The organism is Luteimonas huabeiensis HB2, from assembly GCF_000559025.1.
GTDB lineage: Bacteria > Pseudomonadota > Gammaproteobacteria > Xanthomonadales > Xanthomonadaceae > Luteimonas > Luteimonas huabeiensis.
The window spans coordinates 1-113164 of the sequence record NZ_JAAN01000043.1 but is presented as its reverse complement, the minus strand read 5'-3'; the positions used below and the strand labels follow the sequence as shown (position 1 = coordinate 113164).

The 113164-nt window shown below is 72.6% G+C and carries 98 protein-coding genes (1 of these 98 cut by a window edge); 53 read left to right on the top strand and 45 right to left on the bottom strand.

The window, feature by feature from the left end; genetic code table 11:
* From Z164_RS20925 to Z164_RS0117445, 3 genes are all read right to left on the bottom strand, one after another.
* Positions 1 to 3317 carry the 5' portion of a translocation/assembly module TamB domain-containing protein gene (locus Z164_RS20925; RefSeq protein ID WP_052338504.1) on the bottom strand. It extends 631 nt beyond the left edge of the window, so 3317 of the gene's 3948 nt are visible here — the first part of the coding sequence; it begins with the start codon at positions 3315 to 3317; its stop codon lies beyond the left edge, outside the window.
* Positions 3317 to 5098 carry an autotransporter assembly complex protein TamA gene (locus Z164_RS0117450; protein WP_024891966.1) on the bottom strand — a complete coding sequence of 594 codons (1782 nt, stop codon included), beginning with the start codon at positions 5096 to 5098 and terminating at the stop codon, positions 3317 to 3319. The genes Z164_RS20925 and Z164_RS0117450 overlap by 1 nt, the downstream gene beginning before the upstream one ends.
* A gap of 62 nt (positions 5099 to 5160) precedes the next feature.
* Positions 5161 to 6993, bottom strand: coding sequence for a tetratricopeptide repeat protein (locus tag Z164_RS0117445; RefSeq protein ID WP_024891965.1), 1833 nt, complete (start codon positions 6991 to 6993; stop codon positions 5161 to 5163).
* Here Z164_RS0117445 and Z164_RS0117440 point away from each other — a divergent pair.
* Positions 6992 to 8494, top strand: coding sequence for a sensor histidine kinase (locus Z164_RS0117440; RefSeq protein WP_024891964.1), 1503 nt, complete (start codon positions 6992 to 6994; stop codon positions 8492 to 8494). The two genes, Z164_RS0117445 and Z164_RS0117440, sit on opposite strands and share 2 nt — an antisense overlap.
* A 262-nt stretch (positions 8495 to 8756) precedes the next feature.
* Here Z164_RS0117440 and glyS read toward each other — a convergent pair whose 3' ends face one another.
* Both glyS and glyQ read right to left on the bottom strand, forming a co-directional pair.
* Positions 8757 to 10877, bottom strand: a complete 2121-nt coding sequence (gene glyS / locus Z164_RS0117435) for a glycine--tRNA ligase subunit beta (RefSeq protein WP_024891963.1) — start codon at positions 10875 to 10877, stop codon at positions 8757 to 8759.
* Positions 10878 to 11032: 155 nt separating this feature from the next.
* Positions 11033 to 11941, bottom strand: a complete 909-nt coding sequence (gene glyQ / locus Z164_RS0117430) for a glycine--tRNA ligase subunit alpha (RefSeq protein WP_024891962.1) — start codon at positions 11939 to 11941, stop codon at positions 11033 to 11035.
* Between the two features lie 66 nt (positions 11942 to 12007).
* On the opposite strand from glyQ, the gene Z164_RS0117425 reads away from it, so the two are divergent.
* The 3 genes from Z164_RS0117425 to Z164_RS0117415 are packed head-to-tail and all read left to right on the top strand — an operon-like array spanning position 12008 to position 15479.
* Positions 12008 to 13807 carry a GspE/PulE family protein gene (locus Z164_RS0117425; protein WP_024891961.1) on the top strand — a complete coding sequence of 600 codons (1800 nt, stop codon included), beginning with the start codon at positions 12008 to 12010 and terminating at the stop codon, positions 13805 to 13807.
* Positions 13808 to 13845: 38 nt separating this feature from the next.
* Complete coding sequence (locus tag Z164_RS0117420) at positions 13846 to 14613, top strand: glutamine amidotransferase (RefSeq protein ID WP_024891960.1); 768 nt, start codon at positions 13846 to 13848, stop codon at positions 14611 to 14613.
* Positions 14610 to 15479, top strand: coding sequence for a BPSS1780 family membrane protein (locus Z164_RS0117415; protein WP_024891959.1), 870 nt, complete (start codon positions 14610 to 14612; stop codon positions 15477 to 15479). The genes Z164_RS0117420 and Z164_RS0117415 overlap by 4 nt, the downstream gene beginning before the upstream one ends.
* Before the next feature lie 31 nt (positions 15480 to 15510).
* Here the strand turns inward: Z164_RS0117415 and Z164_RS22855 are convergent, their stop codons facing one another.
* From Z164_RS22855 to Z164_RS0117390, 5 genes are all read right to left on the bottom strand, one after another.
* Positions 15511 to 16176, bottom strand: coding sequence for an RDD family protein (locus Z164_RS22855; protein WP_024891958.1), 666 nt, complete (start codon positions 16174 to 16176; stop codon positions 15511 to 15513).
* Positions 16177 to 16608: 432 nt separating this feature from the next.
* Positions 16609 to 17364 carry a twin-arginine translocase subunit TatC gene (gene tatC, locus Z164_RS0117405; RefSeq protein ID WP_024891957.1) on the bottom strand — a complete coding sequence of 252 codons (756 nt, stop codon included), beginning with the start codon at positions 17362 to 17364 and terminating at the stop codon, positions 16609 to 16611.
* Complete coding sequence (gene tatB, locus Z164_RS0117400; protein WP_024891956.1) at positions 17348 to 17743, bottom strand: Sec-independent protein translocase protein TatB; 396 nt, start codon at positions 17741 to 17743, stop codon at positions 17348 to 17350. Before tatB ends, tatC begins: the two co-directional genes overlap by 17 nt.
* A 30-nt stretch (positions 17744 to 17773) precedes the next feature.
* Entirely contained in the window at positions 17774 to 18007 is a 234-nt protein-coding gene (gene tatA, locus Z164_RS0117395; RefSeq protein WP_024891955.1) for a Sec-independent protein translocase subunit TatA, read from the bottom strand.
* A gap of 77 nt (positions 18008 to 18084) precedes the next feature.
* Positions 18085 to 18978, bottom strand: a complete 894-nt coding sequence (locus Z164_RS0117390) for a lipid-binding SYLF domain-containing protein (protein WP_024891954.1) — start codon at positions 18976 to 18978, stop codon at positions 18085 to 18087.
* 190 nt (positions 18979 to 19168) lie between these two features.
* On the opposite strand from Z164_RS0117390, the gene hemH reads away from it, so the two are divergent.
* Together hemH and Z164_RS0117380 are read left to right on the top strand one after the other, a co-directional pair.
* Positions 19169 to 20194: a ferrochelatase gene (gene hemH, locus Z164_RS0117385; RefSeq protein ID WP_081770251.1), complete on the top strand. Its 1026-nt coding sequence runs from the start codon at positions 19169 to 19171 to the stop codon at positions 20192 to 20194.
* Positions 20191 to 21039, top strand: coding sequence for an alpha/beta fold hydrolase (locus Z164_RS0117380; protein WP_024891952.1), 849 nt, complete (start codon positions 20191 to 20193; stop codon positions 21037 to 21039). The genes hemH and Z164_RS0117380 overlap by 4 nt, the downstream gene beginning before the upstream one ends.
* A 25-nt stretch (positions 21040 to 21064) precedes the next feature.
* Here Z164_RS0117380 and Z164_RS0117375 read toward each other — a convergent pair whose 3' ends face one another.
* The 3 genes from Z164_RS0117375 to ttcA form a co-directional block, all read right to left on the bottom strand.
* Positions 21065 to 21853, bottom strand: a complete 789-nt coding sequence (locus tag Z164_RS0117375) for a M48 family metallopeptidase (protein ID WP_024891951.1) — start codon at positions 21851 to 21853, stop codon at positions 21065 to 21067.
* 15 nt (positions 21854 to 21868) lie between these two features.
* Entirely contained in the window at positions 21869 to 22774 is a 906-nt protein-coding gene (locus tag Z164_RS0117370) for a recombination-associated protein RdgC (RefSeq protein WP_024891950.1), read from the bottom strand.
* Between the two features lie 64 nt (positions 22775 to 22838).
* Positions 22839 to 23750, bottom strand: coding sequence for a tRNA 2-thiocytidine(32) synthetase TtcA (gene ttcA / locus Z164_RS0117365; protein WP_024891949.1), 912 nt, complete (start codon positions 23748 to 23750; stop codon positions 22839 to 22841).
* A 560-nt stretch (positions 23751 to 24310) separates the two neighbouring features.
* Between ttcA and xylB the strand changes: the two genes are divergently transcribed.
* The gene (gene xylB, locus Z164_RS0117360) at positions 24311 to 25822 is read left to right on the top strand and encodes a xylulokinase (protein WP_024891948.1); all 1512 of its coding nucleotides are present in this window, start codon (positions 24311 to 24313) and stop codon (positions 25820 to 25822) included.
* A 47-nt stretch (positions 25823 to 25869) separates the two neighbouring features.
* Positions 25870 to 27204 (top strand): xylose isomerase, encoded by a 1335-nt coding sequence (gene xylA, locus Z164_RS0117355; protein WP_024891947.1) that lies wholly within the window; start codon positions 25870 to 25872, stop codon positions 27202 to 27204.
* 66 nt (positions 27205 to 27270) lie between these two features.
* On the opposite strand, the gene Z164_RS0117350 is transcribed toward xylA, so the two are convergent.
* Positions 27271 to 28338 carry a LacI family DNA-binding transcriptional regulator gene (locus Z164_RS0117350; RefSeq protein ID WP_043690676.1) on the bottom strand — a complete coding sequence of 356 codons (1068 nt, stop codon included), beginning with the start codon at positions 28336 to 28338 and terminating at the stop codon, positions 27271 to 27273.
* A 185-nt stretch (positions 28339 to 28523) separates the two neighbouring features.
* Between Z164_RS0117350 and Z164_RS0117345 the strand changes: the two genes are divergently transcribed.
* From Z164_RS0117345 to Z164_RS0117315, 7 genes are all read left to right on the top strand, one after another.
* Complete coding sequence (locus Z164_RS0117345; protein WP_236621825.1) at positions 28524 to 30734, top strand: alpha-glucuronidase family glycosyl hydrolase; 2211 nt, start codon at positions 28524 to 28526, stop codon at positions 30732 to 30734.
* Between the two features lie 134 nt (positions 30735 to 30868).
* On the top strand, positions 30869 to 32788 hold the full coding sequence (locus tag Z164_RS0117340; protein WP_152541012.1) for a sialate O-acetylesterase: 1920 nt from the start codon (positions 30869 to 30871) through the stop codon (positions 32786 to 32788).
* Between the two features lie 157 nt (positions 32789 to 32945).
* Positions 32946 to 34199, top strand: a complete 1254-nt coding sequence (manD, locus tag Z164_RS0117335) for a D-mannonate dehydratase ManD (protein ID WP_024891943.1) — start codon at positions 32946 to 32948, stop codon at positions 34197 to 34199.
* A gap of 103 nt (positions 34200 to 34302) precedes the next feature.
* A complete protein-coding gene (locus Z164_RS0117330; protein WP_321166290.1) occupies positions 34303 to 35940 on the top strand; it encodes a glycoside hydrolase family 43 protein in 1638 nt (545 codons plus the stop codon).
* Positions 35937 to 37391: a mannitol dehydrogenase family protein gene (locus Z164_RS0117325; RefSeq protein WP_024891941.1), complete on the top strand. Its 1455-nt coding sequence runs from the start codon at positions 35937 to 35939 to the stop codon at positions 37389 to 37391. The genes Z164_RS0117330 and Z164_RS0117325 overlap by 4 nt, the downstream gene beginning before the upstream one ends.
* Before the next feature lie 32 nt (positions 37392 to 37423).
* Positions 37424 to 38050: a LysE family translocator gene (locus tag Z164_RS0117320; RefSeq protein ID WP_024891940.1), complete on the top strand. Its 627-nt coding sequence runs from the start codon at positions 37424 to 37426 to the stop codon at positions 38048 to 38050.
* 4 nt (positions 38051 to 38054) lie between these two features.
* Positions 38055 to 38243, top strand: a complete 189-nt coding sequence (locus Z164_RS0117315) for a hypothetical protein (protein ID WP_024891939.1) — start codon at positions 38055 to 38057, stop codon at positions 38241 to 38243.
* Between the two features lie 117 nt (positions 38244 to 38360).
* Here Z164_RS0117315 and Z164_RS0117310 read toward each other — a convergent pair whose 3' ends face one another.
* Positions 38361 to 38669 carry a hypothetical protein gene (locus Z164_RS0117310; RefSeq protein WP_152541010.1) on the bottom strand — a complete coding sequence of 103 codons (309 nt, stop codon included), beginning with the start codon at positions 38667 to 38669 and terminating at the stop codon, positions 38361 to 38363.
* A gap of 315 nt (positions 38670 to 38984) precedes the next feature.
* Between Z164_RS0117310 and Z164_RS22850 the strand changes: the two genes are divergently transcribed.
* Positions 38985 to 39140: a hypothetical protein gene (locus Z164_RS22850; protein ID WP_160170701.1), complete on the top strand. Its 156-nt coding sequence runs from the start codon at positions 38985 to 38987 to the stop codon at positions 39138 to 39140.
* Positions 39141 to 39143: 3 nt separating this feature from the next.
* Complete coding sequence (locus tag Z164_RS22645; RefSeq protein ID WP_152541006.1) at positions 39144 to 39902, top strand: hypothetical protein; 759 nt, start codon at positions 39144 to 39146, stop codon at positions 39900 to 39902.
* A 14-nt stretch (positions 39903 to 39916) separates the two neighbouring features.
* On the opposite strand, the gene Z164_RS0117295 is transcribed toward Z164_RS22645, so the two are convergent.
* Positions 39917 to 42877, bottom strand: coding sequence for a DEAD/DEAH box helicase (locus Z164_RS0117295; protein ID WP_043690670.1), 2961 nt, complete (start codon positions 42875 to 42877; stop codon positions 39917 to 39919).
* Between the two features lie 534 nt (positions 42878 to 43411).
* Between Z164_RS0117295 and Z164_RS23440 the strand changes: the two genes are divergently transcribed.
* From Z164_RS23440 to Z164_RS0117275, 4 genes are all read left to right on the top strand, one after another.
* Positions 43412 to 43786 carry a SymE family type I addiction module toxin gene (locus Z164_RS23440; protein ID WP_236621824.1) on the top strand — a complete coding sequence of 125 codons (375 nt, stop codon included), beginning with the start codon at positions 43412 to 43414 and terminating at the stop codon, positions 43784 to 43786.
* Positions 43787 to 44007: 221 nt separating this feature from the next.
* On the top strand, positions 44008 to 44385 hold the full coding sequence (gene crcB, locus Z164_RS0117285; protein ID WP_024891935.1) for a fluoride efflux transporter CrcB: 378 nt from the start codon (positions 44008 to 44010) through the stop codon (positions 44383 to 44385).
* A gap of 70 nt (positions 44386 to 44455) precedes the next feature.
* A complete protein-coding gene (locus tag Z164_RS20915; RefSeq protein ID WP_024891934.1) occupies positions 44456 to 44959 on the top strand; it encodes a helix-turn-helix transcriptional regulator in 504 nt (167 codons plus the stop codon).
* Positions 44956 to 45636, top strand: coding sequence for a nucleotidyl transferase AbiEii/AbiGii toxin family protein (locus Z164_RS0117275; RefSeq protein ID WP_024891933.1), 681 nt, complete (start codon positions 44956 to 44958; stop codon positions 45634 to 45636). The genes Z164_RS20915 and Z164_RS0117275 overlap by 4 nt, the downstream gene beginning before the upstream one ends.
* Here the strand turns inward: Z164_RS0117275 and Z164_RS0117270 are convergent.
* The 3 genes from Z164_RS0117270 to Z164_RS0117260 all read right to left on the bottom strand — a co-directional run bounded on the left by Z164_RS0117270 (position 45605) and on the right by Z164_RS0117260 (position 47561).
* Positions 45605 to 46228: an ATPase gene (locus tag Z164_RS0117270; protein ID WP_024891932.1), complete on the bottom strand. Its 624-nt coding sequence runs from the start codon at positions 46226 to 46228 to the stop codon at positions 45605 to 45607. The two genes, Z164_RS0117275 and Z164_RS0117270, sit on opposite strands and share 32 nt — an antisense overlap.
* A 2-nt stretch (positions 46229 to 46230) precedes the next feature.
* The gene (locus Z164_RS0117265) at positions 46231 to 46575 is read right to left on the bottom strand and encodes a type II toxin-antitoxin system prevent-host-death family antitoxin (protein WP_024891931.1); all 345 of its coding nucleotides are present in this window, start codon (positions 46573 to 46575) and stop codon (positions 46231 to 46233) included.
* A gap of 77 nt (positions 46576 to 46652) precedes the next feature.
* Positions 46653 to 47561, bottom strand: coding sequence for an alpha/beta hydrolase family protein (locus Z164_RS0117260; protein WP_081770245.1), 909 nt, complete (start codon positions 47559 to 47561; stop codon positions 46653 to 46655).
* 47 nt (positions 47562 to 47608) lie between these two features.
* Here Z164_RS0117260 and Z164_RS0117255 point away from each other — a divergent pair, with 47 nt between their 5' ends.
* Positions 47609 to 48205: a TetR/AcrR family transcriptional regulator gene (locus Z164_RS0117255; RefSeq protein ID WP_024891929.1), complete on the top strand. Its 597-nt coding sequence runs from the start codon at positions 47609 to 47611 to the stop codon at positions 48203 to 48205.
* 405 nt (positions 48206 to 48610) lie between these two features.
* Here Z164_RS0117255 and Z164_RS0117250 read toward each other — a convergent pair whose 3' ends face one another.
* The 3 genes from Z164_RS0117250 to Z164_RS0117240 all read right to left on the bottom strand — a co-directional run bounded on the left by Z164_RS0117250 (position 48611) and on the right by Z164_RS0117240 (position 50154).
* A complete protein-coding gene (locus tag Z164_RS0117250) occupies positions 48611 to 49039 on the bottom strand; it encodes a type II toxin-antitoxin system VapC family toxin (RefSeq protein ID WP_024891928.1) in 429 nt (142 codons plus the stop codon).
* A complete protein-coding gene (locus Z164_RS0117245) occupies positions 49036 to 49290 on the bottom strand; it encodes a FitA-like ribbon-helix-helix domain-containing protein (RefSeq protein WP_024891927.1) in 255 nt (84 codons plus the stop codon). The genes Z164_RS0117250 and Z164_RS0117245 overlap by 4 nt, the downstream gene beginning before the upstream one ends.
* 108 nt (positions 49291 to 49398) lie before the next feature.
* Entirely contained in the window at positions 49399 to 50154 is a 756-nt protein-coding gene (locus Z164_RS0117240) for an SDR family NAD(P)-dependent oxidoreductase (protein ID WP_024891926.1), read from the bottom strand.
* 140 nt (positions 50155 to 50294) lie between these two features.
* Here Z164_RS0117240 and Z164_RS0117235 point away from each other — a divergent pair, with 140 nt between their 5' ends.
* From Z164_RS0117235 to Z164_RS0117220, 4 genes are all read left to right on the top strand, one after another.
* Positions 50295 to 51182, top strand: a complete 888-nt coding sequence (locus Z164_RS0117235) for an AraC family transcriptional regulator (RefSeq protein ID WP_024891925.1) — start codon at positions 50295 to 50297, stop codon at positions 51180 to 51182.
* A 93-nt stretch (positions 51183 to 51275) separates the two neighbouring features.
* On the top strand, positions 51276 to 51932 hold the full coding sequence (locus Z164_RS0117230) for an SDR family oxidoreductase (protein ID WP_024891924.1): 657 nt from the start codon (positions 51276 to 51278) through the stop codon (positions 51930 to 51932).
* Positions 51929 to 52576: an NAD(P)H-binding protein gene (locus Z164_RS0117225; protein WP_024891923.1), complete on the top strand. Its 648-nt coding sequence runs from the start codon at positions 51929 to 51931 to the stop codon at positions 52574 to 52576. The genes Z164_RS0117230 and Z164_RS0117225 overlap by 4 nt, the downstream gene beginning before the upstream one ends.
* Before the next feature lie 70 nt (positions 52577 to 52646).
* Entirely contained in the window at positions 52647 to 53585 is a 939-nt protein-coding gene (locus tag Z164_RS0117220) for a hypothetical protein (RefSeq protein WP_024891922.1), read from the top strand.
* A gap of 39 nt (positions 53586 to 53624) precedes the next feature.
* Here the strand turns inward: Z164_RS0117220 and Z164_RS0117215 are convergent, their stop codons facing one another.
* The 7 genes from Z164_RS0117215 to Z164_RS0117185 form a co-directional block, all read right to left on the bottom strand.
* Complete coding sequence (locus Z164_RS0117215; protein WP_024891921.1) at positions 53625 to 54656, bottom strand: SMP-30/gluconolactonase/LRE family protein; 1032 nt, start codon at positions 54654 to 54656, stop codon at positions 53625 to 53627.
* Positions 54657 to 54756: 100 nt separating this feature from the next.
* A complete protein-coding gene (locus tag Z164_RS0117210; protein ID WP_024891920.1) occupies positions 54757 to 55962 on the bottom strand; it encodes an endo-1,4-beta-xylanase in 1206 nt (401 codons plus the stop codon).
* On the bottom strand, positions 55959 to 58712 hold the full coding sequence (galB, locus tag Z164_RS0117205) for a beta-galactosidase GalB (RefSeq protein WP_024891919.1): 2754 nt from the start codon (positions 58710 to 58712) through the stop codon (positions 55959 to 55961). The genes Z164_RS0117210 and galB overlap by 4 nt, the downstream gene beginning before the upstream one ends.
* 29 nt (positions 58713 to 58741) lie before the next feature.
* Positions 58742 to 60169: a glucuronate isomerase gene (gene uxaC, locus Z164_RS0117200; RefSeq protein WP_024891918.1), complete on the bottom strand. Its 1428-nt coding sequence runs from the start codon at positions 60167 to 60169 to the stop codon at positions 58742 to 58744.
* A 183-nt stretch (positions 60170 to 60352) separates the two neighbouring features.
* Entirely contained in the window at positions 60353 to 63367 is a 3015-nt protein-coding gene (locus Z164_RS0117195) for a glycosyl hydrolase 115 family protein (RefSeq protein WP_024891917.1), read from the bottom strand.
* On the bottom strand, positions 63364 to 64389 hold the full coding sequence (locus tag Z164_RS0117190) for an endo-1,4-beta-xylanase (RefSeq protein WP_024891916.1): 1026 nt from the start codon (positions 64387 to 64389) through the stop codon (positions 63364 to 63366). The genes Z164_RS0117195 and Z164_RS0117190 overlap by 4 nt, the downstream gene beginning before the upstream one ends.
* 79 nt (positions 64390 to 64468) lie before the next feature.
* Positions 64469 to 65761 carry an MFS transporter gene (locus tag Z164_RS0117185; protein ID WP_024891915.1) on the bottom strand — a complete coding sequence of 431 codons (1293 nt, stop codon included), beginning with the start codon at positions 65759 to 65761 and terminating at the stop codon, positions 64469 to 64471.
* A gap of 416 nt (positions 65762 to 66177) precedes the next feature.
* Between Z164_RS0117185 and Z164_RS0117180 the strand changes: the two genes are divergently transcribed.
* The 4 genes from Z164_RS0117180 to Z164_RS0117165 all read left to right on the top strand — a co-directional run bounded on the left by Z164_RS0117180 (position 66178) and on the right by Z164_RS0117165 (position 72535).
* Positions 66178 to 69063, top strand: a complete 2886-nt coding sequence (locus Z164_RS0117180; RefSeq protein WP_024891914.1) for a TonB-dependent receptor — start codon at positions 66178 to 66180, stop codon at positions 69061 to 69063.
* A gap of 130 nt (positions 69064 to 69193) precedes the next feature.
* Entirely contained in the window at positions 69194 to 70708 is a 1515-nt protein-coding gene (locus tag Z164_RS0117175) for an MFS transporter (RefSeq protein WP_024891913.1), read from the top strand.
* Positions 70705 to 71721 (top strand): glycoside hydrolase family 43 protein, encoded by a 1017-nt coding sequence (locus Z164_RS0117170; protein WP_024891912.1) that lies wholly within the window; start codon positions 70705 to 70707, stop codon positions 71719 to 71721. Before Z164_RS0117175 ends, Z164_RS0117170 begins: the two co-directional genes overlap by 4 nt.
* On the top strand, positions 71711 to 72535 hold the full coding sequence (locus tag Z164_RS0117165) for an aldose epimerase family protein (protein WP_024891911.1): 825 nt from the start codon (positions 71711 to 71713) through the stop codon (positions 72533 to 72535). The genes Z164_RS0117170 and Z164_RS0117165 overlap by 11 nt, the downstream gene beginning before the upstream one ends.
* Before the next feature lie 425 nt (positions 72536 to 72960).
* On the opposite strand, the gene plsB is transcribed toward Z164_RS0117165, so the two are convergent.
* From plsB to Z164_RS22640, 4 genes are all read right to left on the bottom strand, one after another.
* Positions 72961 to 75636 (bottom strand): glycerol-3-phosphate 1-O-acyltransferase PlsB, encoded by a 2676-nt coding sequence (plsB, locus tag Z164_RS0117160; protein ID WP_024891910.1) that lies wholly within the window; start codon positions 75634 to 75636, stop codon positions 72961 to 72963.
* A gap of 39 nt (positions 75637 to 75675) precedes the next feature.
* Positions 75676 to 76566 carry a hypothetical protein gene (locus tag Z164_RS0117155; protein WP_024891909.1) on the bottom strand — a complete coding sequence of 297 codons (891 nt, stop codon included), beginning with the start codon at positions 76564 to 76566 and terminating at the stop codon, positions 75676 to 75678.
* A 133-nt stretch (positions 76567 to 76699) separates the two neighbouring features.
* Positions 76700 to 77383: a hypothetical protein gene (locus Z164_RS0117150; protein ID WP_024891908.1), complete on the bottom strand. Its 684-nt coding sequence runs from the start codon at positions 77381 to 77383 to the stop codon at positions 76700 to 76702.
* A 56-nt stretch (positions 77384 to 77439) separates the two neighbouring features.
* A complete protein-coding gene (locus Z164_RS22640; protein WP_024891907.1) occupies positions 77440 to 77766 on the bottom strand; it encodes a hypothetical protein in 327 nt (108 codons plus the stop codon).
* Positions 77767 to 77979: 213 nt separating this feature from the next.
* Between Z164_RS22640 and sctU the strand changes: the two genes are divergently transcribed.
* Positions 77980 to 79050: a type III secretion system export apparatus subunit SctU gene (sctU, locus tag Z164_RS0117140; RefSeq protein ID WP_024891906.1), complete on the top strand. Its 1071-nt coding sequence runs from the start codon at positions 77980 to 77982 to the stop codon at positions 79048 to 79050.
* A gap of 28 nt (positions 79051 to 79078) precedes the next feature.
* Here sctU and sctT read toward each other — a convergent pair whose 3' ends face one another.
* From sctT to Z164_RS0117110, 6 genes are read right to left on the bottom strand one after another with little or no spacing between them, the layout of a single operon-like run.
* A complete protein-coding gene (gene sctT, locus Z164_RS0117135) occupies positions 79079 to 79867 on the bottom strand; it encodes a type III secretion system export apparatus subunit SctT (RefSeq protein WP_024891905.1) in 789 nt (262 codons plus the stop codon).
* Positions 79867 to 80136 carry a type III secretion system export apparatus subunit SctS gene (gene sctS / locus Z164_RS0117130; RefSeq protein WP_024891904.1) on the bottom strand — a complete coding sequence of 90 codons (270 nt, stop codon included), beginning with the start codon at positions 80134 to 80136 and terminating at the stop codon, positions 79867 to 79869. The genes sctT and sctS overlap by 1 nt, the downstream gene beginning before the upstream one ends.
* 10 nt (positions 80137 to 80146) lie before the next feature.
* Positions 80147 to 81145, bottom strand: coding sequence for an EscR/YscR/HrcR family type III secretion system export apparatus protein (locus Z164_RS23640; protein WP_024891903.1), 999 nt, complete (start codon positions 81143 to 81145; stop codon positions 80147 to 80149).
* A gap of 14 nt (positions 81146 to 81159) precedes the next feature.
* Entirely contained in the window at positions 81160 to 82233 is a 1074-nt protein-coding gene (gene sctQ / locus Z164_RS21520) for a type III secretion system cytoplasmic ring protein SctQ (protein WP_024891902.1), read from the bottom strand.
* The gene (locus tag Z164_RS23635) at positions 82226 to 82825 is read right to left on the bottom strand and encodes a response regulator (RefSeq protein WP_024891901.1); all 600 of its coding nucleotides are present in this window, start codon (positions 82823 to 82825) and stop codon (positions 82226 to 82228) included. Before Z164_RS23635 ends, sctQ begins: the two co-directional genes overlap by 8 nt.
* Positions 82825 to 83913 carry a sensor histidine kinase gene (locus Z164_RS0117110; RefSeq protein WP_024891900.1) on the bottom strand — a complete coding sequence of 363 codons (1089 nt, stop codon included), beginning with the start codon at positions 83911 to 83913 and terminating at the stop codon, positions 82825 to 82827. The genes Z164_RS23635 and Z164_RS0117110 overlap by 1 nt, the downstream gene beginning before the upstream one ends.
* 149 nt (positions 83914 to 84062) lie before the next feature.
* Here Z164_RS0117110 and Z164_RS0117105 point away from each other — a divergent pair, with 149 nt between their 5' ends.
* The 14 genes from Z164_RS0117105 to Z164_RS21510 all read left to right on the top strand — a co-directional run bounded on the left by Z164_RS0117105 (position 84063) and on the right by Z164_RS21510 (position 95652).
* Complete coding sequence (locus Z164_RS0117105; protein ID WP_024891899.1) at positions 84063 to 84518, top strand: FliO/MopB family protein; 456 nt, start codon at positions 84063 to 84065, stop codon at positions 84516 to 84518.
* A 236-nt stretch (positions 84519 to 84754) separates the two neighbouring features.
* Positions 84755 to 86806: a type III secretion system export apparatus subunit SctV gene (sctV, locus tag Z164_RS0117100; RefSeq protein WP_201769610.1), complete on the top strand. Its 2052-nt coding sequence runs from the start codon at positions 84755 to 84757 to the stop codon at positions 86804 to 86806.
* 35 nt (positions 86807 to 86841) lie between these two features.
* On the top strand, positions 86842 to 88053 hold the full coding sequence (locus Z164_RS0117095) for an FHA domain-containing protein (RefSeq protein WP_024891897.1): 1212 nt from the start codon (positions 86842 to 86844) through the stop codon (positions 88051 to 88053).
* Between the two features lie 128 nt (positions 88054 to 88181).
* Positions 88182 to 88514 (top strand): hypothetical protein, encoded by a 333-nt coding sequence (locus Z164_RS0117090; protein ID WP_024891896.1) that lies wholly within the window; start codon positions 88182 to 88184, stop codon positions 88512 to 88514.
* A gap of 53 nt (positions 88515 to 88567) precedes the next feature.
* Positions 88568 to 88993, top strand: coding sequence for a hypothetical protein (locus Z164_RS21515; RefSeq protein WP_024891895.1), 426 nt, complete (start codon positions 88568 to 88570; stop codon positions 88991 to 88993).
* Positions 88994 to 89011: 18 nt separating this feature from the next.
* Positions 89012 to 89785, top strand: a complete 774-nt coding sequence (locus Z164_RS0117080; protein ID WP_081770243.1) for a hypothetical protein — start codon at positions 89012 to 89014, stop codon at positions 89783 to 89785.
* Between the two features lie 93 nt (positions 89786 to 89878).
* Entirely contained in the window at positions 89879 to 90517 is a 639-nt protein-coding gene (locus Z164_RS0117075; RefSeq protein WP_024891893.1) for a hypothetical protein, read from the top strand.
* Positions 90514 to 91158 (top strand): FliH/SctL family protein, encoded by a 645-nt coding sequence (locus tag Z164_RS0117070; RefSeq protein WP_024891892.1) that lies wholly within the window; start codon positions 90514 to 90516, stop codon positions 91156 to 91158. The genes Z164_RS0117075 and Z164_RS0117070 overlap by 4 nt, the downstream gene beginning before the upstream one ends.
* Positions 91155 to 92510 (top strand): FliI/YscN family ATPase, encoded by a 1356-nt coding sequence (locus Z164_RS0117065; RefSeq protein ID WP_081770242.1) that lies wholly within the window; start codon positions 91155 to 91157, stop codon positions 92508 to 92510. Before Z164_RS0117070 ends, Z164_RS0117065 begins: the two co-directional genes overlap by 4 nt.
* A complete protein-coding gene (locus tag Z164_RS0117060) occupies positions 92507 to 92995 on the top strand; it encodes a hypothetical protein (protein ID WP_024891890.1) in 489 nt (162 codons plus the stop codon). The genes Z164_RS0117065 and Z164_RS0117060 overlap by 4 nt, the downstream gene beginning before the upstream one ends.
* Before the next feature lie 9 nt (positions 92996 to 93004).
* Positions 93005 to 93673 (top strand): hypothetical protein, encoded by a 669-nt coding sequence (locus tag Z164_RS0117055; RefSeq protein WP_024891889.1) that lies wholly within the window; start codon positions 93005 to 93007, stop codon positions 93671 to 93673.
* A gap of 187 nt (positions 93674 to 93860) precedes the next feature.
* Entirely contained in the window at positions 93861 to 94457 is a 597-nt protein-coding gene (locus Z164_RS0117050; RefSeq protein WP_152541000.1) for a hypothetical protein, read from the top strand.
* Between the two features lie 103 nt (positions 94458 to 94560).
* Positions 94561 to 94866, top strand: coding sequence for an EscF/YscF/HrpA family type III secretion system needle major subunit (locus Z164_RS0117045; RefSeq protein WP_024891887.1), 306 nt, complete (start codon positions 94561 to 94563; stop codon positions 94864 to 94866).
* Positions 94867 to 94935: 69 nt separating this feature from the next.
* Positions 94936 to 95652: a hypothetical protein gene (locus Z164_RS21510; protein WP_024891886.1), complete on the top strand. Its 717-nt coding sequence runs from the start codon at positions 94936 to 94938 to the stop codon at positions 95650 to 95652.
* Positions 95653 to 95714: 62 nt separating this feature from the next.
* Here Z164_RS21510 and Z164_RS0117035 read toward each other — a convergent pair whose 3' ends face one another.
* From Z164_RS0117035 to Z164_RS0117020, 4 genes are all read right to left on the bottom strand, one after another.
* Complete coding sequence (locus Z164_RS0117035; protein WP_024891885.1) at positions 95715 to 97118, bottom strand: hypothetical protein; 1404 nt, start codon at positions 97116 to 97118, stop codon at positions 95715 to 95717.
* 381 nt (positions 97119 to 97499) lie between these two features.
* The gene (locus tag Z164_RS0117030) at positions 97500 to 98411 is read right to left on the bottom strand and encodes a 5'-nucleotidase, lipoprotein e(P4) family (protein ID WP_024891884.1); all 912 of its coding nucleotides are present in this window, start codon (positions 98409 to 98411) and stop codon (positions 97500 to 97502) included.
* 82 nt (positions 98412 to 98493) lie between these two features.
* Positions 98494 to 99657: an anhydro-N-acetylmuramic acid kinase gene (locus Z164_RS0117025; protein ID WP_024891883.1), complete on the bottom strand. Its 1164-nt coding sequence runs from the start codon at positions 99655 to 99657 to the stop codon at positions 98494 to 98496.
* A 61-nt stretch (positions 99658 to 99718) separates the two neighbouring features.
* Positions 99719 to 101197, bottom strand: a complete 1479-nt coding sequence (locus tag Z164_RS0117020; RefSeq protein WP_081770241.1) for a M23 family metallopeptidase — start codon at positions 101195 to 101197, stop codon at positions 99719 to 99721.
* Between the two features lie 191 nt (positions 101198 to 101388).
* Between Z164_RS0117020 and tyrS the strand changes: the two genes are divergently transcribed.
* Positions 101389 to 102630, top strand: coding sequence for a tyrosine--tRNA ligase (gene tyrS, locus Z164_RS0117015; RefSeq protein ID WP_043690662.1), 1242 nt, complete (start codon positions 101389 to 101391; stop codon positions 102628 to 102630).
* Positions 102631 to 102718: 88 nt separating this feature from the next.
* Here tyrS and Z164_RS20885 read toward each other — a convergent pair whose 3' ends face one another.
* A complete protein-coding gene (locus Z164_RS20885; RefSeq protein WP_043690660.1) occupies positions 102719 to 104425 on the bottom strand; it encodes a M28 family metallopeptidase in 1707 nt (568 codons plus the stop codon).
* 281 nt (positions 104426 to 104706) lie between these two features.
* On the opposite strand from Z164_RS20885, the gene Z164_RS0117005 reads away from it, so the two are divergent.
* The 3 genes from Z164_RS0117005 to Z164_RS23130 are packed head-to-tail and all read left to right on the top strand — an operon-like array spanning position 104707 to position 107322.
* Positions 104707 to 105441, top strand: a complete 735-nt coding sequence (locus tag Z164_RS0117005; RefSeq protein WP_152540999.1) for a hypothetical protein — start codon at positions 104707 to 104709, stop codon at positions 105439 to 105441.
* A 55-nt stretch (positions 105442 to 105496) separates the two neighbouring features.
* On the top strand, positions 105497 to 106762 hold the full coding sequence (locus Z164_RS22125) for a peptidoglycan-binding protein (protein ID WP_160170700.1): 1266 nt from the start codon (positions 105497 to 105499) through the stop codon (positions 106760 to 106762).
* 14 nt (positions 106763 to 106776) lie between these two features.
* A complete protein-coding gene (locus Z164_RS23130; RefSeq protein ID WP_024891878.1) occupies positions 106777 to 107322 on the top strand; it encodes a hypothetical protein in 546 nt (181 codons plus the stop codon).
* 55 nt (positions 107323 to 107377) lie between these two features.
* On the opposite strand, the gene Z164_RS0116990 is transcribed toward Z164_RS23130, so the two are convergent.
* Positions 107378 to 108100 (bottom strand): DUF4097 family beta strand repeat-containing protein, encoded by a 723-nt coding sequence (locus tag Z164_RS0116990; RefSeq protein ID WP_024891877.1) that lies wholly within the window; start codon positions 108098 to 108100, stop codon positions 107378 to 107380.
* 124 nt (positions 108101 to 108224) lie between these two features.
* Here Z164_RS0116990 and gpmI point away from each other — a divergent pair, with 124 nt between their 5' ends.
* The 4 genes from gpmI to Z164_RS0116970 all read left to right on the top strand — a co-directional run bounded on the left by gpmI (position 108225) and on the right by Z164_RS0116970 (position 113075).
* Positions 108225 to 109763, top strand: a complete 1539-nt coding sequence (gpmI, locus tag Z164_RS0116985) for a 2,3-bisphosphoglycerate-independent phosphoglycerate mutase (RefSeq protein WP_024891876.1) — start codon at positions 108225 to 108227, stop codon at positions 109761 to 109763.
* Positions 109763 to 110986, top strand: coding sequence for a murein hydrolase activator EnvC family protein (locus tag Z164_RS0116980; RefSeq protein ID WP_024891875.1), 1224 nt, complete (start codon positions 109763 to 109765; stop codon positions 110984 to 110986). Before gpmI ends, Z164_RS0116980 begins: the two co-directional genes overlap by 1 nt.
* A gap of 116 nt (positions 110987 to 111102) precedes the next feature.
* Positions 111103 to 112716, top strand: a complete 1614-nt coding sequence (locus tag Z164_RS0116975; RefSeq protein WP_024891874.1) for a S41 family peptidase — start codon at positions 111103 to 111105, stop codon at positions 112714 to 112716.
* Between the two features lie 23 nt (positions 112717 to 112739).
* The gene (locus tag Z164_RS0116970) at positions 112740 to 113075 is read left to right on the top strand and encodes a low molecular weight protein tyrosine phosphatase family protein (protein ID WP_201769611.1); all 336 of its coding nucleotides are present in this window, start codon (positions 112740 to 112742) and stop codon (positions 113073 to 113075) included.
* Positions 113076 to 113164: the final 89 nt, after the last annotated feature.

Below are 113164 nucleotides of genomic sequence, written 5' to 3'. Positions count from 1 at the left end.
CCGCCGAGCTGGCCGGTCAGGCCGAAGCCGTTGAGATGCACCTCGTCGCCCAGCGCGACGGTCAGGTCCATGCGCAGGCCGGTCGGCGGACCTTCCTCGGGATCGACCGGGTCCAGCACCACCACGTCCGGCGAGGTGGACACGCCCTCGCTCAGCCGCTCCAGGTCCAGGCGGGCCTCGGGCACCGTCACCGTGCCGGCGACGTCGATCGGCTGGCCGGGTGCGATGCGCACCACCAGGTCGGGATCGGCCACCGCGTGCAGGTCGCGGGTGTCGGAGACCAGCACGTTCTCGCCGCGCAGGTTCAGCTCGATCGGCGCCTGCCCGGTCCAGCCGAGGCTGCCGTCGATGTTCAGCACGCCCTCGCCGGAGCGCACGCTGCCCGACAGGCGGCCGGTGCCGTCGGGCGCGGCGTCCAGGCGCAGGCTGCCGTCGGTCAGCTCGATCGCCAGCGCCGGCAGCTCGGTGCGGAAGCCGGTCAGGCCGGCGGTGCCGCCGATCTGCGGTTGCGCGCGGGTGCCGCCCAGGCTCAGGCGCGCGGTCAGCTGGCCCTCCGGCTCGACGATGTCGGGCGAGAACAGCTCGACCCAGGTGAGGTTGTCGATGTCGGCGTCCAGGCGGCCCGACAGCGGCGCGTAGGCGTCCCAGCCGGTGGCCAGCTCGGCGCGGATGCGGCCGCTGTCGTCGACCGTGGTCGCGAGCGTGGCCTGCAGGCTGTTGGCGCCGAACTCGGCGTCGAGCTGCAGGCCGCTGTAGCCGACCACGTCGCGCGGCGCGCGCGGGCTGAAGCGCAGGCCGCCGCTGTCCGAGCGCACCGAGACGTTGCCGGCGAAGGCGTCGCCGGCCGGGCGCACGCGGGCGTCGAGGTCGATCTCGCCGCGCAGCGCCCAGGACTGGCCGTCCTCGCGCGCGGACAGGTAGGGCTCGGCCAGCGCCAGCGGCAACTGCCGGCCGGTCGCGGTCAGGCCGTTGCGCGGCCAGTCGGCGGACAGGCACAGCGAGCCGCCGCCGGTGCTGGCGAAGCAGGACTCGGCCACCTGCCAGCCGGTCCCGCGCTGCGAGAAGCGCGCCGGCGCCTGCAGGGCCCAGGCCGCGCCGCGCGCCGGCGCCAGCCGCATCGAGGACAGCGCGCCCCGCCAGCCCTGCGCCGCGCGGTCGAGTTCGGCGGCCAGGTCCAACGCGCCGATCTCGCCGCGCGCGCTGGCGCTCGCGCGCAGCGACTCCACCGCGCCGGTCGCCTCGATCTCCACGCTGTCCAGCGCCACGCCGGCCTGCACCGCGCTCGCGGCCACGGTGAGGCGACCGTCGCCCCGGCCCCAGGGCAGCTCGCCGTGGATGCGCGCGCGCTCGGCGCCGTACTCGCCCCAGCGCAGGGCGGTGGCGGTCAGGTCGGCGACGATGTCGGGCGCGGTGCGCGCGCCGTCGAGCGCGAGCGTGCCCTCGATGCGCCCGCTCGCGCCCGGCAGGACGTCGTCGAGCTGCAGGGGGGCGAGGGTGGCGTCCACGTCGAGGCGGTCGGCCACGCGTCCGCGCGCCTCGACCCGGCTCTGGCCCAGCCGCAGGTCCAGCTCGCCCTCGACGTCGTAGGGCGTGCCCGGGACCGCGCCGGCGGCGGGGCCGCGGATCTCGGCGCGGGCGCGGCCGCCGAGCCGGCGCGCGCGCAGGGTGCCGTCGAGCGAGGGCACGTCGAGCAGGATGTCGAGCCCGCCGTCGTCGCGGGTGCTGCCGTGGCTGGCCAGGGTGCCGTTCACCGCGCCGCGCCAGTCGGGCAGGAAATAGCCGGGGTCGAAGCCGGACAGCTCGGCGTCCAGCGTCCAGCCCAGCGCCGGGGCCCAGGCCGCTTCGCCGCGGCCCTCCAGCCGGCCGCCGGGCATGGTCGCGCGCAGGGTACGCAGGGTGGCGCGCTCGGCGTCGCCGCGCGCGTCCAGCGCCACCTGGGCGGTCTGGCGGTCGCGGGCGAGGGTCGCCTTGCCGATCGCGGCCCAGCCCTGCAGGGTGCCGGCCAGGCCGAAATCGGCGTCGGCGGTCACCGGCGGCGGCGGTTCGCCGGTGGCCTCGTCGGGGCTGCCGCGCCACTGCAGCCCGCGCGCGGAGACCGAGAACTTGCCCCGCGGATGCCCCGGATCGCTGAAATCGGCGCGGCCGCGCGCGGCGATGCGGCCGTCGAGCAGGTCCACCCGCAGCGGCTTCAGCTCCAGGATCTGGTCTTCCACCCGCACCACCGAGGGCCGCAGGTCGGCGCGCAGGGCGCCCTGCGCGACGTGGCCCTGCAGCCTGGCCTCGCCGCCGGTGCCGTCGGCGGTCAGCGCGAAGGCCAGCGGCTCGCCGCCCGCCTCGCCGCTGCCCGTCAGCAGGCCCAGGTCCAGCGCCTCGGCCTGCGCCGCCAGCCGCCAGCCCGGGCGGTCGCGGCCGCGCAGGGAGAGGTCGGCCGAGACCGGGGCCGGGGCGTTGCCGCGGATCGCCACGCCCAGCTCGGTGGCGTCGCCGCGCGCGGCCAGGCCGATGCGCGGGCGGGTGCGCCCGGCCGGCGCCGGCAGCACCGCGCTGGCGACCAGGTCCATGCGGTAGTCCTCGGACGGCACGTAGTCGCCGTGCACGGCGAAGCGGCCGCGGTCGCTGTCCACGACCAGGCGTTCCACGTGCAGGCGGCCGTCGCGCGCGTCCAGCGCGCCGGTGGCGCTGCGGATGTCGATGATCGGGCCCTCGGCGCCGATCACCTCGAAGCCGTCGATGCGGATCGCGTCGGCCTGCATCGCCAGCGGCAGCGGGCCGATCTGCGGCAGCGCGTCGGGCCAGCTCGGCAGCTCGAAGGGCGTGTCGTCGCGGCTGGGCGGAAGCTGCAGGCGCCCGCCGTCGATCTCCAGCGCGTCCAGCCGCAGCAGCTTGCCCAGCAGCGGGCGGATGTCGGGGTCGATCATCACCCGCGCGGCCTGGAAGCTCAGCGCGTCGGGCGTCTCGCACCCGCCGAAGGGCACCGGCTCGCCGTCGCGATCGGGGCAGCTTCGGTACACGAAGCGCACGTCGTGCAGGGTCAGCGGGCCGGTCGCCGGGCCTTCGGCGTCGCGCCACTCGAAGGTGGTGCCGGCCGGCAGCCGGGCGACGATCTGCGCCAGCAGGAAGTCGCGCCCGCCCAGCGTCATCAGCAGCCAGTAGAGCAGGCCGGCGGCGAGCAGGGCCAGGCCGCCGACCACGAACGCGGAGCGGATCGCCAGCCAGCGCAGGCGCTTGCGGCGGCGCGCGCGCAGCTCGGCGATGCGCGCCTCGCGCGCCTCGGGGCTGGCGTCGGGGTCGCGGTGGCTGCGGAAGACGGGCGCCATCAGAAGGACGCTCCGATGTCGAGATGCAGGGTGAAGGGCGAGTCCGGATCGTCCAGGCCGCGCGCGATGTCGAAGCGCAGCGGGCCCACCGGCGAGGCCCAGCGCACGCCCGCGCCCACGCCGGTGTGCCAGTCGGGGGTGTCGTCGTAGGCGCTGCCGCTGTCGACGAAGACCGCGAAGCCGAAGCCGTTCTGGAAGTAGTGCTCGAACTCGACGCTGCCGGTGGTGACGTTCTTCGCGCCCACCGCGAAGTCGCCGATGCGCGGGCCGACCTCGCGCCAGTCGTAGCCGCGGATGCTGCGGTCGCCGCCGGCGTAGAAGCGCAGGCTGGGCGGCATGTCCACTAGTGCGTCGGTCCAGGTGGTGCCGACCTCGCCGCGCACGATCAGGCGGTTGCGCTCGCCGATGCCGCGGTACCAGGTGGCGCGGACGTGCAGCTGGGCGAAGTTGGCGTCCGAGCCGGCCCCTTCCACGCCGCTGCGCAGGAAGGCCGTGCCGCCGATGCCGTCGCGCGGGAACAGGCGGTCGTCGACGTCGACGTATTCGGCGCGCAGCGAGGGGTACAGGAAGGTGGCGTAGCGGTAGTCGGGCTCGATCGTCTCGTCGCCCCCGTTCTCCTCCACGTAGGCCCAGCGCTCGCGCAGCGCGTGCACCGAGGCGACCAGGTTGAGCCGCTCGTTGAACTGGCCGCTGCGGCTGCCGACCAGCTCCAGCCGGCGGGTGTCGATGTAGTCGGTCTGCTCGTCGGCGCCCTGCAGGCTGAGCGTGTACCAGCCGTCGAGCCAGGCGAAGGCGGGGATGCGGTACTGCAGGGTCGCGGTCTTGCGCCGCTGCGCCCAGTCGATCTGCGCCAGCGCCTTGTGGCCGCGGCGGTTGACGTAGCGCCGCTCCTCGCCCAGGCGGAAGCCGGCGCCGCTGTCGGTGCCGTAGGACAGGCCCGCGGTCTGGATCTTGCGCGGCGCCGGCGTCAGGGTCACCTCGATCGGCACCCGGCGGTCCACCGCGTTCTCCGGCTGCGGATCGATGCTGATGCTGCCGAAGTAGTCCAGCCGCTGCAGCGAGGCGCGCAGCCGGTCCAGGCGGCCCTGGTGGTAGTAGTCGCCTTCTTCCCAGTACACCAGCCGCTCCAGCAGGCCGGTGTCCACCACTTCTTTCGGGGTCTGCGCGAAGGTCAGCGGGCCCATGTCGTAGCGCTCGCCGCTGGTCCAGACCAGCTCGATGTCGGCGGCGCGCTCGGCGCGGGTGACCTCCACCCGGCGCGCGCTGAAGTCGGCGTCGAAGTAGCCGCGCTGGGCGAGGCGGCGGCTGATGCGGCTCTTGCTGGCCTCGTAGATCGGATGGTCGAAGATCGCCCCGGGCGAGGGCGCGAACGCGTCCAGCTCGCGGCGCAGGTAGCGGTCCTCGCCGCCGGCGCCGAGGATGGCGATGCTGGAATGGCGCACCCGCACCGGCTCGCCGGGCGTCACCTCGATCCGCACCCGCACCGGCGCGCCGCGCTCGGCGCGCTCCTCGCGCTCGACGCGGATGGCGGGATCGTAGAAGCCGAACGGTTCCAGCGCCTCGCGGGTCTCGTTCTCGGCCTCGCGCAGCATGTAGGCCAGCCGCCGGTAGGAGACGTCGCGGCCCTGGGCCTGCGCCAGCGAGAGCGAGACCCGCACGTTCTCGGTCATCTCCTCGTCGAGGCCCTCGATGCGGACTTCGCCGACCTCGATGGCGTGGGCGGCGCCGCTGGCGAGCAGCGCCAGGATGGCGATGAAGGACGGGATTCCGGGCGCGCGCATCGCGGCAGGATACCCAAGCCGGCGTGGATGCCGGTTAACGCGTGCCGAGCGCGCCGCTGCGCTCAGGCATCGACGCGTGCGGGCGCACCGGGATCGGACGGCCGCGAACGGGGCCGCTCGCCGTCGATCGCGATCCAGCCCCGGGCCTGCGCGGCCTGCGGATCCAGGCGCACGCGCTCGGGATCGGTGCCGGCGCCGGCGGGCAGGCCCCACAGGCCCGCCCAGCCGCCGGCCGCGCCCTGCACCGAGGCGCACGCGCGGTCGGCCATCCGCAGCGAGGCCTCCCACTGCGGCGCGTCGTGCGGAAAGAACGGGCAGGGCGCCACGCCGATGCGGACGGCGGCCTCCGCATCGGCCCGCGGCATCTCCGCCAGCGCGCGTCGCAGCGTCCCCAGTAGGTGCCCGGCCAGCGCGCAGGCGGCTTCCCGGTGGGTGTCCGGGCGCATCACCACGAACGCGTCGCCGCGCCGGCGCGCGACCACGTCGTGCCCGTCGCAGGCCTCGCGCAGGCGCTGGGCGAGGCCGTCGGGCAGCGCGTCGCCGGCTGCCGCGCCCGTATCGATCTCGATCGACAGCAGCGCGTGGCGCATGCCGTCGTCGGGTGGAGGCAGCGCTTCCAGGCGCGCGATCGCCTCGCGCAGGCCGGGCAGGCCGCCGCCGTTGCGCGCCGCCGCTTCGCGGCGCCGGCGCCGGGCGCGATGAAGCGCGAGGCCGCCGATCGCCAGCAGCAGCGCCAGCGCGCCGAGCGCGGTGTCGCGCAGCGCGGTGGATCGCGGCGACGGGACGGATCGCTGCGCGCTGGCATCGGCCCGGGCCTGCAACGCGGTCAGCCGATCCGCGCCGCCGGTCGGTGCCGATCGCCGCTGCAGCTCCCGCAACCGCTGCGCGTCGTCGGCGGCGCGGGCCGCATCGCCCATCTGGGCATGGAGGTCGGCGAGCAGGCGTAGGCTGCTGCGGATCTCCGGCACGAAGTTGCCCTGTTCGGCCACGGCCAGCGCACGCAGCGCATGCGGCAAGGCCTGCTCCGGCCCGTCCTGCTGCAGCGCCAGCCCGGACAGCCAGATCGACGTCACCGCCTCGCCCTGCAGGTCCTGGTCGGCATGCTGCCAGGCCAGCGCCCGCTCCAGGCGGGCACGGGCGGTCTCGGAATCGCCCTGCAGGCGCGCGATCTCGCCGCGATGGCTGAGGATGGCGTAGCGCAACCGGTCCAGCGCCGTCCTGCCTTCCGCCATCTCCAGCGCGCGCAGCAGTGCGGCCTCGGCATCCGCCGGCCGGCCGGCCAGCAGCAACGTGTAGCCGAGGTTGTAGTGCAGCATCAGCTCGGCCATCGAGCCGGGCATGCGGTGGCGGTCGATCACCGCCAGCGCGCGCCGGAAATAGGCCTCGGCCTGGGCCTGATCGTCGCGAGCCAGGGCATGCACCATGCCGATCCCGTGGAGCGCGGCGACCTGGCCGTGCGGGGAGTCGTCGCCGACCAGCGCCAGCGCGCGGTCGTACAGCGCCAGCGCGTCGTCGGCCCGACCGAGGGGCAGCAGGGTACCGGCTGCGTTCATCGTGGCGCTGAAGCGATCGTCCGCATGGATGGACGGCGCCTCCAGCAGCGGCAGGATCCGTTCGATCGTCTCCAGCGCCTGCGCGTGCCGGCCCAGCTTGTACTGCGCGATCTGCTCGCAGGTCAGCGCGCCCAGGCGCGGTCCGTCGGGAAGGCCGCGCTCGGCGAGGAGCGAGCCGGCCAGCGACAGGCCGGTCCGCGGCTCGTCCTGCAGCGCCGCCTGCATGCAGCGGTCGATGCGCGCGGCGTAGGGGTCGCCGGCCGGCACGTTCTGCGCGTGCGCCGCGGCGCAGAAGACGAATGCGGCGGCCAGCGGCAGCCGTCCGGCCCGGTTCGAGCGCATGCTGTCCCTCGATCTCGATGCGATGGCGCCGGGCGATGGGCGCGTCGGCGAACGCGCGATTATCGCATCGCGCGCGGCGGCGGTCGGGCGGCGCGTCTTCTTCGCTACAGTGATCGTCATGGACGGCTCCGCATCCCCCGCATCCGTGTCCGCCGCCGTCGCGCCGCGCGCATGGCGCCGTGCCGCCGCCTGGCTGGGCGCCGCGTCGCCGGCCGATCCGGTGGAGCGCAACAACGCCGCGATGATGCGGTGGCTGCTGGTCTTCATGGGCCTGTACCAGCCGCTGGTGCTGCTGGACGCGATGTGGCGGCCGGGCGCGGCGCCGGTGGCGGCGGCGCCGGCGCTGCTCAACACCGCCGCGATGTGGATCTGTTTCCTGATCCTGCGCCGAGGGCGGCTGCGCCTGGCCGCGGGCCTGTTCGTGGCCGTCTCGCTGTCGCTGCAGGGCTACGGCTATCTGCGCTGGGGCCTGCAGGCGCAGGCATGGAACCCGCTCGGCCAGATGCTGCCGGTGCTGGTGGGCGGCCTGGTGCTGAGCCGGCGCGCGCTGTGGGTCGCGGTGGCCTGCCTGGTCGCGCTGATGCTGCTCGGCGCCTGGCGCGACGCCGGCGCCTATCTCGACCCCATCGCGATCGTGCGCGTGCGCGACCGCGCGCTGCACCTCGTGCTGATGCTGGTGGCGATGGCCGCGGTGCTCGACCTGGCGGTGGCCAGCCTGCGCGACAGCCTGGACGCGCTGCGCGAGCGCAACCGCGAGCTGGCCCGGACCCGCGACCGCCTGCAGCTGGAGATGCAGGCGCGCGAACGCTCGCACGAGCAGCTCGTGCACGCGCAGAAGATGGAAGCCGCCGGGCGCCTGGCCAGCGGTCTGGCGCACGATTTCAACCACCTCCTGACCCTGATCCGCGGCTACGCGGCGAGGGGCACGCGCACGGACGCGGTGGACGAACTGAAGGCGGCGCTGGCGGGCGTGGACGCCGCCGCCCGGCGCGCGACGGCGGTCAGCCGCAAGCTGCTCGACTTCAGCCGCCACGAACCCGCGCGCCCGGAACCCTTCGATGCCGGCGAGGCGCTGGCGCAGATGCGCCCGCTGCTGCGCCAGCTATGCCCGCCGGCGGTGGCGCTGGAGCTCGAGCCGCCGTCGTCGCCGCGCCCGGTGCGCCTGGACCGCGCGCAGTTCGAGCTGGTGCTGCTGAACCTGGCGGCGAACGCGGTGCAGGCCATGCCCGACGGCGGCGTCGTCCGCATCGCCTGTGCGCAGGCCGGGCCGGACTGGATCGAGGTGGCCGTCGCCGATACCGACCACGGCATGACCGAAGACGTGCGCGCGCGCTGCCTCGAACCGTTCTTCACCACCCGGCCCAGCGGACAGGGCACCGGCCTCGGGCTGGCGGTGGCGGCCAACCTGATCGAGGCCGCGGGCGGCCGGATCGCGGTCGAGAGCGAACCCGGACGCGGCAGTACCTTCCGCATCCGGGTGCCGCGATACCCGGCGGACTAGGGTGCCGCGGCATTCGACCTGCAGCGCCGAAGCAGTCCTTCTTCGCCCGCAAGCGGGCGCATGCTGTTCCCTCTCCCGCGGGCGGGCTCATGCCGTCCCTTCTCCCGCAAGCGGGACCATGCCCTCCCTTCTCCCGCGAGCGGGAGAAGGTGGCGCGCTTCGGCACCTTCCCCCGCTCGCGGGGGAAGGGAAAAACAGAGTGCTCGCCCGCTTGCGGGGGAAGGGAAAACAGAGTGCTCCCCGCTTGCGGGGCGATACGGCCCTAGCCGGAGAGCTGCTCGATGGCGGCGACGCTGCCGAGGCGGTCGCCCAGGCGCTTGAGCAGGGCCAAGCGGTTGCTGCGCACGGCCGGGTCGTCGGCGTTGACCATCACCGCGTCGAAGAACGCGTCCACCTGCGGCCTGAGCCGCGCCAGGTGCGCCAGCGCATCGACGTAGTCGCCCTGGGCCAGCGCGCGGCCGGTCTCGGCGTAGACCGCTTCCACCGCTTCGGCCAGCGCGCGCTCGGCCGGCTCGGACAGCAGCGCCGGGTCGATGGCCGCCGGGATCTCCACCCCGGCCTTGCGCAGGATGTTGCGGATGCGCTTGTCGGCCGCGGCCAGGGCCTCGGCCTCGGGCAGCGCGGCGAAGCTGCCGATCGCGTCGATGCGGCGGTCGAAGTCGTACAGCGAGGCCGGCCGCAGCGCGGCCACCGCGGCGAAGTGCTGCGGCGGCACGCCGCGCTCGGCGTAGTGGCCCTTCAGGCGGTCGAGGATGAAGTCGTAGAGTTCGTCGATGTCCGCGGCCGCGCTCGCGCCGTCCTGGCCGGTCGGCAGCGGGCCGATGGCGTCCGCCGCGGCCGCGAGCAGCGCCCGCAGGTCCAGGTCGAAGCCGCTGCCGACGATCGTGCGCGCCAGCCCCAGGGCGTTGCGCCGCAGCGCGAACGGGTCCTTGCTGCCGGTGGGCTTGAGCCCGGCGGCGAAGCCGCCGGCCAGGGTGTCCAGGCGCTCGGCGATCGCCAGCACCTTGCCCAGCGGCGAGAGCGCGATGTCGTCGCCGGCGAAGCGCGGCTGGTAGGCCTCGTCGATGGCGTCGGCGATCGCCCGCCGCGCTTCCGGCGCCAGGTCGTCCAGCGACGGGTCCTGCAGCGCGTAGTAGCGCCCGGCGATGCCCTGCAACTCCGGGAACTCGCCGACCAGGCGCGACTGCAGGTCGGCCTTGGACAGTGCCGCCGCGCGCCTGGCCAGCGCCGCGTCCACGCCCACCTGCGGCGCGATCGCCTCGGCCAGCGCGGCCACGCGCGCGGCCTTGTCGGCCAGGCTGCCCAGCTTGGCCTGGTAGGTGACCGTGGCCAGGCCCGCCTGCATCGAGGCCAGGCCCTGCCGGGTGTCCTCGACGAAGAAGAACTTGGCGTCGGCGAAGCGCGGGCGGATCACCCGCTCGTAGCCCTTGCGCACCTCGGCCTCGTCCTTCGACTCGATGTTGGCCACGCCGACGAAGCGCTCGCGCAGGCGGCCGTCCTCGCCCAGCACCGGGAAGAACTTCTGGTTGGCCTCCATGGTGGCGATCAGCGCTTCCTGCGGCACGGCCAGGAACTCCGGCTCGAACGCGCAGGCCACCGCGTGCGGCCATTCGACCAGGCAGTTCACCTGTTCCAGGTTGTCGGCGGCGATGCGCGCCTCGCCGCCGGCCGCGCGCGCGGCGGCCTGCACCTGGGCGACGATGCGCGCGCGGCGCTCGTCGGGGTCGGCCAGCACCTTGGCCGCGCGCAGCGCCTCCACGTAGTCGCCCGGCCGCGCGATGGGCACCGGCGCGTCGTGCATGAAGCGGTGGCCGCGGCTCTCGCGGCCGGCGCGCACGCCCAGCGCCTCGCCCTCGATCGCCTCCTCGCCCAGCAGCAGCACCAGCCAGTGCACCGGCCGCGCGAAGGCGTAGCCATGGGCGCCCCAGCGCATCGGTTTCGGGATCGGCATCGCCGCGATCGCCTCGCGCACGATCTCCGGCAGCAGCTCGGCGGTGCGCGCGCCCGGGCGCACCGTGCGGTGCACGAAGCGCTCGCCCCTGGCGTCGGCGGTCTTCTCCAGCGCTGTCCAGTCCACCCCGGCCTTGGCGGCGAAGCCCTGCAGCGCGCGCGTCGGCCGGCCGTCGGCGTCCAGCGCGATGTTGAGGTAGGGGCCCAGCACCTCCGAGCGCTGCTCCGGCTGCTCCACCGCCACACCCGGCAGCAGCACCGCGAGGCGCCGCGGCGTGTACAGCGGCTTCGCCTCGCCGCGCTCCACGGCGATCCCGCGCCTGGCCAGCGCGTCCAGCGCGCCGTCGAAGAACGCCTGCGCCAGGCCCGGCAGGGCGGAGACCGGCAGTTCCTCGGTGCCGAGTTCGATGAGCAGCGGTTGGGTGTGGGTCATGTCGCGGTGCCTTGGGTCTCGAAGCCCCGTTCCCGCGCGCGGGAATGGGGTGGGGGGTGAGGGCCTGCCGAGGGGGCTGCGCGGATGTTCCGCGCGGCGGCGCCGCGCGCCCCCATCCGCCCGTCGGGCACCTTCTCCCGCAGGCGGGAGAAGGGTCAAGCGGCCTGTTTCGGCGTCTTCAGCCCGGGAAAGCCCAGCGCCTCGCGCTTGGCGTAGTAGCGCTCGGCCACCGCCTGCGCCAGCCTGCGCACGCGCAGGATGTAGCGCTGGCGCTCGGTGACGCCGATGGCGCGGCGCGCATCGAGCAGGTTGAAGCAATGGCTGGCCTTGCAGACCTGCTCGTAGGCCGGCAGCGGCAGGTCCAGCTCGACCAGCTTCAGCGCCTCGGCCTCGCAGGCGTCGAAGCGGTGCAGCAGCTCGGGCACGTCGGCGACCTCGAAGTTGTACGCGCTCTGCTCGACCTCGTTCTGGTGGTAAACCGCCCCGTAGGTCACCGGCGCGCCGTCGGGGCCGTGGGTCCAGACGAGGTCGAACACGTCGTCGACGTTCTGCAGGTACATGCACAGCCGCTCGAGGCCGTAGGTGATCTCGCCCAGCACCGGCCGGCACTCCAGGCCGCCGGCCTGCTGGAAGTAGGTGAACTGGGTCACCTCCATGCCGTTGAGCCAGACCTCCCAGCCCAGGCCCCAGGCGCCGAGCGTGGGCGATTCCCAGTTGTCCTCGACCAGGCGCAGGTCGTGCACCTGCGGGTCGATGCCCAGCGACTTCAGCGAGCCGAAGTACAGCTCGACGATGTCGTCGGGGTTCGGCTTCAGCGCCACCTGGTACTGGTAGTAGCGCTGCAGGCGGTTGGGGTTCTCGCCGTAGCGGCCGTCGGTGGGCCGGCGGCAGGGCTGCACGTAGGCCGCGTTCCACGGCTCCGGGCCCAGCGCGCGCAGGAAGGTGGCCGGGTGGAAGGTGCCCGCGCCCACTTCCAGGTCCAGCGGCTGGATCAGCACGCAGCCCCGCGCCGCCCAGTAGGCGTTGAGGCGCTGGATCAGCTCCTGGAAGGTCGGACCGGGCATCTCGGCGGGCTCGCGTGACGGGGCGCGCTAGTATAGCGGCGCCCTTTCGCGAGCCCGGCCGTCGCCTTGAACGAAGCCCGCCCCGTCCGTGCCGCCGTCGCGCCCGGCACCCTGCCGCCGGGGCGCCTGGCGGTGGCGCCGCTGATCGACGCGCTCGCCGCCGACGGCGTGATCGGCGCCGAGGAGGCCGCGCGCGCGCGCGCCGGCAGCCGCCACCTGCGCGGCGTCGATGCGGTGCACCCGCTGGTGCTGCTGGCCAACCTCAAGCTGGCCTCGGCGCGCACCCCGGGCGCCGAGCTCGGCCTGGAGGCGCTGACCGAATGGCTGGCCGCGCGCACCGGCCACCGCTACCGCCGCATCGATCCCACCCGGCTCGACGTCGCCGGGATCACCGATCTGGTCTCCCACGCCTACGCGCGCCGGCACCGCATCCTGCCGCTGGAGGTGGGGCCCGAGCGCGCGTTGATCGCCACCAGCGAACCGCTGGCGCTGGACTGGCTGCCCGACCTGCAGCGCCTGCTGCGGCGCGAGATCGTGCTGGAAGTCGCCAGCCCGCTCGACCTCAACCGCTACACGATGGAGTTCTTCGGCGTCACCCGCTCCATCCGCGGCGCCAAGGACCAGCGCGGCGGTACCGACGCGCCGACCTTCGAGCAGCTGGTCGAGCTGGGCAAGTCCGGCGACGTCAACGCCGACGACCACCACATCGTCCACATCGTCGACTGGCTGCTGCAGTACGCCTACGAGCAGCGCGCCTCCGACATCCACCTGGAGCCGCGACGCGACCTGGGCCGGGTGCGCTTCCGCATCGACGGCGTGCTGCACAAGGTCTTCGAGATGCCGCCGCCGGTGATGGCCGCGGTGCTGAGCCGGATCAAGGTGCTGGGCCGGATGGACCTGGCCGAGCGCCGGCGCCCGCAGGACGGCCGCATCAAGACCCGCTCGCCGGGCGGGCGCGAGGTGGAGATGCGCCTGTCCACCATGCCCACCGCGTTCGGCGAGAAGTGCGTGATGCGCATCTTCGACCCCGACACCGCGTTCAAGCCGATCGCCCAGCTCGGCTTCGACGCCGGCGAGGCGCGCACCTGGAACGAGCTGGTGCAGCGCCCGCACGGCATCGTCCTGGTCACCGGCCCGACCGGCTCGGGCAAGACCACCACGCTGTATTCGACGCTGAAGACGCTGGCCACGCCGGACGTCAACGTCTGCACCGTCGAGGATCCGATCGAGATGGTCGCGCCGGAGCTCAACCAGACCCAGGTCCACGCCGCGATCGACCTCGGCTTCGCCCAGGGCGTGCGCACCCTGCTGCGGCAGGACCCGGACATCATCATGATCGGCGAGATCCGCGACCTGGACACCGCACAGATGGCGGTGCAGGCCTCGCTCACCGGTCACCTGGTGCTCTCGACCCTGCACACCAACGACGCGCCCTCGGCGGTCACCCGCCTGCTCGACCTGGGCCTGCCGCATTACCTGATCGCCTCCACCCTCAACGGCGTGCTCGCGCAGCGCCTGGTGCGCACGCTGTGCCCGCACTGCAAGCGCCCGGCCGAGCTTTCCGAGGACGCCTGGCGCGCGGTGCTCGACCCCGGCGAGCCGGTGCCGCGCGGCCGGCCCTGCGCGCCGGTGGGCTGCCTGGAATGCCGCAACACCGGCTACCTCGGCCGCGTCGGCCTGTACGAGCTGATGCCGGTGACCCCGCGCCTGCGCGCGATGATCCGCCCCGACATGGAGCTGGCCGCGTTCGCGCGCGCCGCGGTCGCCGGCGGCCTGCGCACCCTGCGCCGCGCCGGCGCCGAGAAGGTCGCGCAGGGCCTGACCACGGTGGAGGAGGTGCTCACCGTGCTGCCGCCGCGCGAATGACGCCGACCGATCCGCCTTCCCCTGCGACCCGCATCGCCATGCCGCACGACCGCCCCTTCCTGATCCTGCAGACCGGCCGCCCGGTGCCCTCGATGCGACGCCACGGCGGCTTCGCGCACTGGATCCGCGTCGCCGCCGGGCTCGGCCGCGACGAGGTCGCGGTGGTCGATGCCCAGGCCGGCGAGGCGCTGCCGCCCGCATGGGGCTACGCCGGGGTGCTGGTGACCGGCTCCGGGGCGATGGTCAGCGATCGCGAAGGTTGGAGCGAGCGCGCCGCCGGCTGGCTGGGCGAGGCGGCGCAGCGCGGGGTGCCGGTGTTCGGCATCTGCTACGGCCACCAGCTGCTGGCGCACGCCCTGGGCGGCGAGGTCGGCGACAACCCGCGCGGCCGGCGCATGGGCACGGTCGAGGTGCGGGCCCTGCCGGCGGCCGCGGCCGACCCGCTGTTCGCGGCCGCGCCCGTGCGCTTCGCCGCCCAGGTCACCCACCTGCAGACCGTGCAGCGCGCGCCGGACGGGGCGGTGCTGCTGGCGGCCGCCGATCACGATGGCCACCACGCCTTCCGCTGGGGCCGGCATGCCTGGGGCGTGCAGTTCCACCCGGAGTTCTCGGCCGGCCACATGCGCGGCTACATCGGCGCGCGCGCGCAGGCGCTGCGGCACGAAGGGACGGACCCGCGCGCGCTCGCCGCGCAGGTGCGCGCGGCGCCGCAGGCGCGGCGTCTGCTGCGCCGGTTCGCGCGCTACGCGCGTACACTGTCGCCGGAAACCGGCAGCGGCCGGGATGCGATCGAGGAGCGGGTATGACGGATGTGCGCAAGGTGTCGGCAAGCGCAGGCGCGGAATGGCTGCTGGGGGGCTTCGGCCTGCTGCGCAAGGCGCCGGGCGGCCTGATCGCCACCGGGCTGGCGTTCGGCCTGATCAGCGCCATCCCGATGCTGTTCGTGGCGCTGTCGCCGGCGCTCGTCGTGGCCCTGCAACTGTTGATCGTGCTGGCCACGCCGGTGCTGATGGGCGGCTTCGTGCACGCGGTACGCGAAGTCGATCAGGGCCGCGCCGCGTCGCCGGCCCACCTGCTGGAGGGCTTCCGCGGCGGTCGCACCGCGTCGCTGGTGGCCCTGGTGGTCCCGCAGATCGCGTTCGGCATCGTGGCCATGCTGCTGCTGGTGATGATGATCGGGATGGAACAGCTGCAGGCGCTGGTGGCGGCCATGGAGCAGGCGCAGGCGCAGACCACCCCCGACCCGGCCCTGTTCGCCGGCCTGCCCGCCGGGCGGCTGTTGCTGTGGACGCTGATCGTGGTGGCGCTGGCGGTCGTGACCTACTTCTACACCTTCGTCGCCGCGCCGCAGATCATGTTCGAGGGCCGCGCCGCCTTCGCCGCCATGGGCCGCAGCTTCCGCGCCTGCGTGCGCAACCTGCCGGCGATGGTGGTGTTCTTCCTGCTGCTGCTGCTGGTCGCGGTGCTGATGGGCGTGGCCTCGCAGCTGGTGTCGATGGTGCTCGGGGTGTTCGTCGGCATGCTGCTGGCCGCGTGGATCGCGCAGATCGTGCTGATCGCGGTGCTGATGCCGGTCGTGGTCGGCGCCCTGTACACCGCCTGGCAGCAGGTGCTGGCTCCGGCCGGCGGCGTTCCCGCCGCGCAGTCCACGGCGGCGGGGATCGAGCTCTAGGCGCGCGGCGCACACCGCCGCGTAGCAGGCCCTAAGGCGGCCCGAGCAGCCGCAGCAGCGAAGCGTCCACCGCGGCCTGCAACCGCATCGCCAGCCAGGCCAGCGCCGCGCAGGCCAGCGCCGCCTGCAGCCACAGCCAGGCGCGCGCCCAGCCGGGCAGCGCACCGGACTCGCCCTCCACGCGGGCGCCGGCGATGCGGTCGTGCAGCGCCTGCCGGCGCGGCGGCAGCGCGGCCAGCAGGTGGCCCAGGTTGAGCGTCAGCCACGAGGCCAGCCCGGCGACCTGCCGCAGTGGGTGGCGCCAGCCCGCCAGCGGCCCGCCGCGCGCATCGGCCACCCGCAGGCCCAGTGCGCGCTTGCCCGGCGTGGCCCCGCGCCAGGCCTCGAAGCCCGCGCCCCACGCGCCCATCGCGCAGGCGAACACGACCATCGTCGGCACCAGCGCCGCGCCCAGCGCCGAGACGAACGCGGCCACCGCCGGGTCCGCGGCCAGCGCGGCCGGGGAAGGCAGGCCCGGCGCCGCCTGCAGCAGCGCGCGCAGCACCGCATCGATCAGCGCCTCCAGCGCGGGTCCGAGCGCCTGCCAGCGCGGCCGCAGCGCGCCGCGCAGCGCGGCCAGCAACGGCAGCGCGACCATCGCCGCGTCCAGCGACCACGCGGCATAGCGCCGCGGCAGCGAGACCTGTCGCTCAGCCATGCGTCCGCTCCCCGTGCGATGGGTACCGCACGCCTCCGCGCGTCCTGCGCCCGCACCGCGCGGCCCTAGGCATATCGACATTCGACCTGCACCGCCGAAACGGCCCCTTCTCCACGAGCGGGTGCATCCTGTTCCTTCTCCCGCAAGCGGGAGAAGGTGGCGCGCAGCGCCGGATGAGGGTACGTACGCACGCCTGCGGCGTGCCCCCCATCCGCCTTCGGCACCTTCCCCCGCTTGCGGGGGAAGGAAAAAAACAGGATGCTCCCCGCTTGCGGGGGAAGGGAAAGACGGAATGCTCCCCGCTTGCGAGGCAGCGGTAGACAGCATGGCGCCCGCAGGCGGCGACGGCGCTTCGTCGCTGCGTATCGACATGCGCGTCGCCGTGCTCGCCCGCATGGGCGGTGCGAGGCGCGCCATCGGCGTCCATCGGCCCTACGGCTCTTCCGCGATCCGGTCCTGGCGCGGGGCCAGCATCCGCGCGGCCACGATCCCGGCCTCGTAGAGCAGGCACATCGGGATCGCCAGCATCAGCTGCGAGATCACGTCGGGCGGGGTGACCACCGCGGCCAGCACGAACACGCCGACGATCGCGTAGCCGCGCGACTCGCGCAGCTGCTCCGGCGTCACCCAGCCCAGCAGCACCAGGATCACCATCGCCACCGGCAGCTCGAAGCTCAGGCCGAAGGCGAGAAAGATCACCAGCACGAAGTCCAGGTAGGCGTGGATGTCGGTCATCATCGCCACGCCCTCGGGGGTGACCGAGGTGAGGAAGCCGAACACCACCGGCAGCACCAGGAAGTAGGCGAACGCGCAGCCGGCGTAGAACAGCGTCAGCGCCGAGACCAGCAGCGGCATCGCCAGCCGCTTCTCGCGCCGGTACAGCCCGGGCGCCACGAAGGCCCACAGCTGGTAGAGCAGCCACGGCATCGCCGCGAACAGGGCGACGAAGAAGGCCAGCTTCACCGGTGCGAAGAACGGCGAGGCGACCTCCACCGCGATCAGGTTGGAGCCCTCCGGCAGCTTGTCCACCAGCGGCTGCGCCAGCCATGCGTACAGCCGGCGCGCGAACGGCAGCAGGCACAGGAACACCGCCATCAGCCCGGCCAGCCCGCGCAGCAGGCGCGCGCGCAGCTCGATCAGGTGGTCGAGCAGGCTGCTGTCGAGATCGGATTCAGCGTCGCGGTGCATCGGCGGGCGCGTCGCTGCGGTCGGTGGGCGTCGTCGCGGCCTCGGACGGCGCGGAGGGCGCGGCGGGTTCCTGGTCGGCGGCGGCCGGCGCGCGGTCGCCGGCGACGGTATCGCGCAGATCCTCGCGCAGCCGCGTCGCCTCCTGGCGCGCGGTCTCGTCGAAGCCGCGCATGCCGCTGCGGGCCTGGTCGATGTTGCGCTTGAGCTCCTCGGCCGCCAGCTCGCGCTCCAGCTCCGAGCGCACCGACTGCCACTGCGCGCGCGCGCGGCGCACCCACAGCCCGGCGAAGCGCGCGGCCTTGGGCAGGCGCTCGGGCCCGAGCACCACCAGCGCCACGACCGCGATCACCACGATTTCGGCGAAGCTGAGGTCGAACATGGAGACGGACCGCCCGCGCCGGCCGGCGCGTCAGCGCGCGGCGTCGTCGTGCTTGCTGGGCTCGCGCTCGGCCTGGGTGCTGGCGTCGGCCCGGGGGCGCTGCTCGATCTGCGCGGCCGGCTTGTCCTCGTCGCGCATGCCTTCCTTGAAGCCCTTGATCGCCTCGCCCAGATCGCGCCCGGCGCCGCGCAGCTTCTTGGTGCCGAAGACCAGCAGCACGACCACCGCGACGATGATCCAGTGCCAGATGCTCATACTACCCATGACGCGCTCGGAGGATGCGGGAAGACCCGCAGGATAGCGCAGCTGGCGCGGCCACGCGCGGGCGCGGCGGTGCCCGTTCAGGGGTTGCCGTCGAGCGGCTCGCTGCGGATTTCGCCTTCGCGCACCGGCTCGAAGGCCGACGGCACCGGCTCGGCGCCGGCCGGGCCCAGCGGCATCGCCTGCGCGCTGCCGGCCTCGGGCGGCGGCGGCAGCGCCGGCTGCGCGGCCGGGGCGGTCGCCGCGCCGCGGGCGTCGGTGCCGCGGTTGGCGCGGGCGATGGCGGTCGCCTCTTCCAGGCGGTCGCGGAAGTCCACCACCGCCGCGGACGGCTGCCCCTGGGTGCGGCGCTCGAAGATCATCCGCGGCGTGGTGCCGGGGCCGTAGACCGCCTGGTTGGCGTCGTCGTCGATCGACAGCACCGCGCCGTCCAGGGCGACGCCGGCGAACAGGCCGCGCGCGCGCGACCAGGACCAGATCTCGGCCTTGAGCTGGCCGTCGGTGGCGGTGGCGGCGTTGCGGCCCATCGGGCCGGCCGCCACGCCCGCGTCCGCGCCCAGCGTCAGCTTGCCGTTGACGATGCTGTCCAGGCTGCGGTCGTTGCGGAACACCAGCACCACGTCGGCCGACTGCACGCCGGCCTGGAAGCCGATGCTGCCGCCGGTCAGGGTCACGAACGCCGGCTGCGACCAGGTGCCGTCGGGCGACTTCACCGCCATCACGCCGTGGCCGCGGCGGCCGCCGATGATCAGCCCCGCCTTGATGGTGTCGGGCACCACCACGATCGCGCGCGCCTCGTCGAGCAGCTTGTCGGGAATCGCGCTCTCGGGGATCTCCTGCACCTCGGTGAGCACGCGCACCGCGTTGCGCGCGCGTTCGTCCTCCCGCGGGCCGGCATGGACGGCGCCGGCGGCGAGCGACAGCGCCAGGGCGGAGGCGAGCAGCGGACGGAAGACGCGGCGGGACTGGGGCATGGGAACTCCGGGAAGGGATGTCGGCGCGGCGCGGGCGGCACCGGGCGCAGGCTAGGCACGCGGGAATGAATCGGGTCTGAGTTTTTCGCGACGCGACACGCGCGAACGCCGCGAGGACGGCCGGGGCATCCGGCCCCGGCGCGCCCGGCCGCGAAGCCGCAAGCGCGCGAATTGCTGTCATCCTATGCCGATGCCGCAGCCAGTTCATCCGCCCGCGACGGCGAACCCGATCGATCCCGCCCGCTCCACGCCCGCCGCCGCGCACGATGCGGTCCTGGTGGTCAACCTGGGGACCCCCGACGCGCCGACGCCCGAAGCGGTGCGGCGCTACCTGCGCGAATTCCTGTCCGACCGCCGCGTGGTCTCGCTGCCGCCGCTGCTGTGGCAGCCGATCCTGCGCCTGGCGGTGCTGCCGCTGCGCGTCAAGCGCGTGGCCGGCCTGTACCGCGGCATCTGGATGGAGGGTGGCTCGCCGCTGCTGGTGTACACGCGCGGCCTGGCCGAAGCGATGGCGCCGCTGCTGCCCGGCGTGCGGGTCGAACACGCCATGCGCTACGGCCGTCCCGGGCTGGCGCAGGCGCTGGCGCGCCTGCGCGCGGAGGGCGCGCGCCGGATCCTGGTGCTGCCGCTGTACCCGCAGTACTCCACCACCACCACCGCCTCGGTCGACGACGTGGCCCGGCGCGCCGGCGACGGCGTGCGCGTGGTGCAGGACTACCACCTGGAGCCGGCGTGGGTGGCCGCGGTGGCGGACTCGATCCGCGCGGCCTGGGCCGAGGGCGGGCGCGGCGAGCGCCTGCTGTTTTCCTTCCACGGCATCCCGCAGCGGGTCGTCGATGCCGGCGACCCCTACCAGCGGCAGTGCCGCGCCAGCACCGACGCGATCGCGCGCGCGCTGGGCCTGGGCGCGGACGAGATCCTGATGACCTTCCAGTCGCGCTTCGGCAAGGAGCGCTGGTTGCAGCCCTATACCGACGCCACCTTGCGCGCGCTGGGCGACCAGGGGGTGAAGCGGGTGGACGTGGTCTGCCCCGGCTTCGCGGTCGATTGCCTGGAAACGCTGGAGGAGATCGCGCTGCAGAACGCCGAGCTGTTCCGCGAGCACGGCGGCCAGTCGCTGCGCTACATCCCCTGCCTCAACGACGGGCCCGCGCACGCGCGCGCGCTGGCGGCGCTGGCCTCGCGCGAGCTGGCCGCCTGGGCGCCCGGGCGATGAAGGCGTTCTCGCTCGAGATCCCCGCGGTCGCGATCCGCGGCCTGCGCGGCGGCCGCGCGGGCGGCCCGCGGGTGCTGGCGCTGCACGGCTGGCTCGACAACGCCGCCAGCTTCCTGCCGCTGGCGCCGTACCTGGCCGAGGTGGATCTGGTCGCCCCCGACCTGCCCGGCCACGGCCGCAGCGGCCACCTGCCGGCGGGCGTGGAGTACACCTTCGCCGGCGCCGTGCACGACGTGCTCGACATCGCCGATGCGCTGGGCTGGGAGCGCTTCGGCCTGCTCGGACACTCGATGGGCGCGGGCATCGCCAGCCTGGTCGCGGCCGGCTGCCCGCAGCGCGTCGAGCGGCTGGTCGTCATCGAAGCCCTGGGCGCGCTGCCGGAGGACCCGGCCCGGACCGCCGCGCGGCTGCGCGAATCGGTCGCCGCCCGGCGCGCGCTCGGCGGCAAGCGGCTGCGCGTGTTCGCCGATGCGGAGCCGGCGGTGCGCGCGCGCATGCAGGCCAACGGCCTGTCCGAGGCGTCGGCGCGGCTGCTGGTGGAGCGCGGCCTGACGGCGGTGCCCGGCGGCGTGGCCTGGAGCAGCGACCCGCGGCTGACCGTGCCCACCCCGACCCGCATGACCGACGCCCAGGTCGACGACCTCGTCGCCGGCATCGGCTGCCCGACCCGGGTGATCTACGCCGACCCGCCGCAGCCCTACCTGCCCGAGCCCGAGCGCAGCCGCCGCGCCGGCCTGCTGCCGCGGGGCGAACTGGCGGTGCTGCCCGGCGGGCATCATCTGCACATGGAGGATCCGGCCGCCGTCGCCGCCGCGATCGGGGACTTCTTCCTCCGCGCGTCCTGAGCCCGCGGCGCGGCGCCGGCCGCGCTCAATCCGACAGCAGCACGTGCAGCGCGGCCTTCAGCCGGCGGCCTTCGTCGTGGAAGTAGTCGCGCGCATCGCGCCAGTCCGGGCAGCGCGCCTCCACCTCGCGCCAGAACGCGCGCGAATGGTCGGCATGGATCAGGTGGCACAGCTCGTGCACCAGCACGTACTCGAACGCCGCCGGGCGGCCCAGCACCAGCGCCAGGTCCAGCGCGAGGGTGCCGTTGCAGGCCAGCGACCCCCACTGCGAGGACATCGGGCGGATACGGATGCGCGCCGGCGCGCGCGGCAGCCCCGGCAGGTAGCGCGGCAGCCAGCGGCCGACGTCGGCGCGGGCCTCGGCCTCGTAGAAGTCGCGCAGCGCGCGCCGCAGCGCGGCGGCGCCGGCGCGCGCGGGCACCGCGAAGCGCAACGCGTCGCCGTCGGCGGACAGGCGCGCGTAGCGGCCCTCGCACCAGTGCAACGGCCGCAGGGCGCCGCGCAGCGGCAGGCGCGCGGTCTCGCCGGGCCGCAGCGGCGCGATGCCTTCGCCGCGCTGCGCCGCCAGCTGCGCGGCCAGCCAGTCGCGGTGCTCGTGCAGGAAGCGCGCGCCCGCGGCGTCGCTGGCGCCGGGCGGCAGGGTCAGCCGCGGCCCGCGCTCGGCCACCGACAGGCGCATGCGCTTGGCGCGCGGGTCGCGCACGCGCAGCACGTCGATGACGCGGCCGTCGCCGAGGTCGAGGGGCACCGTGTCGCGCGCGAGCGCCGGCGGCGGCGTGCGCGGCGCGAGCAGGCGGCGCAGGGTCGGGGGCATGGGCGGCGGCCGGGGTCAGGCTTCGGCGCGGCTGAACTTGAACGCCGGCTCCAGCACCGCGAACAGGCGCCGGAACTCGCCGCTCATCAGCGCGAAGCGCGCGTCCAGCTCGGCGCGGATGTCGTCGGCCTCGGTCTGCTCCAGCTGATCGACCGCGCCGTCGAGCAGCTTGAACTTGCGCACCACCAGATCCTCGCCGAGCACGAAGGACACGTGGTCGTCGAGCACCAGGGCGAGCTTGGTGACCTGCTTGCCGGACTCCAGGTGCCGCGCGATCTCGTCGGACTGCAGATCCTGGCGCTGGCACTTCACGATCGCGCCGTTGTCGGCCGGGTCCTTCAGCTCGCACTCCTCGCCCAGCGAGAGTCCCTCCGGCAGCGCCTCGCCGGCGATCCAGCCGGTCAGCACCGAGCGCGGCGCGACCTCGGCGTTGAGCGGCAGCGCGGGGAAGCTGCCCAGCGCGCGGCGGATCTCGGAGACCACGTTCTCGCCGGTCTTGCGGCTGGAGGTGTCCACCGCGCACACGCCGAGCTTCAGATCCACCAGCGCATCGGTGCGCGACGGCTTGACGAAGGCGCGCGGCAGCAGCTCGTGGATCAGGTCGTCCTTGAGCTGCTTGCGCTTGCGGCCGCCGGGCTTGCGCCCCTCGCGGGCCTCCAGTTCCTCGATCCTGCGCGCGAGCATGTCGTTGACCACCGCGCCGGGCAGCAGGCGGTCCTCGCCGCCCACGGTCAGCCACAGCGCGTCCTCGATGCGGTGGGAGAGCGCCTCGGCATCGCGGCCGAAGGGAGAAACGAAGCCGCGCGAGGACAGCTCCAGCGGGCCGACGGGCTTGAGCGCGGCCTCGGCGAGGCCTTCGTCCAGGTGGTCGATGTCGAGCGAGACGGGAAAACGGAACAGGGTCAGGTTGCGGAAGAACATGCGTATCCGGGAATGGGGTCGGGGAGGGGCGGAGCGGTGCTGCGTGGGAGCCGGCCGGCGGCCGTCAGGAGGCGTGCGCCTCGCGATCCCGCTCTCCGCCCGAGAGCCACGCATGCGCATCCGGCAGGGCGGTGCCCGCGCCCGTCCCGAGCGCGAGGAAATCGAACAGCTTCGGGTCGGCGAGCTGCGAGGGGCGGATGTCGCCCAGCGCGCGCGCGATGGTCTCGATGCGCCCGGGCGACTCGCGCTCCCATTGCGCCATCATCTTCTGCACCTGCTTGCGCTGCAGGTTCTCCTGCGAACCGCACAGGTTGCAGGGGATGATCGGGAACGCCTTCGCCTCGGCGTAGGCGGCGATGTCGTCCTCGCGCACGTAGGCCAGCGGGCGGATCACCACGTGGCGGCCGTCGTCGGACAAGAGCTTCGGCGGCATGCCCGAGAGCTTGGCGTGGAAGAACAGGTTGAGGAAGAACGTCGCCACCATGTCGTCGCGGTGGTGGCCCAGCGCGATCTTGGTGTAGCCGCGCTCGGCGGCGTAGGTGTAGAGCGCGCCGCGGCGCAGCCGCGAGCACAGCGAGCACATCGTCTTGCCCTCGGGCACCACCCGGCTGACCACCGAGTAGGTGTCCTGCTCGATGATGTGGTGTTCCACGCCGATCGAGCGCAGGTATTCGGGCAGCACGTGCTCGGGAAAGCCCGGCTGCTTCTGGTCCAGGTTGACCGCGGCGATCGAGAACGACACCGGCGCCTTCTTCTGCAGCTGCAGCAGGATGTCGAGCAGGGTGTAGCTGTCCTTGCCGCCGGACAGGCAGACCATCACCCGGTCGCCCTCGGCGATCATGCCGAAGTCGGCGATCGCGCGACCGACCTGGTGGCGCAGCCGCTTGGCGAGGCGATTGGCCTCGAAGCGCGCGGCGCGCGGATCGCGTTCGCGCCGGCGCAGGGTCGGCTCGGGCAGGGGCAGGACGGTGCTCATGGCGCGGATAGTGTAGCGGCAGCGCGCGCATTCCTTCGTTGCGATCCTGCCGGCATCGTTCGCGCGCGCGTCCGCGCCGTCGCGACGCCGCGCGAGCGCGCCGCCGCAGCGCAGGCGACGGGGCCCTCCGCGGCGCGCGATCGCCGTCCGCGCGATCCGCGCCGGCGAACGGCCCGCGCCGTGCGCGGCTGCCGGCTGCGTCGCCGCGGCCAGCGCGCGCCGGCCATCGCCCCGGCCCGCGGCACGGGCCGCCCGTCGTCGCAGCAAATCCGGGGATCGCCGCGTCGTCGCCGGCATGCCGCGGCGGGCCGCTTGCGCATCGCAGCAAGACAGGCGGCGAACCGGCTCTGTACAGTGCAGCCGGGTCCGACGCCGTCGTCGGGCCGGGGCGCGAAAGCGCCGGCGGCCCGGAGGCGGTTTCTTTTGGCCTGTTTTTGTTAGCGCTATCATCGAAGGAGCCCGCCCTTGCGCGCCGATCCAGGACTTGTCGCCGTGCCGCAGACCGCCCCGCCCCCCGCGCCGCGCCGCGGGCGCTTCCCGGCCGGACCGGGGGCGCAGGCATGAGCCTTTACTTCGGCCTCGACGTCGGCACCCAGAGCGTCAAGCTGATCGCCTACGACCCCGCGGCGCGGCAGGTCGTGGCCTCGGCCGGGCAGGCGCTGGAACTGATCGCCGGCGAGGACGGCAGCCGCGAGCAGCAGCCGGCGTGGTGGATCGACGCCATCGCCCGGTGCTTCGCCCGCATCCCGGCGCCGGTGCGCGCCCGCGCCGCGGCCATCGGCGTGTCCGGCCAGCAGCACGGCTTCGTGCCGCTGGACCGCGACGGCGCGGTGCTGGCGCCGGCCAAGCTGTGGTGCGACACCAGCACCGGGCCGGAATGCCTGCGGATCATGGAGGCCGCGGGCGGCGCGCAGCGCTGCATCGAGCTGGCCGGCAACCCGATCCTGGCCGGCTACACCGCCTCCAAGCTGCCGTGGACGCGGCAGCACCGGCCGGCGGCCTATGCGCGCTTGGCGACCGTGCTGCTGCCGCACGACTACGTGAACTTCTGGCTGACCGGCGAGCGCTGGATGGAGCGCGGCGACGCGTCCGGCACCGGCTGGCTGGACGTGCGCCGCCGCGACTGGTCCGACGCGATGCTCGCCGCCACCGATCCCGAGCGCGACCTGCGCGCCTGCCTGCCGCCGCTGGTGGAGGCCGACGCGCTGTTCCCGATCCGCGCCGCCACCGCCGACGCGCTCGGCCTGCCGCGCAGCGTGCGGGTCTCGGCCGGCGGCGGCGACAACATGATGGCCGCCATCGGCACCGGCAACGTGACGCCGGGCCTGCTCAGCATGAGCCTGGGCACCTCCGGCACGCTGTTCGCCTACGCCGATCGCCCGCTGGTGGACCCGGCCGCGCGCTGGGCGGCGTTCTGCGATTCCACCGGCGGCTGGCTGCCGCTGATCTGCACCATGAACTGCACCGTGGCGACCGAGGCGATGGCCGGCCTGTGCGGTTTTTCCAGCCGCGAGGGCGACCGCCGCCTCGCCGGTACCCGGCCCGGCGCCGACGGCCTGCTGATGCTGCCCTTCCTCAACGGCGAGCGCACGCCCGACCTGCCCAACGGCCGCGGCAGCCTGTTCGGCATCACCGCCACCAACCTCACCCAGGCCAACCTCTATCGCGCGGCGATGGAAGGCGCGCTCTACAGCCTGCGCAACGGCTACGACGCCTTCGCCGATGCCGGCCTGCGCTTCGAGGCGATCCGCCTCACCGGCGGCGGCGCGCGCAGCCCGGCCTGGCGGCAGATGGCCGCCGACGTGTTCGGGCTGCCGGTGGACGTGCCGGCGCAGGACGAGGGCGCGGCGTTCGGCGCCGCGCTGCAGGCGCTGTGGGCGAGCCTGCGCGCCGACGACCCGAGCGCCGACCTCGCCGCGATCGCCGCCGAGCACGTGCGCATGGACCCGGCGCTCGCGGTGTGGCCGGACGCCGACGCCGCCGATGCCTACCGCGCCCAGTACGCGCGCTTCCTCGCCCACCTCGACGCGATCCGGCCGCTGTACGCCGCCGCGCCGCCGCCGCTTCCGTAGCGCGCAGCCCGCACCCCGAACTCCTCCATGCCAAAGCGAGAGCCCACATGACCACGACCCCCTTCATCGGCGCCCGGGAATACTTCCCCGGCATCGGCCGCATCCCCTTCGAGGGCAAGGATTCCGACAACCCGCTGGCGTTCAAGGTCTACGACGCCGGCAAGAAGATCGGCGACCGGACGATGGCCGAGCACCTGCGCTTCGCGGTGTGCTACTGGCACACGTTCTGCAACGCCGGCCAGGACCCGTTCGGTCCGGGCACGCGGCGCTTCCCCTGGGACGGCGGCGCGCCGATGGCCGCGGCCGAGGCCAGGCTGGACGCCGCGTTCGAGTTCTTCACCAAGCTCGGCGTGCCGTACTGGTGCTTCCACGACGTGGACATCGCCCCGGACTCCGACGACATCGGCGAGTACGAGAAGAACCTCAAGCGCATGGTCGGCCTGGCCAGGGAGCGCCAGCAGGCGACCGGCATGAAGCTGCTGTGGGGCACCGCGAACCTGTTCGCGCACCCGCGCTACATGAACGGCGCGGCGACCAACCCGGACTTCGCGGTGGTCGCGCGCGCCGCGGTGCAGGTCAAGGCCGCGCTGGAGGCCACGGTGGAGCTGGGCGGCGAGCACTACGTGTTCTGGGGCGGCCGCGAAGGCTACGCCAGCCTGCACAACACCGACATGAAGCGCGAACTGGCGCACTTCGCCCGCTTCCTGGCGATGGCGCGCGACTACGGGCGCAGCATCGGGCTCAAGGGCAACTTCCTGATCGAGCCCAAGCCGATGGAGCCGATGAAGCACCAGTACGACTTCGACAGCGCCACCTGCGCCGGCTTCCTGAAGGCGCACGGGCTGGACCAGGACTTCAAGCTCAACGTCGAGGCCAACCACGCCACGCTGTCCGGCCACACCTTCGAGCACGACCTGCAGGTGGCCTCCGATCACGGCCTGCTGGGCAGCATCGACGCCAACCGCGGCAACGCGCAGAACGGCTGGGACACCGACCAGTTCCCGACCGACCTGTACGACACCGTCGGTGCGATGCTGGTGGTGCTGCGCCAGGGCGGGCTGGAAGGCGGGTTGAACTTCGACGCCAAGCCGCGCCGCGAATCGAGCGACATGCAGGATCTGTTCATCGCCCACATCGGCGGCATGGACGCGTTCGCGCGCGGGCTGGAAGTGGCGCACGCGCTGCTGACCGAATCGCCGTGGGAGCAGTGGCGCCGCGAGCGCTACGCCAGTTTCGACGGCGGCGACGGCCAGGCCTTCGAGCAGGGCCGCCTGTCGCTGACCGACCTGTGCGCGATCGCCGCGCGGTCCGGCGAGCCCGAGCAGCGCAGCGGCCGCCAGGAAGCCTACGAGAACCTGCTCAACCAGTACCTGTTGCGCTGACGCGGGGCGATCGTGCGCGAACGCGCTCGCCGCAGCGGCTCGCGCACGATCGCCGGTCGCGTCGCCTCAGCGCTTCTTTCGCGCCTGCGCCGGCGGCGCCACCGAGTCGCGCCGCACCAGCTCGTGCGCGACCACGTGGTCCACGACCAGCCGCGTCTCGCGGTCGCCGCGGCGGATGCCGCGCAGCAGGGTGTCGATGGCGGAATCGGCCATCGAGGCGATCGGCTGGCGGATGGTGGTCAGCTCCGGCCACACCGTGGTCGCGGCCGAGCTGTCGTCGAAGCCCACCACCGACAGGTCGCGCGGCACGTCCAGGCCGCGCCGGTGCGCGACCGAGACCGCGGCCGCGGCCATGTCGTCGTTGCTGGCGAAGATCGCCGTCGGCGCGTACCGCCTCGCCAGCAGGCGCTCGGCCGCCTCCAGGCCCGAGCGGTAGGTGAAGTAGCCCTGTTCGACCAGCTTCGGATCGAAGGCGATGCCGGCGGCGTCGAGCGCCGAGCGGTAGCCTTCCAGGCGGCGGCCGCTGGCGGTCTGGTTGGGGTCGCCCTGGATGAAGCCGATGCGCCGGTGGCCCAGCGAGAGCAGGTAGGCGGTCATCTCGTGGCTGGCGCGGTAGTCGTCGATGCGCACGCAGGAGATCTCGTCGCGCGACCTGCCCGAGGCGATCGCCACCGTCGGCACGCCGGCCTCGGCCAGCTCCGACACCACCGCCTCCGATTCGCCCAGCGGCGGCGGCAGGATCACCCCGGCCACGCTCCTGGCCAGCGCGCGCGCGGCCGTGCGCTCGGCCTCCACGTCGGACGGGTCCCACGCCTCCACGACCAGTTGCACCGCCGCGCGCGAGGCGCCGCGCAGGGCCCCCACCACCAGTTCGCTCAGGTAGGCCGTGCTGGGGTTGGTGAAGATCAGCGCGATGCGCATGCCCGGGGCGGCCGCCAGCTGGCGCGCGGCGGGGTTGGGGGTGTAGTTGAGTTCGCGCACGGCCCGCATCACCAGGTCCCGGGTCGCCGGGCGCACGTTGCTGTTGCCGTTGACCACGCGCGAGACCGTCATCGGCGACACGCCCGCGTGCCGTGCCACCTCATGGATGGTGGCTGCGCGTCCCCTGCGCCGGACCGATTTCTTCTGGTTCAAGCGTTCCTCCGGTGTGCCGCAGCGCGGGTGCGCGGGCGCTGCGTCGCGACATCGCACCATCTTAGCCGCGGATCGCGACCCTGTGGACGCCGCCCGAATCTTGATGTTAGCGTTACCAGAAAAGCGCCGGACACAGGCGCGACCACGCAACACGGCGGTGCCGAAGGCGCCGCGAGGGAGGGCGGATGAAGGCTGCAGGCATGCCGGGCCGGCGCGCGCACGCGCGGCCGCGCACGGCGCGCGGATGGTTCCGGTGGGCGACGTCGATCGCGCTGTCGGTGTGCGCCGCGGTCGCCCCCGCGGCGGCGGAAGACGGTTACGACCTTTGGCTGCGCTACGCGCAGGCAGGCGCCGAACGGAGCGCGCAAGCGCCGCGCTTCGAGCAACTGCTGGCGGCGGACGCGACGCCGGCCCAGCGCGCCATCCGCGACGAGTTGCTGCGCGGCCTGCGGGGCCTGCAGGGGCGGGCGCCTGCGCTCGCCGAGCGCGTCGATCGCGCCGGTGCGCTGCTCGTCGGCACGCCGCACGCGCTGCCCGCGATCGAGCGGCTGCGCCTGGATCTCCACGACCTCGGCGATGAGGGCTACCTGATCCGCAGCCTGCGCATCGACGGGCACCCGGCGACCGTGGTCGCCGCCAACACCGATGCCGGCGCGCTCTACGGCGCCTTCGCCCTGTTGCGCGCGCTGCAGACCGGGCAGGACATCGCCGCCCTCGACCTGCGCGACGCGCCCCGCCTGCGCCACCGCGTGCTCAACCACTGGGACGACCTGGACCGTCACGTCGAGCGCGGCTACGCCGGCCAGTCGATCTGGGACTGGCACCGGCTGCCCGGCTGGATCGACCCGCGCTACACCGACTACGCGCGCGCCAACGCCTCCATCGGCATCAACGGCACCGTGCTCAACAACGTCAATGCCGATGCGCAGGTGCTCACGCCGATGTACCTGGAGAAGGTCGCCGCGCTGGCCGACACCTTCCGCCCCTGGGGCATCCGGGTGTATCTGTCCGCGCGCTTCAGCGCGCCGATCGAGATCGGCGGCCTGGCCACCGCCGATCCGCTGGACCCGGCCGTGCGGCGCTGGTGGCGGGCCAAGGCCGACGAGATCTACGCGGCGATCCCGGATTTCGGCGGCTTCCTGGTCAAGGCCAACTCGGAAGGGCAGCCCGGCCCGCAGGACTACGGCCGCACCCATGCCGACGGCGCCAACCTGCTGGCCGACGCGCTGGCCCCGCACGGCGGCATCGTGATGTGGCGCGCGTTCGTCTATTCCGACGAGGAACCCGAGGACCGCGCCAAGCAGGCCTACAACGAGTTCGTGCCGCTCGACGGCGCCTTCCGCGACAACGTGATGGTGCAGGTCAAGAACGGCCCCATCGATTTCCAGCCGCGCGAGCCGTTCCATCCGCTGTTCGGCGCGATGCCGCGCACGCCCCTGATGATGGAATTCCAGATCACCAAGGAATACCTCGGCTTCTCCACCCACCTGGCCTACCTCGGCACGCTGTACGAGGAAGTGCTGCGCGCCGACACCCACGTGCAGGGGGAAGGCGCCACCGTGGCCCGCGTGCTCGACGGCTCGCTGCACGGCCAGGCGCTCACCGGCATGGCCGGGGTGGCCAACATCGGCAGCGACCGCAACTGGAGCGGCTCGCACTTCGACCAGGCCAACTGGTACGCCTACGGACGGCTGGCCTGGAACCCCGGGCTGCCGGCGCGCGCCATCGCCGAGGAATGGACGCGCATGACCTTCGGCAACGACCCGGCCGTGGTCGCGCCCATCGTCGGCATGATGATGGCCTCGCGCGAGGCGGTGGTGGACTACACCGGCGCGCTCGGCCTGCACCACCTGATGGCGCGCGGCCACCACTACGGCCCCGGCCCCTGGGTCGAGGGCGGCCCGCGCGCGGACTGGACCTCGGTGTACTTCCACCGCGCCACCCGCGACGGCATCGGCTTCGACCGCAGCCGCCGCGGCAGCGATGCGGTCTCCCAGTACGCGCCCGCGGTGGCCGAGGTCTTCGACGATCCCGATCGCGTGCCCGAGGAGTTGCTGCTGTGGTTCCACCACGTTTCCTGGGACCGGCCGATGGCCTCGGGCCGCACGCTGTGGGAAGAACTGCTGCACCGCTACGACCGCGGCGTGGCCAGCGTGCGCGCCATGCGCGCCACCTGGGCCGGGCTGGCGGGCCGCATCGATCCCGAGCGGCACGCGCAGGTCGCCGCGTTCCTGGCCATCCAGGAACAGGAAGCGCAGTGGTGGCGCGACGCCAGCATCGCCTACTTCCAGTCCATCTCCGGCCGCCCGCTGCCGCCCGGCGTCGCCCCGCCGCCGCACCCGCTGGCCTACTACCAGTCGCTGGCATTCCCCCACGCACCGGGGGATACGCAGTGACGACGCCGACCGCCCAGCCGGCACTCGAAACCCTTCTCCCGCCTGCGGGAGAAGGTGGCGCGAAGCGCCGGATGAGGGCCGCCCTTCGCGCGGTGGCGGCGACGTCTGCGTGGGTCGCCGCGTCGATCGCCTGCATGTCCCCCGCGTTCGCCGACCCGCCCGATCCCGCGACCCCGCTGCTGCACCCGCTGTTCCAGGACCATGCCGTCCTCCAGCGCGACCGGCCGCTGCGCCTGCACGGCGACGCGCCCGCCGGCGCCACGGTCCACGTCGAACTGGCCGGCCACCGCGCCCAGGCGCGCGCCGATGCCGGCGGCCGCTGGCGGGCCGACCTGCCGCCGCTGCCCGCCGGCGGCCCGCACACCCTGAGCGTGCGCGCCGGCGGCGCCACGCAGACCGTGCGCGACCTGCTGGTCGGCGATGTCTGGCTGTGCTCGGGCCAGTCGAACATGGAACTGCCGGTGTGGCGCTCGCTCGATGCGCGCGCCGAGATCGCCAACGCCGATCACGCCGCTGTCATCCGCCTGCTCACCGTGCCCAAGGCCGGCAGCCCGCTGCCGCAGGCGCGCTTCGGGCTGCCGGCGGCGTGGCAGGCGGCCACGCCCGAGACCGTGCGCGATTTCTCCGCCGCCTGCTTCTACTTCGCCCGCGAACTGCGCAAGACCCTCGACGTGCCGATGGGGCTGATCGACGCCTCCTGGGGCGGCTCGCGCATCCAGGCCTGGACCAGCGCCGAGGCGCTGCGCGCCGGCGGCCACGCGGACGAGGATCTCGACGTGCTCGCGCTCTACGCGAAGGACCCGGCGCGCGCGGCCGCGCGCTGGGGCGAGCGCTGGGCCGCCTGGTGGGCGCGGGCGCCGGGCGTGGCCGCCGGCGACCGGCCCTGGGACGGCACGCCGCACGGCGACTGGCGGCAGGCCCCGCGCGAACTCGGCGCCTGGGAGCGCTGGGGCGTGCCGGAACTGGCCGCCTTCGACGGCATGCTCTGGTACCGCACCACCGCCACGCTCACCGCCGATCAGGCCGCGCAGGCCGCGACGCTGGTGCTCGGCCCCGCCGACGAGATGGACCTCACCTGGGTCAACGGCATCGCGGTCGGCAGCACCTACGGCGCCGGCACCGTGCGCGAGTACCCGCTGCCGCGAGGCCTGCTGCGCGCCGGTACCAACACCATCGTCGTCAACGTGCTCGACACCTACCGCGACGGCGGCCTGGCCGGCCCGGCCTCGGCGCACCGGCTGCGCCTGGCCGACGGCACCAGCGTGCCACTGGACGGCGGCTGGCGCTACCGCATCGTGCCGCCGGCCACTGGCGCGCCGCCGCGCGCGCCGTGGCAATCCGCCGCCGGCCTGTCCACGCTGTACAACGGCATGATCGCGCCGCTGGCCGGCACCGCGCTGCGCGGCGTGCTCTGGTACCAGGGCGAATCCAACACGTCCGAGCCCGATGCCTACGCCGGCCTGCTGCGCAGCCTGCGCGAGGACTGGCGCCGCCGCTTCGACGATCCGCGATTGCCGTGGCTCATCGTGCAACTGGCCAACTACGGCGCCCCGGCGCAGGCGCCCGGCGACAGCGGCTGGGCGGCGCTGCGCGAGGCCCAGCGCCGCGTCGCCGCCGAGCCGCACAGCGCGCTGGCGGTGACCATCGACATCGGCGAGCGCGACGACATCCACCCGCCCAACAAGCAGGCGCTCGGCCTCCGCCTCGCGCGCGCCGCGCGCCACGTGGTCTACGGCGAGGCGCTGGCGCCCAGCGGCCCGGTGCCGCGCGGCGCCCGGCGCGAGGGCGGGGCGGTGGTGGTGACCTTCGGCGATGTCGAAGGCGGCCTGGTCGCCTACGGCGCGCCGGGGCCGCTCGGCTTCGAGCTGTGCGGCGCCGAGCCCGGCAGTTGCCGCTGGGCGCAGGCCGCGCTCGACGGCGACGCCGTGCACCTGCACGCCCCCGACCTGCCCGCGCCGACCCGCGTGCGCCACGCCTGGGCCGACAACCCGCTGGTCAACCTGTTCGACCGCGCCGGCCTGCCGGCGGGGCCGTTCGAGATCGAGATCCGCTGAAAGCAAACCCTTCTCCCGCGCGCGGGAGAAGGGGCCCCGCAGGGGCGGATGAGGGCACCGATCGCGCCGGTGGCGCGTCCTCCATCCGCCTTCGGCACCTTCCCCCGCACGCGGGGGAAGGGGGCACGCCACCCCCACCGCCACCCGAGCCGCCCGCATGCCCGCCACCGCCGAGCCCGACCGCCACAGCAGCCACCGCGACCGCGAGATCGTCGAGGCGCGGGTCATCGTCACCTGCCCCGGCCGCAACTTCGTCACCCTCAAGATCGTCACCCGCTCGGGCGTTCACGGCCTGGGCGATGCCACGCTCAACGGCCGCGAGCTGGCGGTCGCCGCCTACCTGCAGGAGCACGTGGTGCCCAACCTGATCGGCCGCGACGCCGGCCGCATCGAGGATCTGTGGCAGTTCCTCTACCGCGGCGCGTACTGGCGGCGCGGCCCGGTCACCATGACCGCGATCGCCGCGGTCGATGTCGCGCTGTGGGACATCCTCGGCAAGATGGCCGGGCTGCCGCTCTACCAACTGCTCGGCGGCCGCTCGCGCGAGGGCGCGCTGGTCTACGCGCACGCCAACGGCCGCGACATCAGTGAGGCCAGCGACGAGGTCGGCCGCTACATCGAGCGCGGCTTCCTGGCCGTGCGCGCGCAATGCGGGGTGCCGGGCGTGCAGAAGGCCTACGGCGTCGCCAGTGCCGGCAAGCCGTACGAACCCGCCGAGAGCGCGCTGCCGGCCGAGACCGTCTGGAACACCCCGCGCTACCTGGAGACCGCGCCGAAGCTGTTCGAGCGCCTGCGCGCCGACCACGGCAACGGCGTGGAACTGCTGCACGACGTGCACCACCGGCTCACGCCCATCGAGGCCGCGCGGCTGGCGCGCGACGTCGAACCCTACCGGCTGTTCTGGCTGGAGGACGCGACCCCCGCCGAGCACCAGGCCTCGTTCGAGCTGATCCGCAAGCACTCGGTCACCCCGCTGGCGGTGGGCGAGGTGTTCAACTCCATCTGGGACTGCAAGCACCTCATCGAGCGCCAGCTCATCGACTACATCCGCACCACGATCGTCCACGGCGGCGGCATCACCCACATCCGCCGGCTGGCCGACTTCGCCGGCCTGCACCAGGTGCGCACCGGCTTCCACGGCGCCACCGATCTCTCGCCGGTCACGATGGGCGCCGCGCTGCACTTCGACACCTGGGCGCCGAACTTCGGCATCCAGGAATACATGTTCCACAGCGAGGCGACCGATGCCGTGTTCCCACACGACTACCGCTTCCGAGACGGCCGCCTGCACGTGGGCGACACCCCCGGCCACGGCGTGGACATCGACGAGGCGCTGGCCGCGAAGTACCCCTACGCCCCCAAGCAACTGCCCGTCGCGCGCCTGGAAGACGGCGCGATGTGGGACTGGTGAGGTGGCCTTGCCTGCAGGAACGCGCTCGCGCGCGACGCCTTTCGTACCCGGCTTGGGCAAGAAGATGCCGCGCGCGAGCGCGCTCCTGCCGGGGCTCCTGCTGATGCTGTCGGCCCCCGCATGCGCCGAACCCGCGCCCGTCCTGTTCGACTGGTTCGAATACACCGGCCGCGATGCCGTGTTCGAGCGCCCCCTGCCCGAGGGCCACTACCGCAACCCGATCCTGGCCGGCTTCCACCCCGACCCCAGCATCGTCCGCGTCGACGACCGCTACTACCTGGTCAATTCCAGCTTCGCCTACTTCCCCGGCATCCCGATCTTCGAAAGCCGCGACCTGGTGCACTGGACTCCGCTCGGCCACGTCATCGACCGCCCCGGCCAGCTCGACTTCGACGGCCTGGGCATCTCGCGCGGCGTCTTCGCGCCGGCCGTCGAGCACCGCGACGGCGTGTTCTACGTGGTCAGCACCGCGGTGGACGCCGGCGGCAACTTCGTCGTCACCGCCACCGATCCCGCCGGCCCGTGGTCGGACCCGACCTTCCTGCCCGAGGTGGGCGGCATCGACCCGTCGCTGTTCTTCGACGACGACGGCAGCGCCTGGCTGCTCAACAACGGCGCGCCCGAGGGCATCCCGCGCTACGACGGCCACCGCGCGATCTGGCTGCAGCGCTTCGACCCCGACACCCTGCGCACCGTGGGCCCGCGCCGCGTGCTGGTCGACGGCGGCGCCGACCCCGGCGCGAACCCGATCTGGATCGAGGGCCCGCACCTGTACAAGCGCGACGGCTGGTACATCCTGACCAGCGCCGAGGGCGGTACCGGCCCGCAGCACTCGCAGGTGGTGCTGCGCAGCCGCGATATCTGGGGGCCGTACGCGCCCTACGCCCACAACCCCATCCTGACCCAGCGCGACCTGCCGCCCGGGCGCCCCGCGCCGGTCACCAACGCCGGCCACGCCGATCTCGTCGAGGCGCCCGACGGCCGCTGGTGGGCGGTGTTCCTCGCCAGCCGCCCCTACGAGGGCGACCGTTACAACACCGGCCGCGAGACCTTCCTGCTGCCGGTCGACTGGCGCGACGGGTGGCCGGTGATCCTCGACCGTGGCCTGCCCATTCCCGACGCGGCCCCCGCGCCCGCCGCGATGCCCGCCGCCGCCGCGCAGGCGCCGCTGAGCGGCAACTTCGCCTGGCGCGACGACTTCGACGGCCCCGCGCTCGACCCGGCGTGGACCTTCGTGCGCGTGCCCAAGGCGCCCTGGGCCGACCTCGCCGCGCATCCCGGCCGGCTCGCCCTGCGCCCGCTGCGCGACGGCCTCGACAGCCTGCGCAATCCCGCCTTCCTCGCCCGCCGCCAGCAGCACCGGGCGTTCGAGGCGCGCACCGCGCTCGCCGTGCCGACGGAGGCCGGCGTCTCGGCGGGGCTGGCGCTGTTCCAGGGCGAACGCCACTGGCTGTTCCTCGGCGCGCGCCGCACGGGGCGGGGCGCGGAACTGTTCCTGGAACGCCACGACGGCGACGCGCGCGCCATCGTCGCCGCCGCCGCGATCGATGGCGACGCCCCGCTGACCCTGAAGGTCGTGGCCGACGGCGCCGACCACGCCTTCGCCTACGACGACGGCCGCGGCTGGCGCTGGCTGGCGCGCGACATCGATGGCCGCCTGCTCAGCACCGACCACGCCGGCGGCTTCGTCGGCACCACCCTCGGCCCGCACGCCCGCCTCGCTCCCGAGCCCGCCGAATGAACGCCCCGCGCCTGTCCGACGCCACCCTCGCCGCGCTGCCGCCCGCCATCGCGCGCCCGGCCTACGACCGCGCCGCCACCCGCATCGGCGTGGTCCACCTCGGCGCCGGCGCGTTCCATCGCGCCCACCAGGCGGTCTACCTCGACGACGCGCTCGCGCTCGACCCCGACTGGGCGGTGTGCGCCGTCTCCCTGCGCCACCCGGACCTGCGCGACGCGCTGCGCCCGCAGGACGGCCTGTACACGCTCGCCATCCTCGGCGACACGCCGCGGCTGCGGGTGATCGGCGCCCTGCGCGAAGTGCTGTGCGCCCGCGACCAGACCGCCGCCGTGCTCGCCCGCCTCGCCGACCCGGCCGTGCGCCTGGTCACCCTGACCGTGACCGAGAAGGGCTACTGCCTGGCCGGCGACGGCCTCGACCTCGCCCATCCCGACATCGCCCACGACCTCGCCGCGCCCGACGCCCCGGTGAGCGCCATCGGCCACATCGTCGCCGGGCTCGCCCGCCGCCGCGCCGCCGGCCACGCGCCGTACACCGTGCTGAGCTGCGACAACCTCGCCGACAACGGCACGCGCCTGCGCCGCGCCACGCTCGACTTCGCCCAGCGCCTCGACCCCGCGCTGGCCCGCTGGATCGAGGCCGAAGCCGCCTTCCCGCGCTCGATGGTCGACAGCATCACCCCCGCCAGCGACGACGCCCTACGCGGGCGCGTGGCCCAGGCCCTGGACGCGCACGACGCCTGGCCGGTGCAGCGCGAGCCCTACGCGCAATGGGTGGTGGAGGACCGCTTCTGCAACGGCCGCCCGCCGCTGGAACGCGTGGGCGTGACCCTGAGCGACGACATCGCCGGCTTCGACCGCGCCAAGCTGCGCCTGCTCAACGGCCCGCACAGCGCGCTGGCCTACCTCGGCCTGCTGCTGGGCCTGGAGACCGTGGCCGATGCCATGCGCCACCCCGGCCTCGCGCGGTACGCCGAGCGCCTGATGCGCGAGGACATCGCGCCCACGCTCGACGCCCCTGCCGGCCTCGACCTCGACGCCTACATCGCCGCCATCCTCGAACGCTTCCGCAACCCCGCCATCGCCCACCGTCTCGCCCAGATCGCCTGGGACGGCAGCCAGAAGCTGCCCGTGCGCCTGCTCGGCACCCTCCGCGACGCCCGGGCCGCCGGCCGCCCCATCGACCGCCTGTGCCTGCCCATCGCCGCCTGGATGCAGTTCGTGCGCCGGCAGGCGCAGGCCGGCGTGGCGCTGGCCGACCCGATGGCGGAGGCGCTGGCGCGGATCGGCCGCGCGGCCACCGGTGACGCCCAGGCCGACGTCGCGCGCTTCCTGGCCCTGGCCGAGGTGTTCGGCCGCGCCGACGCCGGCCTGGCGAGCGCGCTGGTCGAGGCCTACCGGCGCCTGGACGCCGGCCCGGACGCCGCACTGGCCGCGGCCGCGCGGGTCTAAGATCGCCCCTCCCACCCCGGACGCCGGCCGTCATGATCCCGCCCGAAACCGCCTTGCAGTTCGTCGCCGTCGCCGCCGTGCTCGCCCTGGTGCCCGGCCCCGACAACCTGTTCGTGCTGATGCAATCGGCCATCCGTGGCGCGCGATCGGGCCTGGCCGTCACCCTGGGCCTGTGCACCGGCCTGATCGTCCACACCACCGCGGTCGCCTTCGGCGTCGCCGCGCTGTTCGCGGCGTCCGCGCTCGCCTTCACCGCGCTCAAGATCGTCGGCGCCGCGTACCTGCTCTACCTCGCCTACGGCGCCTTCCGCGCCGGCGCCACTGCCGCGCCCGCGGCCGACCCCGCCGCCGGCTCGGCGCGCGCGCTGTACCTGCGCGGCGTGGCGATGAACATCACCAACCCCAAGGTCGCCATCTTCTTCCTCGCCTTCCTGCCGCAGTTCGTCGCCGCCGACCGCGGCCCCGTCGCCTGGCAGATGCTGCAGCTCGGCGCGCTGTTCATGGCCACCAGCCTGCTCGTGTTCGGCGCCATCGCCGCCGTCTCCGGCCGCCTCAGCGGCTGGCTGCGCCGCAGCCCCCGCGCCGTGCCCGCGATGAACAAGATCGCCGGCCTCGTGTTCGTCGGCCTCGCCGCCAAGCTCGCCACCGCGCAGCGGTAGCCGCATGGAAAAGCGCGACCCGACCGGCGGACCTCCGCCCCCGCAGGAGGAAGCCGGCGACTGGCCCGGCGACGCGGCCGCCGCACTGCGCGCACTGGCCCAGGCCGGGCTCGACAGCGGCACCAGCACCCGGACCCTGGCGGCGCTGAAGGCCGACGCGCGGCGCCGCCTGGGCAAGATCGCGCGCGACTGACGCGACCTGCGCCTGCGCAGCCGCCCCGCAACGAAGGACTCGATCGCCCCTGGCCGGCATTCGCCCAGGACGCCCCGGCCGCGCGGACCGGATGCTGAGGGCCAGCGGCGCCCGACCTCAGAACCGCCCCGCGCCCAGCACGACCCGGGCAAGCACCACGGCGGTCACCGCCGCCGCCAGCACAAGCGACGCCAGCGCCCAGGTGGGCCGCGCGAGCGACACCGCCCCTGCGGCGGCCAACAGCACCGGCAGCACCAGCAGGCGACGGCCCACCCAGCGGTGCAGGGCAGCCGGATCCGACACCTGCGCGTAATCGACGAAATTCAGCACCTTCGCCGTGCCCGCGAACCGGATTCCCAGTGCCACCGCGAAGAGCAGCGGCGCCACCGCCAGTTGGATCACCGCGAGGGATTTCAGAGCATCCACGGGAGTCCTCCTCGGGTCGCGCGCAGCGCCCCGGTGCCGCGCGTTCGCACTCCGGTTTCGTGGGCTGGCGCGCCGGCCGGCCACACGGCCGGCGGTCCCTGCCGCCGGGCGGTATGAGCGGGCTGCTGAAGCGCGGTTGCCAAGTGTGGAAAATTGCCAAATTCTCCGCGCATGGCCAAGAACGTCCGCGTCTCCGATTCGCATTACGCGCTGGCGCAGGCGGAAGCCCGGCTGCAGGACCGCAGCATCGCCCAGCAACTGGAACACTGAGCGAAACGGGGGCTGGCGGCGCTGGAGGCGAGCGCCCCGGGGGAGGTGAGCGCGCTGGACGCGGCCGTCGCGGTGACCCGGCGGCTGGATGCCCTCGACGTGTTCGACGGCAAGCGCAGCGCGGACGCGCTGCACTTCATCCCGCGGGCCCTGGCCCGGGAGAGCAAGCCGGAGTTCCCGGCCAAGTACCGCAAGAGCTGACCGGTGAGCGGGGCGGGCGAGGCCTACATGCCGCCCGCGTTGGTGCGGCGCGTGCTGGAAAGCGCCTCGCCGGACGTGGTCCTGATCGGCGGGCAGGCCCTGGCGTACTGGATGGGCTACTACGACGTCCACACGCCGGGCCGCGCACCGCCGGCCGTGACCCACGGCGTGGATTTCTTCGCTCGCGATGCCGGCAACATCGCACCGCTCCGGGCCTTCGCCCAGGCGATCGGTGGCCAGTTCCGGCTTGCGATCGAGGTGGCGCGCAAGTACCTGGAAGAACGGATCGACGGCATCGAACAGGCCCCGGCCCTCGGCGACGGCGCGCGCAACCGGGAGAGCCTCGATGTCATCCGCGACGTCGTCGCCTATTCGGCCGAGGACGCCGCCCGCAAGAACGCCCAGCGCTACGGCATCTTCCTGGCCGATGCGATCCCCGCATGGCGCATCCGCTCGACCGCCTTCTGGGAGCGGCGGTGGCCGCATCTGCGCGAACGGAATGTCGCCCGCCCACGCGCAGGCGTGCGAACAAGGGGCGGGGCGCGGCGGATAAAGCCGGACGCTCCGGCGACCTCTCCCAGTGCGAGGTCCACGCCCGGACGTGTCGTGCGAGTAGGAACGAGTCGAACGGCACGGCCGTCTGAGGCACCGCTTCGGTTCATTGGGGGCGCTGCTGCAGACGAACTGGCGCACGCTCGATCGAGCGGAAGCCGCATACGAGGTCATTGGCGAGACGGGAATCCATGTTTTGGACGAGCTTGAGGAATCCAGTTGCCTTAAGGGCTAGCGATCACGCGCAGATCGACGTTCGCAATATCACGCAGATACATGTAACTGGTACCAAGCACAGTCATGACACTGTCCGTACCTCTAGCCGTAACGCTAGCGGCAGAAAAAGCTGGCTGCACGATGAAGAACCCCATTCGCATTTCAATATCCCGAGCTTTGAGCCTCAAGATGTCGATTTGCCGTGGCGTGCCCTTCAGCAGTCGTTGAGTGCCATTGCCCTCGCCCGCGCTATAGCGATCCAACAGGCGCTGGAAGAGCGCGGGGCCCCTATGGAGCCATTTCGCGGACCGGCTTGCTTGCCCAGCGACAACATACGCATCGTCCACACGCGCTCCTGGTCGTTGACCACTACCGCAGTATTTGCAGTGGTAGAGATCCACCACGATGTGGTCGGGTGCGTCCCGGATCGCGACAAGGTCGGCAATCTCACCGGCGCCGTCATCGTCGAAGATGATGTCGTAGCTATCGAAAACTTTTTGAAGTGTGAAGCCTTGGACCGAATCGAAGTCCGTGGCATGGGCCATCGACTCTCTATGGATGTTGGTGTTTCCCCAATCCCAGGCTGAGAGAAGATTGGCCGGGAGCGGGACGTTAAGCGTGGCGTGAGTGAAGTAGCGATAGTTGCCAATGAGGATGGAACCGTCGGCTTGCAATAATCGCATGCGCTCGCGATCCAGGTATTCATTGAGATCGTGCTCTTTAGTGCCGATAAGCAGCGTGGCGCGGCCACTCGAATACCGGTAGCCATCACTCTCAAGGTGGATCCGAATGGTTGTCAAAGCCCGTTCGTCGCCGTTGGGTAGAACGGCCGACAACGCAATGGCTAGCGTGTCATCACTCTCCTTGATCGGTTGTCCAAGTTTGGTGTCCAGCAATGGGTAGGATTCCCCATTGACGGTGATCGCGCAGCGTCCTTCGGTTTCGACACCTAGCGCATCCGGCCAGTCGGCGAAGAAGATGCCGTCCGGCCAACGGCCGCTTAGCTTCTCCGCTCGCATGACGTTTCGAAGAATGGCGGCTGTATCGATTGCGGAGTTGTTGATCTTCGAAGCGACGTCGTCGCACCAACGTACCCATTCGTCAATGGCGCCGGAATCCATCTTCCAGAGCTTGCCCTTAGCCGAACAGCCTGCGGTAGTGCTCTCTCCGTCTGCGTATCCAACGCCGAAAATGTTGGACTTGATAGATCGGCCACTCTCAAGGTCGTCCATAACCCGGTTGACGTCCTGCCCAACGTGCATGGTAAACCGTACGTCACGTCCAGATCTGCTAAGGCCAACGTTTTGCAGCTTCAGTCGTTTAATCCCATACATAATGCGAAAGACGTCGTCGCCGTTGATTCGACGTGCCGATGGCGCAACAAGAGACTGAAAACGCGAGGTCTGCCGTTCGTCTCCGGTGCACGAGATGAAGAGAGTTGCGTCGCTTTGCCGGAAGTAGGCGAGATATAGGTGCCAATTTGAGCCAGAGATAGACTCGCTCCTCGCCCAGGAAACTGGAGTGGTCTCATGGGAAACAGCCATTACAACCGATTCGTCTTCGCTCACCGAGTGCAACTGAATCGTCTCGTTCGGCGACCCTAGGCTTTTTACCGCGCGGGGATGCCAGTTAGATTTCGTCAGGCGGTAGGCGAGGCAGCTGATGTTAGGTGTTGGATTGAGAGCCGCGATCTTCGCTCCCTCAGAATCGCCTTCGAACCTTGATTCAAATTCCTGGCGCCGCAACTCCCGTCCGATGCGCTCAGTGCTGACTTCACGAATGATCAAACTCCAGTCCGCGCTTTCTTCAAAGAGGCGCCTCATGGGGCCATCCGCACGCTGGTTAGCGATGTTGGCGACGAACTTTGCGGTTCCCAGGCGCGTGTCTGTTCGGGTCAGGCGACCAATAAATTGCAGTGTGACCGCTGGACTTTGATGCTGATCGTGGATTGCAGCAATCTTAAGCTCTGGCAAGTCAAATCCCTCGCCGAACATGTCGACGCAGACTACGATACGACTCTGCCGCGTTCGTATGCGTTCTAAATCCCGCTCCTTCGTTCTACTGCTCCTGCTGCTGTGGATGACAACTGGATCAAATTCCGGTCCCAGTTCACGGTACAGCTCGATGATCCGGTTTGCCTTAGCTATCTTTGCGCATCGCGCCATGAGAATGTGATCGAAACCTGCTTCCAGGTCGTTGGTTAGCAGCTCAACGGCTTTGGCTGCGATGGTTCGATCAATCTCGCTGGCTACATATTCGCGAACAGGAAAGAAATCAATCTTCTGAAAGTAGTTGTCTCGCTGCGCTTGGCTCAGGCTGTAGTTGAAGATGATCTTGCCTTCTAGCCGTTGCTGGTCGAGGCGGAAAGGTGTCGCAGTGAAGTAAAGGGATGGTTTGGAATCAAAAGCATTTCGAATGCGTCCCCATGTTGCGGCGGCAACGTGGTGAGCCTCGTCAAAGATGAGGTGACTGAAGCGCGCCGCAAAGGCTTTCAGTTCGTTGTCATCTAGTTGGGCCAGCGCGGCAGGCGTCGCGATGGTGACGTTGGAGGTTTCGATGGCGTGCACGTCGACTGCAGCATCGCGACCATCGATGCGATGGACGACCGGTGAAAGAACGTCTTCGGAAATCGCATTGATGGCCCGTAGACGGTGCAAACTGGCCAATCGATCACCTATTTGTGTGCGAAGCGCCTCAGTTGGCACGATCAGCAGTGTTCGACGGAACCGACTTCCTATGATGATTGCGAAGATCGTGTCCGTCTTTCCCGTGCCAGTAGGCATAACAACGATCCCCGGCACTTCGGGCTCGGAATCGAGATGGGAAAAAACAGCAAACGCAGCAGCGCGTTGGGGTCTTCGAAATCCAGTGAACCCATTGGCTGGCCCTTCGACAGCGAAATTTAGGGTGTGGTCGGCCCAACTGCGGTAAACCACGTTCTCTCGGCAAAACTCGACATCAACATCCATTGATTTCCCCCTGTGAAGCGGACTTCCATCTGCTTGCCGCCCGTTTCGGTAAGACGATTCACACTAAGCTCCTATTCTGCCAGTGGATCATGGAATTGGAAGTAGGAATAGTCCGATTTTTGGCTTTTCCCAGAAGAAGTGGACGCCAAACGTGGGGCAACAAAGGGGGCATGTCTGCATTGTGTAGAGCAGACGTTTGGGAATGTCCGTTCTTAGTCGAAGCGGACGCAGGCCGATCGAACGTCTTCCCGCGAGCCGTTGACTAGCTCAAAAAGCAGTGGCACGATCAACCCGCTGCGATAAATCTCGCAGCCGAGTTTGACAGCTCGAACACCGAGGCGCACCAGCGCCCATCGTCGATGTCGGCGCTTTTTTTGTGCCTGCGCGATGCTGGGCGGCCATGCCTGCTCTACGGCGGGCGGTGCGCGGAGGCCGAAAGGTCTGCCGGTCCTCGGTCCGGTCTGTCAACCGCGTGCCGTCCGCCACCTCGATTGACAGCGATGTGGCGGATTCCATCCAACCGAGGAGTCCGACATGAGCCGTCCCAAGCAAGCCACTCGCGTTTCGTCTTCCGTGTCCGAACCCGCTTCGCGTGCCACGCGCGCCCGGCGCGATGTTCCGTCGCGGCAGATGCAAGACAGTGCCTCCGAAACCTCCGCGCCTCCGCTCACCGAGGCAGAGCTGCGGTGGCGCGCGCGCTTTCCGAACTTTCGCACGCCGGTGCGTTGCACGATGGGCTATCACTACTACGACGAGCGGCGCGGCGATCAGGTCGTGGGCTGTGCGGTGCCGCAGTTGCGGTTGTCGGGCCGGTGGCTGGCGGAGCATGGGTTCGCGGTCGGCGACGATCTGCAGGTGTCGGTGGGGCGGGGCGTGCTGCTGATCAGCCGGCGGCGGCAGGCGGGCTGAGTCTGTGCCCCGGCGGTTCGCGCCGGGGTGACGACCGGGCACGGCCGGTCGCGTGCCGGTCGTGTTCGCATGCGTTCCATACGTGGGTCGGTGCGCCGGCGGCTACACTGCCGCCGGCGGAAACGAGGCGTCCCGAATCGCTGCCAGCCGGGTGCATCGGTGCGGCCGATGGCGCCTGCTGCCGGCGGGCGGGGGCGCTCGCTGTGCTCCTGGAGGATCAGATGACCCATGTCCTGCTGGTGTTTCTCGGTGGCGGCCTGGGCGCGGCGTTGCGGCATGGGGTGAACGTGCTGGCGCTGCGCGCGGGCGCTTCGGCGTTTCCCTACGGCACGCTGTGCATCAACGTGGTGGGTTCGTTGCTGATGGGCGTGGTGGTGGCATGGTTCTCGGCGCGCGGCGGGTGGTCGCCGTCGCTGCGGCTGTTCCTCACCACCGGGGTGCTGGGCGGGTTCACCACGTTCTCGGCGTTCTCGCTGGAGGCGGCGCTGCTGTACGAGCGTGGGCAGGTGGGGCTGGCGGCGGCCTACGTGGTGGCGTCGGTGGCGCTGTCGATCGGCGGGTTGTTCGCGGGGATGGGGCTGGTGCGGACGATGCTGTAGCGGGTCGCCTGTCGCCTCCCGCGGTGTCGCATATATTTGACATGCACGCGTCCCGGCGTACCATCCCGCCATGGGTGCGATCCATGAACTCGGGCAGGCAATCCGGGCGCGGCGGGCCGAGATGGGGCTGAGCCAGACGCAGGTGGCGGCGCTCAGCGGGCTTTCGCGGCAGACGGTCAGCCAGTTGGAGACGGGAGCGGTTCCCGACCTGGGCCTCAACAAGGCCGAGCGGCTCGCGGCGCTGCTGGGCCTGGCGCTGCGGGTCGATACGGGTCGCGCGAGGCCCCCCGGGCGGCACAAGATGACGCCATTGATGCGAGCCGCGGCGACGGCCAGTGTGAGCTACAAGACGCCACTCACTGCGGCCACGCTCAAGCGAATTCTGGTGACGGGGCGGATTCCTGAAGATTACGCGCCGCATCTGCATGCACTGCTCGATGATGCGCCGGTCGCGTTGCTGGCGGCGGTGGCCGACCAACTGCATGCGGAAACCGGCATGGACCGGCATGCTGTGTGGACGACATACCGGCGGCTTGCCCATGAGGTGAAAAGCCGGCGCGGGATCTGGACATGAGCACGATCGATCTGGAGCGGCCCGGCCCCTGGCGCGATCTGTTCGCGCCGGCGCTCGAGTTGATGGCCCATCTTGAGCAGAAGGTGCCGGGCGCGGTGTGGACGTTCGGCGGCGGCACGGCGCTGATGCTGCGTATCGCGCACCGGCACAGCAAGGACATCGATCTGTTCGTTCCCGATCCCCAGTACCTGGGCTACGTCAGTCCACGCTTGAGCGATGTCGCCGAGGGCATCAGCACCGAGTACGTGGAGGCCGCCGAGTACATCAAGCTGTTTCTGCCCAAGGGCGAGATCGATGTCGTCGTCGGGAAGGCGCTGACCGATGTGCCTTATGAGACGGTGTCGTATCGAGGGCGGCAGATCAGGGTGGAAACGTCGGCCGAGATCGTCGCCAAGAAGATGTGGCATCGCGGTGACAGGGCGAAGGGGCGCGATCTGTTCGACCTGTGTGCGGTCGCCGATGCCGAGCCGGAGCAGATCCTGCGAGCCGCGCCGTTCATGCGCCGGCACGGGGCCGCGTTCCTGCAGGCGCTGATCGAGCGGGACGCTATGTTGCGTCGCGAATTCGCGCAGATCGATGCGATCGGGCCGGGGCTGGCGTTCGAGCGGTGCCGGGCGCAGGCGGACGCGTTGCTCCGGCCTTTGCTCAGCGGCCCCGCGCCCGCAGCGCCGCCATGACGATGGGCTTGGCCCAGTCCGGCACCTGGGCCAGTTCCTCGATGGCGCGGGGGTAGCGCAGGCCGTCGCGGTCCATGTCGAGCACGAGCAGCGGCGTGGCGTGGCCGTCGGCGTCGGCGGGGCGGCTGTTGTCGTGGACGTGCAGGGCGGCGAGGTGCGGGATCAGGTCGATGAGGTTGGCGCGGGCGGCGTCGTAGCGCTGCCGGATTCTCGCCTCGGGAATGTCGTGGCCGCCGCGGGCGACCCGGGCGGCGACGCGTTCGAGGTGCAGGTCCACGCTGGACAGGCCGCAGAACCAGATCGCCACCTCGTGGTGCGCGCAGGCCTGGCGGAGCAGGGCGGGGAGGGTGTTGCCGCCGAGGGTGGTCTCGAAGACGTGGTCGTGGCCGTCGGCGAGGGCGCGTTCCAGCCGGCGGCGGCCTTCCTGCCAGGCTTCGGCGTTGGCCTCGGCCGGCGGCCATCCCTGCCGGACGAGGGCGTGGGTGAAGCTGTCCGGGTTGAACCAGGGGATGCCGTCCTCGCGGAGCATCGCGCCGAGCAGCGAACTCTTGCCGGCGCCGTTGACGCCGGCCAGCGCCAGGATCCGCGCCACCGCTACCGCGAGGGGCCCAGCGCGATCTTGCCGCTGCGCCGCGCCGGGCGGCGCAGGGCTTGCGCCAGGGCGTCGCCGGATCGCAGCGTGGCCAGGTGCGCGTCGAATTCGGCCTGCAGGGCCTTCAGCGATTGGGCGCGCGCGGTGGCTGTGGCGGCGGCGTTCGCCTGCGCCACGAGCTGCCGGTAGCGTTCCGCGTCCACGACCACGGCTTCGGGGTGGTTGTGGTGGGTCACCACCACGGCGCCGTGCGCGCGCACCTTGCGCATCAGGCCGGGCCAGCCCTTGGTCTTGACCTCGCTGGCGGTCGCCTTGTCCAGGTCGAGCAGGTCGGGGGCGGGGGCCATGCGGGCGAGCCTCGGTGGATGGACCGCTCCAGCCTACGCCCGAAATGGCCGGAATGGGCAATTTGGACCTATCGCGTTCAGGCGCCGCGCGCGCTGGCGGCGGACCGCGCCTGCGCTTCGATCCAGTCCAGCGCCTGGCGCCACAGCGGCTCGGCCGTGGGACGGAAGTAGCCCATGTGGCCGATCGGCGCGCCGAGCGCGCGCGGGTCGATGTCATGGCGCTCGATCGGCGCGTTGCGGTAGGCGGCGATGAAGGCCTCGCGCGAGCGCGGCGGGGCCCAGCGGTCGTCGAGCGCGTTGACGAAGGCCATCGGCGCGCGGACGGCGGCGTAGCCGCGCTCGATGCCGCGCATCGTGGGGTCGTCGAAGAAGTACCGCGGGAACCGGCACCAGCGGCGCCATTGCCGGTACACGCCGACCGGCAGGTCCTCGCCCAGGCCCAGCAGCTTCCACGGGCAATAGCCTTTCCAGCGGGTCAGCACGGGAAAGCCCACGTGCCACATCGCCAGCACCTTCAGCCGCTCGGCGGGCGGCATGTGGCCGTGCCAGCCGGCGCCGGTGCCGAAGATGTAGAAGCCGGCGACTTGCTCGGGCGAGGGCAGCAGGCCCGGCGCGTGGCCGCCGTAGGAATGGCCGACGACGTAGAGCGGCAGGTCGGGCGAGGCCATGCGGTCGATGGCGGCGGGCAGGTCGAGGCGGCCCCAGTCGAGCATCTCGGCGTGGTAGCCGCGCAGCGTCGGCGGCGCGGACAGGCCGATGCCGCGGTAGTCGAAGGTCAGGACGTCGTAGCCGCGGGCGGCGGCGAACCGGGCGAAGCGGCGGTAGAAGCCCTGCGGCACGGCGGTGGCGCCGGAGACGACGATGCGCCCGCGCGGCGTGCCGGCGGCGGCGAAGCGCAGCGCGCCGAGCGGGGTGCCGTCGGCCGCGGTCAGCGCCACGGGCGTGGGCTCGGCCTGGTCCGGGATATGTTCTATGACGACCGTCATAGCCGGCGAGGCTAGACGCTCCACGGCGGCGCTGCAAGACTGCCGGCATGACCCCCCGCCGTACCGACGCCCGCGCGCGCGTGGTGGCCGCCGCCGCCGAGATGATGGCGCGCCACGGCCTCAATTCGACCAGCATCCGCGAGATGGCGCGGCGCGCCGAGGCGCCCTTGGGCTCCACCTACCACCATTTCCCGGGCGGCAAGCAGCAGGTCGTGGCGGAGGCGGTGCGCCATGCGGGCGAGCGCATCGACACGGCGATCGCCGAGCACCTGCGCGCGGGGCCGGCGGCGGGGCTGCGCGGGTTCCTGGCGATGTGGCGCGAGCGGCTGGAGCGCTCGGCGTTCCACGGCGGCTGCCCGGTGCTGGCGGCCGCGGTCGAGGAGCCCCTGGACCCGGAAAGCGAGGGGGCGGCGGCGGTGGCGGCGGAGGCGTTCGCGCAGTGGGAGCGGCGCTTGCGCGATGCGCTGGCGGATGCCGGCGTGGCGGATTCGCGTGCGGCGGAACTGGCGACGGTGATCGTCGCCGCCGTCGAGGGCGCGGTGGTGCTATCGCGCGCGCGCCGCGCGCTGGGCCCGTTCGACCGCGTGGCCGCGCAACTGGAACGGTTGGTGGCGGAGGCGGTGGGGGAGGCGCCGCGACGCTGAGGCGAATCGACATTCGACCCGCAACGTCGGAACCGCCCTCTTCTCCCGCGAGCGGCCCATTCCGTCTCTTCTCCCGCAAGCGGGTGCACGCCTGCGGCGCGCCCCCATCCGCCTTCGGCACCTTCCCCCGCTTGCGGGGGAAGGGAAAACGGAGTGCTCCCCGCTTGCGGGAGAAGGGAAAAACAGGATTCTCCTCGCTTGCGGGGGAAGCGATCGCCTTTCCGCGCCGAATGTCGATACGTCCCAGGAGCCTGGGCGGCAGAAGCCGTCCGGGCTGCACGACGCGCCGAACGGTCCATGTCCGCGCCGCTTCTTGGCCTGTGGGCCCGCTACAGGCCGGTGAAGCGACACGAAACTGGCCTCGCCCGGCGCCGTTCGCCTCGACCGTTTCTGCCGCCCAGGTTCCTAGACCTCGTCGGGGGCGCGCCACGGATCGATGGCATGCAGGCCGCAGGCGGCGAACGGTGCGGTGTCGCGCGTCGCGACGATGAAACCGTGCGACGCGGCGATGGCGGCGATGTAGCCGTCGGGCGTGGGAAAGCCGCGGCCCCGGGTGCGTGCCGCCACGGCCAGCGCGGCGTAGTGGCGTGCCGCCTCGGTATCGAAGCCCAGGATCCGGCCCTCGAACAAGCGCTCCAGCTTGCCGATGGCGCCGGCCAGTGCGTCCCGGCGGCGTCCCGCAGGCAATGCCGCGGTGCCGAACAGCAGTTCGGCCAGGGTGACGCTGGACAGGTAGAGCGTGTCCGCGTCCTGGGCGTTCAACCATGCCAGCACGGCCGGGGAGGGCGCCGCCTTCATGGTTTCAGAGACCACGTTGGTGTCGAGGACGATCATTCGAAACGCGGCGGCTGCGCGGGGGTGCGGTCGCGCTGCCGCTCCAGCGCGGCGGCTTCCTGATCGGTCAGGGCGACCTCGCGGCCGAGCGCGGCGAGCGCATCGCCCATCGGGATACGCCGGGAGGGCTTGACCGCCTCGGCGAGGATGTCGCGCACCTCCGCTTCGGTGCTGCGGCCATGCTGGGCGGCGCGCAGGCGAAGGGCGCGATGCACGTCGTCGGGGAGGTTGCGCACGGTGAGTACGGCCACGGCGGGCTCCGTGAAGTCATTGACAGCGATGATATCCAATTGAAGCCAATGACAGCAATGGAGTCCTCGCCGGAGGCGGCGGCCGCCGCGCCGCCGCCCCCATCCCCCTCAGAGCGCCTGCCCGCCCGAGACCTCGATGCGCTGGCCGGTGACCCAGCGGTGGGCGTCGCCGAGCAGGCTGGCGATCATCGGGCCGATGTCGTCGGGCACGCCGACGCGGCCGAGCGCGGTGATGCCGGCGAGCTGCGCGTTGACCTGCGGGTTGTCGCGCACCACGCCGCCGCCGAAATCGGTCTCGATGGCGCCGGGGGCGACGGTGTTGACGGCGATGCCGCGCGGGCCCAGTTCCTTGGCCAGGTAGCGGCTCAGCACCTCCACCGCGCCCTTGGCCGCGGCATAGGCGGCGTAGCCCGGGAAGGCGAAGCGGGTCAGGCCGCTGGACAGGTTGACGATGCGGCCGCCGTCGGCGATCAGCGGCAGCAGCGCCTGGGTCAGGAAGAACGTGCCCTTGAAGTGCACGTCCACGAGGCGGTCGAACTGCGCCTGGGTGGTTTCGGCGAAGGGGGCGGTGTCGCCGTGGCCGGCGTTGTTGACCAGGTGGTCGATGCGCTCGCGCTGCCAGGTCTCGGCCAGCGCGGCGCGCAGGGCGTCGGCGAAGGCGGGGAAGCTGGCGGCGTCGCCGACGTCGAGTTGCAGCGCGTGGGCCTTGCGGCCGAGCGCCTGGATCTCGGCGACGACGGCCTGGGCCTCGTCCGCGCCGTTGCGGTAGGTCAGCACGACGTCGCCGCCGGCGCGGGCGACGGCCAGCGCGGTGTTGCGGCCGAGGCCGCGGCTGGCGCCGGTGATCAGGGTGATGCGGGTCATGGAGGCGGTCCTGTGGTGCGCGTTGCGGGGCGAGCATGATCGCGCCGGGCCGGCGGCGGGGGTTGCCGGAAGCTCGGCGATGCTTGCGCGATCCTCCGGCGCCCTATCCGGCCGGAGTGCGCGCGGCGTAGGCTGGCGCCATGTCCACGTTGCTCGATCGGGTCCGCCGCCACGCGGCCGCCCACGCCCCCGGTGGTGGCATCGCCGCCACCCCGGTCCCCGGCCTGTCGACGGTGCATGCGCTGGCGCCCAGCGGATTGGGCCACGACGTGCAGCGCCCGCTGGCCTGTCTGGTGCTGCAGGGCGCCAAGGAGGTGACGATGGGCGCGCGCACGTTCGCGTTCTCGGCCGGCGACACGCTGGTGATCGCCGCCGACCTCCCGACCGCGAGCCGGATCGTGCGGGCGAGCGCGGCGGCGCCGTACTGCTCGCTGGTGCTGGCGATCGACCCGGCGGTGGTGGCCGACCTGGTCGCCGACATGGCGGGCGCGCCGGACGAAGGCGCGCCGCCGATCGGCGTGGCGCCGACCGATGCCGAGCTGGCCGAGGCCGCGCTGCAACTGATGCGCTTGCTCGACCGGCCGGCGGCGCTGCCGGTGCTGCAGGCCCAGCGCGTGCGCGAGATGCACTACTGGCTGCTGGCCGGGCGCCACGGGCCGGCGATCCGGCGGCTGGCGTGGCCCAACGGCAGCGCGCAGCGGGTGGCGCGCGCGGTGGCGGTGCTGCGCGCCGAGTACGACCGCCCGCTGCCGGTGGAGCGGCTGGCGGCGCTGTCGGACATGAGCGTGTCGGCCTTCCATGCGCACTTCCGCGCGGCCACCTCGCTCACCCCGCTGCAGTTCCAGAAGCGGTTGCGGCTGATCGAGGCGCGCCGGCGGATGCTGGCCGATGGCGTGGCCGCCAGCGTCGCCGCGCATGCCGTGGGTTACGCCAGCGTGCCGCAGTTCACCCGCGAGTACGCGCGGATGTTCGGCCAGCCGCCGGCGCGCGAGACCGACGCGGCGCGGCAGCGGGCGCAGGCGGTGTAGGGCCTGCGCGCCCGCGGCCGCGCGCCCGTTGGCACGGCCTTCGACGGCGCGCGTGGCAGGATGGCGGCCCCATCGGCAACTAGGGAGCGACGCATGGCGAACGTCTTCATCGTCGGCGGTGCCGGCCAGGTCGGGCGCCGGCTGGCGCAGCGGCTGGCCGCGCGCGGGCACGTCGCGCGCGCGCTGCACCGCGATCCGGCGCAGACCGCCGAACTCGAAGCGCTCGGCGCGACGCCGGTCGCCGGCGATCTGGCGGCGCTCGATGCCGACGCCCTCGCGACGCGGATGGCCGGCAGCGACGCGGTGGTGTTCAGCGCCGGTGCCGGCGGCAAGGGCGGGCCGGAGCGGATCGACGCCATCGACGGCCGCGGGCTGGAGCTGGCCGTGGCGGCGGCGCAGCGGGCCGGTATCCGCCGCGTGCTGCTGGTGTCGGCGTTCCCCGAGGCCGGGCGCGGCCGCCACGTTTCCGACACGTTCGAGCACTACATGGCGGTCAAGAAGCGCGCCGACGTGCACCTGGCGGCTTCCGGCCTGGACTGGGCGATCCTGCGGCCGGGCACCCTCACCGATGCGCCGGGCACCGGCCGCGTGCGCGCGGGGCTGGCGATCCCCTATGGCGAGGTGCCGCGCGACGACGTGGCGGCCACGCTGCTGGAGCTGGTCGAGCGGCCGGCCGTGAACCGCGTCATCATCGAGCTCACCCAAGGCGATACGCCCGTGGGCGAGGCGGTGCAGGCGCTGGCGCGATGAGCGCGGCCGCGGGCAGGCGCCTGCTGCTGGTCGGCGCGACCGGGCTGGTCGGCCGCCACGTGCTGGCGCAGGCGCTGGCCGACCCGCGCGTGGCGGCGGTGACCGCGCCGGTGCGCCGCGATCTGCCCGCGCACCCCAAGCTGCGCGCACCGCGGGTGGACTTCGAGCGCCTGCCGGACGACGCCGCGCTGTGGCGTGCCGACGCCGTGGTCTGCACGCTCGGCACCACGATCCGCGCGGCCGGCTCGCAGGCGGAATTCCGCCGCGTGGACCACGACCTTCCGCTGGCCGTGGCGCGGCTTGCGCACGCGCACGGTGCCCGCGCCTTCGCGCTGAACTCGGCGATGGGCGCCAACGCGGCCTCGCGGATTTTCTACAACCGGGTCAAGGGCGAGCTGGAGCGCGACCTCGCCGCGATCGGCTTCGATTCGCTGACCTTCGTGCGCCCGGGCCTGATCGGCGGTGCGCGCGACGAATTCCGGCTGGGCGAACGCGTGGCCGGCGTCGTACTCGGCGCGCTGGGCCCGCTGCTGCCGCGTCGCTGGCGGATCAACCCGGCGCCGCGCATCGCCGCCGCCCTGCTGGACGCGGCGATCGGTGCGCCGCCGGGCGTGCACGTGGTGGGGTCCGAACGGCTGGCCTGAACCGTCGCGGACGGCGCAGCGCCGTGCCATGCGAGAATCCCGCCGGCTTGGCTTGCCCTGCACCGGACGCATGACTCCGAGCTTCTCCCGCACGCTGCACGTCATCGCCACGCCCGCAAGCGCCAACGCCTGGGTGATGGGGCTACTCCTGCTGCCTACCCTGGGCTGCCTGTCGGGCCCCGTGCTGGGGGTGGCGTGGGATCTGCGCGCGGGCTGGGTCGTGGCGCTGTCGCTCGCCGGTGCGGCCAGCGGCTTCGCGCTGGCATGGGGCTTGCCGGCGGGCAGCGTCCTGCGGCGCGAGGGGCGCGCCTTCGATGCGCAGGCGAAGGTCGAGCTGGATGCGCGCGGACTGTGGATCGAAGGCCTGGGGCTGTCGCCCTGGCGGGAAGTGATCGCGGCCGAGGCAGACCACCGGGAGGGCACGTCGGTGACCGTGCAGACGGTGCGCTTCGGCCGGCTGGCGCTGCAGGTCTCGCCGTCGACGCTGTGGCCGGTGCTCGCCTTCCACATGCGGCTGGGCGGGGCGACCGGTGCGACAGGCGACCGGCCGGTCCGCTTCGCTGCACGCGTCTTCAGCTGGCCCGTGTACCGGGCGTGGATCCTGGCCGGCTACGCGGCCGCGATCGCGATGGCCTGGCTGCTCTTCGCCCACGGCGACAAGGGGCTGTTGATCACGCTGGCGACCGCTGCGGTGATCGTGCCGCTGGCGGCGTGCTCGGTCTGGGCGCTGCCGGATTTCCGCTTGGAGCATTTCGGGCTGTCGCATCGGCACGTCTTCGAACTCGATGGACCGATCTTGACGCGCAGCGATGGCCGCTGGCGCGCGGACATGCGCGAGACCGAGGCGCGAGCGCGCATCGAGACCGGCCCCACCTACGAGCTCGCGTTCCTGGAGCTGATCCCCAGGCGCGGCCGGCGCGTGTACCTCCTGCTCGCCGATGCGGGCGCCCTGGAGGCGGCGATGCGCGGGCTCGAAGCCGTGCCGCACCGGGGTGCCGAGGGCGCGTAGGCGCCCCGGCCCGCTGCGGCACCCGCGACGGATCGCGCGCTACCGGGCGAAGCCCAGGCCGGTCGCGCGCACGCGCACGCGGGCGAGGATGTCGTCGGAGGTCATGTACAGGGTGCGGCCGTCGTCGCCGAAGGCGACGTTGGAGACGGCGCGGCCGGTCTCGATACGGCCCAGCCGGGTGCCGTCGGGCGCGAACACCAGCACGCCGCCGGGGCCGGTGGCGAACACGGTGCCGTCGGCGGCCACCGCCATGCCATCGGGCAGGCCGGGCGCATGGGCACCGAGCAGGTCGCTGGCGTCTGCGAACACGCGGCGATCGGCGACCGCGCCGTCGGCGCCGAGCGCGTAGGCATACCAGACCGGTGCATCCGGATCGGAGCTGGCGACGTAGAGCGTGCGCTCGTCGGGCGACAGCGCGATGCCGTTGGGGAAGGGCACCGTGGCGTCGAGCAGGTGCAGGCCGCCATCGGGCGCGATGCGGTAGACGCCGTTGAAGTCGAGCGCCTTCGCGGGCGAGGCGTTCAGGCCCTTCAGGCCATAGGGCGGATCGGTGAAGAACACGCTGCCGTCGCTGCGGCGGGCGAGGTCGTTCGGGCTGTTGAGGCGCTTGCCTTCGTAACGTTCGGCGAGCGTGGTCTTGCGCTTGGTCGCTGGATCGAAGCGCGCGACCAGGCGGTTTCCGGAATCGGCCAGCAGGACCGTGCCGCCGGGCTCGGCGAGCAGGCCGTTGGCGCCGGCCTCGCGCAGTTCGCCGGTGTCCGGGCCGTCGTAGCCGGAAGGCGCCAGAAACACCGAAACGCCCTCGGCCTGCGACCAGCGATGCATGCGGTTGGCGGGCACGTCGGTGAACAGCAGGTAGCCGCCGTCGGCGATCCACGCCGGTCCCTCCGACCACGCGAAGCCGTCGGCGAGGCGTTCGATGCGCGCGTCGGGCGCGACGACGCGATCGAACGCGGGATGCCAGCGGGTCAGCTGGCCCAGCGCGGAGGTCTCCGGTGCCGGCGCAGGCGTTGCGCAGGCGGCCAGCGCGGCGATGAGCGGCAGCGCGAGGAAGCGGGCGTGGGATCGCATCGGGACTCGGGCGTTCGGGTGTCGGCGCAGGATGCACCATGGGCGGGTCGCCGGCGGGTGAGCGCCGCGTGGATGCGGCGGCTCGCGATGCTCCGCGCGCCTAACCGCCCGCGGCCGCCCCGGGCACCGCCAGCACCGCCTCCAGCGCGGGCTTCGGGCGCCGGTCGCGATCGAACAGCAGCGGGTAGTTGGTGCGGTCGGGCACCGGGTAGTCGTTCTTCCAGCTCATGCCGTCGTGCACGCCCCACAGCGAGACCCGGTCGATGACCTCGCGCTTGCGGTGGAACAGCGCGAACAGCTCGGCGTAGCGCTCGGCGAGCCGGCGTTCGACCTCGGGCGGCAGGCCGTCGGGGTACGGGTCCAGGTAGCGCTCGAATTCCTCGAGCTGGAACTGCGGGTGCGCCATGACCGTGCCGATGATCTGGCCCTCGCGGGTCAGCGGCAGCACGTCGATGTCGAGCTCGCTGATCATCACCTTCACCCCGAGCGCGGCGAAGGCGTCGATGGAGGCCTCGATCTCCTCCAGCGGCGGGTAGTGGAGGCCCCAGTGGCCCTGCATGCCGATGCCGTCGATGCGGATGCCGGCGTCCTGCAGCATGCGCACCATGCGCACGATGCCGTCGCGCTTGGCCGGGCGCCAGGTGTTGAAGTCGTTGTAGTACAGCTCGGCATCGGGCGCGGCGCGCGCGGCGGCGGCGAAGGCCTCGCGCACCACGGTGTCTCCGTCGCCGAGCGCGCGGGTCCACACGGTGTCGCGGTACTCGCCGTCCTCGCCCATGATCTCGTTGACCACGTCCCAGGCATCGAGCCGGCCGGCGTAGCGGCCGGCCACCGTGCGGATGTAGTCGCGCAGGCGCTCGGTCATGGCATCGGCATCGAGCGGCGCGCCGTCGGCATCGCGGAAGAACCACTCGGGCGTCTGGTTGTGCCAGACCAGGGTGTGGCCGACCAGGAACTGGTCGTGGCGCTCGCCGAAGGCGACGAAGGCGTCGGCCGCCGCGAAGTCCCAGGTGCCGGGCGCGGGGTGCAGGACCTCGGCCTTCATGACGTTCTCCGGCGTCAGCACATTGAAGTGCTGCACGACCAGCGCCCGCGAGCGCGGATCGCGGCCGGCGACGATGTCGTCGTCGACGGCGGTGCCGATGCGGAAGGCGCCGGCGTAGGCGGACTTGAGGCTGCCTGCGGCCGCGGGCTGCGCAGCGGGCGTACCGGGGGCCGGTGCAGCCTGCGGTCCGGTGGCGTGGGCGGCGCCGGTGACTGCGACGAGCGCGAGGGCGAGCAGGGCGTGGCGGGTCGATGCGGTCATGGTGCGGCTCCTTCGGTCGGTGCCTCTGCCCGCACGACGACGCGTGCAGGCCGTAGGCCGTCGGCCTCGGCGTGGACGACGATGTCGCCGCCGCCGCCGGGCAGGGCGCGGACGATGGCCAGCGCCTTGCCGCTGAAGGCGCGGCGCTCGGCCGAGGGGAACGGGGTCATGTCGGTCGGGTCGCCGTTGTCGGTCGCGACGAGTTCGGCGGCGCCCTCGACGCGGAAGCGGATCCGGTCGGCGGCCTCGGGCACGGGCTCGCCGGCGGCGTCGCGGACCTGCACGGCGATGAACGCCAGGTCGCGGCCGTCGGCGGCGATGCGCGTGCGGTCGGGGGTGGCGTCGAGCGCGGCGGCGGGGCCCGCGGTGCGCACGCGGGTCTCGGCCCACGGGCGGCCGGCCCGGTAGGCCTGCACGCGCAGTTCGCCGGGGCGATAGACCACGTCGTCCCAGCGCAGCCGGTACTCGAACGCGCCCTTGCGCTTGCGCCCCTGCGAGATGCCGTCGACGAACAGTTCGGCCTCGTCGCCGGAGGTGAACACGTGCACCGGCGTGACCTGGCCCTCGCGGCCGGGCCAGGTCCAGTGCGGCAGCACGTGGACCGTCGGCAGGTCCGGGCGCCAGCGCGATCGGTAGAGCCAGTAGCGGTCCTTCGGGAAACCGGCGAGGTCGACGATGCCGGAATACGAGCTGCGCGATGCGTAGTAGGGGGTCGGCTCGCCCAGATAGTCGAAGCCGGTCCAGACGAACTCGCCGCCGACGTACGGGTGGCGGTCGAGCTGGGCGAACACGTGGTCGGCGCTGGCGCCGAAATCGGCGGCATGCAGTTCGTAGGCGCTGACCTGCCGGCGCGCGGCGTCGCCGCCGCGGCCCTCGCGCACCGGGCCGCTGATCGCCGGCGAGACCGGGAACAGGTAGACCCCGCGGCTGCTCAGCGCCGAGGCGGTCTCGCTGCTGAAGATCGGCCGCCCGGGGAACGCGGCGCGGAAGGCCGGGTACTGCGGCGGGGTGCGGATGCGGTCGGTGCCTTCGAACTCCGGCGACTGGCGGATGCCTTCGCCCTGGTAGTTGAGGTGGATCACCTCGAACACCGCGGCGAACGGCGAATCGGGCTTGGCCCAGTTCATCGATGCGGCCGCGGGCCGCGTGGGGTCCTCCTCGGCGACGATGTCGCGCAGGCGCCGGGCGATCGCCGCGCCGGCTTCCCCGGTGTACTGCTCGCCGACCTCGTTGCCGACGCCCCACATCACGATCGAGGGGTGGTTGCGGTCGCGGCGCAGCATCGCGCGCAGGTCGGGTTCGTGCCAGTCCGGGAAGACGAGATGGAAATCGAGCGGGGTCTTCTTCCGCTCCCAGGCGTCGAAGATCTCGTCGACGACCAGCAGGCCCATGCGATCGGCGAGTTCGAGCAGCTGCGGGTCGGGCGGGTTGTGCGCGGTGCGGATCGCGTTGGCGCCCATCTCGCGCAGGATCTCCAGCTGGCGCTGCGCGGCGCGGCGGTCGAACGCGGCGCCGAGCGCGCCGAGGTCGTGGTGGTTGTTGACGCCGCGGATGACGATGCGCTCGCCGTTGACGTACAGCCCGTCCGGTGCGAAGCGCAGGGCGCGGATGCCGAACGCGGTCTCGACGCGGTCGATCGTCGCGCCGTCGCGGTGCAGCGTGGTGACCGCGACGTAGCGGTGCGGCGCCTGCGTCGGCGGCGGCCCCCACAGGCGCGGGTGGGCGATCGCGACGCGTCCGCGCGCGGTGGCGCTGGCGCCCGGTGCGATGCGCAACCAGGCCGGGGCGATCCGCGCGACGACGGCGGCCTCGGGGCGGCCGTCGGCATCGAGCGCGTGCAGTGCGGTGCGCACCTCGATGTCGGCCGGGACATCGCCGACGTTGTCGACGGCGACGTCGAGCGCGACGACGGCGCGCTCGGCCGACACCTCGGGCGTGGTGACGAAGGTGCCCCAGTGGCCGACGTGCACCGGCGCGGTGCGGGTCAGCCAGACGTTGCGGTAAAGCCCGCCGCCGGGGTACCAGCGCGCGGACGCGGGCGGGTTGTCGAGCCGGATCGCGAGCTGGTTGCGGCCCGCGACGAGATACGGCGTCAGATCCAGCCGCCAGCTGCTGTAGCCGTAGGGCCAGCCGCCGACGAGGCGGCCGTTGAGCCAGACCGTGGCGTAGGACATCGCGCCGTCCACGTCGAGATAGTGGCGGCGGCCGAGGTCGGCGGCGTCCACCTCCAGCGCGCGGCGGTACCAGCCCACGCCCCAGCTCGGCAGCCGGCCCATGCCGCCGTGCGGGCCGTCTTCGATGAACGGGCCGGCGATGGCCCAGTCGTGCGGCAGCGTGACCGCCTGCCAGCCGCGGTCGTCGAAGCCGGCCTGCACGAACGGATGGTCGCTGCCGGGATCGCCGTCGGGGCGGACGTGGCGGCGCGCGGGGTCCGCGATCAGGGCGTTGCCGCTGGGCAGGATCCAGGGTTTGAGCACGCGGCGCTCGCCGGCCTCGGCGCGGCGCGCCTCGGTGGGGCGGGCGTCGGCGTCCTGGCCGTCGGCGTGGTCGCCGGCCTCGGGGCGCACGTCGTAGTCGAGCTGCGGGTCGGGGCCGGGCGCCTCGCCGCGGTGGAAGCGCCAGCCGGTATCGAGCGGCACGCGTTCGTGCGGCAGCGCGGCCTGCGCGCTGGCGCATGCCAGCACGCAGGCGAACAGCAGCCAGCGCAGGCGGCAGGTGCCGGCGCGCGGCCGCTGCGTCGTGGGCCGCACGACCGGCCAGCGTACCGGCGCAACCGCCCTCACAGCCGGTACGCTCGCTTCGGCAGGCGGTAGGCCAGGTCGATGGCGACCTCGGTGGCCTCGTCCTCGTCCAGGCGATGCTCGGCCACCAGCTTGGCGAGGAACGCGCAATCCACCCGGCGGGCGACGTCGTGGCGCGCGGGGATCGACAGGAACGCGCGGGTGTCGTCGTTGAAGCCCACGGTGTTGTAGAACCCGGCGCTGGCCAGGGTCTGCTCGCGGAAGCGCCACATGCCCTCGGGTGCGTCGTGGAACCACCACGGCGGGCCGAGGAACAGGCAGGGCCAGTGCCCGGCCAGCGGCGCCAGCTCGCGCGCATACGCGCTTTCGTCGAGCGTGAACAGGATCAGGCGGAAGTCCGGCGCATGGCCCACGCGGTCGAGCAGCGGCTTGAGCGCGCGCACGTACTCGGTGCGCAGCGGGATGTCGGCGCCCTTGTCGCGGCCGTAGCGCTCGAACAACGCCCGGTTGTGGTTGCGGTAGCAGCCCGGATGGATCTGCATCACCAGGCCGTCGTCCAGGCTCATCGTCGCCATCTCGGTGAGCATCTGCGCGCGGAACAGCTCGGCCTCGGCCGGCGTGGCGCGTCCGCGCACGACGGTCTCGAACAGCCGCCGCGCCTCGGCGGGCGGCAGGTCGGCGGTGGCGCAGCTCGGGTGGCCGTGGTCGGTGGAGGTCGCGCCCAGCCGCGCGAAGAACGCACGGCGCGCGCGGTGCGCGCGCAGGTAGCCGTCCCAGTCGTACACGTCCTCGCCGGTGAGCTCGCCGAAGCGGCGCAGCGCCTCGGGGAACTGCTCGTGCTCGGGATCGATCACCGGGTCCGGGCGGTAGGCGGTGATCACCCGGCCGCTCCAGCCGCTGGCGCGGATCGCGGCGTGGTGGTCGAGCGGGTCGAGCGGCGATTCGGTGGTGGCGATGACCTCGATGCTGAAGCGCTCGAACAGCGCGCGGGGGCGGAAGGCGGGCGTGGCCAGCGCCTCGGCGATGGCGTCGTAGTAGTGGTCGGCGGTGCCGGCATCGAGCCGCGCGCGCAGGCCGAACACCTCGTGGAAGACGTGGTCGAGCCACAGCGACGACGGCGTGCCGCGGAACAGGTGGAAGCGCTCGGCGAAGACGCGCCAGGCCGCGCGCGGATCGACCGCCGCACGCGTGCCATCGGTGCGCGGGATGCCGAGCGCGTCGAGGTCCACGCCCTGGCTGTGCAGCATGCGGAACAGGTAGTGGTCCGGGACCAGCAGCAGCTCGGTGGCGTTGTCGAACGGCGCGTCGGTCGCGAACCATGCCGGATCGGTGTGGCCGTGCGGGCTGACGATCGGCAGCCCGGCGATCTCGGCGTACAGCCGCTGCGCGATCGCGCGCTGGGTGGACTCCGAGGCGAACAGCCGGTCGGGGTGGAGATCGAGCGGGCGAGGGGATTGGGCGGTCATGGCGCGGGCTGGGGAGATGGATGCGACGAGGATGGGAGGAAGGCCCTCATCCGCCCCTTCGGGGCACCTTCTCCCGCGGGCGGGAGAAGGGAGCGGGCCACGGCATGTCTGGGGCACCTTCTCCCGCAGGCGGGAGAAGGGCGTGGGTCACGGCATGTCGGGCGTGGGCGCGCGGTGGGTGGTTCATCGCCGTGGGCTCGCCGGTGGGCCGAGCGATGTCGTGGGCACGCCGTCGCGGACGATCTCGATGCGCTGGACCACCACGCCCGGGTCGATACGCCAGAGCTTGAGGGTGCGGGCGCCGGCCTGGACCCGGTGGCGGGAGTGGGCGATGTGCACGCTGTCGACCACGGCGCGCTCCCAGGCCGGGAAGTCCGGGTGGCCGGGGGTGGGGTCGAGCCGCATCGTCTGCAGTTGCGGCGCGTCGTCGTCGAACGACACCGCGAAGCGCTGGCCGCCGCGGCGTGCGTAGTCGAGCGTCGGCGACAGCACCACGCGCACCTCGACCTCTCCGCCGCGATGCAGGTGCACCGGGTACTCCAGCCAGGCGCCGCCGGGGCCGGCCTCGCCGGGCGCGGCGGTCACCGGCACCGTGGTCACGCCGCCGCGGGTGCGGCCCAGGTGCGGGATGGTCTCCCAGGCGAGCCCGGCGGGGGCGACGGCGCGGGCGTGGTCGCCCGCCTCGATCGCGACGATGCCGGCGCTCTCGACGAAGCCGGCGACCGGCCCGGGCGGGGCCGGCTTGGATACCGGCACCAGGACGCGGACTTCGGTGCGGTCGCTGCCGAGCAGGTCGATGCGGGCGGGGTGTTCGCCGGCGGGGACTTCGTCCCAGTCGATCTCGACGCGCAGCGGTTGCGCGTCGGCGACTTCGGCGGTGGCGGGCGTCACGCGCAGCCAGGGCGCGGAGGCGCTGGCGGCGTAGCGGAACGGCGCGGCGCCGCGGTTGAACACCACCAGTTCCGGCGCGCGCGTGGCATACGGGTCGAGGACGGGCAGGCGCGCGGTCTCGGCCGGCACCGGCCAGCCGCGCGCATCGCCTTCCACGGCGACGCCCATCGTGCCGCGCTCGCGCACGTCGATGCGCGCGAGCGCGGGCAGCACGTTGCGGTCGGGCTGTTGCCAGTGGGTGTAGCCGATGCGCGGCTGCGACATCATGCGCACCCACTTGCCGCCGGCGATGTCGGTCTCGTAGACGCGCGCCAGCTCCGCGTCGCGGGCGAACAGGCGCTCGGCCTCGTCGGCCCAGGCGTTCGTCGAGGCGCGGCCCTGGTCGGCGTACAGCCGGTTGCGCGCCACCGCCACGTGGAAGCGGTTGAGGTTGGCGCTGGCCAGCACCGGGTATTCGACCAGTTGGTCGTACGCGTCGCGGTACGGGGCGGGCAGCGCGGCGCCGATGCGTTCGGTGGTCTCGACCAGCGCGTCCCATTCGGCCAGCACGCGCTCGGCCTCGCCGAAATGCAGCAGGCTCCAGGTGTCGGCCGACAGCAGCTCCGGCTTGCGGCGCGCGTTGTACTGCGTGTAGCGGGTGAGGATCTCGCCGATCGCCGCGGCGTGGGCGTGGGCGTGGCCGAACTGCTGCGCGGCCCAGGCGGCGGGATAGGCGGCCACGGCGTCGCGGGTCATCGCGTCCGGGGCCCAGGCCTGGTCGAGGAAGAAGCCGATCGGCAGTTCCATCGGCTTGATGTCGCCGACGTTGACCACCCACAGCCGGTCCACGCCGTGCGCGTAGGCCAGCCGCATCTGCTCCCAGACCCGCTCGATCTGGGTGGTGTTGATCCACTTGTAGTTGCGCGGCCCGCCGACGTAGTCGAAGTGGTAGTAGACGCCGTAGCCGCCGGCGCGGCGCGCGAGCGCTTCCGGCAGGCGGCGCAGGTTGCCCCAGTTGTCGTCGGCGAACAGCAGGGTGACGTCGTCGGGCACGTCCATGCCGGCATCGAGGTAGTCCTGCACTTCCTTGTACAGCGCCCAGACCTGCGGGGTCTCCTGCGGCGCTCGGCCGGTGACCTCGGCCAGGATCCGCCGCTGGTCGGCGACGATGCGCTCCAGCAGCGCGATCGCGGTGCCCTCGGCCATCGGCTCGTCGCCGTCGCCGCGCATGCCCAGGGTGACCACGGCCTCGCGGCCGTCGAGGCGCTCGATGCCGGTGCGCCAGAAATCGCGCAGCCGCCCGGTGTTGCGGGTGTAGTCCCAGGGGCCCTCGCCGTGCCGCGACCACTCGACGTGGGCGCGCATCATCGGTTCGTGGTGGCTGGTGCCGATCACCACGCCCATGTCGTCGGCGAGCGCGGCGTTGCGCGGGTCGTCGTCGTAGAACGCGCGGCCCCACATCGCCGGCCACAGGAAGTTGCCCTTGTGGCGCAGGATCAGCTCGAAGACGCGTTCGTAGAAGCGGTGGTTCGGGCCGCCGAAGGTGGCGTCCATCCAGCCGCCGAGCGCGGGATCCTCGTCGTTGATGAAGATACCGCGGTAGCGCACCGCCGGCGCATCGACGAAGCGGCCCGGGGCGACGTGCAGCGCGGCGTGGCGCGGCGCCGGCACGTCGGCCCACCAGGTCCAGGGCGAGACGCCGATGCGGCGCGAGAGTTCGTACAGGCCGAAGATCGTGCCGCGCCTGTCGGCGCCGACGATCACCAGCGCGCGCTCGATGCCGGGCTCGGGCGCCTCGACGACCTGCAGCAGGTGCGCCTCCCAGCGGCCTTCGACGCCGGACACGTCGAGGCCGCGCGCGCGCACGATGCGGTCGATCCGCGGGCTGCGGCCGAGGGTGCCGGCGATGACCGCCAGGCGCGGCGCGGTGTCGGGCGCCGCGGCGCCGGCGACCGCGGCGAGGTCGGCGCGCAGGTCGGCGGCGGCGCGCTGCACGCCGGGGAAGTCGGCCGCGTCCACGAGTACCGGCAGCGGCCGGCCGCCTTCGATCAGCGGCAGCGCGCCGGGCACGGCGGCCGTGCAGACCGCGGCCGGCTGCGCGCAGTCGCCGGCGTCCCGGGGCGTGGCGGCGGCCAGCGCGGGGCAGGCGGCGGCGAGCAGCAGCAACGCGGGAACGGCCAGCCGCTCGAGCAACGCGCGGCGGGCGCGCCCCGCCACGCGCGGGCGCGCCCGCGCGCTGCCGCAGACGGCGGGCGGCGCCGCGCGCGGTGCCCGGCGTTGCGCCGCCGCGGTCGCGCGCGGCGGCCACTGCGCGGCCCCGGTCGTCATTGCGTCTCGCCGCGCAGGTAGCGGCGCAGCCATTGCAGCGCCGGCCGCTCGCTGCCGTCGTCGCGGATCAGGTAGGCGCCCTGTTCGTCGCGCCACAGGCCGCGGCGGAAGCCCCACATCGTGATGCCGTGCACCGCCGGGTGCTCCCAGAACACCGGGAAGACGCGCTGGTAGTCGCGCAACTGGGTGGCGTCGTCCGGGCCGTCGATGTCGAGCTCGGTCACGTAGACCGGCAGGCCGGTCGCGCCCAGCGCGTCGAGGTTGGCGCGGTGCACCTCCATCGGCGTCTCGGTGGTGGTGGAGAACGCGTGCCCCTGCACGCCGATCGCATCGATCAGGTCTTCGGCCTGCAGCAGCCGCACGATCTCCAGATAGCGCCGCGTCGCCTCGGGATCGTTGGTGACGCTGTACTCGTTGATCATCAGCCTGGAATCGGGGAAGTGCTTCCGGGCCAGCCGGAACGATTCCAGGATCCAGTCCCAGCCGCTGGCGCCATCGCCGCCGAGCGCCTGGATGTAGTGGCCGCCGCCCTCGTCGGCCTTCGACGGCGGGTCGTTGAGCGGTTCGTTGACGACCTCGACGAAGTCGATGCCCGGGTAGCGCGCGGCCACCGCGGCGAACCATTGCTCGATTTCCGCGCGCTGTTCCTCGGGCGGCAGGGTCTTGATCCATTCCGGCTGTTGGTTGCCCCAGATCATCACGTGCATCTGGAACGGCAGGCCGTGCGCCTGGGCCACCTGCCAGGCGGCGTCGAGCTCGTCCCAGACCATCGTGTCGCGCTCGGCCTCGACCTCGCCCCACTTGCCGCCGTTCTCCGGGGTGACCTTGTTCCAGTAGTCGGCGAAACCTTCGGCTTGCGCCGGGCTGTGCGCGCCGCCGAGGAACTTGTCCAGGCCGTGCGCCAGCGCGGTGGAGGCGGGCGCCGGCCCGTCCGCGGCGTCGGGCGCGGCGGGGGGCGGCTCGCCGCAGGCCGACAGCGCGAGCGCCAGGGCGCCGATCCACAGCGGGCGGGGTGTCTTCATCGGTCTACGCTCCCAGGTCCGGAAATGCACGTCGCGCATCGGGACGGGGAAGGCCCGATCCGCGCCAGGAAAAGCGCCCTCATGGCGCGCGCGCCTCCAGCTGCGCCGGCTCCAGCCGCGGCGCCAGCAGGTGCACCGCCAGCAGCGCCAGCAGGTAGGCGCTGCCGGCCATGAGGAACACCGGCAGGTAGCTGCCAGTGGTGTGCAGCAGCCAGCCGGTGAAGGTGGCGATCATCATCCCGCCGACCGCGCCGGCGAAGCCGCCGAGGCCGACCACCGAGGCCACCGCCTGGCGCGGGAACATGTCCGAGGTCAGGGTGAACACGTTGGCCGACCAGCCCTGGTGGCCGGCGGTCGCCAGGCCGATCAGCGCCACCGCCAGCCACAGGTTGTCGGCCTGGGCGGCGAACACGATCGGCACCACGCACAGCGCGCACACCAGCATCGCGCTCTTGCGCGCGCGGTTGACGCTCCAGCCCATGCGGATGAAGCGCCCGGCCAGCCAGCCGCCGAGGATGCTGCCGACGTCGGCGAGCACGAAGATCGCCACCAGCGGCAGGCCGAGCGCGAGCAGGGTCAGTCCGTACTCGGCGTTGAGGAACTTCGGCAGCCAGAACAGGAAGAACCACCAGATCGGATCGGTGATGAACTTGGCGGCGACGAAGGCCCAGGCCTGGCGATGGCGCAGGATGCGCCGCCACGGCACCTTGGCGGTGGGCTCGGGCGGATCGCTGCGGATGTGCGCAAGCTCCGCCGCCGACAGCGCCGGTTGCTGCTCGGGCGCGCGGTAGGTCAGCAGCCACACCGCCAGCCACGTCGCGCTGAGCGCGCCGGTGAACAGGAACGCGGCCTGCCAGCCCCAGGTCACCGCGACCACGGGCACCAGCAGCGGGGCGACGATGGCGCCGATGTTGGAACCGGAATTGAAGATGCCGGTGGCGAACGCGCGCTCCCGGCGCGGGAACCATTCGGCCACGGTCTTGATCGCCGCTGGGAAGTTGCCGGCCTCGCCCAGGCCCAGCATGAAGCGCGCGATCACGAAGCCGACGACGGTGGCCGCCAGCGCGTGGCTCATCGCCGCGACGCTCCAGACGGTGATCGCGATCGCGTACCCGGCCTTGGTGCCCAGGCGGTCGATCACGAAGCCCGCGCACAGCAGGCCGATCGCGTAGGCGGCCTGGAAGGCGGTGACGATGTAGCCGTACTGGATCTCGTTCCAGCCGATCTCGTCCTGCAGGAACGGCGCGAGCACGCCCAGTACCTGGCGGTCGACGTAGTTGATCGTGGTCGCGGCCAGCAGCATGGCGCAGATGCGCCAGCGGTAGCGCCCGATCCTCTTGCCGTCGGCTTCGGCGGCCAGTGCGGCGTTCATGCGGTCGCACGCAACGCGCGGCGACGCCGGTGTGCGTCTGCTTGCAAGGCCGTTCCCTCCCCAGGGTGCGATCGGTCGCGGATGGTATCGCTATCATTACCACAGCGCGAGCGGCCGGGCCAACGGCGCGGACGCCCAGAAGATCGCGCTGCAATGCAGCAAAATCAGCGATTTAACGCGGTGCGGCGCCCGGCGCGCAGGGCGCCCCGGCTTCGCCGCAGTGCGGCTTGCACCTTTTCGATTGGGAGCGCTACCATCGCGCCGCGCTGCCGGCCGGCGGTTTCCCGTCCGGCCGAGCGCGTCGCCAGGCGCGGCACATCGCGGGCACCGCGGAAGCATAACCGCGGGCACGCACGCAGGCCGAACGGTCCGCGATCCGACATCGCAGAAGCCACCAGAAACGGGAGGGGAGTACGGTGCAGATCCAAGTCTCGAAAACCGCATTGTCGCGCGCGCTGACGCTGGCGCTGTTGGGGACGGCGAGCGCGGCGGCGCTGGCGCAGGAGCCCGAGGCGCCGCCCGCGCCGTCGGACGCGTCGGCCACCGATCTCGACTCGGTGGTGGTGCGCGGCTACCGCCAGAGCCTGCAGTTCGCCACCGAGGCCAAGCGCGAATCGACCGGCTTCACCGATTCGATCTTCGCCGAGGACATCGGCAAGTTCCCGGATACCAACATCGCCGAATCGCTCAGCCGCATCCCCGGCATCCAGCTCAACCGCGACGTCAACGGCGAGGGCCTGAACGTCGCGATCCGCGGCCTGCCCAGCAGCTTCACCAAGACCACGATCAACGGCGCCTCGGTGGCCACCGCGTCGATCGGCCTGGATGCGACCAACCAGAACCGCGAGGTCGACCTCAACATCTTCCCGACCGAGTTCTTCAACCAGCTCACCGTCTACAAGTCGCCGACCGCCGCGCTGACCGAAGGCGGCGCGTCCGGCGTGGTCGACATGCGCAACATGCGGCCGTTCGACATCGGCCGCAACCAAGTCACCTATTCGCTGCAGGCCGACTACAACGACATCGGCGACAAGGTCGGCCCGCGCGGCACCGTGATCGGCAACTGGGTCAACGACGACGGCACCTTCGGCGTGCTGGTCGGCGTGACCTCGCAGCGCGGCAAGATGGGCGTGGAGGGCTACGAGACCGTCGGCTGGACCAACCCCAACCTGACCAACGCGCAGTGCGGCAACGGCGGCGATCCGGCCGGGTTCCCCGCGTTGGGCAGCCCCTGCAACGTCACCGGCGGCAACGGCTGGCGGATTCCCGATACCGTGCCCGGCAACGCGTCCACCATCGGCGCCGGGCTGGTGCCCGGCCAGGTCATCGATGCCGACTGGCTGCGGGCGAACAACCCCGGGCTGAGCCCGGAACAGATCGGCGAGGCGCTGATCCCGCGCCTCGGCCGGCCGGTGCACATGCAGGGCGACCGCGATCGCGACGCCTTCCTCGCCTCGGTCCAGTGGCGCCCCAGCGACAACGCCGAGTTCTACGCCGACGTGCTCTACACCAAGGCGCGCCGGACCAACGACCGCATCGACATCAACCTGATCGGTCGCAACGGCAACATGATTCCGCTGGACATGCAGCTCGACGCCAACAACGTCGTCACCGCCGCCACCTTCGCCAACGCGCAGTTCTTCCTGGAGGCGCGCCCGTACACCGAGGACGTGCAGTACTGGCACCTCACCCCGGGCGCGACCTTCTGGTTCGGCCAGGAGCAGGACGTCAAGCTGGACGTGCAGGCCAACATGAGCCGCAGCTGGATGTTCCGCGACTCGCCGACGATCCTGTTCAATTCGCCCTACACCACGCTGCAGTACGCCAATGCCGGCGACGTCCCGACCTGGACCACCGACCTCGACCTCAACGATCCGAACCTGGGCTGGACCTGGAACGGCGGCCGCGTGTGGGCGCAGAACGAGAAGCGCGTCACCGAGACCAGCGGGCTGCGCGCCGACCTGCAGCTCGGCGACGACCGCAACAACGTCACCTTCGGCGTGGCCTGGGACAACAACCAGCGCCGCGTGCAGGGCTTCGGCGACACCGGCACCGACTGGCAGCCCTACGCCTTGTCGCGGATCGGCGACGCCGAGCTCGCCGACTACATCCTGCCCGGCCCGATGGGCTTCGTGACCGTCGACTTCGAGCGCTTCATGCGCGACACCGACTACGCCCGCTACCGCGACGCGGCCGGCGAGGCCAGCGGCGCCAACACCGGCGGACCGACCGGCGGCTTCGACGAGACCACGAAGGCGGCCTACGTGATGGTCAACGGCGAGTCGGAGATCTGGAACCGCGGCCTGCGCTACAACATGGGCGTGCGCTACGCCTCCACCGACCAGGAGATCAGCGGCCCGGTGACCATTGGCGGGGTGCGCCAGTGGCAGACGCTCGAGGGCGACTACGCCGAATGGCTGCCCTCGTTCAGCGCCGCCTGGGATGTGGCCGAGAACGTGGTCCTGCGCACGTCGGCCTCGCGCACCATGACCCGGCCCAATCCCAGCTCGATGCTGCCGGCGACCACGTTCACCGACATCTCGGCGCAGGTGGCCAACCAGGGCAATCCGGACCTGACGCCGTACACCTCGACCAACTTCGACATCGGCGGCGAGTGGTACACCGGCGGCGAGGGCTTCGTCGGGCTGACGCTGTTCAACAAGCGCATCGAGGGCTACACCTACCAGGGCGTGACCACGCGGCCGTTCAGCAGCCTGGGCATTCCGTTCGAGAGCCTGGTGGCCGAGCAGCAGCAGGCGATCCTGTCGCGCGGCGGCCCGGACGTGGCCACCGTCAACGTCAACCAGCAGGTCAACGCCGACGCGGAACTCGAGGTCCGCGGCTGGGAGGCGATCTGGGTGCAGCCGCTGAGCATGGTGTTCGAGGGCCTGGGCTTCATGGCCAACTACACCAAGCTCGACATCAAGACGCTGGGCAACGATGCCGAAGCGCTGGCCGGCAACGTCTACGGGGTGGCACCGTCGATGTGGAACGCGACCGCCTACTGGGAAAACGACGTCGCCTCGGTGCGGCTGTCCTACACCTGGTCGGAGGGCGCGGTGGGCACCGGCCCGAACCAGCAGGGCATCCCGTTCGCGCAGATCTACGGCGAGGACCGCGGCCAGCTCGACCTGTCGGCCAGCTACACGCTCAAGGGCATCCGTTCCGAGCCGCAGCTGACCTTCAACGTGCTCAACATCACCGGCGAGGAGCGCCGCTCGTACTTCGCCTACCCGAACGCGGTCAACGACATGTACGACCCCGGCACGACCTTTACCGTCGGCATCCGCGGTACGTTCTGAAGCGCCCGCCCGGCGTTGCGTCCCGGCGCCCTCCCCGGGCGCCGGGCGGCGCCGCCGGACCGGGCGACGCGGGGCGCTCGCCGCTCCCCCGCGCCCGTACCCCGTACCCGCAGTCGAAAAGGCAGGATGGATGAACGACGCAGCGCAGACGCTTTCGGTCACGGAGAAGGTCGGCTACAGCCTGGGCGACCTGGCCGCCAACCTGATCTTCCAGACGCTGGTGACCTTCCTGGCGTTCTTCTACACCGACGTCTACGGAATTCCGCCGGCCACCGCGGCGACCATCATCTTCGTCGTCGGCCTGCTGGGCGCGTTCGCGTTCACCCCGCTGATGGGGCTGGTGGCCGACCGCACCCGCACCCGCTGGGGCAAGTTCCGCCCCTGGATCCTGTGGACGGCGGTACCGTTCGGCGTGCTGTCGCTGCTGGCGTTCTCCACCCCGGACCTCGGCGCGGACGGCAAGATCGCCTACGCCTGGGCCACCTACACCCTGCTGGTGCTGGTGTATTCGGCCAACAACCTGCCGTACTCGGCGCTGGGCGGGGTGCTGACCGGCAACATGGACCAGCGCAACAGCCTGCAGGCCTACCGCTTCGTGGCGGTGATGGCGGCGCAGTTCGTGATCCAGGTGCTGCTGCTGCCGCTGGTGCTGATCCTGGGCGACGGCGACCGCGCGGTCGGCTTCCGCAACGCGATGACGCTGTTCGCCGTGGTCGGCACCGCGTTCTTCCTGATCACCTTCTTCACCACCCGCGAGCGCATCGTGCCGCCGCCCGAGCAGCGCTCCAGCGTGCTGCAGGACCTCGGCGACCTGGCGCGCAACCGCCCCTGGCGGGTGATGCTGGCGCTGACGATCCTGGTCTTCGTCACCCTCGCGCTCAAGGGCGGCATGACGATCTACTACTTCCAGTACTACCTGAGCGAACCGCACCTGGCCGCGTTCCTGGAGCGGGTCGGCTTCGAGCGCGCCATCGCCGCACTCAATGCGGCGCTGACCGGCGCCGGGCTGACCGCGTTCCAGTGGCCGCAGGACGCGCCCACCTCGGCCTTCAGTCTGTTCAACGCAGGCGGCATCGTCTTCATGATCGTCGGCATCGGCTTCTCGCGGCGCCTAGCCGATCGCCACGGCAAGCGCAACGTGTTCGGCGGCGCGCTGTCGGTCTCCACGCTGTTCCTGCTGGCGTTCCTGTTCTACCCGCCGGATGCGATCGGCTGGGTGTTCGCCTCGCAGATGCTGCACGGCTTCTTCTACGGCATCACCATCCCGCTGCTGTGGGCGATGATCGCCGACGTGGCCGACTACTCTGAGTGGCGCAACCACCGCCGCGCCACCGCGATCGTCTTCTCGGCGATGCTGTGCGGCCTGAAGATCGGCCTGAGCGTGGGCGGCGCGCTGGTGGCCGGCATCCTCGCCTTCCACGGCTACCGGGCCGGGGCGCCGGTGCAGGCGGCCGACACGGTGGCCGGCATCCGGCTGGCGGTGAGCCTGTACCCGGCGCTGCCGTTCCTGGCCGGCGTCGCGCTGCTGTTCCTCTACGAGATCGACAAGGCCACCGAGCGCCGCATCGAGCGCGAGCTGGGCGAGCGCCGCGCGCTCGCCCGCAACGCCGCCCCCACCGTTTCGACCGCACCGGACGCACCATGACCGAAGACACCGATGCCGAGCGCCTGGCCGCGCTGGCCGCGCGCGCCATCTCCCAGCCGCTGGTGACCCACATCTACACCGCCGATCCGTCCGCGCACGTGTTCGAGGGGCGGATCTACGTCTACCCCTCGCACGATATCGATGCGGGCATCCCGTTCGACGACGACGGCTCTCACTTCGGGATGGAGGACTACCACGTCCTGCGCATGGACTCGCCCGAGGGCGAGGCCGTCGATTGCGGCGTGGCGCTGCACGTGCGCGACGTGCCCTGGGCCGAGCGGCAGATGTGGGCGCCCGACGCGGCCTGCCGGGACGGCCGCTACTACCTGTACTTCCCGGCCAAGGCCGCCGACGGCCTGTTCCGCATCGGCGTGGCCGTGGGCGAGCGCCCGGAGGGCCCGTTCGTCGCCGAGCCCGAACCGATTCCCGGCAGCTATTCGATCGACCCGGCGGTGTTCGCCGACGACGACGGCCACCACTACATGTACTTCGGCGGCCTGTGGGGCGGCCAGCTGCAGCACTACCGCGACAACGCCTACGACCCGGCGCACGCCGAGCCCGCCGACGACGCGCCGGCGCTGGGGCCGCGGGTGGCGCGGCTGGCCGCGGGCATGACGACCTTCGCCGAGCCCCCGCGCGAAGTGGCGATCCTCGACGAGCACGGCCGGCCGTTGCGCGCCGGCGACCACGCGCGCCGCTATTTCGAAGGCCCCTGGCTGCACAAGCACGCCGGCCGCTACTACCTGTCCTATTCCACCGGCGACACCCACCTGCTGGTGTACGCCATCGGCGATTCGCCGTACGGGCCGTTCGTGTACCAGGGGCCGATCCTGAGCCCGGTGGTCGGCTGGACCACGCACCATTCGATCATCGAGTTCGGCGGCCGCTGGTGGCTGTACTACCACGATGCGCTGCTGTCGGGCGGGGTGACCCACCTGCGCTCGGCCAAGGTGACCCCGCTGCAGCACGACGCCGACGGCCGCATCGCGCCGATCCATCCGTATGGCGCCTGAGCCGGCGGCCGGCGCGCTGGCGCCGCTGCCGCCGGGGACGCTGCTGCGCCTCGCCGCCGGCGCCACCGAGGTCCTCGTCGCGCCGGAGGCCGGCGGACGCATCGCGCAGATCGTGCACCGGGGCGCAGCGCAGCTGGTCGGGCCCGAGGACGGCGACCTGGCGGCGATCGCCTGGGGCTGCTACCCGATGCTGCCGTGGGCGGGCCGCGTGCGCCACGGTCGCTTCGCCTTCGGCGGCCGCCGCTACGCGCTGCCGCGCAACCTCGGCGAGCACGCGATCCACGGCGTCGGCTTCGTCCTGCCGTGGCGGGTCGATGCGCACGCCGCCTCCCGCGTCGAGCTTTCGCTCGACCTGCCCGAGGACGCGCGCTGGCCGTTCGGCGGCCGCGCCCGCCAGCGCATCGAGGCCGGCGACGACTGGCTGCGGCTGGAACTCTCGATCGCGGCCGGCGCGCAGGCGATGCCGGTCGCGCTGGGCTGGCACCCCTGGTTCCGCAAGCCCGAGCGCATGACCTTCGCGCCGGAAGGCATCTACCCGCGCGACGCCGACGGCATCGCCACCCGCGCCCTGGGGCCGGTGCCGCCCGGGCCGTGGGACGATTGCTTCCTCAACCGGGAACCCGTGCGGCTGCATCTCGCCGGGCGCGCGCTGACGCTGCGCTCGGACTGCGTGTACTGGGTGGTCTACGACGCGCCCGAGCACGCCACCTGCATCGAGCCGCAGAGCGCGCCGCCCGATGCGCTCAACCGCGACGCGCAGGTCCTGGAGCCCGGGCAATCGCGCTCGATCCGGTACCTGATGCGGTGGCGTTGAGCGCGGCCGCCGCTGCCGCTGCTGCTGCTCGACCACGATGCCGCGTTCCTGGATGCGCTGGCGCTGACCCATCGCCTGCACCTGGACGCGACCCGCCTGCGCCTGGAAGCGGCGCCTTAGGGCCTGCATCGACATCCGGCCCGCGACGGCCAAGCGGGGGGCATGCTGTTTTCCCTTCCCCCGCAAGCGGGGAGCATGCTGGGGCACGCCGCAGGCGTGCAAAGCGGCCCTCATCCGGCGGCTTGCGGGAGAAGGGACGCCATGATCCCGCTTGCGGGAGAAGGAACGACATGACCCCGCTTGCGGGAGAAGGGACGACATGACCCCGCTTGCGGGAGAAGGGACGATACGGCCCTGCTTGCGGGAGAAGGAACAACGTGGTCCCGCTCGCGATGCCCGGGTGCGCGGGGCGCCGCCGGGGCGGGTCAGGCCGCTTCGGGCGCCGCCGCCGGGGGCCGCACCGCTTCCGGGCTCACCTTCTCGATGGTGTGGCGCAGCTCGCGGCCCAGGATCACCTTGGCGTCGCGCGCCCATGCGTCCAGGCGCTGGTCGAAGGTGAGCTTGCTGTTGGCGTCGAGCTTCACCAGCTCCAGCTCGCGCAGCTTCTGGATGAAGCCGCGGAACAGCGACTTGTCGAAGAACTCCGGCGCCGCCGGGGCGTACAGCAGCGAGAGGCGCTGCGCGGCCAGCTGGCACAGGCTCTCCAGCTCCGCCGTGCCCAGGGTGCCGGAGCCGTTCTTGGCCAGCACCGCGATGGTGATGTAGTAGCGCTCGAAGGCCTGCTGCAGCGGGTGGCCGAGCGCGCGCAGGCGGAACACCTCGTCGGTCTGGCCGGCGTTGCGCTGGTAGATGCCGCCCTCGTCCTCGCCGACCACCTCCAGCAGGCCCTCGCGCACGAACACGTCGAGCGTGCGCTGCAGCCGGTCGGCGAATTCGTCGGCCTCCCACGGCAGGAACAGCTCCGCCTGCAGGAACGGGTACAGCGAACGGCCCAGCCGCAGCAGGGTGTTGCCGCTCATGCGGCGGTTGTTCTGGAAGCACGAGGCGATCCAGGCCGAGGCGGTGAACAGGTGGACGACGTTGTTGCGGAAGTACGACAGCAGCACCGCCGTCTCCTCGTCCACGCTGAGCACGTCGCCCAGCGGGTGCGACACGCGCTGCAGCACGCCGATCTCCTCGCCGTGGGCGACGATCTCGGCCGGCGAATGCGGGGTGACCGTGACCAGGTCGCTGTAGGGCACTTCGGTCAGCGTGGTCTTGGACAGCGCGATCTGCGCCAGCAGGTCGGCCTCGCCCATCGCCCGCTTCGGCGTGGACAGCAGCGCCAGCGCCAGGAAGTTGATCGGATTGACGTCGGCGGCGCGGTTGATGTTGACCTGGATGCGCTGGGCGGTGGCATCGACCGTGCGCGACAGCCATTCCGGGCGCTCGTCGTCGGACAGCGGCCGGCCGTTCCAGTCGGCGGCGTGGCGGGCGAGCATGTCGGTCAGCGGGATCGCCTCGCCGAAGTTCACCACCACCTGGCCGTAGTTGCGGCGCAGCACCTGCGGGATGCTCCACAGCAGCTGCCAGATGGATTCCTTCTGCTTGGGCTTGCCCGACAGCTCGTCGAGGTAGCTGTTGCCCTCCATCAGCTTCTCGTAGCCGATGTACACCGGCTGGAACAGCACCGGCCGGGTCGGCTGGCGCAGGTAGGCGCGCACGGTCATCGAGATCATGCCGCCCTTGGGCGCGAGCAGGCGCCCGGTGCGCGAGCGCCCGCCCTCGATGAAGTACTCGATCGAGTAGCCGCCGGCGACCAGCTGCGCCACGTATTCCGACAGTACCGCCGAATACAGCGCGTTGCCGCGGATCGAACGGCGGATGAAGAACGCGCCGCCCTTGCGCAGCAGCGTGCCCACCACCGGCAGGTTGAGGTTGATGCCGGCCACGATGTGCGGCGGCACGATGCCCTTGGTGTAGAGCAGGTAGCTCAGCAGCAGGTAGTCCATGTGGCTGCGGTGGCTGGGCACGTAGACGATCTCGTGCCCGGGCGCGGCGGCCTTGAGCGCATCCAGGTGGTGCACCAGCACGCCGCGGAAGATGCGGTTCCACACCGTGGTCAGCAGGTAGCTGGCCGAGCGCACCACCGGGTGCGAGTAGTCGGCGGCGATCTCGTAGGCGTACAGGTAGGCTTTCTTCCACGCCTCCTCGGGCGTGGAATTGTCGCGCCGGGCCTGGTCGGCGATGGCCTCCTTGACCGGCGGCGAGGACAGCACCTTGTCCACCAGCAGCCGGCGCGTGGACAGGTCCGGCCCGACCACCGCCTCGCGGATGCGGTTGAAGTGGGTGCGCAGCACCCGCGAGACCTTGCGCACGGTGCGCTCGGGCGTCAGGTCCTCGGCGACGATGCCGCGCACCTCCATCGGGCTGGCGAAGCGCACCAGGGTGTCGCGGCCGTTGAGCAGGATCGCCAGCAGCCGGCGGAACCGGCCCACCAGGGTCCAGTTCTCCGAGAACAGCACCGAGAACCAGCCGCTGGCCTTGTCCGGGCTGCGGCCGACGAAGATCGAGACCGGCAGCAGCTGCACGTCCAGCGCGGGATCGGCGCGGTGCGCCTCGAGCAGCCGGGACAGGGTCTCGGAATGGGTGCTCGGGCGCGGCGGCCGCTTGCCTTTGGCCAGCGCGTTGAGCGCGCTGCCGGCGCTGCGGCGCGACAGCGCCACGTAGGCGCGCTTGCGCCCGACCGGATCGCCCGGCAGCGGCTGCAGCGGCGAGGGCATGCCGGCCTCGCGGCAGGCGCGGTCGAGGATCAGCGCGTTCGACAGCCCGTAGTCCTCCAGCACGTAGCAGACCGGGCGCTGGTCGATCTGCTGCAGCGGCTCGGCCGGCTCGATCTTCAGCGAGATCCAGGGCGCCAGCAGCCGCCCGAGCAGGCGCGACCAGAGCGGTCGCTTCGGCGACCGCCGCGGCCCGCCGCGACGCGGGACGTCCGTCTCGGCCGCGGCCTGCGCGCCGGCCTCGGCCTCCGCGCGGGCGTCGGGCAGGCCGGCTTCGGCCCCGTTGGGGGCATCGGCGCCGGGGAAGGGCAGGGGCGTCTGGTCGGGGGGATGTCGGGACATAAGTGGTCCAGATTATCGCCCAGCGGCCGCCCGCGCTGTTCAGGCGCCGTCGGACCGCGCCGGTGCGGGGCGCGCGGCGGCCGCCTCGGCGTGCCGCAGCCAGTCGCTGCGGTACCAGCGCCGGTCGCGGCGTTCGGCCTCCACCCGCACGTCCACGGGCTCGCCGGCGAGGGCGTAGCGCACGCGCAGCCGGGCCCGGTCCCCGGTCTGCTGCTCCAGCTCCACCGTCATCGCATCGAGGCTGGCGTCCAGGTCCAGGCCGTAGCCGGCCAGCACCGCCTTGGCCTCGGCCAGGAAGGACGACAGCCGGCGCAGGCTGTCCTCCATGCCGGCCTCGCGCAGCGCCGCCTCGGAATCCAGGCCGGTCGCCCGCGCCGCCGCGCACAGCCGGGCCAGCGCGGCGCGCGCGCGTGCCGGGTCGGTCAACGGCGCCTGCAGCGCCCAGCGCGACAGCGCGACCAGGCGCTGGGTCTCGCGGTCGCGCTCGGCCTCGTCCAGGCGCGGATCGCTGCGCAGGTACTGCACGCCGAAAGTGCCCAGCGTCTCCACCGCCTGCCGCAGCTCGCCCTCGGCGCCGGTGAACTGGCGCTCGAAGGCCGCCATCAGGGTGCGCTCGGCGTCGGGGGCGGACAGCGCGGCGATCAGCCGCGGCAACTGGCCGTGCAGGGGCAGCTCCTCCAGCGGCCAGCGGCTGCGGTCCGCGGCCCAGGCGGCGGCCAGCCGCGCGTGCAGCGCGGGCGGTACGGCATCGCGGGCGAGCGCGACCAGGTCGTTGGCGCGCAGGTGGCGGGCCGGTCCCTGGACCGCGTCGATCGGGCGCGCATGGACGGGCGCGGAAGCGTCCGGGCCGGCGCCGGCCGGGATGCGCTCGCAGCCCGGCAGTGTCGCGGCGGCGAGCGCCGCCAGCAGCAGGAGCGCTCCGAGGCGCATGCTTGTCTCCCCCACGTCCGCCGCCCGAACCGGCGGTGCCGGCGCATGGTGGCGGCCCGCGGCGGGCGCGGCAAGTGCGCGGGCGCCAGGCGGTGACGGCGGTCGCGTACTCGCCGCCGGGGGCGGCGACGGGCTACAGGTCGCGCACCACCCAGCCGCCGGGCGCCTGCTCGGGCACGGCGTCCAGCGCCGCCTGCGCGATCTCCGCGGGCGCCTTGCCGGCCTTCCAGGCCGCCGCCACCGCGGCCAGCCGGTCGCGGGTGGCGCGGGTGTAGGCGCCTTCCAGTTCGTTTTCGGCGTCCGCGGCCAGCTTCTGCGGGTACAGCGCGCGCGCCTCCTCGCTGTGGTCGAGCAGGTCGATCAGGTGCGCCAGGCTGTCGCGGAAGGCCTGCGCGCCCAGCGGCGTGCGCTGGGTGCGCTGCATGTGCCAGACCGTCAGGTATTCCACCGGCCCCAGCAGCCGGCGCGGGGTGGCGCCGAAGAACTGGCCCGACAGCGCGCTGGCGGCGAACGGGGTGACGTTGTCGGGCAGCCGCGTCGCGCCCCACGAACTGAGCGCGCCGCCGGGCAGGTCCATGCGCCGCAGCGCGGTGCCGATGGTGCCGGCGAGCAGCCGCTTGGCGCGCTCGTCGTCGCTCTCGGCGACCACGTTGAGCAGGCGCAGGAACACCGGGTAGTGCTCCTCGCCCAGGCGGCGCGCCAGGCGCTTGAGCACGGTCAGGCGGTACTCGGGATCGTCGTGCGCGGCCAGCGCCGAGACCAGCCGGTCGGCGGCGGCGCGCAGGGCGGGGGGCGAGGGCGGGGCGGGATGGGTCATGGGCGTGGCGCGAACGGACCCGCAGCAGGGTACAACGCGCCCGCCCGGGGGTCAGCTCACGAGGCGAGCGCGGAGAGGATCGCGTCGAGCGCGCTGTCGGCGGCCGCGGACAGGTCCTGGCCGGACAGCGCGTGCTCGAAGGCGAGATCGCCCGACAGCAACCGTTCGCCCGCGGGCACCTCGGTCCAGGCCGCGGCGGTCAACACCCGCTCGCCGATGTCGACGTCGGGGACGGACGGCGCGCCGGCCTCGGCCAGCGGCGCGGCCTCGCGCAGCGGCTCGGTCCCGCCCGGCTGGCGCTGCGCATCGTCGAGCGCGATCCGGCCACCGAGCCGGTCGAGACCGGCCAGGCCGAGATGCGGATCGGAACCGATGCTGCTCATTGCCGTCGTCGCGCCTGTGGATCGGAAGAGGACGCCGGCCCGGGGGCGCGGCGTTGCGGTGAATGTAACGATGCCGTCGTGCCGCTGTCACCCCGGGTCGACCCTAGGTGGCGAGGCCACGGCCACCGGCCATTCAGCCGGTCGCCGCCGATGCCGCCGCGGCGCGCCCATGCTAGCCTGCCGCCATCCGCAGCGCAGCGTTCGGGAGCCGCGATGGCCGACAAGGACCAGGGCGCCGACAAGACCGAAAAACCGACCCCGAAGAAGCTCCGCGACGCGCGCAAGGAAGGCAACGTCGCCAAGAGCAAGGAGCTGACCTCCACGGTCCTGGTGCTGGGCTGGATCTGCGCGGCATGGATGCTGTCGGGGTCCATCGGCGGCCGCATGGTGCTGCTGTTCGACCAGAGCCTGCAGGCCATCGGCCTGCCGTTCGCCGAAAGCCTGCCGCGGCTGGGCATGCTCGCCTTCCATACCCTGCTGTGGATCCTGCTGCCGCTGCTGGCCATGGCGCTGCTGCTCGGCCTGCTGATCGAGTTCCTGCAGGCCGGGCCGGTGGCCAGCATGAAGAAGCTGGTCCCGAAGATGGAGAAGATGAACCCGGTCGAGGGCATCAAGAAGATGTTCTCGATGGACAACCTCGTGGAACTGGTGAAGTCAGTGCTCAAGAGCGCGGCGCTGATCGGGATCGGCTACCTCGTGCTCACCCGCATGCTGCCCGACCTGCTGCGCCTGCCCTACAGCCCGCCGGCGGCGATCGGCGAGGCGATCTGGCACGCGATCAAGTGGATCGTGATCTGGACCATCGCGGTGTTCTTCTTCGTCTCCGCGCTGGACGTGTGGTACCAGAAGTTCTCCTACATCAAGAAGCTGCGCATGAGCCGGCGCGACATCAAGCAGGAGGTGAAGGAGAACGAGGGCGACCCCTACGTCAAGCAGCGGCGCCGGCAGTTGCACCAGGAGTGGGCGCAGCAGAACATGCTGGGGGCCGTGCGCAAGTCGAGCGTCGTCGTGACCAACCCCACCCACATCGCGGTCGCCCTCCAGTACGAGCACGGCGTGGACGACCTGCCGATCGTCGTGGCCAAGGGCGAGGGCGCGTTCGCCGAGGAGATCAAGCGCGTGGCCGAGGAGGCCGGCGTGCCGATCCTGCAGAACGTGCCGCTGGCGCGCGGGCTCAACGAGAAGACCGCGCTGGACGACTACATCGGCAACGAGTTCTTCGAGGCGGTGGCCGAGGTGCTGCACTGGGCCGAGACCGTGCGCGACCAGCGCGACGGCCGCTGAGCGCGCCGCGGCGGGCGCGTGCGCCGCGCTACGGGGCGAAGATGCGGTGGAGCAGGTCCACCAGCGCGCTGCTGTCGCCCAGCCGCCGCACCAGCACCTCGATGAAGACGCCGAGCATCATCAGGATGATGGCGGTGGCCAGCCACGCCTTGATCGGCAGCGTCAGCGCGAACACGTTGAGCTGCGGCGCGTAGCGGTTGACCAGGCCGAAGGACATGTCGATCACCAGCAGGATCACCATCGCCGGCGCCGCCAGCACCAGCACCGTGGTCATCAGGAAGCTGAAGTGGCCGACGAACAGGTTCATGCCGGTCATGGCCAGGTTGGGGAAGAACGAGGTCGGCGGCCACAGCGCGTAGCTTTGCATCAGCAGCCCGAGGAAGATCAGGAAGGCGCCGCTGGCCATGAACACCCAGGCCGCGAACTCGGACAGGAACTCGCCGTGCAGCGTGGTCTGGTGGCCCTGGATGGGATCGAAGATCTGCGCCATGCTCATGCCGACCTGGGTGTCGATGACGCTGCCGGCGGCGGAGATCGCCCAGAACACGATGCCGAAGCAGAAGCCGATCGCCACGCCGACGAACAGCTCCTTGAGCACCATCATCGGCCATTGCAGCGTGCTCATCGACACCGCCGGCGAGGCCGCCATCGCCACCGGCAGGGCGACGATGGCCAGGCTGACCAGGAAGCTGTTGCGCACCATCGCCGGCATGTTCGACGAGGTGATCAGCGGCAGCATCATGAACGCGCCGATGATGCGCGGCAGGGTCAGGCCCAGCGCCAGCATCGCATCGCCCAGGGACGCGAACGGCAGCATCAGCCTCGCCTCGACAGGCCGGGGAAGTTGACGAAGATGTAATCGGTGTAGTTGTAGAGCGTGCCGCCGATCATCGCCCCGGTCACGAACAGCGCCAGCACGATGGCGACGAACTTCAGCGCGTAGGCGAAGGTCTGCTCCTGCAGCTGGGTGGCCGCCTGCAGGAACGCCACCACCAGTCCGACGATGGCGGCCGCGGCGATCGGCGGGCCGGACAGCATCAGCACCAGCACCAGGGCCTGGCGGGTCAGCTCGAGGACTTCGTTCATGGCCGCGCGCTCATCCGGCGTAGGTCAGCACCAGGCCGTGGACCAGCTTGGCCCAGCCGTCCACCAGCACGAACAGCAGCAGCTTGAACGGCAGCGACACGGTGGTCGGCGACATCATCATCATGCCCAGCGCCAGCAGGATGTTGGCCACCACCAGGTCGATGATCAGGAACGGCAGGAAGATCAGGAAGCCGATCTGGAACGCCGCGGTCAGCTCGCTGACGGTGAAGGCCGGGATCACCACGATGAAGTCGTCCACGCTGAGGTCGGCGCGGCGCTCCGGCGGCAGCAGCATCTGCGCGCTGCGCAGGAAGAACGCGCGCTCGGCGTCGTGCGCGTGCTCGATCAGGAAGGTGCGCAGCGGCTCCTTGCCGGCCTCGACCATCGACAGCAGGCGCGAAAGGTCGCTGCCCTCGGGCACCAGCGGAGCGGGCGGCGGCGGCGGGCTGGCGCTGACCCAGCGCCCGTCGGCGGGCACCTGCGGATCCTCGGTCGCGCCGATCACGCCCCCGGTGACGCCCTGGAAGCGCTCGCCGCGCTGCGGCGCCGGCGCCGGCGCGGTCCCGGCCGCGGCGGTGCGTTCGGCCTCGGCCTGCAGCGCGTCGGCGGCGGCGGGGCTGGACGACGGCGCGTCGGTCGTCGCCGCGGGCGAGGCCGCGGCGGCGGCCGGCGGCTGCGCCCGCGCCGCCCGTCGCGCCCGTTCCGCCGCTTCGCGCGCATCCACCTGCGCCTGTACCGATGCCGGCATCGGCTGCCCGGCCAGGCGCGCGCTGATCGCGGCGTTGGTGTCCAGGATCACCGGGTACATCACGTAGATCGACAGCACGATGGCCAGGCCGTTGATGACCACGTTCGGCGGCACCTGCTGCAGCCCGAGCGCGTTGCGCAGCAGGCTGAGCACCACCACGATCTTGGTGAAGGAGGTCACCATCACCGCGACGAACGGCGCCAGCGCCAGCGACACCACGATCAGCAGGACCAGCGCCGGGGAGTAGTTGTTGAAGTCCATCGCGGCGGTCCCGCTCAGTTCCAGGCGATCAGCCGCACGCCGAGGGTGTCGCCCACGGCCACCAGTTCGCCCTGTCCCACCGCCTCGCCGTTGGCGCGCAGCACGACGTTGGCGCCTTCCAGCCGCGCCGGCAGCGCGAACACGTAGCCCGGTTGCAGTTCGGCCAGTTCGCCGACCCGCAGGTCGATCGCGCCGATCTCGAAGCTCAGCCGCACCGGCAGCGCGCGCGGCCCCGCAGCGTCGGCCTCCGTCGCGGCGGCGGCGTTGTCGGGTGGCGTGTCCTGTTCGCTCATGCTCGCGGTCTCTTCGAAACGGGGAAGGGGATGTGCCGGGCCCTGCACGCGCCAGCCCTGGGCAGTGGCGGCCAGCGGCCAGGCCAGGCCGGCGCCGTGCGCCTGCACCGGCGGCGGGGCGCTGCGGCGGCCGATCAGGATCACGTCGCCCGGCCGCAGCGCGTCCCAGTCGCCGGCCGGCAGCGGCGGCACCGACAGCGTCAGGCGCAGGCGCACGGGCAGTTCGGCCCAGCGGCCCAGCGGCGCGGGCGGATCGTCGGCGTAGGGCGGCGCGGCCTGCGCCAGCAGCCGCGGCAGCCAGGACAGCGGCGCGCGCAGGCTGCCCTGCGCCAGCGCCGCGCCGGGCACCCTGGCTTCGGCGTCGTCGTCCTCGATCAGGAAGTCGAGCCAGACCTGGTCCGCGCCGGCCTCGTCCGGCGTCGCGTCGGGCAACGGCGTGAGCGCGACGCCGAAGGTCTCGCTCAGCCGCATCAGCCAGGACTCGTGGGCCAGGCTCCAGGCCAGCACCCGCGCGCGTCCGCTGTAGTCGCTCCAGTGCGGGGCGTCGTCGCGCGCCGGCGGGGCCTGCAGGCGCAGGCCCAGGCGGGTGCCTTCGGCGTCGAGCTCGAAGGTCTCCGCGGCCGCGGCCGGGGCGCCGGGCCCGAAGCGCAGCAGGCCGTTGTCCTGCAGCAGCCAGTGCTGCGGGCGCTGGAAGAACTCGCGCAGGTGCTGCAGCCCGGCGGGCGGGATCTCGGGCAGGCGCCCGCGCAGCGATGCGGCCGCTGCGCGCGGTGCGGCGGTGATCGTGTCAGCCATGCCCGAGCGCCACCTTCATCAGTTCGGGGAGGGAGCGAACGCCGAGCTTGGCCATCATGTTGGCGCGGTGCAGCTCGACGGTCTTGATGCTGATGCCGAGGATGTCGGCGATGATCTTGTTCGGCTTGCTGGCCACCACCAGCTCCAGCACCTGCCGTTCGCGCGGGCTGAGCCGGGCCAGCGCCGCGTTGTCGCCCCCGCCCTGCTGGCGGGCGGCGGCCACCGCATGGCGGATGGCCTCGATCAGGGCCTCGTCGCCGAACGGCTTCTCCAGGAAGTTCGAGGCGCCCTTGCGCATCGCCTCCACCGCCAGCGGCACGTCGCCGTGCGCGGTGACGAACACCAGCGGCACCTTGCAGCCCTGGCGGCGCAGTTCCTCCTGCAACTGCAGCCCGCTCATCTGCGGCATGCGGATGTCCGAGACCACGCATTCGGCGTCGCCGCGCCGCCGCGCCGGCCAGTCGGCGAGAAAGGCCGGCGCCGAGGCGTAGGCGCGCACGTCGAAGCCGGCGGTCTCCAGCAGCCACGCGGTGGAATCGCGGAAGCCGTCGTTGTCGTCGACCAGGAACACCTGCGTCTGCGTCTGGCCCATCACGTCCTCCCTTCCGCCGGCGGCAGGGTGAAGCCGAACACGCTGCCGCCGCCTTCGCGCGGCTCGAAGAACAGCCGCCCCTCGTGATACTCGATGATCGACCGGCAGATCGCCAGGCCGATGCCCAGCCCGTCGGTCTTGGTGGTGAAGAACGGCGAGAACAGCTGCTCGCTCTCGGCCGGCGACAGGCCCTTGCCGCGGTCGAGCACGCGCAGTTCGATCTCGCCGTCCAGGTTCACCCGGGCCTCGATGCGCAGCGCGCGACGGTCCGCCGGCACCTCGCGCATGGCCTCGATCGCGTTCTTCACCAGGTTCAGCAGCACCTGCTCGACCATCACCCGGTCGGCGTAGGCGGCCGGCAGCGAGGGGCCGAGATCGACCTCGATGCGCAACTGCTGGCGCTCGGCCTCCAGGCGCAGCAGCTCGAGCACGGTGTCGGCGATCTGCGCCAGCTGCTGGGCGTCGCGGCGGGGCTCGCGCGCGCGCACGAATTCGCGCACCCGCGCGATCACCGCGCTGGCGTGCTCGGCCTGGGTGCGCGCGGCCAGCAGCGCGCGCTCCACCTGCGCCGGCCCGCCGGACTGCTGCACCAGCCGCAGGCTGCCGTTGAGGTAGTTCACGATCGCCGCCAGCGGCTGGTTGAGCTCGTGCGCCAGGGTGGCGGCCATCTCGCCCACCGACATCAGCCGCGAGGTGAACAGCAGCTTGTCCTGCCGGCTCTTGTGCGAATCGAGGATCTCGATGCGCTCGGAGATGTCGACCGCGGTCAGCAGCAGCGCGCCCACGCCCGCCGCCTGCCCGGCATCGCGCCAGTACAGCGCGTACCAGCGCCCGTTGTGCGGGGCGCGGACCTCGCCGCCGGTCTCGACGTTCGCGCCGCAGCCGTGCAGCGCCTCGAGCAGGCGCTCGCGCTGGCGATGGCCCTCCAGTTGCCCGAACTCGGCCTCGAACGCCGCGTTGGCCGCGATCAGGCGGCCGCTGTCGCGCGCGTAGGCGGCGCAGGCGAACGGCAGCGCCGCCAGCAGCTCGGCCAGCGCCGCCGCGGGGGCGGCGGGTTCGCGGGCGCCGGGCGCGCGCGTCGCGCTCACCGGCCGCGCCCGCCCGCGGCGGGGCGCCGCGCCGCGCGCCAGGCGCGCATGGGAGGAGGAGCGGCTTGGGGTAACCTGCAGCGGCCGCGCGCGGCCGCGCGCCGGCCCGCTGCCGACGTTGCGTCCCCCGCCTCCGATCCCGATCTCAGATGCGCCATCCGACCCGTTCCCTTCCGTGCATTCTCGCCTGCCTCTGCGTGGTCGCCCCCTGCGCGGCGCGCGCGGCGGCCGCACCGCCCACCGCATCGCCGACGTTCTGGGGCGAGTTGCTGGCGATCCTGGTGCCGCTGGCTTTTATCATCGTTGCCCTTTTGCTGGCGTTACGCCACATCCGGCGGCGCTACGGCTTCACCGGCCAGGACGCGCCGCTGTCGGTGGTGCAGATCCTGCCGGTCGGGCCGCGCGAGCGCGTGGTGCTGGTGCGCGCCCGGTCCGGACGGGTCCTGGCGATCGGCGTCGGCGCGCAGTCGGTCGGACTGATCGCCGAGCTCGACGCCGAGGACATCGCCCCGCCTCCCGGCCAGCCGGCCGCCGCGCCGGACCCGGCCGCCAGGCGGACCTTCCTCGACCTGATGCGCCGACCGCAAGGGCCTGGCACGCGTTAGTGTGAATCCGGTCACATAACACGCCGCACGCGCGCCGCTCATCGGCCTGCAACACGTTTTTTACCTACTGCTCACTTGCGCGGGCTATCGTAACTCGGCAAAAAGTGACGCACGAGGGCAGGGGCGATGCGGCATCCGGAAGTCGGCAAGCGGACAGGGGCGGGGGACCAGGCGGTCGGGACGAGGCGCATCCAGCGGTGCGCAGCCCGGCGTTCGGTCCCGGCGGGAGCGTGCGCGTGCGCGCCCTAATCGCCAACCTGTTCGCCGCGCCGCCCGGCACCGCGCAGCGGCGGAGCTTCAGCTACAGCGACGTCGTCCTGGCGTTCGCGGCGGTCACGATCATCACCGTCATGATCCTGCCGCTGCCGCTGTGGCTGATCGACAGCCTGGTCGCGGTCAACATCTCGATCGGCTTCGGCCTGCTGCTGCTGGGCATCTACATCCCCAACCCGGTGGCGTTCTCCAGCTTCCCCAGCGTGCTGCTGCTGACCACGCTGTTCCGGCTGGCGATCTCGATCGCGATCACCCGCTCGATCCTGCTCCACGCCGAGGGCGGCCACATCGTCGAGACCTTCGGCACCCTGGTGGCCGGCGGCAACCTGGTGGTCGGCCTGGTGGTGTTTCTGATCATCACCGTCGTGCAGTTCATCGTGATCGCCAAGGGCGCCGAGCGCGTGGCCGAGGTGGCCGCGCGCTTCACCCTCGACGCCATGCCCGGCAAGCAGCTGTCGATCGACTCGGACCTGCGCGCGGGCCTCATCGACAAGGACGAGGCGCGCCGCAAGCGCCGCCTGCTGGAGACCGAAAGCCAGCTGCACGGCTCGCTCGACGGCGCGATGAAGTTCGTCAAGGGCGACGCCATCGCCGGCATCGTCATCATCCTGATCAACCTGCTCGGCGGCCTGGCCATCGGCGTCCTGCAGCGCGGCATGCCGCTGGCCGACGCGACCCGCACCTACTCGATCCTGACCATCGGCGACGGCCTGGTCTCGCAGATCCCGGCCATCCTCGGCACCATCGCCGCCGGCCTGGTGGTCACCCGCACCACCGGCGAGATCGAGGACCGCCACCTCGGCGACGCGATCACCCGCCAGGTCTCCGGGCAGCCGCGCGTGCTGCTGATCACCGGCTGCCTGGCGCTGCTGATGATGCTGGTGCCGGGCTTCCCCATGGGCGTGTTCCTGGTGCTGGGCCTGGCGCTGCTGGGCATGAGCGCGTGGCGCTACCGCTACGACTTCGAGCACCTGCGCCGGCTGTTCCGCGTGTCCGACGACGAGATCGCCGCCAGCCTGGCGCCGGCCGACGGCGAGGAACTGGCGCCGCCGCCGCCGTTGCAGATCGAGGTCGCGCCGTCGCTGGCCGAGCGCTACGGGCAGGAGGCGGTGCGCGCGCGCATCGGCGAGGTCGCCCAGCGCCTGCGCGAGGAGTACGGCGTGCCGGTGCCGTCGCCGAAGCTGCGCATCAACCCCGCGCTGGAGGAAGGCGAGTACCGCCTGAGCGCTTACGGCGCGCGGCTGGCCTCCGGCCGCCTGCCGGCCGATGCACGGCTGCGGCCGGCGCGCCCCGGCGCCGACGCCTCGGCGCGGCTGCCCGGCTTCTTCCCGGCGCTGTCGGGCGAGTGGACCCAGGAGGCCGACGAGACCGCGCGCGCGCCGCTGGACGTGCTGGCCGATCATGCCCGCGGCGCGCTGCAGCGCCGGCTGGGCGGCTTCCTGGGCATCCAGGAGACCTCCAACCTGTTCGGCAAGATGCAGCGCGACTACCCGGACCTGGTCAAGGAGATGCTGCGCGTGGTCGCGCCGCAGCGCGTGGCCGACGTGCTGCGCCGGCTGGCCGAGGAAGGCGTGCCGATCCGCAACCTGCGCGACGCCTTCGAGGCGATCACCGACGTCGGCGGCCGCGAGAAGGACGTGGTGCTGCTGACCGAATACGTGCGCGTGGCGCTCAAGCGCGAGATCGCCGACCGCTACGCCGATGCCGAGCGCACGCTGCACGTGCTGCTGATCCATCCCGAGCTGGAGGACAAGCTGCGGCAATCGGTGCGCGTGGCCGGCGGCGCCAGCCAGCTGGCGATCTCGCCGGAGCTGGCCGCGCGCCTGGGCGCCGAAGTGCGCGCCCACCTGGGCCGGCAGGCGCCGGGCGTGCGCCCGGTGCTGCTGTGCTCGCTGGACGTGCGCCGCCACCTGCGCAAGCTGATGGAGGTCGATTTCTTCGAGCTGCCGGTGCTGTCCTACCAGGAACTGGCGCCCGATCTGCGGATCGTGCAGGCCGGGCAGATCAACGCCTGAGGCCGCGCGCCGGGAAGAACCCAAGGAGTCCGCACATGACATCCGAAGCCATCGCCCAACCCGATGCCCCCGCCGGCAAGGTGCTGCGGATCGTGGCGGGCCTGCACGCCGGCGCCAGCCGCGAACTGGCCGAGCGCGAGATGATCCTGGTCGGCAGCGGCGACGACTGCGACATCGTGCTCGCCGACCGCGGCGTGGCCAGCCACCACGCGCTGATCAGCGTGGTCGACGGCGTGCTGCAGTTGCGCGCGCTGGATGCGCCGCTGAAGCTGGAAGGCCGCGTGCTGCACCCCGGCGATCCGGTCGAGCTCGGCGGCGTCGAGCGGGTCGGCCTGGGCGAGACCGCGGCGCTGGCCTTCGGCGACCTCGACGATCCCGCCTGGCTGGCCCTGGCGCCGGAAGGGGTGACCTTCGAGCCCGCCCGCCCGCGCCCCGGCCAGGCGATCGTCCGCCGCCTGCCGATGATCGCCGCGGTCTCGGTACTGTCGCTGGCGCTGCTGGCGATCTTCGTGGCGGTGGTGCCGGCGCAGGAGCAGCAGGTCGACGTCGAGCGCCGGCTGCGCGACCTGGCGGCCGAGCACGACGTGGCCAATCCGCAGGTGGAGCAGCGCGCCGACGGCAGCTACGTGCTGGCCGGCACCGTCGAAGACCGCGCCACCCGCGACACGCTGCGCCAGCGGGTGAGCGCCGAGGAGCTGCCGGCCACCGTGCGCCTGCGCAGCGGCGAGGATCTCGCGCATTCGGTGTCGGAGATCCTGCGCGGCGGCGGCTTCCGCGTCGAGCGCGTGCGCTACCTGGGCAACGACGACGTCGAGGTCACCGGCGAGTTCCCCGACGTGGGCAAGTTCGAGCGCTTCGTGCGCTCGCGGGCGATGGCCGAGACCGGGGTCAACAGGGTGCTCCCGGTGAACCTGGCCGAGCCGCAGGACGCGGGCCGGGAGGTCGCCGCCGAGGACCTCGATCCGATCCACATCGTCGCCATCGTGCGCGGCGAGAACGCGCACGTCGTCGCGCTCGACGGAACCCGCTACGAGGTCGGCGCCCGGCTTCCGGGCTGGGGCCAGCTGGTGTCGGTCGGCGAACACGCGCAGGTGCTCAGCAGCGACGGCACCCTGCAGCGGCTGACCCCGCGGCCGCCGCCGGTCGCGCCGGACCCGGAGGCGCCGCCCGCCCCCGGCGCCGCGGCGGCGCCCGGACAGACCGCGCAGGCGGTGCAAGAGGCCCGGGCCGCTGCGCGCCGCATGTAGCGGCACCCGGACCTGGGGCGTACCCCAGGTTACGCATTCATGTTGAACGGTTTCGGTAGAGTCGGCAGTTCGCGAAGCGCAGCAGTGGCAATCTCCACCATCGATCGCAAGCCAAGAGGAGTCCTCCTATGAGCACCATCGACAATTCGCAGTTGAACAATTCCATCCTCGGCGTGGCCGCGATGGACAGCAGCCGTGGCAGCTCGCGCAGCAGCGGCGGCGGTGGAGCAGGCTCGAGCAGCTGGTACGCGGCGATGGCGCGCGCCTGGGGCAACACGCTCGACGGCCAGGCGGCCAAGATCATGAACATGTCCGATCAGATCGGCGCAGGCGCCAACGAGCCGTCCAATCTGCTTCAGCTCACGACGATGAGCCACGAGATGTCCTTCATGGCCAACAACGCCTCGACCTCGCAGAACAGCGTCGGCCAGGCGCTGGAAACGCTGGGCAAGCGGCAGTAACCATCCCGCCAAGACATGTTGCCTGAGGGCCCGCGGGCCCGGGAGTCACTCCAATGATCGAAGCCATCCAGGTCGCGGCGCTCGACGTCGCCGCGCATACCGGCCCCGCCGGCGCCGCCATGGCGCCGCAGCAGGCGGGCGCCATCGACGTGCGCGACTTCGCGCAGGCCCTGCAGCGCACCGGCGGCGCCAGCGGCCCGGACGCCGCGGCCGCGCCGCAGGCGGTGCAGGACCCGGCCAAGGCCGAGCCTTCCGAAGGCGCGCGCATGATGATCTCCGCGTTCGACAGCCTGAACAGCGGTGCCAAGAACATCGAGGCGCTGTCGAAGGCCATGAGCGGAACACAGGACCTGACGCCGAGCCAGGTGCTCGAGATGACCATGAAGTGCCACGAGTTCCTGTTCCAGTCGCAGCTGACCTCCAACGTCGCCAACCGCACCTCCGACGGCGTGCAGCAGCTGTTCCGGCAGCAGTCCTGACGGTCGCAGGAGCGCGCCATGATGAGTCCCGGAAAGCGGTGGACGGGTTGGGCGGTGTTGCTGCTGTGCGCGCTGCTGGCCGCCTGCAGCCGCACCACGCTGTATTCCGAGCTCGACGAGCGCCAGGCCAACGAGGTCCTGGCGGCGCTGCTCGCTTCCGGCGTGGACGCCGAGAAGCGCACCTCCGTCAGCAAGACCGGCTGGGAGATCCGCGTCGACCAGTCGGATTTCCCGTACGCCATGCAGATCCTGCATTCGCGCGGGCTGCCCGGGCAGCGTTTCGACCTGCTCGGCGACATCTTCAAGAAGGACGGCTTCGCCACCTCCGCGCAGACCGAGCGTTCGATGCTGCAGCACGGTCTGCAGCAGGAGATGTCGCGCACGCTGTCGCGCTACCCCGGCGTCGCCGAGGCGCACGTGCACATCAACCTGCCCGAGCGCGACCCGCTCGGCGGCACCGCGACCGACGCCTCCGCCTCGGTGGTGATCTTCGAACAGCCCGGCGCCAATGTCCGCGATTTCGAGACCGAGATGAAGATGGTCATCAAGGACGGCGTGCCGGGCATGAGCGACATCAACAAGGTGACGGTCACCTTCCAGACCTTCGCCAATCCGGTGCAGGGCCCGGCCGCCCGCCCCGGCGCGGTGGCCATGTCCGCGATCAGCCCGCTCGGGCTGGGCATCGCCGCGGCCGTGGTGGCGCTGCTGGGCGCGCTGTTCGCCTTCGGCGGGCGCTTGCGCCAGCGCATGCAGGCGCGCAAGGCCGAGACGCCGCCGGTGTGGAACGGCTGAATGCGCATCGGCAGCGCCGCCGCCGTTTTCGGGTGCCGCCTGCCGCGTGGCGCCGCTGCCGTGCCCGACGCACGGCGATGGTAGGGGCGGGCGATGGCGCTGCAGGCCCTGCTGTCGGAGATCGATCCGAGCTGGTTCGCGGCAGGCGATGAACCGCTGCCGCCCGAGCTGCTGCGGCGCGCGCGCGGCAGCGCCCTGGGCCGTCGGCTGCTGGTGCGCGGCCTGCTGCGCGAAGGCGCTGCCCGCGCCCTGTTCGCGCCGCGGCCGGGCCAGGACTTCGCCACCCTCGCCACCCGCTGGCCGCGCGCCAGGCTGGAACGCCTGACGCGGGATCTCGGCGTCCTCGCCTACGCGCCGCTGATCCGCGCGGAGGTCCGCCGCGAGCCGGTGCGCAGGCTGAAGCGCGCGCTGGGCAACAGCTACCTGCTCGCGCTCGACCCCAGCGTCTGGGACGCCAAGGTCGCCCCGGAGGTGGCGCGGCGCCTGGCGGCCGCCTGGGACGGCGCGCTGCGCGCGGATGCCGACGATGCGCGGTTGCTGGCGCTCTTCGCCAGGCAGGGGCGCGACGAACTGCGCGCCTGGGCGGCGCAGCGCGAGCCCGCGCTCGGGGAGTGGGTGGCGCTGCTGCACCCGCGCGAGGACGCGGGCCCCGCGCACCTGCCCGAGAAGCCGGTGCTGCTGCTGTGCACCCATCACGAGACCCGCGCCCTGACGGAGAACCGCCGCCGATGAATTCGCCCTCCGACGCCGCCGTGGCCGTCCAGGACGCGCAGCGCTTCGGCCGCGTGCTGGCCGCGCGCGTGGTGCCCGCGCAGGCCTGGGCGCGGCTGGAGGAGCTCGACGCCCTGCTCGAGCGCGTCAACGCCCTCTACGCCGAGGCCGGGCAGGAGATCGCGCGCGCGCGCGAGCAGGGCCAGGCCGAAGGCTTCGCCGAGGGCCTGGCGCGCGCGCAGCAGCAGATGACCGAGAAGCTGGCCGCGCTCAACGAGCAGCGCGCGCGCGTGCTGGGCGACGCCGCCGGGCGCATCACCGAGCTCGCCTGCGCGATCGTGGCGCGGATCGCTCCCGGCTTCGACGCCGCCCGGGTGGTGCCGCCGCTGGTGATGCAGGCGGTCGAGGCGGCGCAGGCGGAGCAGTTCCTGCTGATCCGCGTGCACCCCTCCGTGCGCGAGAGCGTCGCCGCCGGCCTCGGCGCGGTGCGCCAGGCGCATCCGGCGGTGGGCGTCATCGAGCTGGTCGACGACGAGAGCCTCGACCCGCTGAGCTGCGTGGTGGTCTCGGAAGCCGGCGAGGTGCGCGCCGGCGTCGCCCAGCAGATCGAGGCGATCCGCCTCGCCCTGGCCGGCGCCGCCGGCCGCGGGAGCGCCGGATGAGCGGCTCCGATCCGCTCGACGCGGTGCTGGCCGCGGCCGGCGATCCGCTGCTGAGCGCGCTGACCGCGGTCAAGACCGTCCAGCGCGTGGGCAAGGTGGCCGACGCCTACGGCACGCTGATCCGCGCCACCGGCCTGCGCGCCTCGATCGGCGAACTCTGCCACCTGCGCAATCCGCCCGGGGAGGGCGATCCGAATTTCTCCCTCGCCGCCGAGGTGGTGGGGGTGGCGCGCCAGCACACCCTGCTCACGCCGCTGGGCGCGCTCGACGGCATCTCCGCCACCACCGAGGTCTACGCCACCGGCCGCCAGGCCGCGCTGCGCGCCGGCCCCGGGCTGCTGGGCCGGGTGCTGGACGCCCACGGCGAACCGCTCGACGGCCGCGGCCCGATCGCCGGGCCGACGGTGGAGGCGCCGATCTACGCCGCCTCGCCCAACCCGCTGACCCGCAACCTGATCGAGCGGCCGTTCTCCACCGGCGTGCGCGCGATCGACACCGTCATGACCGCCGGCGAGGGCCAGCGCATCGGCATCTTCGCCGTGGCCGGCGGCGGCAAGAGCACGCTGCTGGGCATGCTCGCCCGCGGCGGCGACGCCGACGTCAACGTGATCGTGCTGGTCGGCGAGCGCGGGCGCGAGGTCAACGAGTTCATCCACGACAACCTCGGCGACAGCGGCCTGGCCAAGTCGGTCATCGTGGTCGCCACCTCCGACCGTCCGGCCCTGGAGCGCAGCCGCGCCGCCTGGGCCGGCACCGCCATCGCCGAGCACTTCCGCGACCAGGGCAAGCGCGTGCTGCTGCTGGTGGACTCGGTGACGCGCTTCGCGCGCGCGCTGCGCGACGTCGGCCTGGCGATCGGCGAGCCGCCGGCCAGGCGCGGCTTCCCGCCCTCGGTGTTCAGCGCGATGCCGCGCCTGTTCGAGCGCGCCGGCAACAACGAGCGCGGCAGCATCACCGCGTTCTACACCGTCCTGGCCGAGGACGAGGACGGCGGCGACCCGATCGTGGAGGAAGTCCGCTCGATCCTCGACGGCCACATCGTGCTCTCGCGCAAGCTCGCCGCCGCCTACCACTACCCCGCGATCGACGTGCTGACCAGCCTCAGCCGCACGATGCCGCGGGTGGTCGACGAGGGCCACCTGCGCGCGGCCGGTCAGCTGCGCAAGTACCTCGCCAAGCACCAGGACATCGAGCTGCTGCTGCAACTGGGCGAGTACAAGCGCGGCAGCGATCCCGAGGCCGACGTGGCCATCGAGAAGATCGGGCCGATCCGCAAGCTGCTGCAGCAGTCCTCCTCCGAGCTGGTGCCCTTCGAGCAGTCGGCGCAGGCGCTGCGGAGGCTGTTCGGATGAAGCGCTATCCGCTGCAGACCCTGCTGAAGCTGCGCGCCCACCGCACCGAGGCGGCGCGCCAGGCGGTGCTGGCGCAGCAGCGCGCGGCGGCGGCCTGCCGCGAGGAGTGCCAGCGCATCGGCGGCGAGATCGAGGCGCTGGGCCGCGAGCGCGCCGACCACCGCGCCCGCCTACTGGACCCGCCGCCGGCCGGCGTGCCCTGGCCGGTGGCGCTCGAGCATCGCGAGTCCCACATCGGGCTGCTGGCCGAGCGCATCGTCGCCGCGCAGCAGCGCCTGCAGGCGGCCCAGGCGCGTCTGCGCGAGGCCGAGCAGGCGCTGGAGACCGCCAAGCAGGCCTATTTCCGCGCCAAGGCGCGCGAGGACGCGCTGGAAAAGCGCAAGCGGATCTGGCGCGACGAGCAGTTCGCGCTGGAAGCGCACCAGGAAGAGGACGCGGCGGCCGATCTGCTGCTCGCGCGCTACATCGCCCCCGGATCGCACTGAGGTGACCCCATGAGCGTCGAACGCAGCCAGTCCGCAGACAACGCCGCCAACGCGCGGCTGCAGGAGAGCGCGAAGACCCGCGAAGGCGAGCGTCCGCCGCCGCCGCGCGAGAACGTGGACCGCTTCCGCGAAGTGCTGCGGCAGGCCGGCCAGGCGGGGCGGGAGGCGCGCGAGGAATTCCAGGCGGCTCGCCAGGAGCAGTCCGGAGCGCCGCACGGCGCCGGCGCCGACGACGGTCAGCGGGTCGAGGCCGTCGGTGCGCGCCGCGAGGAGGGCGCGGACGCCGGCCAGCAGACGCTGGAGGGAGCGGAAGTGCTGGCGATGATGCAGGCGCAGTCGGCCCTGCGCGACGGCGCCGCGGCGCCGCCCGTGGCCCCGCCGCCGGTCAATGCCAACGCCTTCGCCGAACTGGTCGAGCGCCACGTCCGCCAGCTCGCGGTCGGCGGCGGCGCCGGCCGCGATGCCGCCGACGGCCAGGTCCTGCTGCGCATGTCCGACGCGACCCTGCCCGGCACCGACCTGCTGCTCAGCCGCACCGAGACCGGCTGGGCGCTCAAGGCCGATACGCGTTCGCGCGGCAGTTACGACGCGATCCGGGAAGCGGCGCCCGAATTGGCCCGCCGCTTCGCCGAGAAGGGGCTGGGCCGGCTGGAGATCGATTCGGAGTTGCACGCGTGAGCCAAGATTGCCGGCAGCCCACGGCCTGTGGAGCCGCCATCTCGCCCATGCCGCGCCGACCTCGGGTGCGCCCTAGATTGCGATGGGAAGGCCGCTGCCGGAATACTCGGTCCCAGGATTCATCGCCATGTCCCCGGGCGCGGCGATTCGATTCAGGAGGAGGCAGGCGCTCCGGCGCTTTCGGCACATGATCAGACGACAGAGCATCAAGCGTCGCTCGACCTCGGCGGAAGCGCCGGACGTCAGGTCCTTGGCGGCCGAGTCCGCTGTTGCGCTCGCCGAGACGCCGGCCGCGACGGTTCCGCCGGGCGACGAGGCGGCGGCTCATCGCGATCGCCTGGTCGCGGAGTTCAGCGCGTCGCTCGATCGTCGCGACGACCTCGACGACGAAAGCCGCGAGATGCTGCTTCAGCACTATCGTGAAGCGGTCGAATCCGCTCCCATCGATCTTGAGCTGACGATCCCCGATCGGAAGCAGTGGATCGAGATGGTCGATGCGCTCAAGTCCAACGGCTTGCTCAGCGATGAGGATTCGAACAATCTGATCCGAAGCTTCGATCAGGCGATCAATCCCCTGCAGAACCCGGAACTCCGTGATGCCCTGGAGTTCGCGCGTCGTTGCCGCGATGAAGGGGAGGAGGCCGCCTTCGCGTGGCTGGAGACCCGAAAGCAGGCCGCGGGGTCGGAAGTCGAGGCGACCGTACCGGTCGCGGCCCATCAGCCGCCGCTAGGGGGCATCACCGAGCGGCGCGTGCGTCGACCGCGGGGGCCGCCGGCACGCTGATCGTCGAGCCGCCGGCATCTCCGCCGGCTCTCGAGACTCCGCATCGCCGCACAAGCCACGAACGCAAGATCCCATCTCCGATACCCACAAGGGAACCGCAATCATGTCGAGCTACGAAGCCATCTACAACGGAATCGCCACCGATGGTCTGCAGCGTGCCCAGCAAGGCGGAAAGGGCGCCGTGGGCGCCAAGAGCTGGCTGGCCGCGCTGGTCGAGGGCCTGAACAAGCAGATCGACAGCGTCGGCAAGGCGCTCCAGGAAGCCGCCGGTCGCGTCGACAAGGACGAGCCCAGCACCATGACCAACTTCCAGGTGCTCGCGCAGCAGTTCAGCCTGCTGACCAACACCGCGAACACGGTCGTCAAGACCATCGGCGAGGCCCAGTCGGCCGTCGCCCGCAAGCAGTAAGCCGACCTGGCACCGGAAAGGCGGACTTCGGTCCGCCTTTCCGCGTTTTTGGGACGGAGGAACGTTCAGATGGGCGCCCACGCCATTCGGCTTTTGTTTGCTGCGGTTTGCGCCGTATCGCTGCCTGCGGCGGCGCAGGACGCGTTCTTCGAGTCGATCAATCAGGGGGCTGTCGATTACGCCGGCACGCTTGCGAACAACAGCATGCTCGATGCCGTCGAGGACGACGATCCGCCGGACGAGGACAGGCCGAGCGCCGACCGCGGTGCGCAGTTCCGGCCCTCCGCTGCGGTCAGGCGGCAGGTGGAGCGCCGGTTCGTGGAAGCGTTCGGGGCGCGGGTGCCTTCCCGGCGAGCGCGGTTCGCCGAGGAAATCGCCGATGGACGTGCGCGGGCACCGTTCCAGGCCGTCCTCGATCGGCACGGGCTGTCGTCGAATGATTTCGCGGACGTGGCGGCGGGTTATTTCATCGCGATGTGGAGCGTCGTCCACGATCGGCCCGTGTCGGCGCGGGAGGCGGCGCCGGCGATCGCGCAGCTGCGCGAAATCACGTTGTCCTCCCCGGGCGCGCTGCCTCCGACCGACGTCGATCGCCAGACCATCTCCGATGCCAAGGGGCTTTATGCGGGGATCGTCCTGGGACAGTACGCGCGCAGCGCGGGAGATCCCGCCGCGCGCGAGCGTCTGCGGCGCCGGGTTGCCGAGCATGCCCGCGCTCAGGGCATGGATCTGCAAGCGCTTGCGTTGACCGTCGATGGCTTCCGTGTGGCCAGCGCACGTCCGTAGCGCCTGGATGCGGACATGGGCGCCTTACGCGCATCCCGCGTCGGGCCAGGGCCTGTCAGGCTTCATTCGCGCGCAGTCCCGGCGCGCTTCCGGCCCACTCTGGCGAGCTTGAAGGCGCCGATCGCGCATCCCGCTCCTGCGGCGCCCAGCAGGAACAGGGCCGTCGGATTGCTCAGGGCCGGATAAGCGCTCACGTCGCCCGACCACATCATGGTGGTCGCCATCAAGAGAAGGCCGAGCGATGCATAGGCCGTGATGGTCAACACCCAGTACAGCCACTGGTAGGCGAGTTCCGCCTTCTGCAGGTCGGCCAGTTCCTGGCGCGCGGCCTGCGAGGCGACGCCGATCATCGCGAACAGCCCGCTCGGGAACGAGCGCCCGCCGCCATCCCCGCCGTAGAGCGAGCGGCGGCCTGCGGCGGCGACGGTGTGGCCCTGGGCCAGCGCGCCGTCGGCGCGGCCCGGGCCGCTGCGCTCGCCGCCCATCGACAGGCCGGTGTGGCCGCGCACGTCGGCGGGGGACTGCGAGGCGGGGACCGCCGGTGCGGCCGGGGCCGCCATCGTGGCCAGCGTGGCGCCTGCAGCGGCCATCGCGGCGGGTGCCGTCGAGGCCGTCGTCGCACCGGCCGGGGCCGGGGATGCGGCGGTTCCCCCGGGCGCGTTCGCCGCGAACGCACCGGCGCGGTCGGCCACGACGCCGGGCGCGTCGCTGCGGGCCATCGCGGCCTGCGCCTCGGCGCGTGCGGGCGGCGGCGCCGCCGCCAGCGACATCGCGGCCCCGGCGAGGGGGGCGGGCGCCTGGGCCGCGGTCGCCACGGCGGGCATGCCGCCGGGCGCCGGCGCCAGGCCCGCGGCAGGGCCGGACGCCACCGCCGCCTGGGCGGCAGCGGGTGCCTGCGCCGGCGCGAGCGCCGCCGCGGTGGAGAGCGCGGCCGCACCGGACAGCGCGGCCGCCTGGAACGCCTGCGCGCTCCCGGCCGGACCGGCAAGCGCCGCCGCGCCGCCGGCCGCGGCGGCGCTGTTCGCGAGCTGCCTCGCGACGGCGACCGTCGGCGCATCCTGCGGGGACGGGGCCTGCGAGGTCGGGGCGGAGGAGGACGCGCCTTGGCCGACCAGCGTCGCGAGCGGCGGCGCCGCCCGGTCCAGTACCGCGTGCGTCGTCGGGATGGTGGACCCAGCGCCCGGCGCACCGGGCGGGGAGGGGCCGCCGGGGGCGCGCGAGCCAGGGCTGTCGTGGGTCTCGCGAGGCCCGTCGCCGCGGGGTCCACCGACGGCCGGATGGTTCGGTCCCGGATGGTAGTGGCTGGGCCGATGATCCGAGCGATGCTCGCCGCCGAAGCGGTTGGGGCCGAGCCCCAGGGTTTGCGCCAGCGAACTGGTGAGGCTCTGCGCGAGCGAAAGCAGGGGCGAATCGCGCAGGCCGCCGAGGGGCGGGGGGCCAGGGAGCCGGGAGATGGGATCGAACATGCGCGTCACCGTCTGGGCAGCGGGTGCGCCGGCCCCCGGGTACCGGCGCGTCCACGCTACCGCATGCGGGCCTTGCCACGCATCCTGAGGTGGACCCTAGGGCGTATCGACATTCGGCCTGCAGCGCCGGGCTGTCGCTTCTCCCGCAAGCGGCGTCATGCCGTTCCTTCTCCCGCGAGTGGGGCCATGTTGTTCCTTCTCCCGCCGCAGCGCCGGATGAGGGCACGTTCGCACGCCTGCGTTGCGGGGGAAGGGAAAAGCACAGTGCGCCCGCTTGCGGAAGGCGTCTTGCGCATGCTGAACGCCGATCCCACCCAGGCGCGCCAGCGCGCCCTTCTCGCGGGTGCCGGAAGCATCGGCGCGAGTGCGCGCCCGTGCCGCCTACCGCGCGGTGTTCAGCGCCTCGCGCTTCAGCGCGCGTCGCCGCTCGCGCGGCTGGTCCCAGGCGTTGCCGAACACCGCGGGTTCCCAGCTGCCGTAGGTGGGGTTGGGCAGCATCCACCAGCGCTCGCCGAACCAGTCGCCGTATTCCTCCAGCAGGCCGTCGCGGGCCTCGGGGGTGTTGGCGACCACCTGCACGAAATCGCCGAGCTGGTCGCCGAACTGCATGATCACCCGGTAGCTGCGGCCGGCCAGGCGGCGCCGGCAGAGCTTCTCGCTGCCGTGCTGCTCGCAGCCCTCGACATGGGTGCCCAGGCCGAGGAACACGCTGTCGTCCGCGACCGGCATGCCCACCGCGCGCAGGTTGGCCAGCGTGGCCTCGTTGAGGTGCTGGGCGCGGTTGGAGAGATACAGGAGGGTGACGCCCTTCTCGGCGGCGGCGCGGGCGAAATCGACCACGCCGGGGACAGGTTCCGCGCGCTTCTCGGCGACCCAGCCGGCCCAGGTGACCTCGTCGTACTCCTGGCCGTCGCGGACCAGGCGGGCCTGGTAGGGCGAGTTGTCGAGCACGGTCTCGTCGATGTCCATGATGACCGCGGGCGGCAGGTCGGCCCAGTCTTCGTTGTCGCGCTCGTCGGGCACCAGCGCGTCCCAGTGGCGTTCGGCGAGCGCGGCGTCCAGGTGATCCGCGGCGGCACGGAACAGCGACAGCGTGGTGGCGCGGTACTCCGCCGAGCGCTGCACCCACAGCACGGCGTTGAGGTTGTCGTCGGCGGTGCCGGGCGCGGGCGCCGCGTCCGCGGTGGCCGGCGTCGGCGTCGCGGCGGCGTCGGCCGGGGCGGCGTCGGGCGCCTGGCGGCAGGCGGCCAGGCCGAGCACGAGGAGGGTCAACGGCAGCAGCAACGGACGCATCGCGGTCTCCGCGCAGAAAACGGGCGCCGAGTGTAGCCGACGCGCGCGGGGCGGCCGGCGCGGCCGTGCGGCGCGCGCCGGCTCAGTCCGGGGTCGCGGGGTAGATCCCGCCCAGGACCCGCGGCCCGGCCGCGCCGGTGACGGACGGCAGGTTGCCCGGCCGCCCGAGCAGGGTCTGCCGGGCGAGCCAGGCGAAGCCCATCGCCTCGACGAAGTCGGGATCGATCCCGTGCTCGGCGCTGGAGACCAGCGGGCGCGCCAGCGCCTGGGCCAGCGCGGCCATCAGCACCGGGTTGTGCACGCCGCCGCCGCAGGCGATGACCTGCGCGGTCTCCGGCAGGGTCGCGTGCAGGGCGTCGGCGACGGTGGTCGCGGTGAGCGCGACCAGGGTGGCCTGGACGTCGGCGGGCGCCTCGCCGCCCGACAGCCGCGCCTCGACCCAGCCGAGGTGGAACTGGTCGCGTCCGGAGGACTTCGGCGGCGCCAGCGCGAACCAGGGTTCGGCGCGCAGCCGCGCCAGCAGCGCGGGATCGACCCGGCCGGCGGCGGCGAAGGCGCCGTCGCGGTCGAAGGCGGCGCCGGTCTGGCGCAGGCACCAGGCATCGAGCAGGCCGTTGGCCGGGCCGGTGTCGAAGCCGCGCACCGCGCCGGGGGTTCCGGCGGCGGGCAGCAGGGTGAGGTTGGCGATCCCGCCCAGGTTGAGCACCGCGCGCGCTTCGCCGGGCGCCTGCAGCAGCGCGGCATGCAGCGCCGGCAGCAACGGCGCGCCCTGGCCGCCGGCGGCCACGTCGCGGCGGCGGAAGTCGGCGACGGTCGCGATCCCGGTGCGCTCGGCGATCAGGCTGGGATCGCCGAGCTGCAGGCTGAAGCGGTTGCGCCCGTCCAGGTGCCGGCCGTGCGGCCGGTGGCGCAGGGTCTGCCCGTGCGAGCCGATCGCGGCCACGCGCGCGGCGGGCACGCCGGCTTCCTCCAGCGCGCGCAGGGCGGTGTCGGCGAACAGCGCCGCGATCCGGGTGTCGAGTTCGCCCAGCGCGTCGAGGGTCAGGGCGGCGTCGCGCTGGCCCAGTTCGACCAGATGCGCGCGCAGTGCGGGTTCCCAGGCGAAGGTGTGGCCGTAGAGCAGCTCGGCCCGAAGCGCGGGACTGCGGCCGGGAGCGTCCTCGAAGCGGACCAGCGCGGCGTCGATGCCGTCGGCGCTGGTGCCCGAGATCAGGCCCAGGTACAGGTCGGCTCCGGCGGCGGACATGCGGGCGGGGCGGGGCGGCGTCGCGGGAAACGCATCCGCGGCGCCGGGCCCGCAGTCGGGCTCAGCCGGCGGGACGGCGCGCCGGGGCGTCGCCGGCGCGGGCGACGCGGGCGCCGTCCTCGGCCTGGCGGTGCGCGTAGTGCACGGCCTCGACCTGCTCGATGCGCGCCAGCGCCGGTGCGATCTGGGCGCGGAAGGCGGCCAGGTCGGCGCCCTTGAGCGGCTCCGGCGGCGGCATGGTCTGGGTCAGCGGATTGCGGTGGGCGCCGTTGACGCGGAACTCGTAGTGCAGGTGCGGCCCGGTGGCCAGGCCGGTGGCGCCGACGTAGCCGATCACCCGGCCCTGCGGCACGCGCTGGCCCTGGCGGATGTCGGCGAAGCGGGACATGTGCGCGTACAGGGTGGTATAGCCGCGGCCGTGGTCCAGGATCACCACGTTGCCGTAGCCGCGCTGCCAGCCCTTGAACTGCACGCGGGCATCGCCGGCGGCCATGATCGGGGTGCCGGTGCGCGCGGCGTAGTCTACGCCCTTGTGCATGCGCATCGTGCCCAGCACCGGGTGGCGGCGCGAGCCGAAGTTGGAGCTCAGGCGCGAGAACTCCACCGGCGTGCGCAGGAAGCTCTTCTTCAGCGGGCGGCCGTCGGCGGTGAAGTACTCGGGCGTCTTGCCGTCGCGCGCGAAGCGGAAGCCGGAGTAGGTCTTGCCGCCGGTGGTGAAGGTGGCGGCCAGCACCTCGCCGGTGCCGATGCGCTCGCCCTCGCGCCACAGTTCCTCGACGACCACGCTGTAGCGGTCGCCGGGCTGGATCTCGCGCGAGAAGTCGATGTCGTACTGGAAGATGCGGTCGGTCATCGTGTGGATGACCTGCGGCGACAGCCCGGCCTGCCGCGCCGAGCCGTACAGCGAATTGGTGATCTCGCCGGTGATCACGGCGGTGTGCACCTCCACCGGGCGCTCGATGACCTCGGTCCGGACGCGGTCGCCGTCCAGCGAGATCTGCACGCGCTCGGTGGTGCCGCGGTCGAAGCGCAGGCCGCGCAGGCTGCCGTCGTCGGCCAGGTCCAGGCCGAGCTCGGCGCCGGCGCGCAGGCGGGCCAGCGCGCGCGCGGCCTCGGTCTGCATGATCCGCTGCAGGGTGGTCGCGGGGATGCCGTGCGCCTCGAAGATCGCGCCCAGGGTCTGCCCGGGCTGCACCGCGACGATCTGCCAGGCGGGCGCGGCCTCGGCGCTTTCGCGGGGGCGCGCCGGCATCGGCGGCAGCGCCAGCGCCATCGTGGTCAGCGCCGGCTGGGTGTCCTCGGCGCCTTGCATCGCGTTGGAGAAGCCCGGCACCAGCGCCACGATCAGCGCGCCCAGGGTGGCGAAGATGCTGGCCTGCGCCCAGTGGCGGCGGGTCCAGCGGCCGTTGAAGCGTTCGCGGTCGAGCAGTTGCGGCAGTTGCTGCGAGAGCTGGGTGGCCCGGAGCGCCACGGCCCGGAGATTGGCGAGACGGACGAGTCGGTTGCGTTCAGGATCGAACGCCGGATCGGGAGACGTCATCTGCGGTTCCGGTCGGTGGCGTGAATGGCGCGTCAGCGGGGTAACATAAAGACGTGAGCTCCATGCGTCAAACGCTTGAGCGCACAAGACTTTTCGGCGAAATCGCCGGTTAACGGCCTCTTAACTCCGTTTCCGGGCCTTCGTCACATTCAGGTCCACCGCCTTCCCGTTTCCGCCGCAGAGAACGCCCCGTGCCCCCCACTTCCGCCCCCCCGGCCGCGTTGCAGGCCGCCCTCGACCAGATCGCCCGTGGCGCCGACGAGCTGCTCAAGCCCGAGGAACTGGCCGAGCGCCTGCGCCAGGGCCGCCCGCTGCGGGTCAAGGCCGGCTTCGATCCCACCGCGCCGGACCTGCACCTGGGCCACACGGTGCTGCTCAACAAGCTGCGCCAGTTCCAGGATCTCGGCCACACGGTGATCTTCCTGATCGGCGACTTCACCGGGATGATCGGCGATCCCTCCGGCAAGAACGCCACCCGCAAGCCGCTCTCGCGCGAGGACGTGCTGGCCAACGCGCGCACCTACGAGGAACAGGTGTTCAAGGTGCTCGACCGCGCGCGCACCGAGGTGCGTTTCAACTCCGAATGGTTCGGCAAGATGGCCGCGGCGGACCTGATCCGCCTGGCCGGCCAGCACACCGTGGCGCGCATGCTCGAGCGCGACGATTTCGCCAAGCGCTATGCGGCGCAGCAGCCGATCGCCATCCACGAGTTCCTCTACCCGCTGGTGCAGGGCTACGACTCGGTCGCGCTGGAGGCCGACGTCGAACTCGGCGGCACCGACCAGAAGTTCAACCTGCTGATGGGGCGCGGCCTGCAGGAACACTACGGGCAGAAGCCGCAGATCGTGCTGACGATGCCGCTGCTGGTGGGCCTGGACGGCGTCAACAAGATGTCCAAGTCGCTGGGCAACTACATCGGCGTGACCGAAGCCGCGATCGACATCGTCAACAAGACGATGAAGATCGGCGACGACTTGATGTGGGACTGGATCGAGCTGCTGAGCTTCGAGATCGGCATCGACGAGGCCCGCGCGCTGCGCGCCGAGGTGGCCTCGGGCGCGCTCAACCCGCGCGACGTCAAGCTGCGCCTGGCGCGCGAACTGGCCACCCGCTTCCACGACGCGGCCGCCGCCGAGACCGCGATCGCCGGCTGGCACGCCGCGGTGACGGGCCAGGGCGATACCTCGCTGCTGCCGCTGCAGGAGGTGGCGGTGCCCGCCGAGGGCCTGCGCATCGCCGCGCTGCTGACCGCCGCCGGCATCACCCCCAGCAATTCGGAAGCCCATCGCAAGCTCAAGGAGCGCGCGGTCAAGGTGGACGGCGCGGTGGTGGAGGACGCGGGCCTCGCCCTCGCCCCCGGCTTCGAGGGCGTGCTGCAGGTCGGCAAGCGCAACTTCGCGCGGGTGCGACTGGTGGCGGCGGCGTCGCCGTAGACGCGTTCGCGCGCGCCGGGCGCTTGCGAGAGCCGGACACGACGACGGCGCCCGGAGGCGCCGCCGTCGTGGTCCGTCGCGATGCCGGTCAGCGCGACATCATCGCGTCGCGCTCGGCCTTGAAGGGATTGCCCTCGTACCAGTTCGGCCAGCGCTTGGGGTCGTCGGCCAGGACCCGGCCCACGCCGTAGAGCGCTTCCAGATCCTGCACCACGCCTTCCAGGTTCCAGTTCTCGTCGAACTCGTCGCCGGGCTGGTGGTAGACGGCCGCGTAGGCCCGGGTCGCCGCCTCGCCCGCGGCGGTGCCGCCGTCGATCAGGTCGTTGCCGCCCTTGGCGTACAGCGCCGGCACGCCAGCCTTGGCGAAGTTGAAGTGATCGGAGCGGAAGTAGAAGCCGCCGGCCGGGTTGCCTTCCTCCACCAGCACGCGGCCCTGGCGCTCGGCCTCCACCTTCAGCAGGTCCTCCAGTTCGGAGCTGCCCAGGCCGGTGACCACGAAGTCGCGGGAGGGGCCGGCCACGCTCATCGCGTCGAGGTTGATCACGCCGGCGATCTTCTCCATCGGGAAGGTCGGGCGCGCTACGTAGTACTTCGAGCCCAGCAGGCCGGATTCCTCCAGCGTCACCGCCAGGAACGCGACCGAGCGCTGCGGCTTGGGCTCGGCGGTGGCGAAGCGCTCGGCGATCTCGATGATGCCGGCGATGCCGGTGGCGTTGTCGACCGCGCCGTTGTAGATCGTGTCCTCGCCCTCGGCACCGTCGTGCTTGCCCAGGTGGTCCCAGTGGCCCATGTAGATCACCGCCTCGTCGGCGGCGGCGGTGCCGGGCAGCACGCCGATGACGTTGCGCGAGGACTTTTCGGCGATCGTGCTGGCGAGGTCGAACGACACCCTTGCCTGCAGCGGCACGGCGCGGAAGCCGCGGCGGTTGGCGGCGGCGATCTGCTCGTCGAGATCGAGGCCGGCGGCGGAGAACAGCGCGCGGGCGACGTCGCCGGTGATCCAGCCCTGCGCCGGCAGGCGCGGCTCGGGATCGTCCTCGGCGCGCAGGTCGAACTGCGGGCCGGACCAGGAGTTCTTCACCACGTCCCAGCCGTAGGAGGCGCCGGCGGTGTCGTGGATCAATAGCGCCGCGGCCGCGCCCTTGCGCGCGGCCTCCTCGAACTTGTAGGTCCAGCGCCCGTAGTAGGTCATGCGGTTGCCGTCGAACAGGGTCTCGTCGCCGGCGTGGAAGCCGGGATCGTTGACCAGGATCACGACCGTCTTGCCCTTCACGTCCAGGCCCGCGTAATCGTTCCAGCCCTGCTCCGGGGCATCGACGCCATAGCCCACGAACACCAGTTCGCTGTCGGCCACCTGGACCCGGTCCTGCCCGCTGCGGGTGCCGATGACCATGTCGTCGCCGAACTTCAGCTCGCGCGTGCCCTTGGGCCCGTCGATGCGCAGCGTGGTGGATTCGTCGGCGGTGGTCTCCACCATCGGCACGGTCTGGAACCAGCCGCCGTTCTCGCCGCCCGGCTGCAGGCCGATGCGCTCGTACTGCGCCTTGATGTACTCCACCGTCTTCTCGCCGCCGGGCGAGCCCGGCGCGCGGCCCTCGAACTCGTCGGAGGCCAGGGTCCGGGTCAACTCGGCGAAGTCGGCCGCGGTGATCTCGGGCGAGAACGCATGCGCCTGCGCGGCGCTGTCTTCGCCGGCGGCGGAGGGAGTGGCGGCATCGGTCGCCGGGGCTTCGCGCTCGCAGCCGGCGAGCGCCAGCGCGGAGGCGAGGGCGAGGGTCAGGAGGGATCGGGACATGCAGGATCTCCGTGGCGGAAACCCTGGATTCTAGGCCTTCGGGACGCGGATCGCGTCCCAAGGCGCGTGGGCGGCGGACGCCGTATGGGTCGCACGGTCCGCCGAGCGGCGCCCGCCGGCGTCGTACCGGTCCGCATGGCGGACGGTTCGCCTTCCATCCTTCCGTCGCCCAGGCGCGGATCGCGCTCTGGCCCTCCGCGCCGCGCTGCGGGCGTTTGACGATGGCAATTCGGGCGTGCTATCCCGACTCGCAGTAGTCGCGGGGCCAACAGGAGGGCGACATGGCGACACGGGTTGTCTCCGGCACAAGGCGAGCATGGCTTGCCGCGCGTGTCCTGGCGGGGCGTATCGGTCTGGCAATGGCCATGACGGCGGGGCTCGCGGCCTGCGGCGGCGGCAAGGCGGCGGGGCCGGCGCCGCAGCAGGCGCCGATGGATGCATCGCAACTCCCTGCCGCAGCGGCCGCGCCGCGAAAAATGATGCCCGGCCGCATCTACGCGCCGACGCAGGGCGGGGTGACCTGCCCCTCGATGGATTTCGAGACCTTTCTGCACGCGTTCTTCAATAGCGGCGACCTGCAGGTCCGCTATACGGCCAAGCCCGTGGTCTACAAGGTGCCGTACCACGACTACCACAATACCGAGCCGGGCGACCCGGCGAATCCACAGTGGCAGACCTACGAGCGCGATCGGCCGATGCATGACCGGTATCGTTACGATTCCCAATTGAGAGCATATGTGTGGGATAGCACGAGACTCCGCGCTGGCCAACGATGGACTGGTGTCGATGCAAGTGGGAATCACGTGCCCCATCCGGTCACCGAGCTGCAACTGCGCCGCCTCTCCGAGACCGAGTGGGAAGTCCTGACGCCGGGGCGTATCACTACCTTCACCCGTCGCCCGGATTGCTGGTACTTGACTGCGGACTGGTCGCTGGACCCGTTCGAGGGTTGCCGATGGCCGGACGAATGTCGGCAGTTGCGCGAATACGAAGCGCCTTACTACCAGGACGACTGACCTCATCCGTGGACAGGCTCGTGCCCAATAACGCATTCGATGCATGGAGGACACCATGACCCCGCAGGACAGCGCAGCCCCGACGCCAACGACCTATCGCATTCAGCAACTCGGCCCGCCACGCGGCCGCGACGGGAGCGTGCTGAGCACCGCTGGTGGCGTGCAGATGAACGAAGCGGTGACCGGCTTCGACAGCCTGGTATCGCACCATCCAGGGGACAACCGCGCGGTGCGGATGGCGGAGGGCATCGTTGTGGATGGTAAGCCCGGCCGCGTGCATGGCTACATCGGCGGGCGGTTGGAGGAGATCGAGGTCCCGAGGCGCAACCTGCGCGGGGAGTTCCGGGACTATGGGCTCGGACCCGATCAGGTGCTGCTGAAGAAGGATTTCATTTTGTCCGATCCTGGTCTGGACCCGATGAGCCGTCAGGCGCGCAGTGTTGATGTTCCCTCTCCGGTGGCCGGAGTCGCTGGGGCTCGGCGCGATGGCGAGGGTTTGGTCGACATCCTCGACCGGCCTGGTGGCGAAGTGATCGCCCGCTTTCGTCATATGAGAGACATCAAGGTCAATCCGGGGGACGAGGTGACCTATGGACAGACCCTGGGCACGCAAAGCAACGTCGCTACCGGCCCGATCCACGTTCACATGGAAATGGACACGCGCTATTACCAGCAGTTCCGTCATTACGTGGACGACCTGGCCAGTGGCCGCTTACCGATGGAGGCCGAGTACCGCGAAGGCGTCCAGCCGCGCCCGGTGGTCGACGACGGTACCTTCCGGCTCGGTGAGTCGAGCGAGCGCATCCGCGACCTGCAGCGGGTGATGGACGGCGAAGGCTACCGGGCGCCCGGCGGCCAGCGGCTGGACCAGGACGGCGTGTATCGCCCCGGCATGCAGGGCGCGCTGCTCGATTTCCAGCGCGACCACGGCGTGCCGCAGACCGGCGACGTCGATCCCGCAACGCTCAGGTTCGCGCCGCCCGCGCGAGGACGCGAGACGGCGCCGGGCTTCAAGACCGCGCCCGGACACCCGGACCACTCCGATCATCGCCCGGGCCTGCCGGAGACGCTGGAACCTGCGCGCAACGAGCGCGGGGCGTCGCTGTCGCGCTTCGGCGATCCGCAGCTCGACCGGCTGGCGGCCGCGCTCGATACCGACGACGATGTCGCCATTTCCCGCGTCTGCGCCGAGATTGAGCGGTCCCCGCAGGTGCGGGGGCGGATCGAGGAAGGACATGAATTCCTGGCGGCCGAGCAGGGGCTGGCACGCCAGCAGCAGGACGCAGCCCGGCAGATCGAAGCCGCCTTCGCCCGCGGCTGAGGCTGGGAGGTCCGATGTCCGCCCAAGAACCGATGAAAGAGATGCTGCGGGTCCTGGCCGCGCTGCTGGCCAAGTTCGAGCAGCGCGAAGCGCGGATGCAGGCCATCGTGGAGCAGAGGCTGCAGGCCGTCCACGACGAAGTCGCCCAGTTGCACCGCCGAATCGACGGCATCGTGAGCGGCGCGCAGGCCAGGATCGTGGAAGAAGCGAAGGCGGCCATCGTGCCGGTCGCGGCCGAGTACGGTCGCGCGGTGGACACTGCCTCCGCGCAACTGCGCGTCGCCGGCAGGACGGTCCGGGCCTGGTACGGCGCGCTGGCCGGGCTGTGCCTGCTGCTGGTCCTCGTCGCCTGGGGCGTGCTGGGCTACTACCGGCGCGAACTCGCCGAGGCCAGGGATGCGCTGGAACGATATGAAGACGCCGTCCCGGTGCTGCAGGCGTTCTACGCGTCCGACGCCACCGTCTGCGGGGATCGCATCTGCGTGAACGTGGACGCGAGCGCGCCGCGGCAAGGCGACGCGCGACAGTACGCGGCCGCCAGGCCTCGCCGGTCGCATTGACCGCAGATCGCCGGGGCGTCCTGGCCGCGGATGGCGCCCGGGACAGGGCGACCGATCAGTCGCGCGGGGGGCGGTCGCCGCTGTAGGGCTGCGCTTCGGCGCCGGTGATGCGGCCGGTTCGCGCGGTCTCGTGCACGTACAGCGTCACCTCGCGCTCGAAGGTCAGTTCGCCGTCGATCACCGCGTTCGGGCCGATGACGATGCGCGGCCGGCGCTTGTTGATGGTCACCGGGAACCAGTTCGAGGACGGCTTGCGCACGAACAGTCCGCCCTGCACGTGCGCGTCGGCGCCGATGGTGACGTCGCCGTTGACGGTCTCGACGTCGCCGGCCACGCGGGTGCCGACTAGGCCGATGCCGCCGTTGACGGTGCTCACGTCGTCGCCGACCTCGCTGCCGCGGTCGAGGAAGATGCCGCCGCTGACGGTCTCGACGTCGCCGCCGATGCGCGCGTCGCGGCCGCCGCGGATGCCGCCGTTGACGGTGGCGAGGCTGGCCACGGACACGCCCTCGCCGAAGCGGATGCCGCCATTGACGGTCTCCAGCGCGCCGGCGGTGACCCGGTCGCCCAGGGCGATGCCGCCGTTGACCGTCTCGACGTCGCCCACGCGCGCGTCGTCGCCGATGCGGATGCCGCCGTTGACGGTGTCGACGTCGCCCGCGGTCCGGCCGGACTCGACGGTGATGCTGCCGTTGGTGCGGCTGATGTCCGCCTGCGCGAAGGCGCCTGCGCTGGACAGGGCGAGGGCGGCGGCGAGCGCAATGCGGAGACGGGACATGAACGGACTCCCTGCGAGGGGGTGGGGCGGGCGCGGCGCGGGGCGCGTCGCGGCTCGGGCGGCCGATAGCATGCGTCGGCCTTCGCTACAATCGCATCTGTCCTAAGTCACAGGGCCCATCGTCGTGTCCAATGCGCCGCACCGCCCCAAGCCCGTGGTCCTGCTGATCCTCGACGGCTGGGGCTATCGCGAAGACCCGCGCGACAACGCCATCGCCCTGGCCGATGCGCCCAACTGGCGCCGCCTGTGGGCGGCCGGCCCGCGCACCCTGGTCCACACCGAGGGCCGCTACGTCGGCCTGCCGGACGGGCAGATGGGCAATTCCGAGGTCGGCCACATGAACATCGGCGCCGGCCGCGTCGTGTACCAGGAGCTGACCCGCATCGATGCCGCGATCGAGGACGGCAGCTTCTTCGCCAATGCCGAGCTCGTCGCCGCCTGCGACGCCGCGCTGGCCGCAGGCGGCACCCTGCACCTGCTGGGGCTGCTGTCGCCCGGCGGCGTGCACAGCCACGAGCGGCACCTGTTCGCGATGCTGGAACTCGCCGCGCGCCGCGGCGTGCCGAAGGTCGCGGTGCACGCCTTCCTCGACGGGCGCGACATGCCGCCGCGCTCGGCCGGGCCCAGCCTGGAACGGCTGGCGGCCGAATGCGCGCGCCACGGCAACGCCCGCGTGTACAGCGTGGGCGGTCGCTACTTCGCGATGGACCGCGACAAGCGCTGGGACCGCGTGCAGCGCGCCTGGGACGCGATCGTCGAGGCCCGCGGCGAGCGCGCCGCCGACGCCGCGTCCGCGCTGGCGGCCGCCTACGCGCGCGGCGAGAACGACGAATTCGTGCAGCCGACGGTGCTCGACGGCGCGGTGCCGATGGCCGACGGCGACGCGGCGGTGTTCATGAACTTCCGCGCCGATCGCGCCCGGCAGCTCACCGCGGCCTTCGTCGCGCCCGGCTTCGACGGCTTCGCGCGGCGGGTGCCGGCGCTGTCGCGCTTCGTCTGCCTGACCGAGTACGACGCCACCCTGCCGGCGCCGGTGGCGTTCGCGCCCGACAACCTGCCCAACACCCTGGGCGAGGTGCTGGCCGCGCACGGGCTGACCCAGCTGCGCATCGCCGAGACCGAGAAGTACGCCCACGTGACCTTCTTCATGAGCGGCGGCCGCGAGCAGCCGTTCCCGGGCGAGGAACGCATCCTGGTGCCCAGCCCGAAGGTCGCCACCTACGACCTGCAGCCGGAGATGAGCGCGCCGGAGGTCACCCGGCGGCTGCTGGAGGCGATCGAATCCGACCGCTTCGACGCCATCATCTGCAACTACGCCAATCCCGACATGGTCGGCCACACCGGCGACCTGCAGGCCGCGATCCGCGCGGTGGAGACCGTCGACGCCGCGGTCGGCGCGGTGGTGGCCGCGGTGACCGCGCGCGGCGGCGAGCTGCTGGTCACCGCCGACCACGGCAACGTCGAGATGATGCGCGACCCGGAGACCGGGCAGCCGCACACCTCGCACACGGTGGGCCCGGTGGGCCTGGTGTACGTGGGCGCGCGCGACGTCCAGCTGCGCAGCGACGGCGCCCTGCGCGATCTCGCGCCGACCCTGCTCGACATGCTCGGCATCGAGCGCCCCGCCGAGATGACCGGCACCTCGCTGTTGCTGGCCGGCTGATGCGGCGCGCGGCGCGCGCGCTCGCCCTCGGACTGGCGGCGCTGCTGCTGGCGGGCGCGGCCGCCGGCCAGAGCCCGCGCGAGACCGAGCGCCGGCTGCAGCAGGTCAAGCGCGAGCTCGACGCGGTGGCCAGCGAGCGGCGGCGCCTGGAAGGCCAGCGCGGCGAGGCCGCGCGCGCGCTGCGCGCGGCCGACGAGCGGGTCGCCGAGGCCGCCCGCGCGCTGCGCGAAACCGAGGCCCGGCTGGCGCGCGAGCAGCGCGCGCTGGCCGACCTGCGCGAGCGCCGTGCCGGGCTGCAACAGCGCCTGGGCGCGCAGCGCGAAGAGCTGGCCCGGCTGCTGCGCGCCGCCTACCGCGTCGGCGACCACGCCGCGCTCAAGCTGCTGCTGGCGCAGGACCGCGTCGGCGAGGCCAACCGCCTGCTGGCCTACCACCGCTACCTGCAGGGCGCGCGCAGCGCGCGCATCCGCACGCTTTCGGGCGAACTGGCCGAACTCGACGGCGTGGAGCGCGAGATCGGCGAGCGCACCGCGGCGCTGGAAGCCGAGCGCGCGCGCCAGCGCGAACAGCGCGCGGCCCTGGCGCGTGACCGCGAGGCGCGCGCTTCGACCGTCGCCGAGCTGGAAGCGCGCTACGGCGATCGCCGCGAGCGCGAGCGCGCGCTGGGCCGCGACGCGCGCGGCCTGGAACGGGTGCTGGCGCAGTTGCGCGAGGCCGCGCGCCGGGCCGAGGCCGCGCGCCGCCAGGCCGAGCGCGACGCCGAGCGCGCGCGCGCGCCCGCACGGCCCGGCGCGCCGCCGCGGCGCGCGCCGGCGCAGGTCGCGCGCACCGCGCCGATCCAGGTCGGCGGGCTGAGCTGGCCGGTCTCCGGCGCCCTGCTGGCCGGCTACGGCGCGCGCATGCCCGACGGCCGCGCGAGTTCCGGCGTGCTGATCGGCGCCGCCGCCGGCACCCCGGTCAAGGCCGTGGCCGAGGGCACGGTGGTGTTCGCCGAGTGGATGACCGGCTACGGCAACATCGTCATCGTCGATCACGGCAACGGCCACATGAGCCTGTACGCGCACAACGACGCCGTGCTGCGCCAGGTCGGCGACCGCGTGCAGCGCGGCGACACCCTCGCCAGCGTCGGCAACTCGGGCGGCCAGGGCCAGCCGGCGCTGTACTTCGAGCTGCGCCGCGACGGCAAGCCGGTCGATCCCTCGACCTGGCTGCAGCGGCGCTGACGCGCCTCCGCGCGCCCGACGATCCGCTGAACGCCGCCGCGGGACCGCCGCGCGGCGGCGTGCATAATCGGCCGGTCCGCCCGCGGACCGCTGTTCATCCCTACGGAGTTCGTTCGATGCGTGTGCGCCTGTTGCCGTTCCTGATCGCCGGCCTGTTGTCGTCGGCGCCCCTGCTCGCGCAGGAGCCCGCCGCGGCGCCGGTGCAGCAGGACGCGCAGCCCGCGCAGGCTCCCGCGCCGGCGCAGGACGCGCCCGCCGCCGACGGACCGCCCGCGGAAAGCGCGCCGCCCGCCGAAGGCCCCGCCGCCCCCGACGAGCGCGAGCGCGCCCGCCAGGTGCCCGCCGTCGACGATCCCGACGGCGGCGGCCGCGCCTCCAGCCGCGTGCCGCTGGACGAGATCCGCCGCTACGTCACCGTCTACAACGCCGTGCGCGAGGCCTATGTCGATCCGGTGGACGATGCCGACCTGATGCAGGCGGCGATCCGCGGCCTGCTGCTCGACCTCGATCCGCACAGCGCCTACCTGCAGGGCGAGGACGCCGAGGCCTTCGACGAGAGCACCACCGGCGCCTACAGCGGCATCGGCGTGGAGATCGTGCCGTTGCCGGACGGCTCGATGCGGGTGATCGCCCCGATCGACGACACCCCCGCCGCCCGCGCCGGCCTGCGCTCGGGCGACGTCATCGTCGCCATCGACGGCGCGCCGCTCACGCCCGCCAGCCACGAAGGGCAGGGCCCGTTGCGCGGAGAGCCGGGCACCACCGTCACCCTGACCGTGATGCGCGAGGGCGAGGCCGAGCCGCTGGAGGTTCCGATCCAGCGCGAGACCATCCGCGTGGTCAGCGTGCGCTCGCGGATGCTCGAGCCCGGCTACGGCTACGTCCGCGTGAGCGCGTTCCAAGTCGAGACCGCCGCCGAGTTCCGGTCCCAGGTCGAGGCGCTGAAGGCGCAGGCCGGCGGCCGCCTGCGCGGGCTGGTGCTGGACCTGCGCAGCAACCCGGGCGGCCTGCTGACCGCGGCGGTGCAGATCGCCGACGACCTGCTCGACGCCGGGCAGATCGTCAGCACCCGCGGCCGCATTCCGATCAGCGACGCGGTGTTCAACGCCACCCCGGGCGACCTGCTCGACGGCGCGCCGGTGGTGGTGCTGGTGGACGCCGGCTCCGCCAGCGCCTCGGAGGTGCTGGCCGGGGCCCTGCGCGACAACGGCCGCGCGCGCGTGGTCGGCAGCCGCACCTTCGGCAAGGGCTCCGTGCAGACCCTGCTGCCGCTGGACAACGGCGATTCGGTGAAGCTCACCACCGCCCGCTACTACACGCCCAGCGGGCGTTCGATCCAGGCCCGCGGCATCGATCCCGACGTGGTGCTGAAGCCGGACAACGCCCCGGCGCGGCGCAACGGCTACTCCGAGGCGACCCTGCCCGGGCACCTGCGCGGCGACGAGGAAGGCCGGCCCGGCGAAGGCGCCGGCGACGTCCTCGACGGCGACGGCCCGATCCAGGCCGCGCTGTCGGAGCTCAAGCAGCCCGGCAGCGTCGCCCGCGCCGCCGCCGCAGCGCCCGCCCCCGCGCCGACGGCAGCGGAGCGGCCCGCCGAAGGCGCCGTGCCGGCCGCGCCCGCGGAGGCCCCGGCGAACGACGGCGCACCGGCCGACAGCGCACCGACCGAAGGCCGGCCCGCCGAAGGCGCGCCGCCCAGCGCCGAGCCGCCGCCCGGAGACGGCGACTGACCGCCGTAGCGCCGCTGCGGGCGCTGTTCGTCTGCGCGCGCAACCGCCTGCGCAGTCCCACCGCCGAGCAGCACTTCGCCGGCTGGCCGGGCGTGGAGACCGCCTCGGCCGGGCTGCGCCGCGATGCCGACGTCCCGCTCGGCCCCGAACTGCTCGAATGGGCCGACCTGGTCTTCGTGATGGAGCGCCGCCACCGCGCGCAACTGGCCGGCCGCTTCGGCCTTGCCTTGCGCGGCCGGCGCGTGATCTGCCTGGAGATCCCGGACCGCTTCGCGTTCATGGCTCCCGAGCTGATCGAACGGCTCGAGGCCCGGGTCGTCCCGCACCTGCGCGCTCGCGCGCCGCTCCCGCCGGGGTAGCGGCGCTAGGGCGTATCGACATTCGGTCTGCAGCGCCGGGCTGTCCCTTCTCCCGCAAGCGGGGCCGTATCGTTCCTTCTCCCGCAAGC

Coding starts and splice junctions, on each gene's coding strand:
- Z164_RS0117195 (WP_024891917.1), bottom strand. CDS start 63,367: ATGACGACCGGGGCCGCGCAGTGGCCGCCGCGCGCGACCGCGGCGGCG.
- Z164_RS0117440 (WP_024891964.1), top strand. CDS start 6,992: ATGCTGTCCCTCGATCTCGATGCGATGGCGCCGGGCGATGGGCGCGTC.
- Z164_RS0117210 (WP_024891920.1), bottom strand. CDS start 55,962: ATGACCGCATCGACCCGCCACGCCCTGCTCGCCCTCGCGCTCGTCGCA.
- Z164_RS0117415 (WP_024891959.1), top strand. CDS start 14,610: ATGACGGATGTGCGCAAGGTGTCGGCAAGCGCAGGCGCGGAATGGCTG.
- Z164_RS0117095 (WP_024891897.1), top strand. CDS start 86,842: ATGACATCCGAAGCCATCGCCCAACCCGATGCCCCCGCCGGCAAGGTG.
- glyQ (WP_024891962.1), bottom strand. CDS start 11,941: ATGCCCGGTCCGACCTTCCAGGAGCTGATCCAGCGCCTCAACGCCTAC.
- Z164_RS0117155 (WP_024891909.1), bottom strand. CDS start 76,566: ATGCGCCTCGGAGCGCTCCTGCTGCTGGCGGCGCTCGCCGCCGCGACA.
- Z164_RS0117295 (WP_043690670.1), bottom strand. CDS start 42,877: ATGGATGTTGATGTCGAGTTTTGCCGAGAGAACGTGGTTTACCGCAGT.
- sctQ (WP_024891902.1), bottom strand. CDS start 82,233: ATGGCTGACACGATCACCGCCGCACCGCGCGCAGCGGCCGCATCGCTG.
- Z164_RS22125 (WP_160170700.1), top strand. CDS start 105,497: ATGACCCCGCAGGACAGCGCAGCCCCGACGCCAACGACCTATCGCATT.
- tatC (WP_024891957.1), bottom strand. CDS start 17,364: ATGCACCGCGACGCTGAATCCGATCTCGACAGCAGCCTGCTCGACCAC.
- hemH (WP_081770251.1), top strand. CDS start 19,169: ATGCCGCAGCCAGTTCATCCGCCCGCGACGGCGAACCCGATCGATCCC.
- Z164_RS0117035 (WP_024891885.1), bottom strand. CDS start 97,118: ATGTTCGATCCCATCTCCCGGCTCCCTGGCCCCCCGCCCCTCGGCGGC.
- Z164_RS23130 (WP_024891878.1), top strand. CDS start 106,777: ATGTCCGCCCAAGAACCGATGAAAGAGATGCTGCGGGTCCTGGCCGCG.
- Z164_RS0117370 (WP_024891950.1), bottom strand. CDS start 22,774: ATGTTCTTCCGCAACCTGACCCTGTTCCGTTTTCCCGTCTCGCTCGAC.
- Z164_RS0117260 (WP_081770245.1), bottom strand. CDS start 47,561: ATGACGGTCGTCATAGAACATATCCCGGACCAGGCCGAGCCCACGCCC.
- Z164_RS0117070 (WP_024891892.1), top strand. CDS start 90,514: ATGAATTCGCCCTCCGACGCCGCCGTGGCCGTCCAGGACGCGCAGCGC.
- Z164_RS0117150 (WP_024891908.1), bottom strand. CDS start 77,383: ATGACCCATCCCGCCCCGCCCTCGCCCCCCGCCCTGCGCGCCGCCGCC.
- Z164_RS0117380 (WP_024891952.1), top strand. CDS start 20,191: ATGAAGGCGTTCTCGCTCGAGATCCCCGCGGTCGCGATCCGCGGCCTG.
- Z164_RS0117255 (WP_024891929.1), top strand. CDS start 47,609: ATGACCCCCCGCCGTACCGACGCCCGCGCGCGCGTGGTGGCCGCCGCC.
- Z164_RS0117340 (WP_152541012.1), top strand. CDS start 30,869: ATGTCCCCCGCGTTCGCCGACCCGCCCGATCCCGCGACCCCGCTGCTG.
- Z164_RS0117105 (WP_024891899.1), top strand. CDS start 84,063: ATGCGCCATCCGACCCGTTCCCTTCCGTGCATTCTCGCCTGCCTCTGC.
- Z164_RS0117165 (WP_024891911.1), top strand. CDS start 71,711: ATGGCGCCTGAGCCGGCGGCCGGCGCGCTGGCGCCGCTGCCGCCGGGG.
- Z164_RS0116990 (WP_024891877.1), bottom strand. CDS start 108,100: ATGTCCCGTCTCCGCATTGCGCTCGCCGCCGCCCTCGCCCTGTCCAGC.
- Z164_RS0117065 (WP_081770242.1), top strand. CDS start 91,155: ATGAGCGGCTCCGATCCGCTCGACGCGGTGCTGGCCGCGGCCGGCGAT.
- Z164_RS0117420 (WP_024891960.1), top strand. CDS start 13,846: ATGCCGCACGACCGCCCCTTCCTGATCCTGCAGACCGGCCGCCCGGTG.
- Z164_RS23635 (WP_024891901.1), bottom strand. CDS start 82,825: ATGGGCCAGACGCAGACGCAGGTGTTCCTGGTCGACGACAACGACGGC.
- Z164_RS0117090 (WP_024891896.1), top strand. CDS start 88,182: ATGAGCACCATCGACAATTCGCAGTTGAACAATTCCATCCTCGGCGTG.
- Z164_RS0117315 (WP_024891939.1), top strand. CDS start 38,055: ATGGAAAAGCGCGACCCGACCGGCGGACCTCCGCCCCCGCAGGAGGAA.
- Z164_RS23440 (WP_236621824.1), top strand. CDS start 43,412: ATGAGCCGTCCCAAGCAAGCCACTCGCGTTTCGTCTTCCGTGTCCGAA.
- xylB (WP_024891948.1), top strand. CDS start 24,311: ATGAGCCTTTACTTCGGCCTCGACGTCGGCACCCAGAGCGTCAAGCTG.
- Z164_RS0117060 (WP_024891890.1), top strand. CDS start 92,507: ATGAAGCGCTATCCGCTGCAGACCCTGCTGAAGCTGCGCGCCCACCGC.
- Z164_RS0116975 (WP_024891874.1), top strand. CDS start 111,103: ATGCGTGTGCGCCTGTTGCCGTTCCTGATCGCCGGCCTGTTGTCGTCG.
- tatA (WP_024891955.1), bottom strand. CDS start 18,007: ATGGGTAGTATGAGCATCTGGCACTGGATCATCGTCGCGGTGGTCGTG.
- Z164_RS0116980 (WP_024891875.1), top strand. CDS start 109,763: ATGCGGCGCGCGGCGCGCGCGCTCGCCCTCGGACTGGCGGCGCTGCTG.
- Z164_RS23640 (WP_024891903.1), bottom strand. CDS start 81,145: ATGGACTTCAACAACTACTCCCCGGCGCTGGTCCTGCTGATCGTGGTG.
- sctU (WP_024891906.1), top strand. CDS start 77,980: ATGGCCGACAAGGACCAGGGCGCCGACAAGACCGAAAAACCGACCCCG.
- Z164_RS0117240 (WP_024891926.1), bottom strand. CDS start 50,154: ATGACCCGCATCACCCTGATCACCGGCGCCAGCCGCGGCCTCGGCCGC.
- Z164_RS0117045 (WP_024891887.1), top strand. CDS start 94,561: ATGTCGAGCTACGAAGCCATCTACAACGGAATCGCCACCGATGGTCTG.
- Z164_RS22855 (WP_024891958.1), bottom strand. CDS start 16,176: ATGGCTGAGCGACAGGTCTCGCTGCCGCGGCGCTATGCCGCGTGGTCG.
- Z164_RS0117020 (WP_081770241.1), bottom strand. CDS start 101,197: ATGACGTCTCCCGATCCGGCGTTCGATCCTGAACGCAACCGACTCGTC.
- glyS (WP_024891963.1), bottom strand. CDS start 10,877: ATGACCCACACCCAACCGCTGCTCATCGAACTCGGCACCGAGGAACTG.
- Z164_RS0117220 (WP_024891922.1), top strand. CDS start 52,647: ATGACTCCGAGCTTCTCCCGCACGCTGCACGTCATCGCCACGCCCGCA.
- Z164_RS0117330 (WP_321166290.1), top strand. CDS start 34,303: ATGCTGTCGGCCCCCGCATGCGCCGAACCCGCGCCCGTCCTGTTCGAC.
- uxaC (WP_024891918.1), bottom strand. CDS start 60,169: ATGACCGCCCAATCCCCTCGCCCGCTCGATCTCCACCCCGACCGGCTG.
- Z164_RS0117375 (WP_024891951.1), bottom strand. CDS start 21,853: ATGCCCCCGACCCTGCGCCGCCTGCTCGCGCCGCGCACGCCGCCGCCG.
- Z164_RS20885 (WP_043690660.1), bottom strand. CDS start 104,425: ATGTCCCGATCCCTCCTGACCCTCGCCCTCGCCTCCGCGCTGGCGCTC.
- Z164_RS0117265 (WP_024891931.1), bottom strand. CDS start 46,575: ATGGCCCCCGCCCCCGACCTGCTCGACCTGGACAAGGCGACCGCCAGC.
- Z164_RS20915 (WP_024891934.1), top strand. CDS start 44,456: ATGGGTGCGATCCATGAACTCGGGCAGGCAATCCGGGCGCGGCGGGCC.
- Z164_RS21515 (WP_024891895.1), top strand. CDS start 88,568: ATGATCGAAGCCATCCAGGTCGCGGCGCTCGACGTCGCCGCGCATACC.
- Z164_RS0117325 (WP_024891941.1), top strand. CDS start 35,937: ATGAACGCCCCGCGCCTGTCCGACGCCACCCTCGCCGCGCTGCCGCCC.
- Z164_RS0117445 (WP_024891965.1), bottom strand. CDS start 6,993: ATGCGCTCGAACCGGGCCGGACGGCTGCCGCTGGCCGCCGCATTCGTC.
- plsB (WP_024891910.1), bottom strand. CDS start 75,636: ATGTCCCGACATCCCCCCGACCAGACGCCCCTGCCCTTCCCCGGCGCC.
- manD (WP_024891943.1), top strand. CDS start 32,946: ATGCCCGCCACCGCCGAGCCCGACCGCCACAGCAGCCACCGCGACCGC.
- Z164_RS0117005 (WP_152540999.1), top strand. CDS start 104,707: ATGGCGACACGGGTTGTCTCCGGCACAAGGCGAGCATGGCTTGCCGCG.
- Z164_RS0117450 (WP_024891966.1), bottom strand. CDS start 5,098: ATGCGCGCGCCCGGAATCCCGTCCTTCATCGCCATCCTGGCGCTGCTC.
- tatB (WP_024891956.1), bottom strand. CDS start 17,743: ATGTTCGACCTCAGCTTCGCCGAAATCGTGGTGATCGCGGTCGTGGCG.
- Z164_RS0117230 (WP_024891924.1), top strand. CDS start 51,276: ATGGCGAACGTCTTCATCGTCGGCGGTGCCGGCCAGGTCGGGCGCCGG.
- Z164_RS0117390 (WP_024891954.1), bottom strand. CDS start 18,978: ATGCCCCAGTCCCGCCGCGTCTTCCGTCCGCTGCTCGCCTCCGCCCTG.
- Z164_RS0117175 (WP_024891913.1), top strand. CDS start 69,194: ATGAACGACGCAGCGCAGACGCTTTCGGTCACGGAGAAGGTCGGCTAC.
- Z164_RS0117025 (WP_024891883.1), bottom strand. CDS start 99,657: ATGTCCGCCGCCGGAGCCGACCTGTACCTGGGCCTGATCTCGGGCACC.
- Z164_RS0117235 (WP_024891925.1), top strand. CDS start 50,295: ATGTCCACGTTGCTCGATCGGGTCCGCCGCCACGCGGCCGCCCACGCC.
- crcB (WP_024891935.1), top strand. CDS start 44,008: ATGACCCATGTCCTGCTGGTGTTTCTCGGTGGCGGCCTGGGCGCGGCG.
- Z164_RS0117075 (WP_024891893.1), top strand. CDS start 89,879: ATGGCGCTGCAGGCCCTGCTGTCGGAGATCGATCCGAGCTGGTTCGCG.
- Z164_RS0117345 (WP_236621825.1), top strand. CDS start 28,524: ATGAAGGCTGCAGGCATGCCGGGCCGGCGCGCGCACGCGCGGCCGCGC.
- Z164_RS0117080 (WP_081770243.1), top strand. CDS start 89,012: ATGATGAGTCCCGGAAAGCGGTGGACGGGTTGGGCGGTGTTGCTGCTG.
- Z164_RS0117275 (WP_024891933.1), top strand. CDS start 44,956: ATGAGCACGATCGATCTGGAGCGGCCCGGCCCCTGGCGCGATCTGTTC.
- xylA (WP_024891947.1), top strand. CDS start 25,870: ATGACCACGACCCCCTTCATCGGCGCCCGGGAATACTTCCCCGGCATC.
- Z164_RS0117320 (WP_024891940.1), top strand. CDS start 37,424: ATGATCCCGCCCGAAACCGCCTTGCAGTTCGTCGCCGTCGCCGCCGTG.
- sctT (WP_024891905.1), bottom strand. CDS start 79,867: ATGCTGCCGTTCGCGTCCCTGGGCGATGCGATGCTGGCGCTGGGCCTG.
- ttcA (WP_024891949.1), bottom strand. CDS start 23,750: ATGAGCACCGTCCTGCCCCTGCCCGAGCCGACCCTGCGCCGGCGCGAA.
- Z164_RS0117050 (WP_152541000.1), top strand. CDS start 93,861: ATGATCAGACGACAGAGCATCAAGCGTCGCTCGACCTCGGCGGAAGCG.
- Z164_RS0117185 (WP_024891915.1), bottom strand. CDS start 65,761: ATGAACGCCGCACTGGCCGCCGAAGCCGACGGCAAGAGGATCGGGCGC.
- Z164_RS0117170 (WP_024891912.1), top strand. CDS start 70,705: ATGACCGAAGACACCGATGCCGAGCGCCTGGCCGCGCTGGCCGCGCGC.
- Z164_RS0117055 (WP_024891889.1), top strand. CDS start 93,005: ATGAGCGTCGAACGCAGCCAGTCCGCAGACAACGCCGCCAACGCGCGG.
- Z164_RS21510 (WP_024891886.1), top strand. CDS start 94,936: ATGGGCGCCCACGCCATTCGGCTTTTGTTTGCTGCGGTTTGCGCCGTA.
- Z164_RS0117190 (WP_024891916.1), bottom strand. CDS start 64,389: ATGAAGACACCCCGCCCGCTGTGGATCGGCGCCCTGGCGCTCGCGCTG.
- Z164_RS0117225 (WP_024891923.1), top strand. CDS start 51,929: ATGAGCGCGGCCGCGGGCAGGCGCCTGCTGCTGGTCGGCGCGACCGGG.
- Z164_RS0117215 (WP_024891921.1), bottom strand. CDS start 54,656: ATGCGATCCCACGCCCGCTTCCTCGCGCTGCCGCTCATCGCCGCGCTG.
- Z164_RS0117250 (WP_024891928.1), bottom strand. CDS start 49,039: ATGATCGTCCTCGACACCAACGTGGTCTCTGAAACCATGAAGGCGGCG.
- sctS (WP_024891904.1), bottom strand. CDS start 80,136: ATGAACGAAGTCCTCGAGCTGACCCGCCAGGCCCTGGTGCTGGTGCTG.
- Z164_RS0117030 (WP_024891884.1), bottom strand. CDS start 98,411: ATGCGTCCGTTGCTGCTGCCGTTGACCCTCCTCGTGCTCGGCCTGGCC.
- Z164_RS22640 (WP_024891907.1), bottom strand. CDS start 77,766: ATGAGCAGCATCGGTTCCGATCCGCATCTCGGCCTGGCCGGTCTCGAC.